The following is an 86,499-nucleotide window of genomic DNA, read 5'->3' as shown; positions in this document are numbered from 1 at the left end:
GTAGGTAATTGCGGTAACTGCGGAACACATATCACATACAGGACCTACCATGTTTGCAGGTAAGGTGAATGCGGATCCTCTTGCTTTGGTACCTAAATCTTTTAAAGTTTCGATAGCTGCTGCATCAGCAAATCCTTCTGCAATGTAAACTTGACCTTTCATTTCAGGTACTGCACCTGGGTGGTAGGAAGCTACATTTACGTTTTTACCTAAGTCTTCGAAGATTTTGTTTAAGCTAGGAGTTGGAATGGTACATGCGTGGGTTACAATAGCGCCGTCTTTAATTACATCAGCGAATTTTTCGATGATAGCAGGTTGCATACCTCCTTCTGGTAACCAGGTCATGATCCAGTCAGCATCAGCTACTGCTTCACGGTCATCAGTGGTACATTTCATACCTAAGTCTTCTGGGTGAGTGAAGTGAATAGCACCAGCAGCTGGTTTAGGTACAGTTTCAGCTAATTCTCCTACTTTTGCTCTGATTGCAGGCATTACATCTTCAGGGTTTCCAGCTTTGTGAGCTGCGATTACTTCTGCATAGTCAAAGTCTTCCACTACAGTGAATTCACCATCGAATACAGGGTCAGCTACAACAACTTCGTCTACTCCTGCTAATTCTAAAAGTTCTGCACCCATTTCAATGGTAGAGTGGGTCATTGAAATGTTTTCTTTTCCAGTTGCTTCTGCAACTTCACAAGCTCTAGAAAAATTTGTAATTCCACTAGCTGCGTGAGTTCTGTAACAGCCAGCACCTAAAATTGCTACTTTCATTTTTAAATATCTCCTTTATATTTTACCACTTTGCTTAAAAATTTTAATCTTAAATCGCATCACCAATTCTATTAATGGAATTAAACTTTGTTAAATTAGGGAAAATATATGAAATCATGTTTGAAAACATGATTTTTTGATTATTTAAAGTTTTAAAAGCCCATTAAAAACTATTAATCGCCTATGCAAATTTAGCTAAAAAACTAAAATTACAAGCAAGTAATACTTAAATGAATTTTTTAAGATTTTAGTAATACTAATTTACAAAGTAGTAATAATAAATATATTGTAATACATATTTAAAATTATTTATTACTCTTTGAGCCATATGAAACTAAAAGTAATACTGCCAAGAGAATAATCGAAAAAACACCAAAAAGAGTTAAAAAATAACAAAATTTTTATATTATAGAAAAATTAAATAAAAAAATAGCAATAGTAATAAAATTTTATATAAAAGTATTACTTTTTTATATGTTTTCTAGATTTTTGTAATAATGCCTAGAAAAATTTAATAAAATCAAAAATTTTTAAAAAAGATACATACTGAAAAGACTCAAAATTGAGGGAAAAAATGTACGAACTTATTAAGGAATCAATTAATAGTGACGAAAGCGCTTTGGAATTAGCAAAAGCTGAAAAAGATGTAGTGGCAGTTGTGGACGCAATATCCGATTTAAGTTTTGAAGACACAATGAAACTTGGAACCCGTTTTAAGAAGTTCCCTATTGGATGTGACTTAACTGAAGTTGTGGTTGGAACCTGTGCATCAGATTTGGAAAAGATGGAACTGTTCGGCAACTGCATGCTAGCTAACATGATAGGGGCACCAATACACATTTGCGCATACGCATTTTCAGACATTGCAGAGAAATATGGTCAAAGAGGAGTAGAGATAATGGAAGAAGTCTATAACATCACTGACGTCCCATTGGATCTTGACCATTTCGGAAAATACGGTGCAATGAGGTTCCCTAAGCACATTGTAGGATGTGGAGGAGACTGCTATAACAAAGGCCCAAGCTTTACAGAGTGTCCAAGAGGAAGGATACATGAAAGATTGATTGACAAGGAAAAGGCAGAACTTGAAGATAAGGAAAAATGGGTTCAATTATCATCATCTGTTGCAATCAACTTAAGCAGCGAACAATGTAATGACGGACATGCTGCACCTCTTGAAGAAGCTGAAGATTTGGCAAACCTTGCAAAAAAATATGGAAAAGGACTGGAAGCAATCATGTTTGTTGGTGATGGATATGATGAATTGATTACTGGATTTACAAAAGCAATTGAAATGGGAGTGGATGTCTTTGTAATCGAAGGAGGACCATTCAACAGATGTGAAAACACAAATGAAAGCTTTGCAAAGGCAATAGCTATGAGCAGAATTCTATGCCCTGGAAAAGTTGTCGCCACCAATGGAGCTTATGAAAGCGAATGCAGAGCAGGACTTAGATCTGGATTGAATGTAATCATTACCGGTTTTCCAAAAAATCACCATGGATACATGTGCGGTTTTGAACCAGGAACTGCAAGAAGAGGCAAATTTGGTCTTCCAAGAGTGATAAAAATTATGAATGAGGAGATTCAAGGTGGACCAACAAGAGTGCCAGTTCAAAGAGAAGAATTGCTAGCACTTACCCATGCAGTTAAACTAGCGGGACCAGAGAACATTTATCCAAAGACAATTGGTTCATTTTCAATAGGTGATGCACATTGGGCAACAATACAAAACTCTAAGATGTATAAAGAAATGAATTTGCCAAAAACATTAGCTGAAATTGCAAATAGTATAAATGGAAACATCGTTTCACTCCACGGAGGAAGATTCGTTTCTTGGCTTGTTGCAAAGGAATTGGATAAGCAAGGAATAGATGAAATCATCATAACTGACAGCAACCCATGGATTGAAAGAGTCACTGCAAATAACTTGCAGGAAGAATTGAATGCTTCAGTTCATATAGGACATTGCAATGATAGGGATTCTGGATATATTGCAAAAGAATCCATTATCACTACAACAATCCCAAAAATACATAATGTGATTAAAGAAAAAATACCACATGCTATAAACATAATTTAGGATTGCAAACCAATAAAACAAAAATATAAAAAAGTGTGAAAAAATCAATTGTAATACAAATTTGAAAAAAAATATTAAAAAAGTAATACTTTTTTAGAAAAAAGTAATAAAGTTTTTATATGAAAAATAATATAATAAGATATGTGTTTAAAGAGAACTATTTTTTAAACTATATCGCTCAAATTAAAAATAAAAAAATATCTCTTTAAACTATAAGAACAATGTGTCACCTAAAACAAAACATTGTTCTTATTTATACTCATCAAAATTTTTAATTTATAAAACAAACAAAATAAGCCAAAACCAATTTTCTTCCTCCTTATCACTTTATTTTAAAAATTTAATCCACCTAACCAAACATCATTAAATCAGCGCATATCATTAATTTCCACATAAAATAAATCAGCAAAAAAATCATATTTTAGGCTCTAATTTTTTTATCGCAAACCCTAAAAAGACAATTATCATAGGGAAAAATACAGAATAAAGAACCAATATCAAATCACCAGGAACCAAATCGCCAATCACTACAGATGCTGCAAGAAGCATTGTCAAAAGAATGACTGGAGCTAAAATAGCTAAAAAGGTATAGATCATAACAAATGCATTCAGTTTTTCACTATACTCCTTCAATTTCATTCTAATGTCAAAGTTAACGTCATCTGCAATAATGCTTAATGAATTGGATAAGTTCGCTCCGATTCTCAAACTTGTTAGAATCTCATATATCGTTCTTGACAATGCCTTTGAATCAACTCTTTTTTCAAGATTCAAAAATGCATTTTCTGTACTTTCCCCGTATTTGATCTCTTCAAGAACTCTTGAAAACTCTAAAGACAAAATGCCATAATCAGAACTTGCAACAGAATCCAAGGAATCAAACAAGCTTCTGCCAGACCTAAGTTCAGTAGCCAATTGCCTTAATGCATATGGAAGTTCCTTTGAAAATGAAGCATAATCGTTTTGCTTTTTAATCTTAGGATAATAAAATATTGAAAGTGCAATCAATAAAATGGAAATGAAAATAGCTAAACCTAATTCTAAAGATATGAAATAACTGATTAAAGCCACGATTAGTGTTAGAATAGAGAATGTCATTGCAATGATTCTTAAAATGGAATTAAAAAAATTAGATTCTTCAATTTGAATAAAATTGATATTTAGTAAAACTCCAATCAATTTTTCCTTAATAACTTCTAGAAAATTATCTTCATTTTGATCACTTCTATTTTCCATCGATTCATCACTTTCATAACTTGTACTTTTCAAACTACTGAAAATATTTTGAGAATCCTTAGATGAATTCAATCCATTTGAAGCGGATTCTTGCAAATATCTGTTTTCCAACTCTTCAAATAAGCTATCATTTTTTAAGAAATCATTTAACTTAAAAATCCCCTCATTAGTTAAATTGAACTCATCTTTAGAATTATTTTCTTCATTTAATCCATTATCATTATTATTATCATTATCCAAATTGCTTTTATTATGAAATTTATCTAAAATGAAAACAATGAAATCAATGACTTTTATGAAAAAACTGATTAATGCATCACTTAACTGAATAAAAAATTCATCAAAAATAACAATCACCATCATCTAAAAGTTAAGTAAAAAAATAAAGTAAAAAATTAAGTAAAAAATGAAAATAAAATTAACTATAAAAATATGAAAAATACGACCAATTAAAATAAAAATTTTATAAAAACCACCAATTTAATCAAAGACATATCTTATTTAACACATAGTCTGGATTGAGATAATAAGTTTCAAGAATTTTAGATATATCTTTTTGGGAAGATATCTTATTTTTGACTAAATAGTTCAAAACCAATTGTCTTTTTTTCCATTCCTCATTCAATTTAGAGATATGAACTCCCTTGAGATTAGCCATTTCCTCTAATGTTTTGCTGACTATGGTTAGGTTTTTGAATTCATCCCTTTCACTATCCCACTGGAACAATTTGCTCAATTGAATTGTTCCCTCTTCCATACCTGTAACTTCTGCAATCTCTGTAATTCTTCTGTATGAAATTCCATCGGATCTGTAGATTCTCTTTTCCATAATAATGAAATCAATCGATGAAACCATGATTTTAGGAACATTCATTGGTGCATTGGTAAGTCTTGTAATTGTCTCACGTGAATTGTTTGCATGCAATGTTCCAAAGCCTGAATGTCCTGTATTCAATGCAGTGAATAGTGTGATTGCCTCATTTCCCCTAACTTCTCCAACTATAATCCTGTCTGGCCTTTGCCTTAAGGCATTCTTGACCAAATCCTCAATTGTTATTTCCCCTTGATTTTCAATGTTTACAGTTCTTGCTTCCATTCTAATGATATGATTGTGTGGAATCTGAAGCTCCAAAGTGTCTTCAATTGTGATGATTCTCTCCATTGGATTGATGAAGATTGATAGTGCATTAAGAAGTGTTGTCTTTCCTGAACTTGTTCCACCTGATACAATGATGTTTGCAGGCTTTACTCCAAGTCCATCAACACATAGCCATAAGAATGAAGCCATTTCACTATTCAATGTGTTGTATCTAATCAAGTCAACAATAGTCAATGGGTCTTTCTTGAATTTACGAATGGTTATTGTAGGGCCATTTGCAGATAATGGAGGGATTGTTGCATTAACTCTTGAACCATTTGAAAGCCTTGCATCCAGAATGGGTGACTGCTGGTCTATTCTTCTGTTTGTTTCACGTGCTATTGAATCTATGATATTCGTTATCTTTTCCTCATCGTCAAAGAAGAGATCAGTTTCCATCATCCCATATGTTCTATGATAGACAAAAACCGGCTTATTTACACCAATGACCATTACCTCCTCTAGATTATCATCTTCAATCAATGCACTTAATTCACCATATCCAATAAGTTCCTTAAGCATATTCCTTGCCAAATTTTCCTTGTAATCATAATCAAATCTATTCTGCAACCTATTTTCCAAAAAACGGATGATGTCCTTTAATATCAGTTCCTCATTAAAGGAAGACATTTTTTCTGAAATTGCCAAATCTATAAGATTTTCCCTTAACTCTTCCAATATGAGCTTTTCCTCGTCTGAAAAGTTAAATTTCAAGACATTATATATAGGAATCAGATTATTATTAAAATCATCCCCAAAATTATCCTTATGGGTTGAATTCATTTCCATCAAATCACCAAATCATGTTAAAAACCATTTGAAATTAGTATAATTCAGATTATAAAACAATAATATGATTATTCTAAATGTACATCTGCATGTAAATTATAATCGCAGGCAATATTAGAACACCCATTAGATGTGATTTGCTTACCCCCAAATAATGTGGAAGCAAACCCATAGCAGTTGTAGTGATCAATGCAAGTGTAAGATATAAAATTGGCCCTTTGTAGATTATTGCAAAAGCGTACAAAATTGCAATCATCAATAAAATTACTGCTATTGAAAGCTTTTTATAATCTATTCCCTGCATGAGACTTGAAAAGCTGTCTCCTAATTTCAAACAGATCATCAAAGATATTGAAACTGCAATTAAAGAAGCAAAAGTGAATATCAATAGATGTGATAAAGTGAACTGTGAAATCAAATAGGACATATATACAGCAATTCCGCTCCGTGGATTACCAATCAAGTAAATAGCTATTAACGAGAAGAGAGTGTCTGAAGTATTTAATCCACTATTAGCTAATAGAAAGTTCTTTGTATCATCACTGTCATCACTTGTTCCACATGCCCCTTGTGCTATAATGCTTCCTTGAGCCGGACCAAATCCTGGTAAAAATCCTAAGATAGCTCCAGCAGTTCCACCTGCAAAGATGCTTTTGATTGCATCCATATCAATTTCCAAATCATAAAATCTGTTTTGATGGGGAATTGAAGAGCTATCATTTAAACTAAATAAAATTGTACTGATTCCAAACAAACCACTGAAGGTGCACATTAAAGAAATTCCTGAAGATATTGGGGTTTGAAGCATTATCCACCCTAATATACCGGATAAAACAAAAAGGAGGAGGGACCATAGAAAAGCAATATTTCCTGAACTTAATTTATGAATCATATATACCGATACTACAGTCAAGATAATCCATGTATATGGTTTGGATATTCCTTGTAGAAAGGGGAGTGCTACTGCAAAGAAAGGCATCATGATAATCACTACAAGAATAGCTCCAAACCCACCAACAGAAACTATGCGAATAGCTTCTTTAGATCTTCCTTCTAAAACCATCCTATGCCCTGGAAGGATAGATGTGGCAGTTCCTTCCTCTGGAACTCCAAGAAGCATTGATGGAACAAATTCGATTAGGGCATGGGCTATTGACATTGCAACAAAGATTACACATAAAAATTCTGCAGATATGTAATTCAATAGAAATGCGGAGGATGCAAACATTATGGCACCTGCAGTATTGACATGTATCCCTGGAACCATCCCTGTACAGGTTCCTATTCCAATGCCAATTAAACATGCCAAAACCAAATCGAACATATCTTTACACCATATTTATTTTGCTTATTTAAGCAGTTTCAATACAATACTTAATTTATAGGAACTTATATTTAAATTAATCAGTTAAAAATGGTTTAAATATTAAAATAAGATTGTAAAACAAGTATTACTATGAAAAATTGATTTTAAATTGAAAAATTAAAATAATAATGGAAATTATAATGAATTAGTAAAAAAGCATAGAAAAAATAGGTTTAAAATTAATACATTAACGAAAATAAATTAAAATAAAAAGTAAAAAAAGTAAAAGAACTAGATAAGAGAATTTACTCCCAACTAGTGATAAAAATTTTGGTCCAGGTTTTGCGTTGCCGAAGGCAACGGAAAAGCTGGGTTAATCATCTAAAATAACAGCTGGTTTAATTAAGTCACGTGGTTTGTCTCTCATTAAAATCATAGCTTCTTCGATGTCATCAAATTTGTCGAATTTGTGGGTGATTAATTTGGATGAGTCGAAACGGCCATATTCAACAAGATTTGCTAATTTTTCCATTCTTGCACGTCCACCAGGACATACTCCACCACGGATGGTTTTGTCAGCAAGTCCTTGACCCCATGAAAGACCATCAATAGGGATGGTTTCAATACCGTCATAGTGTAATACGTTACCGATAATACCACCGACTTTAAGTACGGATAAAGCTTCAGAGAGGGTGTCTTTTCCTCCTCCACCGATTACTACTTTGTCTACTCCTTTTCCATCTGTTAAGTCCATGATTTGGTCTACAGTGTTACCGTTGTGATAATCTACAATATCATGTGCACCATATTCTTTAGCTACTTTAATAGCTGCTGGACGACTTCCTACAGCAATAAGGTGGGAAGCACCCATAATTTGTGCTCCAGCGAGTGACATAAGTCCTACAGGACCGATACCGAAACAAGCTACTGTGTCACCAGGTTTAATTTCTGCAAGTTCTGCAGCATAGAAACCAGTAGTCATCATGTCTGAAATCATTACAGCTTGTTCTAAGCTTACATGTTCAGGCAAGTGTGCTAAGTTTGCGTCAGCTTGGTTTACATGGAATTGTTCTGCAAATACACCATGCTTGAAGGTTACAAAACTCATACCTGTACCCATACCGTAACAGTGTTGGGAGAATCCTTGTTCTGCTGGTACAGTTAACCAGTCAGGAGTGATAGCAGGTACAATTACACGGTCTCCAGGTTTGAAGTCTTTTACTTTGTCCCCTACTTTAACAACTTCAGCAGTAGCTTCGTGTCCTACTACACGGTTAGGTGCATCGCTCATGTATGCATGACCCCATACGATGTGTACGTCTGAAGTACATGGTGCCATAGCTAATGGTTTACAAATTGCGTCGTAAGGCCCACATTCATCGAGTTCAATGTCAACCCAGCCAAGTACGTCTTGTTCGATTCTTGCCAATCCTCTCATTTTTATATCTCCTAAAAAATTATATAAGATTGATCAATTCTGGTATAAGCTGGAAAATAATCATCTCTAATAATTAGTTTAGTTAACTAATTATTTAAATCTTTATAAAAAATTTTGAATACTATTCATAAAAATTATAATAAACCTGGTTAAACAATTAATAAAAATATGTATAATTGAATATTTTTTAAAAATTTTAAAAAATTATATATAAATTTCAATTATAATAATCAAAATATTACAAAGACATGAAATAAAAAATTAGATTAAACAAAGTAACAAATAAGGAAATTTTGAAAAAAAGTAATTTAAATAAAATAGTGAGTTAAAAAAAATTTAAAAAAAAGAAAAATAAGTGAATGAATTCACTTACATTAATCTTCTAGAATCAGTAATTTCTGCACTAGCTACATCAGCTAAAGCAATGATAGCGTCTTCAGTAGGTCCAGTTCCACCTTCACCGTCTTCAACGATGAATACAACATTTAAAGCCACTAAACCGAATGCAATAGGTTCTTCAGTAATTTCGTGTAATTCTGCATCTGCAGGCATTGCATCAGTGATTGCTGCTTTTAATGCTTCTAAATCTACTTCTGGGCTTTCAGGCATTACTTTTAAAGTGTTAACAACTTCTCCCATAATCATTCCTCCAATTAATTCTAGATAATTAATTAATCTAAATTTAATCTAAATTAAATTAATCTAAATACAATACTTAATTTATACCAAATCAAACTTATGGCCCTTCAAATCCACATTCGCATTTGTAAGAGTGACCGAAAGTACGGCAACTTTCACATCTTGCGATAGGTTTACCACATACAGGACAGTTGAATTGAACATAAGGTTCAATTAATGGTATTTCTTGTTTACAAGATTGACAGTTAATTTTTTCCATATATATCACCGAATATATTATAAATATTTTAATTTATTAATTTATAAACTTAATGATTAATCAGAATTTAAGCAGCTAATCTAAGAAACTGATTTAAGCCATTAAAACTTAAATTCATCTTAAGTTCACCTATGAATTAATAAAAAAGATGCTTATTCATTATGTATAAATGTATATTCAAAAGAATCCTCATTATTCTCATTATTCATAATAGACAGGACTCTCTCAGGATACTCTCCATTTACAACATAACAATCCAATCCATACTCAATTAATAAAGTAGGCAACATCAAGTCAATTGATGATTCATCAAAAGTCAGTAGTTTATTTACATCAATTTCATTGATCAATTCCGCCCCACTTAAGGATGGATCTTTTGTATATATACCATTTACATTTGTTGCTATTAAAAGCTTTGCATCCAAAAGGCTTGCAATGTAAGCTGCAATTGAATCACTTGTCACATCCCATGAATGTGCAAATGGATCGTTTTCCTTTAGGATATCGGAACAAATCATAATTGGTATCTTATTCAAGTCAGAAATACTTATCGCTTCTTCTATAGTATAGCTAATTTCTGTAAATGCTAATTTATCATTCAGCAATTTAACTAAGATGTCCATTGCATCAATAGCTGTTTCATGAGTTACATCCTCTGAGAATTCAATCTCATTATCGTATTTTCTAATTAGATTGGCAAACTCTCCTCCACCAATAACAAACAAGCAGTTTTCGCCTTCCAATGCATTAGCAAGTTCAATAGCTTTCTTTGGGAATAAACTTCCACCAATCTTAATAACCCATTCAATAATACTATCACAACTGAATGATTAATATTTTTAAAAATAAAATACTTATAAAAACAGCATTTATTAATTATTTATTTTTTACATTATATATAATTATGTTTTTTATTATATTCATTAATTATATTTTTCAATTTCAAATTTCAAATTTTAAAAAATAAATTATATATAGTCATCAATATAAAGATAAACATATAAATTTTGGAGAATGATTGATGAGTCAAAATAGAATAGAATGGATTGATCTTGTAAGGGCAATAGCTATTTTAACTGTTTTGTACATCCATGCAACTGATGGAATCTATATCATATCTTCTGATGCAATCATGAACTACACATTGTTTTCAAGGATATTTCAATTTGCATCTCTCTTTATTGGACGTATAGGAGTTCCATTCTTCCTGATGATTACAGGATACTTATTGCTTGACAGAGCGTATGACGATGAGAAAGTCCGTAGATTCTGGACTAAAAATTGTAAAGGTTTAATTATAGTAACCGTTATTTGGTCCTTAATTTATGCTATTAGCATTACATACGTTTCTCTTTTCAGTGCAAATGTCAATACAATAGAGGCAGGAAACCTATTCTTTAGCCATATGTGGTATATGCCAATGATTATTGGAATGTATCTTTCATTGCCATTTGTAGCAAGTGCTTTAAGCCATTATGAACCAAAAACAATCGAACAAGCTACAATAGTGTTCTCATTTTTAGCATTCCTATTGCCATTCATCTCATTATTATTTGATATGCAAGGAATAAAAAACATAAACATACAATTCTGTCTTGGTTTTAGTGGTGGAATCTATGGTATTTACATTATTTTAGGATGGCTAGTTAAAAAAGGACAATTTAAAAAGTATTCAAGCAATAAATTCAGATTGCTTGCAATAGTTTCATTTTTAATCTGTGTCCTCTTCCAATACTATGCATATATCAGAGGATATCCTTTCCTCTTATGGTATGAATTCCCATTTATCCTAACTGGATCACTTGCATTGTTTGAATTATGTTCCAGAAGGAAAAAAGTCAGAGGATTTAAAGGAGTTCAATTCTTATCTAAATACTCCTTTGCAGTGTTCTTAATACACAACCTATTTAGAATTCCACTGCTTCCGCTGGTTGTTTTCTTACCATTTACAGAACCAGTAAAAGCTATCATCCTTTGGATTTTATTAATAATATTCAGCTATGCGGCAGCTGCATTTATTTACAGAATCCCTAAATACGGTAAATTTATTTTATATATGAGATAATAGAGATAATATTTATTATCTCATTAAATTTTATTTTTAAAAAAACAGCTATTTTTAGAAAATATCCTTTTAAAGAAATTATTCAAACTCTTTTTTGATTTCTTTTAGAGCATCCCATGCCTCTGGAGATGGGAACAATGGATAAATGTGGAACATTCCGCTTCCTACAATCAAACGAGCATCCCCACCATTTTCTATCAATTTTTCATAATACCTTAAAATGTCTTTATAGAATATTTCATTGTCTCCTGAAAAAATAAGTGTTCTTGGCAAATGGGAATTGTCTCCAAATATAGGGCTAACTCTATAATCATGAGTATCCAAGTCTCCAGCCCATGCTTTTCCTATTTCCCTAAGTCCAATTTCACCTAGAATTGGATCTGAATCATTATCATAAGGAGGATTACTAAGTGTAATGTCAACCCAAGGGGAAAATACAACTATATTATTTGGCTGTGGAAGACCCATTCTTTTTAAATGCTCGCAAAATGATAAGACAAATCCTCCACCTGCAGAATCCCCCATTAAAGAAATGGTTTTGCCATTTTCCATCTTGGAAATTAGGGCCCCATATAAATCAGAGATTAATTCAAAGGTTTCATCACATGAATGCTTAGGAGCCAAAGGATAGACTGGAGCAATCACATAAGCCCCTAATTTTTTAGAAATGGCTAAACAGAATAAGTGGTGCTGATAGTTAATCTCATTTATAAAAGCCCCTCCATGAACAAAAAGAATCACTTTTTTAGCATTCCTATCTCCAAAAGTGAATACTTGAGTTCCTTTATACTCAATGCTTTTAAAGATACTTTTAGGAGATTTTTCATCAGCATTTAACCTCTCTTTTAATAAATCATTTATTTTATCTTGTGAGTCCATAAAATCTGATTTTAACAGCATTAAAATTTTCTCTTCAAATTTTGCAATAAATGATTTTGGCATGATTTTCTCCCCTATAAAAAAGAAATTAAAAAATAAAAAGTAATGAAAAAAGTATTGAGGATTAAAAAAAATAAAAATAGGGATGATTCCCTATTCATTTTTAATAGTAATTACAGTACTGTTCAATCCTAAAACTCTTGAATAATCTATTTTATGTGCTATCTTATTTAAAACACTTATGTTATCGAATTCAAGATTGTCATTTTCAATTACCGGATTGAAATCAATTCCTGTATCCTTTACTGAAATTAAAATGTTTTCCTCATTATCCCGGACAATAACATCAATGGCATCTACATCATCATTGATGTTAATGATATTTACAAGCATTTCCTCAATAGCTAAACCCACTAAAGCTGCGGATTTGTTTCCTGACAAATAATTTTGAACATCTTGAGCTAAGTTAACTGCTTCTTTAATTTCCCCTTTAATAGTATGCTCAAATACATGCTCCTCATCATTATGCTTATTAATGAAAAATCCGGAGAATACACCATCAGACTTTTTATTAATGTATCTTGAATAAGCAAATATGAACAATATTGTAATAAGTTCAGCTAAAGCAAATGAAATCCAAATTCCATTTCCTCTAAGGGGATATGACAAGATGAGCGCTAATGAGATAGGCAAGAGAAAACCTTCCAGCAATGAAATGATTGTAGACAATTTATTTTCCTGTATTGCTTGAGCATAGAAAGTGTACAAGAATGTAATTGCAGTCCCTACATAACTTATTGCAAATATTCTAAGTGCATTCAATACCACAGGAACATGTGCAGGATTCTTAACACTATATAAGTATAATAAAGTTTGTGGAGCGATTATAAATAACAAAGCCAATGCCAAGCTTGCAGCCAGAACTATTTTTAAAGATCTTTTTATTACATAATCCACTCCTGAATAATCCTCTTCCTTAAAGTAAACTGATACAATCGGAGACATAGTCTGTGCTGTTCCAATCAAAAAGATATATAATATGAATAAGCTGTTATAGCAAATGCTAAAAGCGACAAGCCCAGAATCTCCAATGACATAACCTAACAATATGTTTATGATGAATAACTTTAAAGTTAGGTATAATTGGGTGGATGAGGATGAAAATCCTGATTTTGCAATTTGCTTTATGTAAGATAAGAATGCATTAAGCTTCAATAATACAAATTCCAAAGTACGCTCCTTTTTAAAGAAGTAATATGAAATGAGTATTGAACCTACAATATAACCGGTTGTGGTTGCAAGTGCAGCACCGGAAAGTCCAATATTGAAAAAGTGAATGTAAATGAAGTCACAGCATATATTAACTATATTAGCTACCAATATTGCTCTAAAAGGCAATGTAGGAATACCATCAGCCCTTATAAAGTATGATAAACTCATCATATAACATAAAAATGGCATCCCTATAATCAATGCACTGAAATATTGGGTAACTTCCGGAATCAAAGATTGCTGTGATGCACATAGGAACTGTGCAATACTGCCTGAAAACAATAATCCGAAAATTGCAATCAGTATTCCAATTGACAGAAGTGAAATGATTGATACTGAAAAGTAACTGTTGCTTCCTTCCTCATCGAATTCCGCTTTTGCAACAGAACAAAGAACACTTCCTCCCAATCCAATCATCCAATAAATCAGATTTACAAATGTGATTACTGGGGCTACAATTTGGATTGGTGCAAGATTAGAAGCACCAATCAAGAAACTTACAATCAAACCATCAACAAACAGGCAAATGTTACCTGCCATTGATGTGAATATTGTTGGTAAGAAAAATTCAGAGAATTTCGCCCTTAATAAATTATAATTCCTCTCATACATCCTTTATACAACCTACACTACAAATAACTTAAACTTTAAATTAACTTTAACTTTAACTTTAAATTAACTTTAAATTTAAATTTAACTTAACTTTATCTTAAACTTAATTAGTTATCTTTACTTACTTATCTCTAAACACTATATAAATCCAAGTCACATTATTACCTGTTTCCTAAACACTGAAGAAGTCCAGATCATCCAAGTATTTCACAAAGTTATAGATATATTCTTCAGATACAAACGGCCATTTAATACCTAAACGATACAATGCTTGAATGGTGTATGCATTATCAACAGGCATCCAAATCTTCTTGACCTTTCCAGAACCTATTGAAGTGATTAAGCCAGAAACACCATCCTGTTTGCTTTTATCTGCAAGAGCTTCATCCAATGCATTCTCATAATCATTTTCTTCAGCAGGCTCAATATCCAATCCTAAAGGCTTGATGATGTCAATTATATCTCCAAAGCAAACGCTGTGATAGTCATATGGATGGAAAACAGTACATTCCTTAGGAGTTTTTGAAAGATTTACAATGGCTTTTGCAGTAATGTCAATCGGTGAAAATTCCACATTGTTCATAAGCATTGAATAAGGCATTTTACCAATTGTGACAAATGCTTTTAAACGATTAATGAATCCATTTGTCTCAAAGTTAATTTGGAATTCACTGTCAGAGCTTCTAGCCATTAAATTACCCACTCTCATAATCTTTACATCCAAATCATCATTCACTGCCGCTTCCAATACTGCACGTTCAGCTAGGAATTTGGAACTGAGATATTGGTTATCAACGGCTTGGCCAATGTATAAGTCATTTTCAGTGAATTTAACATCCACAGGAGGGTAATTGTTTATGCTTTCACCAGCAATACTGTAGGTGGATACCTGAACATATTTTGCATTTTTCATCTTTGCAAATTTAAGTCCATTGATTACACCACCAAGGTTAATGTCTTCAATGTCTGTTCCGGAGGAGAAGTGCTTTACATTAGCTGCACAGTTAATTACAGTATCAATCTTTTCAGGCATTAGCTTTTCAAAGTCTTCGAAACTTGTAATGTCTCCTTCAATTATATGTAGCCTTTCGCCAAATAGTTCCGCATATTCTTCTGAGAAATAATAGAACAGCAATGATTTTAATCTCTCTTCACCGCTTAATACCTTATTGGATCTTATGAAACAGTAAACGTCTCCACTTTCATTTTCAAGTATTTCACGTAACACATGTATTCCTAAAAATCCAGTGGCACCAGTGAGAAGAATATTGCCTAAGCTATCCTGAATATCTCCATTGATAATGGTTTCAAGCTTGTTTTTCTTAAGAAGTTCATTGATTTTTGAGTAATCATATGAAATCTCTGCCTTTTTCTCAACAGACTCATCGCTTAGGATAAATTCAGACAATGCTCTTGGGCTTGGGTTTGAGAAAACATCCCCATAACTTAAATTATAGTTCCTATTTAATGCTTCCATAGTAATTTTTGTAACCAAAAGGGATGTTCCGCCAATTTCAAAGAAATTGTCAGTAGCACTTACCTTATCAAGATTTAAGATTTCTGCAAATAAGTTTGCAAAGAATGCTTCAATGTCATTTTCAGGAGCTACATATTCTGTAATTAAAACAGGTTCAGGCAAGTTCCTTAAGTCTGTCTTACCATTTGCTGTTTGTGGCATTTCATCAAGTTCCATATAAACTGTTGGAACCATATAATAAACCAATTTCTCAGCAAGTGAAGCCTTTAAGTCATCAATGTCAATGGAATATCCGTTTTCTTCACGGTTTTCATCTTTGTAATCGTCATGAATAGTGAAGTAAGCGCATAAATGATCATTTCCTTTGATTTTGCGCACTACTACAGCAACAGACTTAATTCCAGGATATTTTGAAAGGCCAACTTCTATCTCACCTATTTCAATCCTCAAACCTCTAAGTTTAATTTGATTATCCATTCTTCCGAATACATAAAAATCACCATCTTCAGTGACTTTAACAAAGTCTCCTGAACGGTAGAACCGGATTCCATTGATAGTCTCATAAGCCTCTGCATTTTTCTCAGGACGGTTCAAGTATTCCCTTGAAACACCTTTACCTGCAATATAAAGCTCTCCAATAACATTTGGAGGCAATGGATTTGAATCAAAGTCCATAACCATTTCATGAACATTGAACAGTTCTTTTCCAATATGAATATCTGAACTTTCAAGCATTACACCATTACAGTAAACTGTTGTTTCAGTAGGCCCATACATGTTAAATAGCTTTCCATTGGAGTTTTCTGAAAGGAGTTCATATAATCTTGCAGAGAAAGGCTCTCCAGCATGAATATATACCTTAAATCCATACATTGTCTCTTGCATCGCTTCAATTTCCAAATACTGAAGCAAACGTGAAGGTGTTGCAATATAAACATTTGCCCCGCTTCTATGAATAAGGTCCATCATTTCTATAGGATCCTTGTATTCTGTGTCATTTGCAAATACCATTGGAACCCCATTCAATAGGGAACCCATCAATTCTTGCTGGAATACATCGAAAGCTACAGTTGTAGTGGACAATACCTTATAATCCTCTTTTTCAAGATTGTGAACCAATTCATAGGTACAGACATTTCTTGGGTCAGGATATACAAAGTTTGCAATGTTTCCATGCTCTAGAATTACTCCTTTTGGAAGACCTGTTGAACCGGAAGTGTAAATGAGATAGGCCATATTGTTAGCATGAACATCAGGTTCAGGGTTTGAAGTGTCTTCCTCATTAAGCAATTCATTAACATCCAATAGGTTTTCAGTATATTCAGATAAGTCAATACCTTTTTTCTCAATGACATCATCAACAATGATGAACTTTGACTGGCTGTCTGTTAAAACATGCTCAATTCTTTCAGAAGGATATTCTGAGTCTACAGGGATGAATGCGGCACCGGATTTCAATATACCGAATATTGATGCTATGACATTACTGTCCCTATTCAAGATGAACATCACCCTATCTTCAGGTCCGACACCTTTCTTGATAAGGCTATGAGCAATCCTGTTGGCTTTCTCATTTAATTCTGTGTATGTGAACTCTCCATCAGTTGCATATAAGATTACCCTATCAGAATGAAGTTCGACTTGATTTTCAAATATCTTGTTTAATCTTTCTTCAGGAATCTCATCATATGCCAAATCATCAACACCCCAATCATCATTTTCAATGATTGAAATGTCTTTCATCAATGTGCTTTCATCAAATGTTTGGAACTTATTTAGAACTATTGCTATGGAATCAAGGAATGTGTTGATAAGTGTAGGGGAATATAACTGATCATTGTATTCACAGAAAATCCTGTATTGATTGTCGACTTCAACAACATTAATGCTTATCTTAAATTTCAATCCTTCGTAGTCAATGGATTGCCTTTCGACATTCATTCCACCAATTTCAATGTCTTCAATGATTTTTCCATGATATGCATATAATATTTCCGGAGTGATGTCATATTGATTTGAAATTTCAGTTAATGGATAAGATGAATAAGTCAATACATTCAGCCATTCTCCATTAATGTACTCTAAGTATTCCTTAAGATTTGAATCAGAATTTAATTTCAATGCAAGAGGCAATGTTTTAACCATCATTGCTAAAGTTTTCTGTTGATTTGGATTGAATCTACCATTGGTTATTGTTGCAATCAATATGTTCCTATTATAAACAAACTTATTCAAGACAAATGAAACTGCTGCAAGGAATAAATTGTTTTGGCTGATGCTTGATTTTGAGCAGAAATCATCAATTGCATCCTTATCCATAAAAATGTCATCCATTGCAACCCTACCTTCAGATTCATCACCGTTAATGTCTTGGGCAATCACTGTTGCATCATCAAATTCTTTAATCTTATTGGAGAAGAATAATTCCGCTTCCTTATATAAGCTTGATTGCTCTGCTTTTGATTCATTCAATGAATATTCAAATCCATCCAGCTCTTCAAGCTCGTAATCCTTGCCATCATAGATTTTTGCTATTTCATCAAACAATATGTTTAATGAAGTTCCATCAACAATGATGTGGTGGAAATCAGCAAGAAGAATGGAATTTCCAATAATCTTGAATCTGAACAATGGACCTTCATCAAGCTTGAATGGCTTTACAAACTCCTCTTCAATTTTCTGGATTTCTTCAGGAGATCCATCCACAATCTCAATCAAATCATCAAGCTTTAAGCCGTCTCTCCTCTCTTGATAAACTTCACCATTATCCATCACTATTCTTGTTTTAAGGTATGGGTGATTTTCAATAGCTGTTATGATTGAGGATTTGAGCTTGTTTGCATCAATGCCCTTTTCAAACTCCATCTTCTTTGGAAGGTTATATGCAGTGTTTTCAGGGTCTTTAATACAGTCAAAGTAAACGCCAAGCTGATTGGAAGTCAATGGATACAATTCCTGAACATCAACGGATTCATTATCTTCAACTTTTATCTCAGATGCAATCTTCTCAATTGTCTTATATTTCAATATTTCAGTAACGTTTAGCTGGGCATTTAATTTGCTATAGATTGCAGAAGTCAACTTGATAACTGTCAATGAGGTCAAACCAATGCTAAACAAGTCTGTATTGACCCCAAACTCATTGATGTTTAGAATTTCTGAAACTATATCAAAGAGTTCCTTTTCAATGTCTGTTCTTGGTTTGATGAATTCATCAAAATCAATTTCAGGATCAGGCAAGTTCTTAAAGTCAGTTTTTCCATTAGGAGTCTTAGGGAATGCTTCAAGCTGAGTGTAATATGAAGGCACCATATACTCAGGCAATGAATCGATTAGGTGTTGTTTTAAATCATCCAAGTTAATATCAGAACTTGCAGTGAAATAAGCGCATAAATGTTCAACTGAATTGATTTTCTTAACCACTACCTTGGAAAGCGATACATTTTCATAATTTGCAATAGCCCCCTCAATTTCAGATAATTCAATTCTTAAACCTCTAAGCTTGATTTGAGTATCATTACGTCCTGCAACATACAATTCCCCATTTACATCCTTTTTACCTAAATCCCCAGTATTATAATAAGGGATGCCATTTAATGTCAAAAAGACCTTCTGGGTTTGCTCATCATTGTTTAGATAACCTCTTGCAATTCCGGCTCCACCTACATATATTTCACCAGTTATATAAGGTGGGAGTTGATTTCCATCAATATCCATTATTTTATCAACTACATTAAGCATTTTCCAACCTGCTGTAACCTCATTAGAGTCAATGAGCTTGTAATGTGAAGCGATAGTAACCTCTGTTGGACCATATGAGTTGTAGATATCCGCATTTGTGTATTTTGACAATCTGTCATATAATACTGGTGGGAAGCCCTCACCACCTACAATAATCACCTTGCATTTTCCAACAATTTCCTGAATCTCTTCAAGCTGCAAATATTCAAGCAATCTTGTAGGAGTTGAACCAAATCCTTCAGCACCAGTTTCCTTGAACAATCCCACCAATTCCAGAGGGTCAATCGCCTGTTCATCATTTGCAAAGACTACAGGCAATCCATTTAAGATTGTACCGAAGATTTCCCTTAAGAACACAATGAAAGAAACAGTGGAAATTGAGATGAACTTATTGCATTGATGGTTCAGTTCATAGATAGGGACGTTTTCCTTAACATTTGCAATATAGTTTGTAATTCCCTTATGAGTTATCATCACTCCTTTTGGCTTACCAGTTGAACCTGAAGTGTAGATTAGGAAACAGAGATTATCGGGACTTAATTCAATTTGAGGATTGGAATCATCTTCTTCCTTGAGCAATTCATCTACGTTTATCCTGTTTTCACCATCATAATCAATCTGGGAACTTGTTATTACAAATTTAGAATCACTATCATCTAGAATCTGATTTATCCTATTTTTCGGATAATTAGGATCAATTGGGATAAATGCCGCTCCTGCCTTGACAATTCCTAAAACAGCAGCTATCAAATCACTGTTTCTCCTCATCATAAACATGATCCTATCTTCTATGTTTACTCCTCTCTTAATTAAGCCATTAGCAATCCTATTTGCTTTTTTGTTTAACTCATCATAGGTGAGATTTGCATCTTCTGCATAGAGTATTGTTTTATCTGGATTTTCACTTGCAATATTTTCAAATACCTTGTTTACAATTCCCTCATTTGCAAGTTCAATTTCAAATCCTTCATCCAATTCGATTTCAGAACGTATGGAAATGTTTTTAAGCAATTCACCACTTAAAGCGAATCTATCCAATAGAACATCCATGGCATCCAAAAATGCACCCATCAGCTCTTCACTGTAAAATGATTCATCATAGCTGACGTTTATCTTTCCGCTTTCATAATTGAATACCAGTTTATAGTCTTTAGCATCATATTTGTCAATGAAAAATAGGATTTCACTTTCAAATCCTAATTTTCGATTATTTAAAAGAGGATAATCATTGTATTCCTCAAAACCTTTCTTGAAATCATCCAAATATTCCTCAACAGTTAAATCTGTATTGAAATGATACCCTGTTGCAACACGATTATAAGCGATTAGGATATCCTTTGAAAATGAAAATTTAGTGAGATTATACAAAAAGGCAGCTAAAAGGAATTTTTCCTTTGACATATGATATTGATTAGACAGGTTTTTCAATTTTTCAATATCTATTGACTTGGATATGATTTTAAATTGTTCCTTGTTGGAACTTACATCTGGTGAAATGCTTGTTGGATTATCAAAGGAATTGATTAGATTATTATAATAATTCTCCGCTTTGAAGAAATGTGACACCTTAACGTCATATTCCTTGCACTTTTTAGATGAGTCTTCCATAACCTGCCTTAATAAATCCTTCAATCCCACTGCTATAAATTCAATTTCACTTATCTTGAAGCATGCCTTGTCGTATTCAATGAATATAGACTGCAATCCTTTCTTATCTGAATAGTTCTTGTTTATTCTGAAGTGAAGTGGGAACTTGATGTCCTTTTGGAGTGTTAGGAATTTTGAATCATAATCTGTTGAATTTGAAACCATTGAAACCATTGAAATGCAATCAGGATCAATAGACATGTTCCTTAAGTCAGTTGTATATTCACTGAACTGTAATTTAGCATGAGACAAACCTTCCTTCAAAACAGCCTTTGAATATGCAATCAATTCATCAAAGCTTAAATCCTCATCATATTCCAATCTCAATGGAATGGTGTTTACAAACATTCCCAATGCGTCTTCCTGACCAAAATATCTTCCATGGACGGAAGTGTTCAATACCAAATCCTTAAATGACTCATTGTTACGTTTGGACTTTGCCAAGTATAAGAAATTGAGAGCCAATGCTGTGACAAATGGAGAATAATCAAATTTAGGAACATTATCAAAGAGAATTTCATAATGGCCAAATTCAGAATCATCAAATGAATACCAATCCATTGAATAATCCTTTAATTCATTTAACCAATAATCCTTATCATCCTTTGCTTCATCTGATTTTAAGTAATCAAGCTCTGCATTGACATAAGTTTCATAGGAATAATCGATTGGAACGAATTCCTCATTATTCTTTTTACAATCAATATACCTTTCGATTTCCTTTGGAACAATGGAAAAAAGGGAACTTCCATCAAGCAGGATATGCTGCACAACACCAATAAGCACAGTTGAAGATTCGGTTTTTATAACTGCCCATTTATATAATGGAGATTCAAAAACATCTTCAAAAGGATTGTCGAGATAATCTTTAATGAATTTATCCAAATCATCCTTTAAAACTTCAAAGGTTTCAACATTCACATCATCAATACTTGCAAAATATTGCTTGAAATCACCATCGTCCCCTTGTTTAATCTCTAAAGTCAAATAATTTCTAATGATCTCTTCAATAGCTGATTTTACATGCTCAAAATCATCTAAATCATAATCCTTTCTAAATTTAAGATAAAAAGAATCATTATTAGGATTGTTAATTTCTGAAAACAATAACATTTTCTGAGCTGAAGACAAGTCAAAATAACCCATAATTTCACCAAATGTCTAAATTCCTTTAAATTTTCATTATCAAAACTAATTGCATATGAAAGTAGATAAAACTTAATATTTTAATAAATATATATGTTAGATAAAATATATAAATTATAAATTAAGATTAAATTATATAATTACAAATTATATAAATAATATACATTAAAAAGATTATTGTATAAACTATTGAATGAAAGGGATTTTTATGGAAATAATTAAAAATTACAATGAAAAGGAATTGACATTAGCTATTGAAGGACGTATTGACACAATTACCTCTCAAGAGCTCGATAAGGAAATAAATGCAGAATCAGGCAATTTTGACTCTTTGATTATGGATCTCACTGACTTGGAATACATTTCAAGTGCAGGACTTAGAGTATTGATTGCAACCCAAAAGAAATTAAAATCAGACAATATCCCATTTGTAATCAAAAATGTCAACGATACAGTTGGGGAAATATTTAGAATGTCTGGTTTTGATAAAATCCTAAAGATTGAATAATTTCAAGTACTGGATATAACTCAAAAACATGGGTAAGATAAAATGAATTCTATTACTCTTAAACCTGAATTAAATGAATTATATACATTAAATGAGTTTATTTTAAATGAACTCCCTCACGAAAATCTAAAAGTTGATTTGATAGTTGAAGAGATTTTCACAAATATCGTTAACTATTCAAAAACAGAATTCATTACAGTTAATGCAAACTATGAAAATTCCACATTGGAAATTGAGTTTATTGACAATGGAATTCAATTCAACCCTATCTTACAGAAAGAGCACAAAATCCCAAATAGCATTGATGAAGCTGAAATCGGAGGATTGGGAATATTCCTAACAAAAAAAATAGCGGATGAATTGGATTATCATCATATCAATGGTGAAAATCATTTAAAGGTCATTAAAAAAATAGAATGATCCAATTTAAAAAAAATGCTGAAAAAGGCTAAAAAATTAAACTTAAATATTAAAAAATATTTAAAAATACCGAAAAATGCTAAAAATTTAAATTTAAATTTAAATATTAAAAAATATTTAAAACTACTGCTAAAAAAATAAAAGAGTGGAATAATGAAAAATAAACTAAAAAAAATATTAATATCATTTATAGGGATGATTGTGTTTAATATGATATTTTCATCACCATTCTTTTGGGACATGGGGATAGAGGCCCCTCATATTGGATTATTATACGTTTTTGGTTTATTGTTTGGCCCTTATGGAGCTTTAGGTGCAGTGATAGGAAATGCAATACATGACTTGGCAAATGGGTTTACTCCTATTGAAATACTCCCTTCGGCTATTGTTAGTTTTGGAGTTTCATATTTGGCTTATAAGCTTTGGTACTCCGGTTTTAAAACAGATAAAGTCACTAAACCAAACTTAAACAGTTTTTACAATCTTAACCTATTCTTTTTTAGCATATTAACATGCGGTTTTATTTATTCAGCTTTTCATGGTAATCTAATAGGAATAATTTTCGGTTATGAGTTAGGTGAATTGGAAACTGTCTCCTATTTCATGAACTTTATCAACATTGCATTTATATTTGGAATAATCAGCATTTGGATTTCTAAAAAATTCGATTTTGTGGAAACTCCTAAACTCTCAAAGAGACATGCAAACAAAAAAGTATATATGATACTGTTCTGCTTGTTGATTCTTGTTTCAATAGTTTCATTTATAGAGACACTATTTTACACAAGTGATAACTTTCTTTGGCTAGAGTGTGCATTGATTGGAGTTTTATTATTTGCCTATTTGACAAAACCTTTTGAATATGAAATTGAATCAATTGAGAAAAATACCATAATTGAAAAGATTATAAGGAATTTTCTCATAATTACATTGGCTATTGCCATTATTGGTGTTATTATTTCCATTTTTAGCGTTAATTTTATAGAAAACATTGAAAATATGAATTTATACGTTTATCTAATGCCTATGCTTATAATCAGTGACATACTCATTATCTTATTCTTTGCACCAGGAATGGTTATTTTAAGATATCTGGAAGAAAATGTAATCAAGCCAATTTCATCATTTTCAGAGATTGAAGGATTCATTAAAGAGAATGAAAAGATTGAAGCGGAAGGATTAGTTGACATATATTCCCAATACATCAACGAACAGAATGAAATTGGAACACTTGCCAGATCATACACATATCTAATCAATCACAACAACAGTTATATTGAAAATATCCGTGAAATTGAAGGTGAAAAAGAGAGGATTGCTGCTGAGCTTGACATTGCAAGAAAGATTCAAGCTGCAAACCTACCAACTGAAGCTCTAATTGAAGATGATTTCATTGTCAATGGATATTCACACCCTGCAAAAGAGGTTGGGGGAGACTTCTTTGATTACTACAAGCTAGATGAGGATAAATTAGTCATTGTAATTGGTGATGCTGCAGGAAAAGGAGTCCCTGCAGCGATTTTGGCTATGGTCACCCAAGTAATGATAAAGCAAATATTGCAGCATGAAAGTGATCCTTCAAAAGCATTATATATTCTCAACAACTTATTATGCGAAAACAATTCAGAGACAATGTTTATGACATTATGGCTCGGAATCTATAATAAAGCGAGCAAAACATTAAGTTTCTCAAATGCAGGACATAATCCCCCATTAATTAAAGAAAATACGGATGAAAGAGAAGAATTCAAATACTTAGATATTGATAGTGGAATTGTTCTTGGAGTGATGGAAGACTTCGAATATATTAAGGAGGAAACCGCTCCATTAAATGGATTCGTAATATATACTGATGGAATTACCGATGCCAACAATTCAAGTGAGGAAATGTATGGAGAAGATAGATTATTAAGTTTCTTCAATGACTTTAAGGAAGATTCCGATCCAATAAGACCCTTATTGAATGATATTAACAATTTCACAGAAGGGCAAGAGCAATTTGATGATATGACTTTAGTTTACTTGAAGGATAAAAAATGATTAAGGTAACTTATTGCAATGTGGAGAATTTAGATTTAAATAAAGCTTACCACTTAGTTCCAAAAGATCGAAAAGAGAAAATCGATTTCTACAGATTTGAAAAGGATAAAAAGCTAAGTGCAGGTGCTTTTCTTCTTTTAAGGAAATTATTATCAGAACGGAATATTGTGGATTTTGAAATAAAAAAAGGAAAATATGGCAAGCCATGTGTATACAACCACAAAAACATATATTTTAATCTAAGCCATTCAGGGAAAATGGTTTTGTGTGCAATATCTGATAAGGAAATTGGTGCAGACATCGAATATAATGACCCTGAAATTGATTTAAACATAGCTAAAAATTTCTTCTTCAACAGGGAATATGAATCCATAATGAATTCAGAAAAGCCACATGATGCATTTTTCAAATATTGGGTTTTAAAGGAAAGCTATATGAAATATACAGGGCTTGGAATGAATTTGAAATTAGATGCATTTGAAATAGTCATTGATAATGAAATCCGGCTGAAAGAGGATAATGAGAATTTAAAATTCAATTTGTTTGAGATTGATGATTATAAAATAGGAATAGCTAGCCATTATGATGTGCCTCACCTAATTGAATATGATATTGAAGAGATATAAAAAAACATAAATATGATTGAATGTAAATTCAATATTGGAAAAAATTATAGTAAAATGTTTAATGTATCTCGGAGATAAAATGCCCCTAAAAAGATTGAAATATACATTTGATTATTGCAGAGCAAATCCCATAGGCTTTTTAATTATTCTGATATTGATCAGCTCTATAAATTTTATGAATGGCTATGCCGATACACATACAATCAAATATAAGCTCATTTTCTATCCAATGGCACTTTTTGTAACTCTTTTTATGTATGGATATGGGCTGGCAATTACAAAAGACACCATAAGAAATGGAAAAAAATTGCCTTTAATAAAAATTAAGCAATGCACTGTTTTTGGTATAAAAGCATCTATTATGATATTCATATATACACTTCTCGAAGGATTTCTTTTATATGACCTTTCAAACAGATTCTATTTGCCTGAATTTCACTTAAGATTTGCACTGTCACATTTGATTGAAACATTGAAATTATATTATTGGCATAACCCTATAAGCACAATTGAATTTATTATTGCAAGCATTATGATAACTTATATACTTGCTTTCTTTATGGAGATTTCACTTGCAAGACTTGCAGATGGTGGAAGATTGCTTGGTGCATTCAACATACTTAAAATTAAACGTTGCATAGATACAATAGGATGGAAGCATTATACTGCAGATTATACAAAAATTATGCTTTCAATTGTAATTTTAGCTTACCTTCAATTTGGAATTGACCTATTCGGATTTTTCAGCGAAATACTTGATTTAATCATTGGGCTTTTGATATTCATCATCGAATTCATTGGAATCGGTGCAATTTATCGAGAGTATAAGATTAAAAAAGAAAAAAGAGTCATAGAAATTGATTAAATAATTAAAACCATTTAAAAAAAAAAAAAATTAAAAAAATAGTCAATATTAATAATTTAAAAAAAGTTTTAATGAATAAAATAAAGTAAAAATCTAAAAGATAAAGATCATAATAAATTCATTATAATAACTTCAAATCACCAGTGATCTTATCTAAAACATCATCTTCATCAGGACCTAATCCCAATACAGTCACAGTAGATTTAGGCAATTGGGTTCTTCCTGCATCTGTCACCAAATAATATGCAACCCCATTTGCTCTAGCAAGCTCCCTTAAATTATAAAGATCCTGCAATGAAGGTGCTTTTAAAACCACTTTTGCATAGGCCTCATTTTCCCATTTTCTTATTTTTGCCTTGTCAGTCTGTTTATATGCACCGATAGCAGCATGGCAACATTGTGCAGCTATTTTTCCTTTTCCCATCTTGATGTCAGTTCTTACAACCATTACCTGTTTCATTTAAATCCCAGTAAAATTAATTAAAAATAGAATTATATTAAGAAAATTAAATTTTTTCTATAATTACTCTTATATTAAACTCAAAATTATTTAAATTTAACCAAAGAACAACTAATAATTATTTAAAAAATGTGATTTTACAGCATTACACAAAATTATTATAAACTATTAAAAACAAATTATATTTATTATAAACTATTTATAATTAATTCAAAGAATTTAATAAAAAAATTAAAATAAATTAAACTTATTATATTATTATTTTAGAGGAAACGGAGATAAAATGAGTAGAATTTCTATTTTAGACAAGGACAAGTGCCAACCTAAAAAATGTAACTATGTATGTATGCACTATTGTCCTGGTGTACGTATGGAAGAAGATACAATTGTAATTGATGAAAAGAGTAAAAAGCCACTCATTTCAGAAGAATTATGTTCCGGATGCGGTATCTGTACCAACAGATGTCCGTTTGGTGCAGTCAGTGTTATCAATTTACCTGAAGCTCTTGATGAACCTATTCACCGTTATGGTCAAAATGCCTTTGAACTCTTTGGTTTGCCTACCCTTAAGGATGGAACTGTTCTTGGTTTACTCGGTCAAAACGGTATTGGTAAGTCAACAATCATGAGAATATTATCTGGAGAGCTTATCCCTAACCTTGGAAACTATGAAGAGGAAGCAAGTTGGGATAAAGTTATTGAATACTACAAAGGATCAGCATTGCAAAACTACTTCAAATTGCTTCAAGCTGGTGAAATCAAGACCATTCACAAGCCACAAATGGTTGACCAGCTTTCCAAAGTCGTGAAAGGAAATGTAAAAACATTACTTACAAATGTGGATGAAAGAAACAAGTTAGATGAAATAGTAGATGATTTAGACCTTAAGAATGTTCTTGAAAGAGATATGCAAAACTTAAGTGGTGGGGAACTTCAAAGAGTGGCAATAGCTGCTACAGTTCTCCGTGAAGGTGATTTCTACTACTTCGACGAACCTACCTCCTGGTTGGATGTACGTCAAAGATTGAATGCCGTTAAGGTAATCCGTTCCCTTGCTGAAGCAGGCAAATCCGTACTTGTAATTGAGCACGACTTAGCTACATTGGATGCTATGAGTGACAATGTGCATCTTCTTTACGGTGAACCTGGAGGATATGGTGTAGTAAGTGGAAATAAAGGTGTAAGAGTTGGAATCAATGCATACATCAATGGATTCTTGCAAGAAGAGAATGTGAGAATCAGAAAACAGCCTATTGAATTCAGTATCCGTCCGCCAACACCTGAAGATGACGGTGAAGTATTAAGTGAATACAGCGACCTTAAGAAGGAATACGATGGATTCACACTTGAGGCAGAAGCAGGTAAGATCTACCACGACGAGATTGTCACTGCTTTCGGTTCAAACGGTATCGGTAAGACCACATTCGCTAAAATATTGGCTGGAGTTGAAAAGGCAACTGAAGGAGACATCTTGGAAAAAGTGGATATTGCTTACAAGCCACAATACATTGAATCTGACTTCGATGGAACCGCTCAGGAATTCCTTTATGCAAATGCTCCAACATACGGATCAAACATCTTCAACAGTGAAATCGGAAGACCGCTTGCTCTCGATAACTTGCTTGATAAAAAGGTAAAGAAACTAAGTGGTGGGGAACTTCAAAGACTTGCACTTGCTGTAACCTTGTCACAAGATGCAGACATTTATCTTTTCGACGAACCTACTGCATTCCTGGATGTAGAGCAAAGATTGATAGCAGCTAGAGTAATCAGAAAGATCATTGAAAGCAGAAATGCAGCATCATTGATCGTAGACCACGATATCGTATTTATTGACTACATTTCAGATAGGGCTATGGTATTCAGTGGAGAGCCTGGACTCAATGGTATCGCTTCCAAGCCAGCAGACCTTAGAACAAGCATGAACCAGTTCTTGGGAGACTTGGATATTACATTTAGAAGAGATAAGGAAACCAAACGTCCTAGAGTAAATAAATATGACTCTTACCTTGACAGAGAACAGAAAGAGCAAGGTGAGTATTACTACTTGAAAGACTAGTTAAATTTAAACTAGTGAAATAAAAATATTTAAGGTTTTTAGATTTTTCTAAAAACTATTTTACTTTTTTTAAAAAATTTATTCAAAAAATTAATTCATAAAAAAAATAACTATTTTTAGAAATATTTAAAGTTTTATAATATACGAATTAATTTACATGAAATTACATGAAAATTATAAAAAAATAGTTTAAAATTGATTAAATTAAAAAATAAGAGAAAATAAGCATTTGAAAAAAAAATATAAAAATTAATAAAAAAAGAAAAAATAAACTAAATAATTAAATTATTTAGTTCTTAAAGCTTCAACAGCAAGTACAAATTCACGAGCAAATACCTTGACCTTTTCTGGGTCAATTGAGTAGCTTACTCTCAAGTAGTTATGACCAAAGGTATTACTGGTATATGAACCTTGTCTAGTGAATACCTTTTTCTCAATCAAATAGGAAGACATGTCTTCAGGATCGATTCCTGCACCTGATAAGTCGATTCCCATCATGTTTGCACTTGATGGATAGACTGGCAAGAAGACTCCTTCACATTGGTCAACCGCTTCCTTGATTATCTTTTGATTTTCAAAAGTGGTATCTCTAACCCTATCAATCCATTCTGGTTTGGATTTCAAGGCAGCAAGTGCACCAGCTTGTGCAATCATATTTGTACCTACATCGTTAATGATAATGCTTTTTACAACATCAATCACTTCTTCGCTTGAAATGATAGCTCCTAGTCTTAAACCTGCCATTCCAAATATCTTGGAGAAACTGTAACAGGTTATAGTGTTGTTTGGAGCATATTTAGCACAAAGGGTGTGGTTGTAAGCGAAGTCCCTATAAGTTACATCATGCAAGAGGAATATGTCATTTTCAATAGCTATTTCTGCAAATTCCTTGATTTCCTCTTCAGTGTAAGAGCTTCCAAGTGGGTTTAACGGATCGATTAAAAGAATGACTCTGGTGTTTTCATCCATATTTTCCCTTACAAGCTTAGGGGTTAACTTATAGTTGTTCTCTTCACTGTAAATCTTGACTTGTCTTACTTCAGCAGCAAATCTGCTTGCAAAGTTATCAATAATGAGATATCCTGGATCTGGTGTGATAACATTGTCCTCAGGAGATAAAACTGCATTCATGGCTAAGTATAATGATTCAGTCGCACCGGCGTTAACATATATACTTAAGTCTTCCAATTCCAAATCTTTTAAAATCAAAGATTGCAGTTCTGTAAAACCTTCTGGAGGTGGGTACTTGCAGTATTCGTCACTTCCAATGCAGTCAATCATTGCCTTGTGTACATCCTCATTGTGACCAATATGCAATTCATTTGTATTTTGACCCATCCAAATCATTTCTTTATCCTTAAAAACAGCTTCAAAAAAGTGGTTTGCAGATTCATAACCATCTGGAATAATCTTAGCTGCTTTTGCATATTTCTTCTTTTGGATCATCTTATCACAAATCCTATATCTTAATTAAAAATCTAAAATAATTTTATAATATAAAAATTTAATAGTATCAGTTTTTAAAAAAATTAAACTGAATATGTTTTCAAATAAACATACAACATTATATTATCTATTAAAAGTAACATATAAAATTATTTATAAAAACAAGAAAAAATAGCTTAAATTTTTAGAAAATGATTAATGATTAATAAATAAAATTAAAAAAGTAATAAAGAATGGAAAAAATGAAAACATCAAAAAATGATGAAAAAAGTAAAAAAAGAATGGGAAAATGAAAACATCGAAAAATGATGAAAAAAGTAAAAAAGGAAGGGGAATTGAATTATTCAATTCCATTATTAGTAATCAAGAAGTGAACAGCCAATCCTTCTCTTTTTGATTTATGCCTTTTTAAAAGAGCTATTCTTTGATTGGTTCCTTCTTCACGCTTGAGTTCAATGATGATTTTGCTTCTGTATTGAATGATTGTTCCACCAACAGGAGAGAAATCCTCTTCGCTTTCCTCATCAAATGAAGCATAGATTTGATTTGTAACAAGAACAGCAAGATCATGATTGATAGCAAGGGCAGAAAGCATTTGCATCTGTTTTCCTAAAAGATGGGATTTTGTGCTATCATCTTCCACTCTGAATAGCGCTACAGCAGAGTCCAATATAATGAGTTCAACATCTGCGCTATTTGAAGATATCCAGGATTCAATAAGCCCAAGATCCTCTTCTTGTTCCTTGAATGAAGTAGGTTCAAATACAATGATATTCTTTGCAACTGTATCAAAATATTCTCCTGAGATTTGTCTAATCCTATCAACGGATATCCCACCTTCAGTATCAATGTAAACTACTTTTTTTCCTCTTTTAGCTACACCAATAGCTATATTTAGACAAATATTGGTTTTACCTACACCTGGAGGACCATATATCTGTGTAATTGTCCTTTTTTCAATTCCCCCATCCAATAATTCATCTAAAGGAGAGTTAGTGGAAATCTTTTCCTGATTTGTCATATTTGATAATATTTTCATATCTTTCCCTTCATAATAATAAAATAATTTTATAATTTTTATAGTTTAATAATCTTAATAATGATCATGGTCCAAATTAAAATTTTACTCCGTAAACATAATATTTATTTGGATATATTTAAAGTTAATTTTTTTCTTAATTTCAATTTACACATTCATGCAAATATTATAATAATATTGTAAAAAGAATAAATAAGGATTATTTCTCCCTAAACCAATTTCTCCAAATCTTCTTTTAGGGAATCCATATCATTGGAATCAAATCCGTTTCTAACCAAAGTTGGTTTGGATGAACTTAAGTCAATTACAGTAGATGGCTTTGCCTTTCCCAAATCACCAACATCAATAACCAAATCAATATCATTTCCAATCTGCTTTAGAATATCCTGAGGATTGGATAATGTGCATTCATTTGTAATGTTTGCACTTGTGGTTGTTATTGGAAAGAGACTTGCAAGCAATCTGGCAATCTTATAATCCGGAATTCTTACTCCAACTTTAGAACTTGCACTGACATATGGAGACACAATCTTTTTCTTGTTTAGAATAAAAGTAAATGGTCCAGGAAGCCACTTATTGACAATAGCTCTTGAATCTTTATTTAAGTCCGCAATCAATTCCAAGCTATTTGTATCTTGAACCAATACGGACAATGGCTTTGATTGGTCTCTTCTTTTAATTTCATAGATTTTCTTAACTGCATCATTATTGAAAATATTTGCTCCCAATCCATAAACGGTATCTGTAGGATAGAGAATGATTCCTCCATCAGCCATAATGTCAATAGCTTCGCTGATTAGATCCATATCTGGATTTTCGCTACTCATTTTAAATATTTTCATAATAATACACCACAATAAAAATACACAAAATTAGATTTATACAATTTTAAACCTATTATTCTTTAACTTCAATTTAAAACTTTACTGAGATAATCTAATTAAATATATATTAGTTAATCAATATAATAAAATTATGCTTAATAGTTTACGACCATATCTTACAAAATTTTTAGAACCTTTAGCTAGTCGATTGAATATTAATCCAAATATTGTAACTGTAATCTCTCCATTTTTGGCGATTATCTCAGCATATTTCTTTGCTACAGGTAATCTAATAGGCGGAGCATTATTTATCCTTCTCAGCGGATTCTTGGATGTTGTTGATGGGGCTGTTGCAAGATATCATGACAGGGCAAGCCCATTTGGAGCATTCCTGGATTCCACAATGGATCGTTTTGCAGATGCAATCATTTTCATAGGTATCATATTTGGAGGATATTGTCACTGGTTTGTAGGTGTTTTAGCTATTCACTCAGCAATTACAGTCAGTTATGTAAGAGCAAGAGCGGAATCCCAAGGGGTTGAGTGCAATATAGGAATAGCTGAACGTGCAGTCAGAATGATAATCTTAATGTTAGGTGCAGTGATTGCAGCAATATTCCATTCAAACGTAATATTTACATATTTCATTTACATACTTGTAATCCTTTCATACTTCACAGTTGGCCAAAGAATATTCCATGTATGGAAAGAATTGAATGGACCTAAACAACATAGACAAAGAAGATTAAGATAAAATTTTTCAATATTAATTATTCAAAAAAATTAAAAAAAATTAAAAAAATAGAATTGTTCGGAGCATATGAAATGAAAGATCTTGAAAGTGAAGAGAAAATTGCAATTGATATTGCAAAACTTGAGAGAAACTTGAAACAAGTTGAAGACATCAAGTTCGAAGGAAAAGAAAAGGAAGTTTATGATAGGGCCATCGATAATTGGAATGATTCAAAATATTACCTAGAGAAAAAAGACACAAGGACTGCTTTTGGTTGTATTGAATATAGCCACGGTTTACTCGATGCACTAAGAATGATTCATGGATTAATTTAATTAAATATTCGATTGATTAAATGATAGTTTTATATCGTAAACTATAAAATAATAAAACTTCATGTCAAAAATATTTATCAAATTGAAATTTCGGAAATTTGAATGATTTTTTAATTGAAATTCTAGAAAATTTCTAGAAAATGATAAAAAATTATTCATAAATATACAAACTATTTGATATAATAAAAACTAAAAATTTAAATACTTTCAACAATAAATATTTATTCAACATAATAAGAACAATTTTTAATTTTAAAAATTTAAACTAATGATAAAATTTTCAAAATTAAATTTGAAAAAAAATATTTTGATTAAAAATGGGAGAGGTCATTATGACAGATATTGATGTTACTGAAATTAGAATTATCTTAGAAGATCTTAGTGAAGAACAATTAATTAATATCTTGGAAAAAAACGGTTACACTAATAAAGGTAAAAAAAATGTATTGATTAGAGAAATCATGACTAAAATTTCTCATGATATTGTTATCCAAGAATTAGATGAACTTGGTGTAATATAATCAAACTTTTTATTTTTTTTTACTTCTTTATTTTATTACTTATTTACTATTTTTTAAATCTTACTTACTTTTAAATCATAATTACTTTTTTTACTGATTTTTAGCATAAAAATAAATAATTTATTGAATAAAATTTTTAATATGATTCTAAAAACAGAAAGACTAATCCTAAGACCATGGAAGGAAAGTGATGCAGAATGCCTATACCATTTTGCAAAGAATCCTAAAATTGGACCTATTGCAGGATGGCCACCACACAAAAGTGTTGATGAAAGCTTGGAAATTATAAAAACTGTCTTTTCTAAAAGGGAAACTTATGCAATAACAATTGATGACAAGGCAATAGGCTGTGTGGGACTTCTATTTTATCCAAACACCAATCACTACTGGGGAGATGATGGAGTTGAATTAGGCTATTGGATTGGAGAGGAATATTGGGGTCAAGGATTAGTTGCTGAAGCGGCTAAAGAACTTATTAGACATGCTTTTGAAGATTTGAAAATCAAGAAAATCCATGCAAGCTGCAGATATGAAAACCACCAATCAAAAAGAGTCTTGGAAAAATTGGGATTCAAGTATTATTGTGATATGAAAAATTCAGATCTTTTAGGAAATGAAACACGAGAAATGGCTATGTTTTTAGAAAATGAGTAAACTAATTTTCAAATTAAAAAAAAGATTTTTTAAAAAATATCAAACTTAATAGTTCGATTATAATAAAACTAATAAAAATTAAATAAAAAAAAGAAAAAGAAATAGATGATTTAGTCATCATCCATGTCTTCGAATCTAGGTTCTAATTTTTCCATTACGCCAGGTAAAGAAGTGTATTCCATTTCTTCAGCTGGTAATCTGTGTGGTTCGAATGGACCATGTCTTCTGATGTAGGAAGCAATGTTTGCGGATTGTCTTCTGGTTTCATCAAATGCAGGGTCATCGAATAAGTCTACAGGTCCAATTAATTTAGCATCAGTAACTTGGAAACCTAAACCGACTACTCTTGGAGGTCCGTCGAATCTGATTGGGTTAGCTTCTTCTTGGCTGGTAGGCATCATAGGACCATTGTGGGATCCTCTCATCCATCCACTTACCATGTGTGGGAATGCAAATGGTTCTACACATTCACCATTTGCAGGGAAACCGGATTGAGCTCTTACAATAGCTACAGGGTCATCTTTACCTACATATTCACCAGCTAACATGTTCAATTTGTCAGTACTTACTGCAGCTGCGATTTCACCGTTTTTCTTGAATACTCTTTTAATTACGTATCTGCCGGTAGAACCGATTAAAGCAAGTAAGTCGTACATTTCTTCAGGACAGTCTAAGATAACTTTTTTGTGTTCCATTACATCGAACACTTCAAAACTGAATCCATCGTGTAAGCTTGGGTCAATTACAAGACCAGCAGTGTTGAATGGATCTGCAAAGATTCTAAAGATAGGCAAGTTGAATGCACCTGGTTCGGTTTTGTCCATACAGTAAACAATTACAGGGTCACTTCCTCTTTCTTTGAATTCCATTTCTGCACAACCTGGACCCATACCTTTTACGTTTCCAGAGAAAGTGTCAGTTAATAAGTCTTGACCTGCACCATATAATTTTAAGTCTCTTGCAATTTCAGTTGCTTGAAGGAAAGCATCATATGCAGTTTTGTGAACTTCTTCGTTTAATTCACCGTTTCTGTGAGTCATGATTAAATCAATGTCGTCCCCACAACGGGTTATATAATAATCTTCAAGAATACCAGTTTCTAAAGCACCAGATAATACTTCATCACATTTTTCCATTAATGCAGGATGTGATACACAGTGTCCAGAAACACTTCCAATATCCGCTTTGATTACACTAACAGTAGTTTTCATCTTAAAACACCTCAGTAATAAAAATTTACTATTTTAACCATTTAGTTAAATAGCAGTACATATTTAGCTTTAATTCATAATATAAGAACAATAATTAACTATTATAGCAATTAACTATTAAAAAATAATTATTCATTAATAACTAATCGTTATAATAATTAATTACTTGAATTAATAGCTAATATAAAATAATTAAATTATTAATCAAACTAAATACTTTCAAATAACTGGAAATAAAAATAATTTCTTAAGTTATTTAATATACATTATTATTTTTGATTAATATTATATATAATAATTATGATTTAAAAAAGAGAAAAAGTGAAAAATTAATACCTATTACCATAATAGGAAATTGCCCATAGTGTAATTATTGAAACCAAACAGGCAATCACAATAGCCAATGGATAAATGAAATATCCAATCACCATACCAATAACAACAAGTACAATTGTTGATATGAATGGCTTATTGTCTTCCAATGCCAATTGCAATGCAATATTAGCCTTATCTGAATTTTTCAAAGCATTTGCAGTTACAATGGATAAAATTGCTACAATAATAAAATTCAAACCATACAGGAAGCAAGGAACGAATGAATTGGAATTTTCAGCAACAAAAGTGGTTAAATAAGGAATCAATGATAAAAAGAACAATGCAATACCAATTGACCAAATAACCTTATGGTCCACTTTATTTACTATGTTAAACAGGTTATTGTTATAATTCCAGAAGTTAAAGCAAACTATGAAACTTACTGCATAGACTATAAACTCCAATTTTATATCGAAAAATGAATTCCAAGATCCGTTTGCAACCATTGGAATCTCAAGCACAATTATTGTGATTATAATCGCAATGATTGCATCAATGAAAGCTTCAAACCTATCAGTGCTGCCATTATCAGGTCTTCTAAGTCTTGAAAATATTAGCCAACATATAACAGAAAGCAACACAGAAATATAGATTCCAGGAGTGTAGACTGTATAAGTGATTATGAAACCCAAAAGCATGATTGCAATTGGAATATACTTATAAACACTTCTAAAATTAGCTTGACATAATCCGCAACTATACGGATTTGCCCTATAGACTGCATAGATTGAAATGATATACAAAATGTCTATTGCAATGAAAAGAACCCCAAACATAGTTTGAGCTGCAACGGAATTTAGATTCAAAGCAACCCATGTTGCAAAATAAGGGAGAAGACTTATTGCAAATATCTGAAGAGCATAAATGAATAAGACTCTATTATCTATCTCCTCCACGACCTGAAACAGATTATGATTATCATACCAGATGATGAAAATCACTAAAAAGCAGATAGCATAAGTGATGAACCTTGCATTCAATGCTAAAAAAGCTCCAAATGTAGGGGATGCCGGTTGTGTTAGTTTCAACACAAGAACTGTTATGATAATTGCTAGAATCGCATCAAAAAATGTTTCAAACCTATTTGTATTCATGAATATACCTTTGTATTTCTTAATAAATAAACTCCACTGATAAAACTCCAAATAATCAAAGTGTAAACGGATAATCTTTCAAATACGGGCATGTAAAGGCTTCCCATATTAAAGAACATTATCCAAAATGCGATTAAACCAATGATTCCTAAGACTAAAGTAATTTTTTGATAAGATTCAAACTTATCCATAGATCTTGATATGATAATGAGCAATAGGTTTCCACCAAGAATAGCCATTATTGCACCTAAGCTATGATAACCGTCAGTTACTGGATTTCCTGCATGAATCATAGCAACAATTATCACTCCAATAGCTGCAATAAGTGTTAAAATATAAAAAACCGCTTTGTTTTTTATTATAAAATCTTTGAATTTATAAAAATTGCAGAATATGAAAGTCAATCCAATTATAATGAATGCGGAATTCATTAAAAAGGATAAAGGAGAGTTTATATTAGGGATACCTAGTTCCGAAATTGTATGGAAAAGGTATGTACTTACCAAAGTGTCATTAAATGAAAATGCACTTATTGCTTCTGCTACCAAATAGTATAAGCTTCCTAAAATAAAAACGATTCCTGCAATTTTAGATTTCATTTTTTTATCTCCAAAACATATTGTAAAAATTAAACATTGAACAATTAAAATTCTATAGTTTCAAATGCTTTTTCAAGTGCAGCATCTTGATTTATATCCTCTTTTACCTTCTTTACCAATTCCAAATCAGCTTTTGTTTCAGGATATTTTGGAACTGCCTTACATCCCCCATCATCCCTTTTAGAGATTTCAAAGGTTCCAATCTTTTCAGCAATTCTTGTAATCTCCACCTTATCAAGACCAATAAGTGGACTTAAAACAGGAACATCAAGATCCTCTCTTGTAGCAAGGATGTTTGGGAGGGTTTGAGAAGCCACTTGACCTAAACTGCTTCCATCAATTACCGCTTCAGCATGCATTTTCTTGGCAAGTTTTCCTGCAAGCTTATACATTCCTGATTTGCATAATACACAAGTCATCTTATCTGGGGCATCTGATTTGCAGGTAGAGAGATAATCTCCATATTTGACTACCCTTCTCTTAATAGGTGCACCACTTGCATAAAGATTTAACTGATCTATCAAATCATTGAAGTTCTTAAGTGCCTCCGGGGTTGTATAAGGGTCATTATCACAGAATAATGCAATTACTTGACAGCCTCTTTTCATCATTAAATAGGTAGCTACAGGAGAATCTATACCGCTTGAAACAAGTGCAACAACCTTTCCTTGAGTTCCAAGAGGCAATCCTCCAGGACCTGGAATTTTCTCATGAAAAATATAAGTGTCATTATCCCTTACTTCAAGATAGATAGTTAGTTCAGGATTTGTCAAATCAACAGGAGATGAATATTTTTTCACTACTACTGCACCTGCAAATGCTGCCATTTCCTGTGATGAGAATTCATGATTTCCCACTCTTCTGCAACTGATTGCAAATTTAGTATTTTCATCTAAAAGTCCTTCATCATGGAGCTTTTCTGCATATGAAGAAACGGATTCTTCTATATCCTCAAAAGTGGATTTTGTTGTAACAACTGGAGAGTAAGATACAATACCAAATATTCTCTCAAGCTTTTCAATTGCATCATTAAAATCCTTTGGAGAAATATATATTCTTGCTTGTCTTACTTTAACTTCTGCATCAATTGATGCTCTTATATTATTTGCTAAACGATTTTCAAATCTTTTTCTAACCCCGTCACTTTTTAAAGCCAATTCACCATAACGGGCAATGATTAAATCATGTTTCATAAAATACCTCAATAATTAAAAATTTCATAAAATACACTGAAATAAAGAATAATTCGTAAAATATGATAGGTTAGTCAATAAAATATTTTCTCTTATTATATCTTTATCTTTCTATATATTTAATTTATAGTTAATAAATATAACGATTGTTATAAAAATAATCAAAAAAATAAAATAAAAAATAATTAAGGAATTAATTAATTTTTATTTAAAAGTTCAATAGCCAAATCTAAAGCTTCTGGCATTTTATCAGCATTTGGACCTGCTCCTTGAGCTAGATTAGGACGGCCACCACCGCCACCTCCAAGCAATGAAGCTGTTTCCTTGATTATGCCATTTACTTGAATTCCGCAGTCCTTAGTAGCTGCTCCAACAATCTTACCATCGTTGTTACCGATAAAGACAACGTCTGCCTTATCATTGTCAGTAAAATCAGTAGCAATCTTTTGAAGCTCTTTGATATCTCCATCAATGATTTCCTTTAGAACTTTCAATCCATTGATTTCAATTGCATTGTCTGCTAAGGTGCTGACTTTCAAATTAGCGATTTCCTTTTGCAATTTAGCGATTTCATTCTTTTGAGCTTTCCATTCACTAAAGAATCTGTCACAAGTCTTAGGCAATTGTTCGTTGGTTACACTGAATATGCCTGCACTTTCCCTTAGGATTTCCTTATCTACTTGAATAGAATCAATAGCTGCGAGTCCTGCTGAGAAATCAATTCTTTCCACTCCGTCTTGAACCCTTTCAGTCTTATTGATCTTGATTGGGCCCACTTCACCGGTTCTGTCAAGGTGAGTACCTGCACAAGCCTGTACATCAATTCCAGGAATCCTTACAACTCTGATTTGGGAACCAGGAACAACCCCCCCTTGGTATAAGGTGAATCCATATTCCTTCTCTGCATCATCACGGCTTAACCAATTGATATCCAAGTCAATATTCATCATCACATACTCATTTGCCAATTTTTCAATTTCATTAAGCTCTTCTTGAGTAATACGCTTATAATGGGATAAGTCTATACGTGAGCGAGCAAGACCTTTCTGTGCACCTGCTTGCCAAATATGCTGTCCTAAAACCTTTCTTGCTGCAGCAATGACCAAGTGAGTACCAGTGTGATGTCTTGCTAAAGTTATTCTTCTGTTCCAGTTGATAGCCATATGGACTTCAGTTCCAATATAATCTTTTAAAGTAGCAAATAATGCATCTTTATCACTATCCTTAGGAACAGCAATGTGATGCAAGACAATATTATTCAATTTTTCAGCATAAGTGACTTCATAGATTTTGCCATCAATGGACATTATACCAATATCTGATGGCTGACCTCCTCCTTCAGGGTAGAAGATTGTCCTATCAAGGATAATGTTGACTGTATCTCCTTTTTCAATGACTTCAATGATCTTACCATCAGATTCCTTTTGATAAATGTCTTTATAGAAATCAAGTTCAGTTTCTGGAACATCAATGTCCAAAGTCTCTTTTTTAGCAACCTTATCCTCTTCGTGCATATCTGCAACAATGGTGAAGAAGTTATCTGGCACAAATACTTCAAAGTCCTTATCGCCGCTTGCCATTTCTTCAACGGTTTCAGGAGGCATACCTTGAGCATCGTATAAGTCTATCAATGTTTCTAAAGGCATAGAAGTTTTTCCTTCTTTCTTAAGACGTTTAATTGTTCTTTTAACAGTCTTTTTACCTTTTTCAATGGTTTTTGCATATCTTTCTTCCTCAAGATTTATGATATTCATAATGTGTTCTTGAGACTCGTCGATTTCAGGATAGAATTTTCTCAAGAAATCCAATTGTATTTCCATAATGTCAGATAAAGACTCTTCCATCTTCAACTCTTTCATGAAACGGATTGTCCTTCTTAAGACAAGTCTTGCAAGGTAACCTTCCTTAACATTTGATGGGATGATTCCATCAGCTAACATAAATGCTAAACATCTTGTATGGTCTGCAATGATATAAATAGCTTCCATTGGCTCTGCATTTTTCAAGTATTCCTCAAGTGAAATGTCTAAACTGTCTGCCACTTGCTGACGAAGCTCTCTGATATCACCGATATCCTCAATATCCATCATACCTGCAATTTCTGCATTTCTAGCTAAAATATCCTCATTGACTTCAACATTGGTTATTTCCTTAAGCTTGTCCACTACAGGAGCAAAACATGCGTCATAAGCAGTTGGAGTTCCTTGTGAAATCCATGCAATTCTTTCTAAACCGTAACCGGTATCAACCACTTTAATAGGAATCTCTTCCCTTTCACCGTTTTCAAGGGTTTTGTATTGCATGAAAACAAGGGTAGCGAGCTCTACACCGCGACAGCACACTTCATAACATGGACCTTCGTTACCTCCACCTTTCCACCAGGACTTTATGAAAGTGATCTCTTCAGTATTGATTCCAATTGATTTGAAGAACTCATGACAAAGTCTGATTGTTTCATCTTCCCAGTAGATGAAGTTATCCGGCTTATTGATTACAGTATGTGACCCCATTGTAAAGCAAGTCATGTGCCTTCCGGTTCTTCCTACATTATCCACATCGTTAAGACGGATGGATGGCTGTTCAACTTCAAGAGGATTAGCTGGAGGTTCAACCAAACCGGAGGTAATCCATGGTTGGAAACAAAATATTGAAGCTCCCACTAAAAATACGTCATCTCTCCATCTTTTAGCTAAAGTTGGATAACGAGGTATAGGTTCATGACCTTCATCTTTTAAGAAATTTCTAAAAGTTTCTTGAATTTCATATAAATCATATGGCTTGTCAGTAGCAGGATTTCCGATAAATCCGTATTCATCACATGGAGCATCCCCACAAGTGTCTCTATCCACTTGAGAGTAAAACTCATTGCCACATGTTTTACATATTTGTTTTTTATATCCTAAATCTTCGAATATTTTAAGCATAATAATCAGTTTTAATCGTTGTTTTAAAAAATATTTTTTTGTTTTAATAAGTTAATTGTATTATTAATTGTATTAGTTTAATAAATAGTTGAATATTTATTTTATAATAAAATTATATATGTTTTTAATCTATTAAATATTTGTATAAAAATAGAATTTAATAAGAAAATTTTAATAGAATTGAAAAAATAAAAAATGAAAAATAAAATAAAATAAAAAATTAAATAAAATAAAAAGAATTAAAGCTAATAAATGAAATCCAGAATTGCCTTTTCAGTTTGGTCTCTTTGATTTTCTGGAGAGATGCTTGCTATCCCATCACCAGATTGAATTCCATAGGATCCGAATTGAGCATGATTCCCCCCATTGATTACATATTCTGTTAAATTATTGTCCATCAAGCTCTTGGATTCATCATAGGTTTCCTTATTTAATGTTTTATCATTGGAACCATAAATTGACAGGACAGGCATATTTCCCAAATCATCCACAGGATAAGATGCAAGAAGTATCAAACCGTTGATTTCATCTTGATGGGTAACTGCATATGAAGAAGCCATCACTCCACCTAAGGAATGGCCTGAAATGTACCATTCATCATAAGAATAATTACCATTGCCTATGATTGAATCAGCACTGTTACCACCTAAAAATGCTAAATTTCCTGGCATTTCCACTATAAAGCAATCCACTCCATCATTCGCCAAATCCATAAATAAAGGAAGATAAGAAGTGTATTCAATTTTTGCACCAGGATAAAAAATCAATGCACTATCATTTCCAGGACCATCCAAAAATAAACCATTATCCACTTTTTCAACGGATACATTCTCTGTTCCATTCAAAAGAGCATTTACACTTGGGTCTGCATGAGAATAATTATTTACATACCATATGCTAATGCATCCGATGAATATAATCAATGCTAAGATAATATACAATGCCATTTTAATTTTCTTATTCATATAAATCAGCTTTTAAAACCATCTAAATAAAAACAGGATAGTGAAAATTATTCCAATTAGCATTATTGCCAATTGGATGTAAGCATGCTTTCTAATATTTGGATCCTTGCTGTTTAGCATAAATCCTGGGAAAAATAATCCAATGAATCCTATAAATCCATATGATCCCAAGAAAAAGCTAAGAATAAAGCTACCCCAACCAAATAGGATAGCAATCATATAGCCTATAATAATTAGCTTTTTGCTGTCTAAAGATGGAAAATCATCTAAGTTATTCAATTCATCAGTCAAGTCATCAATGGATTCTGTAAAGTTCAAAGGACTTCCGCAATCATGACAGAACTTATAACCATCCGGATTCTCGCATCCACAAATTGGACATTTCATATTTTTCCCCTAAAGTCAATTAGAATGTTTGTTTTCCACTATTTGTATTCAAATAAATTTCTTTTGTATCTAAAACATTTCCATCATTGTCATACAATGTAATATATGCATCATCAGGATAGTAATCCAATGCACTTGCACTTGCAACCTTTACGTAACCATCACTGCTTACGGTTTTAGGAACAACTTTTCCTTGATTCAATGCATATCCATTATAACTGTACAATACGCTTATTTTCACTTTCTCTCCAGCATGCTCAGATCCTACATAAACATTACAATATGTCTTATCTGAGGCAGAACTTCCTGTTGAGAAACTACCGCTTTGAATGGTTGGATAAGATTCTTGAGTAGCTTGAGTGCTTGTTTCCATATCAGAAGCATTATCAACGGAATCTGAATTCAATGATGCGGAATCTGAAAGAGCATCAGAATCATCATTTGAATTGCCATTTGAAAACATTACCATAGCACCGGCAATCAAAAGTGCACAGATGACAATGGTTAAACAGATTATTACTAAGTTTTTATTATCTGATTTGGAATTTGAATTATTGTTGGAATTTAAATTTGAATTGTCATTTACCCTATCAGACGGATCAATTCCAGTATTTACATAATTGTCTTTTATTGGACGATTTGCACCTAAAACGTGCCCGCAATTCTTGCAAAACTTTGCGGAATCTGCATTTTCCGCCCCACAATTAGGACAAAATACCACAATTACACCTCCCTATTTACTAAGTAATACTTTATTAATATAAGCATATATAGATTTTGAAAAAAAGTTTATAGAGATTTGGAAATTAAAAATAATGAAAAATGTTTAAAAAAAAGTATAGTAAAGAATTATAGTAAAAAAGTGTAGTAAAAAAATAATAGTTAAATAATATACGAACGATAAAAATTGTTTAAAAAAAAGAAAAAATAAAGGATAGAAAAGAATCTATCCGAATAAAGCACCTAAACCAGCGGTTGCTGCTGCAGCTGCTTGTTCTTCGTCTTCTTCTTCTTCCTCTTCTTCTTCCTCTTCTTCTGCTGCTGCTTCAGCTGCAGGAGCTGCTGCTGCAGGAGCTGCTGCCATAGCGGTAGTTTCCATAGCTTCTTCAATATCAACATCTTCTAATGCTGCGATTAAAGCTTTTACTCTGGATTCATCTACATCAGCGCCAGCTGCTTCTAAGATTTTAGTTACATTTTCTTCATTAATATCTTGTTCTGTGGTGTGCAAAATCATTGCCGCATAAATATATTCCATGTTATCACCGTTTTTTGTTATAATAATTTATTTTTTAAAAATCCAATACATATTAGTTTTTTATATTGAATCTTGTGTGTTTTTAAAACAATCGTTTTAACAATTAAAAAGTATAAATTTTAAATTTTATCTAACCGAACAAAGCACCTAATCCAAGTGCTGCAGTTTCTTCACTTTTATCTTCTTCTTCCTCTTCTTCAACTTCCTCTTCTTCTGCTGCTTCTTCAACGACAGGAGCTGCTGCTACTGCAACATTTGCTAATTTATTAGCAATTTCGTCATCGATAGCGTCAGAAGATAATTCACCAGCTAATGCTAACATCTTAGCGTTTGCAAGTGCAATTAACATATCAGAAGTTTTGTCTGTAGGAATAGCTGCCTCAATAGCAACATTGTATGCTTTGGTATGAGCAGTACTGATAATAGTTGAAATAGTTTGGCTAGTTGGGAAAGCACTAAATACAGATAAGTTAAATGCTTTGGTAAATGCAGTTTGAATATCTGCAATAGTTTCTTCTTCGTCAATAGCTAATACGTCTGCTTTAAAGATAGAACCGTCTTCATATACAGCTTTAAGATCCATACCTACTTCCATAGGTTTGATATCCATTCTGGTTAAAGCAGCTGCTACTTGTTTAGAAACTTCTTCTCCAGCTTCTACTACAACAGTATCTTTAGAAACTACAATTTTTCCTTTGTCGATTTTAGCAGGTACACCTATTTGTTGTAAGTCACCAAGGAACGGACCTGGTGGGAATCCAGTGTCTCCAGCAGGTACAACAATATCATCAGGAGCAGTTGCGCCAGCTTTTGCAGGAGCAGATGTTTTACTGTCTTCTAATATTTTGTACAATCTGAAAGGATTCATGTCAGTACATACAAGTGCAGGTTGACCTTCCATAAAATCAGAAAGCCCAGTAATGTTAGCTTTCTCATTATCACAATCTTCTAAAGCTAATTTCATAAGGTTAATTTTAGATAATCTGATAGTTGCTTTTCCTGCGAGAGTTTTTCTCATTTCTTGTAATTGTCTAGCAGGAATGTTTAATAAGTTAACAATACCTACAACTTCTGCAGATTCGATTAAACCTTTAAGTTCATTAACTTCTTCTTTTTTCCATTCAGCAACGTGAGCCATCTTAGATCACCCTCACTACTGAACCCATTGTCGCTTTAATATACATGGATTTTATTTGGTTTCTTCCTTTTTCTAAATTGCGGTCTAATACTGCAAGAACAGCTTCAATATTTTCAGCTAACTTCTCGTCATCCATATCTTGAGTTCCAACTAAGATTTGAATAGAAGGTTGTTGTTTAACACCTACTTTAATGGTAGCTTGAGTTCTTTCAAGCAATGGTTCAATTCTTGCACTAGCTGGTACCGGTTTAGGCATCTTATTACGAGGTCCTAAAATACGACCTAAGAATCTACCTACAAGTGGCATCATATCAGCTTGTGCGATAAATGAATCGACAGAATTAACTACTTTTTTAGCAGCTTTAATGTCTTTACCAAATTCTTGTAAATCTTCTTTGGAAATCACGACATCTACACCAGCATTTTTAGCAGCAAGAGCTAATTCCCCATCAGCGATGACTCCGATTTTAATTTCTTTGCCACGGCCATTAGGAAGAGCTACTTCTTCGCTAAATCTGTTTTCTGGTTTTCTGACATCTAAATCCTTGAGGTTAATGATAACATCAATGGATTGAGTGAAGTTTCTCGGCTTAGCTTGTTCTTTTGCCTCCTTCACCGCATCAATAATCTCTTGTGTCATATATATCCTCCATGAACTTTGTTCATTTGGAATTTTTACGAGAAATCTTCAAATTAAATAAAATCTTTAAAAAGCATTTATAAAATCTTTAGATTCCTTTTAATATATCAATTAAAACCATATTATCCTAGAACAAGTAAGACAATACAATTTCAATATCATTTACATTTAAGTGAATAAATATTATCTATTTATCATAATTAGCTGTTGATATTAAATTAAGAAGATAGATTAAGAAAGTTATAAACATAAATTTTAATAATCTAATTTATAATTAAATTCAATCATGCAAATTAATCACTTAAATAAATAATATGTTAAGTATAATATTTTGAATTAAATTTTAATTGAATTTTAAGCATCGTAAGTATCTTACCAGAATAGCTAATCTATTCTACTAAAATATCATCGTACTCTCCAGCATCAACTGCTTTTTGAGCATCTCTAGGATCTTTACCGTCAACGGTAATACCCATACTTACACAAGTACCCATAATTTCTTTGGTTGCTGCTTTGTAATCATTTGCGAGTAATGAATCAAATTTCATTCTTGCAATTTTGAATGCTTGCTCTACAGATAAATCTGCTGCAACTTCAGCACCAGGTTCATGAGCACCTTTTTCAATGCTAAGTTCATCCATAATAAGTGCAGTTGTTGGAGGAGTACCAATCTCAATTTCAAATTCTTTAGTGCTGCTGTCAATAGTGATTATTACAGGTACTTTCATACCAGCGAAATCAGCACTTTTTTTATTGATCTCTTCAACTACTTGCATCATATTAACACCGAAAGGTCCAATTGCAGGGCCTAATGGTGGTCCAGGAGTAGCTGTTCCACCTTCGAGAAGAACTTCAACTGTATCTTTAGCCATTAGTCAGCCTCCTTTTTAATAATTCTAATTTGATCAGCTTTAACAGTAACAGGAATAGGAACTGCTGCTTCAATTAACTCGAGAACTACTTCTTCACGAGATTCATCTAAACGAACAACTTTAGATTTTTCACCTTTGAAAGGACCTGAAACAAGTTCGACAATACTTCCTTTTTGTATTGAAGAAATGATAGGTTGTGGTTTCAAGAATTTTTTAACTTCTTCCAAGGTTATTTGGCTATTTGCATCTATAGTACCATCTTTTTTAGCACCTACAATACCTCTTAAATGACGAACCTTCATATCTGGGTTCTTCATATCAAGGTTGGTTGCAGATTCGACTATAATATAACCTTTTAATGATTCCGGCACCACGATTGATTTAATATCTACTCCAGGCTTGTCCGCTTTCATCGCTAAAAGTCTTGCAACATTTCTTTCTTGACCTGCTGATGTTTTAAGAGCAAATATGGAATTTTTATTATCTTCCATTTAAATTCACCTATAATTAATATTTATAATTTAATAATTTATAATAAATTTATAGATTAAATTGAGTTATACAAATAAAATTTAATTATTTCCCTTAATTTAAATATCCATATAGAAGCACTTTCTTTCAATTCCAATCTATTTTTGTAAAATTACAAAACAGCAGCAATTATTTGAATTTTGATAAAACTAACAAAATTAAATAATTTATAGATTAAAATCTACAATTTAAATTTAAGAAAATATGAATTTTAAAGTAAAATAAATAAAATTAGATTCATATAATAAAAATATATATATTATTTATAATATATAAATGTTTCAATTTTTGCACTTTCCAAAAGAAAAAAATTACAAAAATAAGAATTTTAATAACTGAAGCCAGTTATTAAAAAAATGATTAAAAAATAGCTAATTAATTTATTATTTAATTTATAAAAATTTATAAAATTATAGAAATTCTAGAAATTCTAGAAATTCCTAAAAAATAAAGATCTAGAATTATAAGCCTAATAATTGGCCAAATAAAACAATTACAAAACCGATTACTCCAATTATTGCAATACCTATTGCAGTAACTTTGGAAAAATTAAAGTATTCTTCACGATCCGGTTTTCTAGCTACTTTTAATACTCTTTTACTTTGTTTTATAAAATCACTAGTAGTTTCCTTAATATTCATAGAAAATCCCTACACAAATAAAAGTTAAGTTAATAATAATAATTTTAAGAAATGAGATTAATTTAGCTTTATCTATAATCTTCATTAATCTTTAACTAATCTCTAATTTAATCTTAATTTATAATAATATTATATGTTTTATTTAATTACATTAATAAAGTTTTGCATGAAAATATTAAAAAATCATGACAAAAAATTGTAAAAAATAGACTATAAAATTTGTAAATAAAATTAAAAAAGAAAAAAGAATTATCACCCAAAGGGAGTGATAAGAATTTTAATTGTGTTTTGAATTACTCAAAACACTTAAAATCTAAAATTGAAATCTAAAACTTAAATTTAGAATATGCCATCTAAGAACTCATCTAAAGGATCTGCAGGAGCATCATCAGTTTTTCCTAAAGCAGTTCCTTCAAACTCATCATCGATGTCTATTTCCTCGAAATCATCGTTTTTAGGTTCGATGGTATATTGGGATTTTACACCAGAAACAACAATAGTAGTTCTAATCATGTTTTGTAAGTCTTCATCGATTTGAGCTCCCCAAATGATGTTTGCTTCTGGATCTAATCTGTCACCAACAATTTGAACGATTTTTTCAGCTTCATTCAAGGTTAAGTCAGAACTACCTGAAATGTTAATTAAAGCACCTTTAGCATTGGAAATGTCAATGTCTAATAATGGGCTGCTTAATGCTTCATGTACAGATTCAATAGCTCTGTCACCAGATTCAGATTCTCCCATACCAATCATAGCCATACCGGAACCTTTCATGATTGAGCTGATGTCAGCAAAGTCTAAACTGATAAGTCCAGGTTTGGTAATGAGTTCGGTAATTCCTTTTACAGCTCTTCCTAAGATTTCATCTGAAGCCATGAAAGCTTTGTTTAAAGGAAGGTTAGGAGCAACTTCTAATAATTTGTCATTAGGAATAACAATTACAGTATCTGCATTTTCTTGAAGTTTTTCTAAACCGATTTCTGCATTTTCTCTTCTTTTTACACCTTCAGCAGAGAAAGGCATGGTTGCTACAGCAACAGTTAAAGCGCCAGCTTTTTTAGCTACTTTGGAAATTACAGGTGCAGAACCAGTACCGGTTCCTCCACCAAGACCGCAAGTAACAAATACCATGTCAGCGCCTTCTAATTCTTCTCTAATGTCTTCTTCACTTTCTTCAGCAGATTCTTCACCAACGGTAGGTTCTCCACCAGCACCGAGACCGCCACAGGTTTGTCTGCCTAAAAGTAATTTTTTATCAGCAGTACTGTAGAATAAATCTTGAGCATCAGTATTTACAGTAATAGTTTTTGCACCTTCAATACCAATTTCATTTAATCTGGAAATTGTATTGTTTCCTGCACCACCAGTACCAACTACAATAATGTTAGCACGGCTGCTTTCAATGATTTTGATTAATTCTTCATCTAAATCATCATTTGATTTTTTAGGAGCAGAATTTTCAATGGTTTCTTCTGATCCTTTAATTGCATCATCTATAAATTTCACGAGTAAACCCCACAAATTTTATTAATTTAAAAATTATTTATAATAAGTATAAATTATTTTCTATTATTTATTAAATATGTTTAAAGTAATATTTAAATGTAAATGAAATATTACCAAAAAATCTATAAAATTTATTGAATTGTATTAATAAATTTTTAAATTTGATTTTTAAATAGTATTTTTATTATTAATTTTATAGTATATAACCATTACCCATTAATCTTATAATGAATAAAGAAAGAAAAAAGTTTTAATAAATTAAAACTGGTTTAACTAAATTTGCCATTATCTTGGCATAGCTATGATTTCATGGAATTTGATATCAAATACATTAGTCATGTTAGCTGCAGTCATGACAACAGCAGTGTCCACTCCATGACCTGTTCCACCAATAGCTATTATCTCTTCACCTACTGGAATCAATCCTGCATCAGCAAGCATGATGGAAATTTCTGCACACACTTTCATTCCTTGGCAGAATGTCCTGTAGGTTGCAGCAATGATTTCAACAGGAGTTGCTCCTCCGAATTTTTTGGAAATGCTTTTTCCAACACCGCTTAAAGCATGTGATCCCATAAATGTTACAATTCCTTCAGCTTCAAGCTTAGCCCTAGTTTCATCATCCATTTGTGCCTTATTCGCTTCTTTGAACCCTACATGATGAGAACAGTTTACAATGGTTACATCCATGTCCTTCAATGCTTCATTAAGCTTTAATGCACTTGCACCAGTAGATGATGCAATAGCTACATATTTAATATCAGAGCCTTCCAATCTTTCTTTAACAAGTCCAATAAGAGCATCAGTATTTTCAATGCCTGGTTTTTCAAAATAAGTTATTGCTTTTTCCATAAAAAATTCTCCTATAAATAAATCTTAAAATTTGAATTGCAAAAAATTCATAAATCAAATAAATTCTATAAGTTTATACAATAATAATTATATATTTACTAATATAAAATTATACTATTAATTGAATTAATTAAGAGATACCATGACAACTAATCCAACTTATAAAGAAGCAGAAACAGAGAAAGGTCAAAAATATAAATATGTTGAAATCAAAGGATACCAGGTCATTCCTATTGAAACACATTATATCAAACCTAATGAAAGCATAGATTTCATGATAGATGACATCTCCAAATTGGCAAATGAAGGAGATTACTTGGTCATTGCAGAAACTCCAATCTCTGTATCTCAAGGAAGATTGGTTGATGAAGCGGATTACACACCATCATTAAAGGCAACATTCTTAGCGACATACTGGAGCAAGTACTTTTGGGGATACATTCTTGGACCTATTCTAGGAATCAAGGAAAGAACAATTAAGAATTTAAGAAAACTTCCAGAAGAATCCAAAAGGCATAAAGAAGTAGTTTTACAACTTTACGGTTGGAAACATGCATTAAAACCTGCTTCAGAAGCAGGAATCGATTTAAGCAATGCTCCTGGAACATGCGTGTCCCTGCTTCCAGAAAACCCTGAAAAGGTAGCGAAGGAAATAAGCGAAGAGATAAAAAACAAAACCAACAACACAATAACAACATTGATTATAGACACTGACGCGACTTATAGAAGAGGAAACAAGTATTTTACTGGTCTTCCAATAGCTATTCCTGGAATTGAAGCGGACAAAGGAGTTTTTGGATACACATTAGGACAACTTTCAGAAAACTTGGGATCAACTCCTTTAGGCTGTTCAAGAGATATAGATGTTGATGAAGCAATTGAAATAGCAAATGTTGCTGAAGATTATCAAAAGTCATTATCCACTGCAATGGAAACTATCTATAGCGTAAAAGATGTATTGGATTCCGATACCCATGAAGTTACTGTAGACTCATTAGATTCTATCATTCATACACCTGCAGTCATAATTAGAAAATAGAATAATGATTAATAAGATAATGATTAATCTTTTTTTAAAAATAAAATTTAATAAATTCTAAAAATAGGAAAAACAGTTAAAAATAATAAAAAAATAAAAAATAAGATAAAAATAGAAAAACAGATAAAGAAAAAAAGTAAAAAATGAAAAAAACAGAAATTATCCTGAAATTATATCTTCAAGAACTTTAATTTCCTCTTTTTTCCTATCAATTTTTTCTTGATTGTCTTCATATTCCAAATCAAGATCACATTCCGGACAAAGGAATTCAACAGTTGAAGCATCCTCAAAGTCAAGACGGTAATGTCCGTTTGGACAAACGAAGAACATGTTGTTCTCTTCATATTCCAATTCAGAATTTAATCTTTTAAGCTCAGAACTTGCTAAATTAAATTCCAACTTTTTGTACTCATTTTCATTGAATCTCCAATCGTAAGTGTACCATTGGGTTTCCTTATCCTTATCCCTTTTATAGCTTGCTAAACGCATGTCATATAATTTGTAAAGGATTTTCCTAACAATGTTTAACTTACAGTTGGTCTTTTCAGAAATTTCCTCATCAGTTGTGTATCCATTCTTAAGGCAATCAATGATTTCATCAAATGTAAGATACCAGAATTTCTGATTAACTGCTCTTTTTTTAGCTTCCTTTTTAGGCTTTTTAGCTTTTGACTTTTTAGCCTTGGATTTTTTAGCAGCTTTTTCATCTTCATCGGAAGTCTCTTCAATAGCTTCCTTAACCACTACTTCTTCAGACTCCTTATCTTCATTCATGACCTTTTTATCATCATCAGAGGATTCATCTTTAACTTCTTCAGCACTTGCATCTTCTTCTTTCTTATCCTCTGCCTCTTCATCTTTTTCTTCCTTTTTCTCTCCCTTAATTAAAGCATTTAAATTATCATTCAATGTTTTTAATGTTTGTTGAGAATATGTTTTTTTAGTTTCCAAGAGAAGAGATTCATTTTCTTCAATGAACTGGTCTACAATTTCCAAATCTAATTTGACTTTTTTAGCTATCTCTTCATGGCTAAGCTTTCCAGATCTAAAGTGTTTAATGATTTTTATACAAATTTCGTTGACTTTAATATTGTAAACGAAGTTATTTGTTTCAAGCAATTTAAGAATATCTTTAACTGTTTTAATATCTATTTTAGTTTTTCTAGCAATAGCCTTATCATCACATAATCTGCTCTTAGGCCATTCTTTAAGACATCCGATAACATCTACAGCTTCTTCGAATTCAAAAATTTCCGGATATAAATTTTGAATAATTGGATCTCTTAACATAATAATAGTCTTCCTTATAAATATTTAAATTTTAAATCAAAACTAAATTAAAAAATTACTTAATGGTTAATATTATAGTAAATGATTTAATAAATTACATTATGTTTATATTTATATACACACTATATTATAAATTTAATGTTTTTATATAAAAAATTAAAAAAATAAATAAAAAATTAAAAAAATAAAAAAAGTTAGAAGAATTATAACATTGAAACCTTTAAGACCCCTTCCACCCTAATGAATTCATTTAAAAGTTCACCAGGAATTGGATCTTCTGTAATGATTGTCAAAACAGGATTTGTATTCAATTGGGTGTCTCCTGCATAAGCCTGACGAATGCTTATGTTATGCTTGCTCATGATCCAAGCCACTTCAGCTAAAACACCATCGCTTTTTTCACCAGCTTCTATTTCGATAACCCCTAAATTCAAGCTTTTTGCAATGTTTTTTATCAAGGTTCCTGCTGGAATGATATTTGAGAATATTTCATATAATCCTTCATCAGCAATAATGACATCCACTGTGGACTTAATTACTCTACGATCAACATTTGCAGCAGCTGCCAATGCAGAGTCACTTATTTTCAAATCTCCACAATATATCTTACCATCTTCACCTATTCTTAAACCTAACTCAAACATTTTTTGAGCTACAGCCATTCTTGCAGGATATTTACTAAATTTTAAATTTAAACTTTCCCACATGGTATCACCAAGATTTTTCTCTAATAATATATTGTACTTTTAAGTATATAAATGTATAACAATACATAAAAATGTACATTGAAAAACCATATTTCTAAAATTTTGCATTGATGTAAAATAAAAAAAATAAGATAAAAAAACATTTAAAAAATTCTAAAAAATATCCAAGAAATATCTAAAAAATATATAAAAAAATATCTAAAAAATATCCGAGAAATATCTAAAAAATATCTAAAAAATATCCAAAAAAGACGATAGAATTGACACTGAGTGTAAAAAATTGAAAAAATAAGTAAAATTAGAAGTAGGCTAGCTGGGATTCGAACCCAGGACCTCACGGTTATCAGCCGTGCGCGCTGACCAGGCTGTGCCACTAGCCTATAAACAAATACAAGTATTATTAACTATATGTAATCTAATATATAAATCTTTTGTTAAAAAAGATTTTGAATAAAACTGAAATCTTTAAAATTCAAAGAAAATTAAGAAAATTTCAATAAAAAAATAGAGTAATTAAGTTTAAAAAACTTAATTATCTTTGTTAAGCATCTCATTAAGAGAGTCAGCCATTACGTGACCTTCAATGATAAGTTTAACTTTATCGATTCCTTCAACTTTTAAAGCTTCAGCTTTAGCTTGAGCAGCAATACGGGTAACACTCATACAACCTGGGTTGGTAGGTTTAATTACAATCTCAGCAGTTGAACCTTCAATTGCAATAGATTGTACAATACCCATTTCTACAATACTTACGCCCATGTGAGGGTCGTTTACTACAGAAACTGCATCTTTTACAGCAAGTGCTAATTCTTCAGACATTTTATCTCCTCAATATTTTTTAAATAATTGTTTTTTATAATTGTTTAATTAAATTAGTGATAAGAATAAAATTTGAAATTTTATTTCCTAACAAAAAGTTAATAATATAACTATTGTTTTAATTATATTTAAACTTATCAATAATAATAAAAATATCCATATAAATATTAAATAAATATAACTTTTTTATCATTTTAATTTATTTCATTAATTTATTTCAAAAAAATGAAAGAAAAAAATAATTAGTTTTTCTTTCTGTGCCTAATCTTTACACCAATACCATTTCTTAACTCAACCATTTCACGACCAGTCAAAACAGCTTTTCCAACACCCACGACCTCATCATTTCTAACGACAACGACCTCATCCTTTGGAAGAATGCTTGGATCTGCATTTACGATTCCTGGAGCGAACAATGAGTTTGTCTTTAAGTCAAAGTCTATCTCAACTACATGGATTCCAAGTTCAGCAAGTCTTCTTCCACCTTCAAGGTTAAGAGTGTATAAGCCAACATCCCTATTTAGAAGAGCCACTGTTTTTCCATTGGAATAAAGGGTTCTATGATATCTTCCTTTAGCAACAACATCATCAGTGATCATTGCTTCAGCATCTTGTCCAAACTGATATTTTGCTACTGATCTAAGCTCATTCAACACTCTATCCCTATGTTTTGTTTTAGGGTATTTCTTAAGCTCTTCCCTTAAGTTGAAAATGGATTGCGGAGAGGTAGGTCTGCCACTGTCACATACATAGGTGCAGTTATCCAAATACTCACGACAAACCTCTTCGTAACCTCCTTCAACATTTGCAATTACAGGCTTGTCTCCAACATAATCCCTAAGTAGTTCTCCAGCTAATCTTATCTCATCATCATTCCAATCACCGGAAACAGCCACATCATAGGATTGAATTGGGAAGGTGTTTTCCAATTCCCTTGGACAGATTCCGAATGGAGAAGTTACAATCACTTCCTGATAACCTTTTGTAGCCCTTCTGAACTTTTGGTGAGACTGAGAATTGGAGTATGGCTTTTTCATACTGCATGGAAGTGCAACTACAACATCCCCTAAAGGTTCCATCATAGCCATCCTCTGCCTCCATCTGACTACTTCAGGCCTGTATAATGACTCATCACTTGAACAAATAACTTTCATTCTTTTCCTCGTGTAAAATTATAAAATTAAAATAAGATAAAAAATCAACATTATAAGATTAATATCAATTTAATATATAAATTTCTTTTATAAAATAGTTTTTATAAAATTTATTGATTTCCTAATAAAAACAGAATTCCCGTTTTAAAAAAAATTATTCAAATCTTAAAACAAGCTCTTCATGTATCTTCTTGATTTTTTCTATTGATGGATGATTTTCACCTAATTTCCTTTTCCACTTTTCAATAGTGAACTCAACATCCACCTCATCAGCACCATTGAAGAGATTATCTGCATGAGAAACTATCTTTTCCTCCAATGTTTGAGGAGTGTAATCCTTTATAGGCAATCCTAACTGCCTTGCATCATCTTCAGTGAGGCCAGTTCCGATATGCCTTTCAACGATATTGATTATCTCTTGAGGATATCCCCTTTCCTTAAGTATTTGAGCACCGATTACAGCATGTTCTATTGAATTGGTTTTAGATCTGCCTATATCATGAAGCAATCCTCCAACCCTGACAAATTCCATATCAACATCATCAAAATTGGATGCGATTTCACATGCCTTTCTTGAAACTCCTTTGGAATGCTCAATTACCCATTCGGGACAATTCAATTCCTTCAACAATTTTATTTCCTCATCCATATAATCACAATTAAAATAAAATTTAATATAAATTTAATTTAATTAAACTAAAATTAAAATGAAAAATAGTAAAAAATCAGTTTAATGATATTCTAAACGATTAATATCAAACAATTAAATCCATAAATGTCAATAATAAAATAAAAATTAAAAAATAGAAATAAAATGAAAAAGACTATAACATGTCTTTCATCATTTTTTCACGTTCTTTGTCTTCTTCTTCTAACATTTCCAATAATTCATCCCAGGATTCTAAAGATTCTTTAGCAGCTTGTTCGGATAATTTTTCAATAGCATATCCTGCATGAATCAATACATAATCACCAATTTCTGCATCTGGAAGAAGATCCAATTTTGCATTTTGTCTTACTCCTCCAAAGTCTGCAGCGCAAATGTTAGATTCAGTGTCAATCTCTACAATTTTAGCTGGTGCAGCAATACACATTAGCAACATCTCCTTTTATTTATTAAATGAATTAATTAATTTAAAATCTTAAATTAAAATCACTTTTACTTGATATTTTAATTATTAGTTTTTAGATTATATAAATATTTTTATTTTATCAAACTAATTTTTTAAAAAAATAAGTGAAAGTATTAAAAAATTCATAAAAATCCAATATAAGACAAATAAAATTCAAACCATGAAAAAAATTGAAACAAAAAACAAAAATCAAGGAACATGAAATTAAAATGCAATCCTTTTATTTTTTAAAAAATATTTTGTTTTCGATAAAATAGTTTGAAGTATTACTAAAAAGTTTATATATAATAAAGAATATAAATTACTTTATCAATATAACTTTAAAAAAATTAAAATAAATTGAATTTTGATTTTTAAGTTTATCAATTATATTGATATTAATTTGGAGGAAATTATTTATGCATATTATGGAAGGATATTTACCATTAACATGGTGTATCGTATGGTTCATCATATCATTCATCATCGTTGCATATGGTATCTATCAAATCAAAAAAATCGTAGATGAAACCCCTGAATCCAAAGCTTTAATCGCTGTAAGTGGAGCATTCATGTTCATCTTATCATCTTTAAAATTACCATCTGTTACTGGAAGTTGTTCTCACCCTTGTGGTAACGGATTAGGTGCAGCATTATTCGGCCCTGCTGTAACTGCTGTACTCGCAACTGTTGTACTTTTATTCCAAGCTTTATTACTCGCACACGGTGGATTAACCACTTTAGGTGCTAACATTTTCTCAATGGGTATTGTAGGCCCATTCATAGCTTGGATCGTATACAAAGGTTTAACTAAAGCTAATATCTCATCCACTATTGCAATCTTCTTTGCAGCATTCTTCGGTGACTTATTAACTTACGTAGCTACTTCATTCCAATTAGCTTTCGCATTCCCTGCTCCTTCTTTCGGCAGTGCATTAACCAAGTTCTTAGTTATTTTCGCAGTAACTCAAGTACCATTAGCTATTGGTGAAGGTATCTTAACCGTAATCATATGGGACAGATTAAAAGCTTACAAACCAAAATTATTAGACAAATTAGGCGCATTAGCTCCTAATGAAGCATAAGGTGATTAATATGGAAAGATCTACTTTAATTATTTTAGCTGTTGTATGTATTATATTGTTCATCGCACCATTAGTTATGTTCAGTGGTCACGGTGAAGACGACGGATACTTTGGTGGAGCAGACGATGCAGCTGGTGAAGCTATCGAAGAAACCGGTTTTGAACCTTGGTTCTCTTCAATATGGGAACCACCAAGTGGTGAAATAGAAAGTTTATTATTCGCTCTTCAAGCAGCTATTGGAGCAATCATTATTGGTTACTTCTTCGGTTACTGGAGAGGACAAGGTAAAGAAGAATAATTCTTCTTTATCAATTTTTTTTCTTTTTTTTAGAGTTTTTTATAAAACAAATATTAAAAAAATTTTTGAAAATGAATTTTTAGTGATTTTATGAAATTTGATATGGATTATATTGCTCACAATAATGAATTAACTGAAACAAACCCTTATTTTAAGTTGTTTTTAACAATAATATTATTGTTAGTTACTTTAGCATTGGATAATCTATATTTTGATGTCTTTATTTTCATCTTATTCTCAATTATAATATTGGGAGTAGCAAAAATCAGCTTAAGATCTTATTTGAAATTCTTGACAATACCTATGGCATTTCTTGTAATAACATGTCTGTTCTTGATATTCTTCTTTGGAAATGGAGAAGTAATTTACGAAACAGGAATATTCGGCATTGTAGTTACTGATGACTCATGGCATTATGGTCTTTATACATTCTTTAGAGTTTTAGGATGTTTCCCTTTATTAGGTTTTCTTGCATTGACAACACCAATTGCAAAGATCTTCCATTGTTTGGATACCTTGAAAGTTCCTAAGATTCTTACTGAAATAGGATTATTAATGTACAATACAATATTCATATTCCTAAATGAAATCGACACAATGCAGAAAGCACAGAAAACAAGAATGGGATATCATTCATACATGAATTCAATGAGATGCTTAGCAGATCTTATAAGCAATATATTTTTAAGGTCATTAGATAAAAGTGAAACATTACAACATAGTTTAGATTCAAGAGGTTATAACGGAGAATTGCCGGTTTATGTACCGCCAAAGGAGGAATAAAATGTTAGAAGTACAAAATATTAAATATTCTTATAATAAGGATTATCAAGCACTTAAAGGAGTTAGCTTAAAAGTAGAAAAAGGAGAAATGGTTGCTCTTTTAGGTAAAAATGGTGCTGGAAAGTCTACTTTGTTCCTTCATTTGAATGGTATCTATGAACCTGATGAAGGAAAAGTGTTCATCGATGGCGAAGAATTGAAATATGATAAAAAGTCTTTGCTTAAATTTAGACAAAAAGTTGGAATCGTATTCCAGAACCCAGATGATCAAATTTTTGCACCTACTGTAGAGGAAGATGTAGCATTTGGACCTTTAAACTTAAAGTTACCTATGGAAGAGGTTCAAAAAAGGGTCACTGAAAGCTTAGCTCGTGTAGGAATGAGCGGTTTCGAGAAGAAGGCGCCTCACCATTTAAGTGGAGGTCAAAAGAAAAGGGTGGCTATTGCAGGAATTCTTGCTATGCAACCGGAAATCATGGTTTTAGACGAACCTACCGCAGGATTAGACCCTCAAGGTGTAAGGGATTTAAGTGCATTATTGAAAGAACTTAATGATGAAGGAATTACAATCATAATTTCAACCCACGAAGTTGACTTGGTTCCAAATTATGCAAAAAGAGTTTTCGTTTTGGTTGACGGTTTATTGATTGCAGAAGGAACTCCTAAAGAGATTTTTGCACAACCTGAAATTCTCGATCAGGCAAACTTAGAAGTGCCTATTGTTACAGAGCTTTTCCAAGACCTCGAAAAAGAAGGATTCGACATGAACAACGATTATCCTTTAACAATTGACGAAGCTAAAGAGAAGTTCCTAGAATTATTGAATAAAAATTAATTCTTAAAACTAATTTTTTTTAAATCATAAAAAATTCATAATTTAACCTAATAAAGTATTACTCCCAAAGGAAATTAATAATACTTTTCACTATTTTTTATAAAACTATTTTTAATAAATTTACTATTACAATTAATCTTAGCTAAATCAACCACTATTTTTAAAAATAATTAATAAATTTTTATAATAAAATAAACATACTAAAATTAATTAACAAATTAATATTAAATCATAAAACCAACTAATTTAAAAAAAAATATTCAAGGGATAGTATGGAAGAAATAAAAAAAGTTAAAAACATTGTTATTGGAGCAGGCCCTGCTGGAAGACTTGGATCATTTGAACTCGGTAAATTAGGAGAGGAAACACTGCTTATTGAAAAGAAATACATTGCAGGAACCTGTCTTAATGAGGGATGCATGGTTGTATGTGCACTTACCGACATAAGTCGTTTCATAAGAAACTTCAAGAGATTCACTGAAATCGGATTCATCGATGGAAACATAAGCTTGGATTATAAATCTGCATGTGACAACATTAAAAAGACCCAACTCATGCTCCGCAGACTTAACCAAGAGGAAAATGAAAGCGTGAACAATAATGTTATCTATGGTGAAGCGAGTGTGGAAATAAACGATGATGATAAAATCATAGTTAAGGTGAAATTAGACAATGACAATGAGCTTCAAAGAGAAAATGTAAAAAATAAGGATTATGATATATACGAGGCAGAAAATCTTTTGATAGCTACTGGTGCAAGGCCATTTATTCCAAATATCGATGGAGTAAAATATGCTTTGACAAGCAGTGATGTACTTTCCTTAGAGGAAGTTCCAAGCAAATTAAATATAGTTGGTGGAGGAATTATTGCTACCGAATTGTCAAACCTATTCTCAAGCTTTGGAAGTGAAGTGAAGATAATTGCAAGAAGCGAAATCCTAAAGGAATTGGAGCCAGAAATCAAATCTTATGTAGTTAACAAGCTCATTGATGAAGTGGATATACATGAGAACACCAATGTTTTGGAAATCACTGAAAAATCCATCATAACTGACAAGGGAGAGTTTGAAGGAAAAACATTGATAGCTACTGGAAGAGTTCCTAATTCAGAGATAGTGGCAGACATTGTAGACTTGAATGAAGATGGCTCAATTAAGGTGAATGAATTCTTCCAAACCTCAAATCCAAATATCTATGCTGCAGGAGACGTTACAGGAGGAATCACCCTTACTCCTTATGCAAGAAAAGAGGGAATTTCAGCAGCAAGAAACATGGCAGGATACTTGAATAAGTTTGATGATATAAACGTTCCACAATCATTGACATTGGATTTAGATGTGAGTTTCACTCAAAAAGCATCAGAACCCGATATGGATAACAACAATGTTGAAGATATAATAATTCCAGGTCTTGGAGGTCCTCATGCATTCTGGAGAATCCTTAGGGGAGAAACTGGACTTACTAAAATTTCATTGAATACAGAAACAGAAGAGATAGTGAGAGCAAGCCAAATATCTCCATCCTCAATTGATGATACAGCATATCTTGCATTCCTAATGAATATGGGAATAACCAAAGAGGATTTCGATGATTTCTTGGAAGTTCATCCATCAACAGATGCTTATTATAAAATCTTAAAAATCATGTAAATGATTGAAAAAATAAGTAATAAAAAAATATAAAAAATATAAAAATGGATAAAATATTCATTATTTTATCCTAAACTCTTTTTTTAAAAATAGTTTAATGAAATAAATTAAAAATAAAAAATAAATAAAAATTTAATAAAAAATTATTAAATCTTATTTTACCCAATTAACTAAAACATCCTTACGTGGGTTTGGTTCATTTGGTTCAACTTTATAACCTAAAGCAACACCATACAATGGAGTGTATCCTTCAGGAATGTGAAGCTTTTTCAAGTTTTCTTCAACACTGAAGTAAATAGCTACAAGACCTAACCAACAGGATCCAATATCCAATCCTTCTGCTGCAAGAAGCATGTTTTCAATAGCTGCAGAACAGTCTGCTTGCATATTTGTTGCATCTGATTTAGCGGATACAAATACGACTGTTGGAGCATTGTGCATTACATTAACACCAGATTCAGCAATTGCTTCAAGGAATTCATCCCCTGAATTGGATAATATCTTGAGTACAGAATCATTGATATCTGCAAGGGTTTCCTTGTTTTGAACTACAGTGAAATGCCATGGAGCTTCTCCTCTTGCTGTAGGAGCCATAATAGCTGCTTCCAAAATTTGTTCAATCTGTTCATCTTCAATTTGTTCATCTTTGTAAGCTCTTACGCTTCTACGATTTTTAATGACTTCAAAAATATCACTCATAAGATCACAATAATAAAAATAATGAATTAAAAAAATTTAATTGGATTGATAGAACCATGATGATTAGCTTAACTTTCTCAAATCAGTCGGTTTTGTTCTAACATCCTTTTCAATTACTCTTTCAAGATTAGGGGAATATGGATTGTAAAGCAATCTTCTAAATCCAAGTGAAATTAATAAATTGTCAGTGACAACTTGCTGACGTTCACCAAGAAGGATTTTTCTGAATAAATCACCTAAACCTCCACCAGTTAAGACATCCATAAACAAATCACCGAAAGTTGGATTGTTTATATGCAATTTATTAATAAGGAATCTAGATAAGTTTCTTCTTCTAATGTATGCAATCAATGCAGTAGTTACAATGAACAATATTAAGGTTCCTACGAATCCTCCAAGAATGTAAAAGCTTATTCCCAAAGCTATTGCAAAGGTATGGTTTCCCACTTCACCCAACATGATTTTTCCTGAATAGTCTAAAGGAGCATATGCGATACATGTAACTAAAGTGAGCAATGGAACATAATATGCAGGAATCTGTGCTACAGGCGCTACACCTAAAATCAAGGTAGCAAGGATTGTAAAGAAGCTCATTACAATAACTACGCTTACTGCAGATCCTGGTTGCATATCTGCAATGTTCATAGGCTGAATCATTAAAGCAACTAAAATAGAAGAAATGCCCATAAGAGGATAACCTAATCCGATAACGCATAACATACCTATCCCTCTAGCAAGCTGACCTATTTCAATAGGCAAGTTAGCGATTCTTCTTCTACCTATCACATCATCAACTAGAGCACATAATCCCATCACTAAAACAAGATTGTTAAATCCAGCAGGCAAGAATAGGCTAATTACAATAAATGGAATTATACCAATCCCACGAGGAGTGCCTCCACGTACAGGTTCATATAGATTTCCCATATAACCTCTTTTACCTAAGAAACGGAATATTATATTCAATGCCCCAGTTCCTAAAAATGTTGCAATAAATACAAATAATAATTCTAAAAACATGTTTAAAATCCTTTAATTTTTTAATGTAATATTAATATTTTTATAATTTTTATTATATATAATATTAAGTTTTAGAATAATTAATAAATAAGTCTAAATATAATATTAAGTTTTAGAATAATTAATAATTAAATCTAAAAATAGTTGTTAAAAATAATAAATTAATTAATGGAATACCTTAAGGTAGCAGCCATTCCACCTAATCCTTCAAGCTGTTTTCCACCTTCGTGCTGGCTACTTATGACTAAGACTTCACCAGACATGTTTTCAACCATATCCATGGATTCTTCCAGGTCTTCACTTCTAATTAGATTATCCAAAACCAATAATTTTTCAATAGCTCCCAAATTGATAGCCTCTTTCACTTGCTTTTTACCATAAACAACCAAATTGGAAGATTTTGCTATTTCTTGAAGGATTTCATTTATCGCTGCAATTTCAAAGGCAACCCTATTTTCTGCAGCCAATTTTTCAACTGTTCCCTTTTTAAGGACTTCATTAATGCCCACTCTTCCACCTGAACCGGTTGCTTCAACTATTGATTTTTTAGCCAAATCCTTATGCTTCAATTCAAGATACTTCAAGAAATCATTTTTAAAGAATCCTGGACCTGCTAAAACTATGGTTTGGATATTATCAAACTTGAGAATATAATCCACAATCTTTTGATAGAATTTTTCTATATTCTTTGCCCTATTCTTATCAACTATCCTTTTTCCGGAAACATTCCCCATAACTGGCCCATAATATTCAATTCCAAATTGTCTCATCAAACCAAAGTCTGCAACATCATCTTCCAATACAACAATGATTGCAGATAATTTCTTGGAAGCTTCAATAGCTTGCTTGATTCTCTTTAATGCATATCCGGACCAATGTTCCTTAAATATTTTGATTGGAGTGTTCAGTTTTGCTTCAATTGTATGGTGGGATCCAAGAGGAATCAGGTCTTCAGGACCTTTGATGATTGAACCTATAATCCTAAGCTTTCCAGTGAATATATGAAAGCTTACATCCTCAACGGAAACACCTAAAGTAAAGGTCTTTTTTACTCCCCTATCACTTCTTAACTTATCTCCAGTGTTGTCTTGAATCCTTCTTGTTGTCTTAGAATATACAGTATCCCCCTCAGCAATTATGTGAGATAGATGCCATAAGTCATCTAAAGTTTCAGGAAGAAGTTCAATAATTCCTTTCTTTCTATCTTGATAAGTTATTTTCATGAATAAACCTCAATTAAAGCAAAAAAATTATAAATCTAGTGATAATTCCAAATAGAATGAATCAAAAACATATCAAAAATTATAAAAAACTCAATATTTATATAATTATTATAAAACAATATAAAATATGATTATTGATAATATATAAAATTAAGTAATTTTTAAATAAGATTTTCAAAAATAATAATTATCAAAATCAATTTAAATAATTTTTATCAATTTCTTAAACAAAACTAATAGAGCTAATAAAATGAAAATTGGAATTATTGGAGGAACACGAGGTTTAGGAAGAACCATTGCTTGGTATATGAAAGACTTTGACTTCGATGTTACAATTACAGGAAGAGATTCCATTGTCGGAAAACAAGTCAGTGAGGAACTTGGAATAAAATATAGTGACAATAATAAGAAGATTGTTCAAGATAGCGATATTGTGATTATTTCCGTTCCTATTTCAAGCACTGAAGCAGTTATAGAGGAATTGGGACCATTCATGAAAGAAGGTTCATTGATGATTGATGTTACTTCAGTGAAAGAGGGCCCTAGCCGCAAAATGAAGGAATGCATTGGCGAAGGGGTTGAATTCATCCCTACTCACCCAGTATTTGGTCCAAGAACAACAGATTTGAAAGGGCAAATCATAGTGCTTACACCAATTGAAAAGGGAAATTGGTACCCTAAAGTCTACAAGTTCCTTGAAGACAAGGGAATGAGAATAGTGGAAACAAGTCCAGAGCATCACGATGACATGATGGGAATTGTGCAGGTCTTGACTCACTTTTCATACATCTCTACAGCTTCAGCTATTGAAAAACTTCAAGTTGACATTAAGGACACTGAAAACTATGAAAGTCCTATTTACAATCTAATGATTGATACAATAGCTAGGATAGTATCCCAAAATCCATATCTTACATACTCCATCCAGCATGAAAACAAGCGTGGAGAAAAGATCAGGCAAGCTCTTTTTGATTCCATAAGCGAATTGAAAGAAGCATTGACAAATGAGGATGAGGATGAGTTTGTTGAAATCGCCCTCAGGGCAACAAGGCATATGGGAGACATTCAAGCTGCTTTAGGTAGAAGTGACAAGGCAATAAATGCCCTTACCCAAGAATATAATGTATTGATGCAATCCATTGGACAGGAAGTGGGGCTTAAGCATATCTATTCAGATAAAATCCATGTTGGAAAAATCAAGGAAATCGGTTTGGATTTCGTGTATTTGGAAGATGAAAACGGAAAGGTCAAAAAGCTAAAGATATCCAATACCGAAATGCTTGATGAAGAGGAACTGTTCAATTGGAAGGTCAAGAATCAAAAAATTCACACAAGAGACCTAAGTGCACTCTTCAGGAGAAAATCAAATCCTCACATCATCAAAGACGCTTTAAAAAGAATTGATGACGTTGTTGATGTAGAAATAATTGACATTTACAAAGGTGAACCTATAAAAGAAGATGAAATCAGTTACACCTTTTCAATTCAATCATTAAGCAAAGAATCCATTGAAGAATGTGAAAAACTTATAAAAGGATTTGGTGGAATTACTAGATAAAATCAATTAAACTGAGGTTAAACCATGAAAATGATTAAGCAAACATTGGGTTTGAATGTAGAGGATTCAAAATATTACATCAAACTGATTATAGAAGCTGTATTAATCGGTTTATTCTCAGGACTAGTTGTATCCTTATACAGATTCGGATTGGACAATAGCGAAAACATACTATTTTCCACCTTAAAGTACATACAAGGAGACTTCCTATTAACAATTGCATGGTTTGCAATACTTGCACTTATGGGATTCATCACCGCCCTTCTAATGAAATGGGATCCGGACAGTTTAGGAAGTGGAATTCCTATAGTAATGGGTGAAGTTAAGGGATACTTTGATGTGTGCTGGTGGAAAACATTGATTGCAAAGTTTCTTGGAGGAACCCTTACAGCGCTTGGAGGTCTTTCCTTGGGAAGAGAAGGGCCATCTGTACAGTTAGGAGCAATGGCTGCAAAAGGTGTTTCAAAATACTTGCCAAACAGCAAAACAGATGAAAAGCGTCTTTTGGTATGTGGAAGCGGAGCGGGGCTTGCAGCAACATTCAGCGCCCCACTTGCAGGATTCATTTTCACCTTAGAGGAAATCAATAAGGGATTTGACAGATCCATCGTTATTGTAGGGTTGGTTTCAGCAGTTGTAGCCGATTTGGTATCAAAAATATTCTTTGGACAAAGCCCAATATTCCCATTCACATCATTGAATCTTCCTTTAAAATACTTCTATCTTTTGATTATTTTAGGAATTATCGTTGGAATCTTAGGATACATCTATAATGTGGGAATGATTAAGGCTTCTGAAATGTGGGAAAGATTGAGTTTTCTTCCATTGGAAGTTAAATATGTCATTGTATTTCTCATAACCGGAGTGGTTGGCCTAATTTTGCCGAATGTGTTGGGTGGAGGATACTCCATGATGCATTTAATAGAATATACATTGCCTCCATTATCTGTTTTAATCATCCTTCTAATTGGAAAATACCTTCTTTTGATATTCTGTTTCGGTTCAAGTGCACCAGGAGGAATATTCTACCCAGTTCTTGTTATTGGAGCATATATCGGTGCAATATTCAGTGCAATTGTCATCCCAATTTTTGGATTGAACCCGATGATTGCATATAAGTTCATCATGATTTCAATGGCGGCAATGTTTGCAAGTTCTGTCAGAACCCCAATAACTGCAGTGGTATTGATTGCTGAGATGACTGGAGTTACAAACTCTCTTGTTGCAATGATTGTAGTAACAATACTTGCATATATAATTCCAACAATCCTTGGAAATGACCCAATTTATGAAACCTTGCTTATGAGACTCTTGAAGAGGAATAAGGGAATTGACTTCGATAAGACAAAAAGCGTTTTGGAAGAGTATGTTGTTCCAATGGACTGTGCACTGATCGGAACAAAAATCTGGGAGCTTCCTATCCCAAAATCCGCTATGGTTGTGTCTGTTGTAAGAAGCGGAAACACATTGATTCCTGATGAGGATTTGGAATTGAAATATGCTGATGAATTGTTCATCATTATGAATCAGAACACATACCCTGAGGATAACCAGAAAATAGAATCCTTGATTTACAACAACTGGAAAGAGGAATAACCCTTATTTTTTATTCAAATTAAAAAAAAAAAGTAAAATGGTGACTAATATGAGAATAGCTGTTGCTTCAACTAATGGAGAAAATGTAGATTTGCACTTTGGAAAAGCAAGATCATTATATGTTTATGAATATGATGAGGAAAAGGATGAATTCAAGTTCATAGACCAAAGGAATGTTGAAATTGAAGCAGACATGAAACATCAAAATCCAAAGATCATTAAAGCCATTGAAGATTGTGAAGTGGCAATATGTGAACAATTCGGACCTAAAGCAGCAATCTATGCAGAAGATGCAGGTTTGAAATTGGTAAAGGATGAAGGAAGCGTTGAAGAGGTCTTAAGAAAATACATAGACCATGTTAATTTCATGAAAAACATTAAAATCTAAAAAATTGAAATTGGGATTAAAGATGTCTAAAAAAGCTAATTTAAAACCAAGAGCAATGATGTATCCCTCTCCTACAGTTATTGCCTCTGCTTATGATGAAGAGGGAAAAGCAGATTCATGTACTCTTGCATTTGCTGCAATGTGTAGCCATCACCCTCCAGCAGTGATGATTGCAATCAATTCAACTGCTAAACGAAAAACCCTTAAAAGCATATTGGAAAGGCAGGAGTTTGTTCTAGGTTTCCCAACAGTAAATCAAGTTGCAGAGACAGATTACATTGGAATGGCATCAGGATACGATGTGGATAAACTTGAAAAGGTAGGTTTCACCACCACTAAAGCTAAAGAGGTAAACGCACCTATCATAAATGAAATGAAAGTATCTGTTGAATGCAAAGTCATGAACATTGTTGAAGTAGGTAGCCATACTCAGATTACTGGAGAGATTGTAAACATTCAAGCAGATGAAGATGTTTTAGGCGAAAAAGGAAAAGTTGATTTGAAATTGCTTAATCCAATAGTCTACGATGATGTTTTATATGACTACCTTGAAGTTGGAGACAAAATAGCTGATGCATTCAATGTTGGAGTTAAGTTTAGAAAATAAATTAAAAAGAAATTAAGAGGAAAATTAAAAAAATAAAAAATTCAGTTAAAATAAAAATTAAAGGTAAAAATTAAAAATAGAAATTTAAATTCTTATTAAAAAAAATAAAAATTAAAGATGAAAGAACTATTTTTTAGCCCCTTGAAGGGCAATAGGAACATATTCCCTAAATCTTTCATCATCCAACAAGTCTGTATTTTCCAAAAGATACTTGCTTGTTATCTTATTTATTTTAGACAATTTTAATTGGCTATTGATATAACCTTCCTCTTTAATCAATCTACTGAGACCTTTTCCATATGTCAATGATGGATCTGCAATTCTTTGTCTCATTGAATCTATCAAGGACCTGCTGCCAATACCTAAGGTTCTGCACATGTCATCAATTTCATCAAGAATTCTTAATCCCCATTCTTCCAAACTGATTTCCTCACCATCCTTAAGCAATTTCATATTAAAGTCGTATGCTGCCTCAGCAGCCATTTCCTCATTGTAAAGAGCTTCCTCTTGCCAATTTTCATAGTCTGACTCTTCAGCAATCAATGTATAAATGAGGAATAAATGGAGAAAATCCATGTCTTTTTTTATTAAACCGCATTTATAAAATGGATTTATGTCTAAAGTTCTCACTTCAAGATATTGAATTCCATCATTTCTTAAAGATGAAAGAACATCACTTGGGTCTTTAGGCTTTAATCTGATTTGAGTGTACAATTCCTTAGCTTGTGATAAGTGACCTTCATCAATGAAAGATTGAACATCCCTTGTAAATTCCTCCACTGAATGATAACTAGGATATAAATGCACTAGATTTTTATATCCGCAAGATGCATTCCTGAATGAAGGACCTCTTTCACTATAAACCCCTCCACGATTATCGCTATGCTCCATCAATTTGGTACATTCTGGAGTGAATGTATCGTGAGCTGCAACGGAACAGCCTGTAAGATAGATTATAAGCCAAACATATCGAATGTAATTTCTTGATATTTTCAAATAAAGCCTATTCTTGAATTCCTTATAGGAGATCATTGAATCCTCATCATTCTCAATCTCACTGATGTCCAAATTTTCATATAATTTTTCTAAGAGTTCCTCCTTAAATGAGAAGTTAAAATGAATACCTGAAATCAATTGCTTCCTAAGACCATATTTTTTAGCTAATCCTTTTCTATATTCCATTGACTCCTCAGCCAATTCCCTACCTTTATATTTTGCAATTGGAATTTCACTTGAATCTGGAAGTATGCAAGGCAGTGATTGGAACCATAAGAACTCATCGTCATCTAAAGAGCTGTTAACCAAATCAGACATGAATGAGAAGAATGAAAATGCCTCATCAATAGTATCAAATGTAGGGGTGATGATCTCTATTTGGCTTTCAGAGAAATCTGTTGTTATGTAAGGATTTGATAATTTGTTTCCAAATATTTCAGGGTGTGGACTAAGTGAGAGCTCTCCATTTTCACGGACTCTTAAACCTTCCCACTCTATACCAAAAGAGCCTTGTTTCAAATCCTCTGAACTTGCACTCTTATGCAATTTAGATAAATTGAATATCCTATCCATTTTATCACACCTTCATATCATAAATCACCGTAATCTTTAATGATTTTTTCCAAACTTATTCCTTCTTTCAATGAATCCAACATCCTTTTTCCAGGATTTGTTCTTTCATCCACATTTCTGTATAATGGTTCTAAAAATATTTCCTCACCAAGATTTCTTTCTTTCAAACCCTCATTTGCCAAATCTAAAACATCCCTTGCAAGACTATACAATGAATCTTGATCAATTGAACTTGGAATTTCGGTTTTTATTAATAATTTTCTAAGCTCTGTACTGTTATAACAATCGTGAAATACAGGGGCGTAAAAAAATAGCCTTTCAAGTTCCTTTGTTTTATGTTTTAAACCTACATGAAAAGCTGCAACAGCCATTGAATCCTTGATAGGTTGAGTGCAAACACTTCTATATTCAATAGTTCCTCTGAATGTTAAATTAATAAATTTAAATGCCCTCAAATATTCAATATCATCTAAAGAAGGTTTAAACTCAATGTCCCTATAAGATCCTTTGCAATAGCATTCCCCCACAATGGAATCGCTATTGAAATAGTCCTTTAAAGGCATTGAAGGGAAATTAATGTAAATTCCATCACGCATTACACAGTAAATGTTTAAGGATTCAAGATAGGAAACCAATTCTTTAATATTGTCAAATTCAATATCATACATTCCAATATTATGAGGATTGATTCCATGAGTGCTATACTCCCAGAGGTTATCCCTAAAGCAAACGTAATCCTCATTATCCTCCAAAAGGACTGAATTGGAAAAGATTAACGCTTTGATTGGCTCCAATTTGGAAAACACGTTTATGTTTTCAATCAAATCATCATATGGAACATCCAATTGAACCTGAGAAGCACTTGAAAACATTCCGTATCCAGGATAATCATGGAAATACATCAATGAATCTGAATAATTGTCTGCTGACTTCAAATGATTATAAAGCATCAAGTATCGTTCACTTGGAATTGGAATTTCATTATTGTATTTTCTATAAGGGTTTATTCCCATACCGCTTAATGTATGGTTATGACTTTCGAACTCCTCTTTAATGAAACTGTAATACTCCTCAAATCGTTCATTGATGGTGAATAGGTCCTCTTCCTTTCCCATAGCAAATTCAATATTGTTATAGGAACAGTCATAACATACCATATCGTCATTTTCACAGTTTCTTAAGGCATAGACATTTCCATCGTAATCCCTGCCTTCAACTTCAAAAGAATTGAAATGATTCTTAAATGATTCAGTTACACGATGAACTATATCAAAATCCACCGCTTCCTTATTAAGGTTGATTATTGGAACCTCAATTTCTATCCCAATATACTCTTTTTTAGATTTTTTAGTAGATTCCAAAAACATTTGACAGATCTTTTCCCTTATCATCTCATCTGTAATTGCATCATCTGCCATTTAATCAACTCCAATTCCAATTTAATTATCCCTAAAAAGGGCCATATTTCTTATTTCTAAAACTTCTAAATTTTCTAACAAGTCACTAAAAACATCTTCAAACATCTTCAAGCAACATACCTTAAACCTCAAAGAGCATAAGATCCATTACCACACATTTTCCTCTTCAACATCACTTTTTAAAGTGCTAACAAATTTTTCAATAAACTTATTCTGCTCTTCAGTTTCAACATATTCAAATGAATGTGGTTCTGCCTTAAATAGTAATTCCCCATTTGAAAAGGAGATTAAAGTATTCAACGGCACTTCTTTCCAATCATTTGAATCTAAAGCTTGAGTTGAAAAGAAAATGCTGTTTTCAGTTTTCAAATAATGTAGGGAACCTTTATAATTTGTGTGAACATACATCTGTTCTCCATCATAAACAATTAGATTTAATTTATTAGATAATGCCATAAAGCTTATCAAGTCAGAAACTATGTCAAATCTTTCCTTTAAGCTTAAAGGTTCACCTTTAAAAGATTCAAACTTGTTTATTAAATCAACAATGCCTAGGAGAATTCTTTCGGAATCGGTTTCTCCCTCTTCCTCAGTGCTGTACTTACATAAATCTGGGCAGTCAAAAACTGTTCCATTATGTATAAGAGTCCATCTTCTACCTGCATTGTCTTTTTTAACGAAAGGATGGCAATTGTAAAAGTCCTTCACACCAATAGTGCCTAAGCGAATGTGTGCTAAAGCATTTTTAGAAATGATTGGATTCAATAGGATATTTCCAAGCATGACACTGCTTCGAGCTTTTACAGGCTCTTTAATTACGCTGAATTTTTCTGGATCCAAAATAGCCAATCCCCAACCATGAGGATGCTCTTCACAATGACTATAAAACTCTTTAAGATAATCATTAAGCTCTTCTTCCTTTGATGAGCTAAATCCAAAGATCTCACACATTTTTTTACCTCCTTTCATTTTTTTAATAAAACAAATTACAGAAACATAAAAGTTTTATAACAATTGTTATATTTTTTATATTATTTAAATGTTTTAGTAGCAAACCAGGAAAATGAGAAAATTTTTTAAACATTTTCTAGAAATATACTGGAAATTTATTGGAATATTAAAATATTTTCAAAAATATATAAAGACATTTAAAAATATCTTAAAGATATATCTAAAAATATTTTAGAGTATAATAGGAATATGTTAAATATAGCTTAAAAAATTAACTAATATATTATTATGTATACTGCCAAATATACTACTAAATTACTAATATGATTATCAGATAAAAATTATAATATCAAAAATATTTATATACTATAAAAATCATAACTAACAATAACCTTTATGGGCGGGTTTTAAACTTATTTAAAACTTTTATGATATTATTTTAATTTAAATGGATTGATTCCAGAGCAGGTAAATTATAGATTATAAAAATTATTTAGCTTATAATCAAATTTTATAACTATTTTTGTATCTATTTTTGATATAAGGCCACTTCAGATATCTAAAGTGACATTAGCCCATTAACCTGTGATTTTAATATTATATTTTTTATTTCATCTAATGATTATTCATCATGAGATCAATAAGCATTGGATTTAACTAAAACTTATATCATAGCTAGATTTCTATCCTATTTTATATTATATTATAGTTTAGCCATAGCTATGCTTTATTTCAAAAAACAAAAACAATTATTCTAAAAAATAATTACGTCAAAAATATAGAGAGGAATGATATAAATGGCAAAGAAACAAAGACGTAGAGTACGTGACACTTGGAAAGAAAAATCTTGGTACACCATTAAAACTCCTGTAGCATTCGGAGACAAAGAAATCGGTACCACCCCTGCAAGAGACCCTGAACTCGTGTACGGAAGAACTGTAGAAGTAACCATGAGAGAATTAACCGGTGACTTCTCTAAACAATACATCAAATTACAATTTGAAGTAAATGATGTAAACGGAAACATCGCAAACACTAAATTCACTGGACACAAAACCACTACTGATTACGTAAGAAGTATGATCAGAAGAGGAACCAGTAGAATCGATGCTCCTGTTATTGTAACTACCCAAGATGATCGTAAATTAAAACTCCATGTATTAGCTGTAACTACCAGAAGAGCAAAATCTTCCCAACAAAAATACATGAGAGAAACCATTAACGAATTAGTTACTAAAGTAGCTTCAGAAAAAACCTTTGATGAACTCGTAGAAAACTCTGTAAACGGTAGATTAGCTTCTGAAATTTACCACAAAGCTAAAAAAATCTATCCTCTTAAAAGAGTGGAAATCATCAAAAGTAAAGTATTAGAATAAATTTTCTAATATTTTATTTTCTTTTTTACTATTTTTATTCTTTAAATTTTTTATCAAACTTTTTTAATCATATACTCTTTTTAATTCAATTAATTTCAATCTTATTACTTTTAATTCTAATAGTTTAATAAAATAAACTTCTTTTTTGTATACAATTAAATTTAAACAATTAGTAAACTATTTAAATAAGTTTGTAAAAGTAATAAATAAAAATAACATTTAATAAGAATTAAAGACTAAATAATAATTAGAGAATATAATTATTAAGACTAATAATAATTAGGATTAATAATATTGTTAAATACTAATTTAGACAATTAAAAATTTACTAATACTTAATAAAAGTGATTCTATGCATGAAGCTTTTGTAATAAATTGGGGATATGTCATACTTCTGTTTATTTTAGGTGGAATAAGCTATAAACGAAAAAGCTTAGACTTATTAGGTTCCCTTATAATGATCTTTATGGGAATTACAATCATCTTTTCAGCAGGAGTGCGTTGGTTCATTTTAATCGTATTGTTCTTTGGTTTGAGCATATTCGCTACACGCTTTTCAAAACCATATAAAGAGGAAATCGGACAATATGAAAAGACAAGAACTGCAAAAAATGTAATCTCAAATGGTTTGGTTGCTTTTTTAATGGCAGCATTTGGAAGCTATTACCTTCCTTTGGCAGGAGGATTCATTGGAGCAGTTGCTACTGCTACAGCAGATACATTAGCTAGTGAAATTGGTGTTCTCCAAGAACCTCGCTTAATAACCACTCTCAAGAAAGTGCCTGCTGGAACCGATGGTGCAATATCAATTTTAGGAACTTCTGCAGCAATTGTAGGTGCAGGAATAATTGGAATTGCTTCATTCTTATTAGGGGTCATTTCAGATCCTTTAATAGCTATAAAAATTTCAGTTATCTCAGGAACTTTAGGTTGCTTTATTGACAGTGTACTTGGAGCTGTTCTCGAAAGAAGACATTACATAAACAATGAACATGTCAACTTGCTTGCCACCATCTGTGGAGCAATCATTGGTATAGTTTCTGTAATGTAAAAACTTTAATTTTATTAATTTTTTAACTTTATTAATTTTTTAACTTTATTTGTTTTTTAACTTTAAACTCTTTTTTCAAATCTTTTTTTTAATTTTAAACTTTTTTGATTTTCATTTAAAAAAATATTTTCTAAAGCAATGTTTAATATTTTAGGATTTTTCTCAATTTTACTTAATACAAATAAAATTTCAACTATTTTTTCAAGTTTTTTAAAAAAATATCCACTAAAATAAAAACAAATTTTATAAGCATATAAATTCATATATTTTATTAATAGTAAATATTAATTAATTTAATATTACTTTTTAAATATTCAGATATTTATTCAAATCAAAAATAAAAATTTTAATAAAAAATTAGAATTTTAATAAAAAATTAAAAATTAATAAATAACTTTATTTCTATTTCAATTTATTGTGATGGTGAAAATATGAAAGGATTAATATTGGTTATGGATGGGATGGCAGGCCGTCCTTTAAAAGAACTTAACAATCAAACTACACTTCAAGCAGCTAAAACTCCAAATATGGACAAAATGGCAGAAAGAGGAATTACCGGATTAATGGATTCAATTGCTCCTGGAATCATTCCAGGAAGTGACACAGCACACTTATCCATTTTAGGTTACAACCCTTATGAAGTATACACTGGAAGAGGACCATTTGAAGCCGTTGGTGTTGGTGTAGATGTTATTCCTGGAGACATAGCATTCAGATGCAATTTTTCAACATCAGATGAAGATGGAATCATTACAGATAGACGTGCAGGAAGAATTAGAGATGGAACAGATGAAATCATAGCAACCCTAAACACTATGAAAATTGAAGGATATGAAGACATTGAAATCATCTTTAAGGAATCAACTGGACACAGAGCAGTTTTAGTGCTTAGGGGTGAAGGATTGTCTGGCAAAGTAAGCGATGCAGATCCTAAAGTGGAAGGAAACAAACCTAAAGTAGTTAAAGCTCTTGATGGAAGTCCAGAAGCGGAAAAGACTGCAGACATATTAAACAAATTAGTAGCTAAATCTTATGAAATGACTAAAGACCATCCAGTAAATCTTAAAAGAATAGAAGAAGGTGAAGCACCTGCAAACATAATCATTCCTCGTGGTGCTGGAGAAGTGCCTGAAGTGGAATCAATCAACGACAAGTATGAAGTAAATTCAGCATGCATTGCAGAAACTGGACTTATTATGGGTATTGGTCGCTTTGCAGGAATGGATATCATTGAAATGGAAGATGTTACTGGAGGTACTGACACTAACCTCGAAAACATTAGAGACACCATCATCGACCAGGTAAACAATAGTGAGCATGACTTCTTCCTAATCAATATTGATGGTGCAGATGAAGCAGGTCACGACGGTAATGCAGAGGAAAAATTGAAATTCATTGAAAAAGTGGATGAAGTTGTAATGAGCGAACTCCTTAAATTGGAAGATTGCTATATCTTCTTAACTGCTGATCATTCTACACCTATTTCCGTTAAAAACCACTCTGGAGACCCAGTCCCTATCTTAATAAATGGTCCGGAAGTAAGAGTGGATGATGTAAAGGAATACAATGAATTTGCAGTGGCTAAAGGTGGAATGTGCAGAATCAGAGGTGCAGATGTGATGAACATCATTACTGATTTAATGGGTTATGCACATAAATTCGGAGCTTAAATAAATAAAAACTAATTAATATTTCTTTCACAACTAATTCATTAAAAGGGGTTAAATCATGGCAAATAAAAAACTATTTGGAACTTCTGGAATAAGAGGGAAAATCGGTTCAGAAATTAATTCAGAACTAGCATTGAAAATAGGTAAATCACTTGCAAAATACTTAAACAATACTGGAAAAGTTGTTATCGGATATGACACCAGAACCACCAATAGAATGTTGGAACAAGCAATTACTGCAGGTCTCATCGAACATGGAGTGGATGTTGTTAAAATAGGTATGGTGCCAACCCCTCTTGTAGGATATGCAACTTTAAAGCTTGACGGTGATGCAGGGATAATGCTTACCGCATCCCACAACCCATCACAGTACAATGGTATAAAGCTTTGGAATAAGAATGGAATGGCTTATACCCCAGAACAGGAAGAGAAAATAGAGGAAATCTATTATAACCAAGACTTCGGCAAAGTGGAATGGGACAAGATTGGTATCATAAGCCATAACGATGAAATCAAAAAGCAGTACATTGATGACTTATTAGATATTGTGGACATTAAACCTGGCCTTAAAGTGGTTATTGACTGTGCATGCGGTGCAGGATCAGAGCTTTCCCCACTTATATTCAGAAAGGCAGGATGCGAAGTCATCACCTTAAACTCACAAGTTGATGGATTTTTCCCAGGTAGAAACCCTGAACCAAATGAAGCAAACCTTTCAAGCTTAATGAAAGCGGTTGTAGCAACCGGATCCGACTTGGGAATTGCTCATGATGGTGATGCAGACAGAATGATTACTGTTGATGAGAAAGGAAGAGTTTCCGAGTTTGATAAACTTTTAGCACTTGTTTCAAAGAAATTCGGTGGAACTGTTGTAACCACTGTCGATGCAGGATTATGCATGGATGAAGCAATGGAAGAAGTTGGAGGAAAAGTTCTAAGAACCAAAGTAGGTGACGTAAACGTTGCTGAAGTGATGATTGAAGAAAATGCAAGCTTTGGTGGAGAACCATCAGGTACTTGGTTACATCCAGACTTCTGCATGTGCCCAGATGGAATCTTATCAGGTCTTAGAATGGCTGAAATCGTTTCTAAAGAAGGAAAATTATCTGAACTTCTTGAAAAATTCCACCAATACCCTCATATGAGAGAAAAGGTAATCTGTTCCAAAGAAGAGAAATTCAAAGTTATGGAAAACATGGAAGACCTTTTGAAAGGTGCATTTGATGACATAAAAGACATCAATACAATTGATGGAATCAGATTAAGTTTCAATGATGGAAGTTGGGTTCTAGTCAGACCTTCTGGAACTGAAGATTATGTTAGAATAACTTTAGAGGCAAAAACAGAAGAGAAAGCCGAACAAATCAAAGACACTTGCATTAAGATTATTAAAGAGAATATTTAATTATTCTCTAAATTTTTTTATGAAAAAATTATTAGTTTTAATTGTTACGAATAAAACCATTATAAATTAAATTCCCTAAAGAATAGTTTTAATGATTAAATAATAAAATAATAAGAAAAAATAGTATAATAAGAAAAAATAGTTAAAAAAATAAAAAGAAAAAGTTTTGATCAAACTTTAAAAGCTTGAAGAATTATACGAAAATTTATTCATCTTCAGTAATAATTCCTTCAATACCTGCAGCACATTGAGGGCATACCCAGTCATCAGGGAAGTCTTCGATAGGTCCTGCTGGTACTTTGTAAGTTTCATCTCCAGTTTCAGAGTCCCAAGTGTATTCACAATGCATACATACATATTTTACCATATAATCACCTTTTTATAATTTAATTAATCAAATAATTAGTTAATTAACTATAATTTTAATATGTACAAACTTATATAAAAAACTTTTTTAATTAATATGGTTCTGAAGTTAGCGAACATAAATTTTATAAAAACTTATAATAAATTATATAAAAATTAAAAGAATTTAAATAATTATTTAAATGAATAAAAAGTAATATAAAAATAAGGTATCTAATTTTGATTAAAAAATATTAAAAAGGTAAGCAAAAAATATTTTTTAACAAAAATGGAAAATTTTAAACAGAACTATTAAAAATTAAAAAAATAATGAAATAGCAGAATAGGAGGAATTAGGTGAAAGCTATAATTTTAAGTGCAGGCGAAGGAACAAGAATGAGACCTTTGACTCTCACAAAGCCTAAAACAATGTTGCCTGTTGCTGGAAAACCTATTATTCAATATAATATAGAGGCACTGCGAGACTGCGGTGTGAAAGATATTCTCCTTATTGTAGGATATAAAGAGGAGATCGTTAGAAATTACTTTAAGGATGGTTCCCATCTTGGAGTGAATATCAGTTATGCTACACAAAGCAAATTGGAAGGAACTGCAGATGCAATAGGATATGGAAAAGACTTCATTGAAGATAGTTTAATCACTCTTAATGGAGACATCATATTAGATGTGGATATCCTTAGCGAAATCATTGAAGATTATGAAAAATCCAAGCCAGACACATTAATGGTACTTACAGAAGTTGAAGATCCGAGCGCATTCGGTGTTGTTGAATTGGATGGGGATAACATCATAAATATTGTTGAAAAGCCTAAAAAAGAGGAAGCTCCAAGTAATTTGATAAACACTGGAATCTATATTTTCAATAAGGACATTTTTGATAAAATTGCTAAAACTGAAGTTTCCCCAAGAGGAGAATATGAAATCACAGATTCCTTGTCACTCCAAATAGCTGATGGAAAAGTGGTTAAAGGACATAAAACCACAAAAGAATGGATGGACATTGGAAAACCATGGGAATTGATTGAAATCAACGAAGAATTGCTCAACAATATTGAAGGTGAAATCAAAGGAACTGTCGAAGAGGGAGTAACTATCCATGGAGAAGTGTTTTTAGATGAAGGCAGCCTTCTTCGTTCAGGCGTTTACATTAAAGGTCCTGTTTACATTGGTAAAAACTGTGACATTGGGCCAAATTCATACATTAGAGGAAATTCATACTTTGGAGATAATGTCCACATCGGTAATGCAGTGGAGATTAAAAACTCAATCATTATGGAAAACACCAATGTTAGCCATTTAAGTTATGTAGGTGACTCCATTTTAGGTTCCAATTGTAATATTGCAGCTGGAACAAATATTGCTAACTTACGTTTTGACAATAAGACTGTGAAAACCACAATTAAAAATAAAAAAACAGATACTGGAAGACGTAAATTAGGTGCAATTGTAGGGGACTCTGTAAAAACAGGTATCAACTCTAGTTTAAGCCCTGGAGTCAAAATAGGAGTAAGAGCCACAATTGGTTCAGGTGTTTTATTATATGAAGACCTGGAGTCTGACATGAGAGTCTTGGTAAAACAAGAACACATTTACCAGAACAAAAAAGAAACTGGACAGATCTCTCTAGAAGAAGCAGAAGATAATAAAGAAGAATAAAGAATTTAACAAAATTATATTAATTAATTAGATTTATATTGATTAAAAATTTATATTAATTAAATAGAATTAATATTAATTAAATAGAATTTACATTAAATAATTTGAATTTATATTTATTAATTTATCTAATTAATAAAAAAATTAAAAGAGGAGTATATTATGAAACTCAATGAACCCGTAAAAATATTCCCTGGTGCACAAGTAATAGGCGATGTTGAAATTGGCGAAAACTGTTCCATCTGGCATGGTGCAGTTATTCGAGGAGATGTAGGACCTATAAGAATCGGCAAAAACTCCAATGTGCAGGACAACTGCGTTCTTCACACTTCAGCAAACTTGACTCTGAAGATTGGAGACAATGTGTCTATAGGGCATGGTGCTGTAGTTCATGGCTGTGAGATTGGTGACAATGTTCTTATAGGAATGAATGCTACTGTTTTAAATGGTGCTAAAATTGGCAAGAATTCAATTGTAGGTGCTGGAGCAGTAGTGAGTGAAAACAAGGAATTTCCAGAAAACAGTTTAATATTAGGTGTTCCTGGAAAGCTCATCAAGGAAACTACACAAGAACAAAGAGACCATATTATTTGGAATGCATCACACTATGTTGAACTTGCAAATGAATACGATGAATAAATTCATCTATTCATCAACTTTTTTTATAAATAACATCTAAAATTTATAATCATATTATCATACTGAATAAATTCTGGCTATCAAAGATTAAAAACACATATCAAGAAGGTAAAATAATGAAAGTACGTAAAGAAGTAGAGGAATTAGACCCTTATGTTCCTGGAAGATCAAAAGAGGAAATTGCACAGGAATTTGGAGTTAAAAAAGAAGATATCATCAAATTGGGATCTAATGAAAATCCATGGGGACCATCTCCAAAAGTAAAGGAAGCTATTGAAAAAGAACTTGCAAACATTAACAGATACCCTGAATCTAATTTGGAAGAACTTAAAAAGGAATTTGCAAGATACTCCAATGTAAAGCCAGAACAGATAATCGTTGGGGGAGATGGTGCAGATGAACTTATTGATACTTTAGCAAAAACCTTCATTGAACCTGGTGACGAATTTATAGTCCCTTTACCTTCTTACATGTATTATGAATTCTTATTCAAGCCATATGGCGCCATTCCAAATTATGCAAAATGGAATTTGGAAACAAATACCCTTGACTTGGATTCTGTACTCAATGCAATAAATGAAAAAACAAAGATGCTATTCCTATGCACTCCAAATAACCCTACTGGAGCATTGATTTCACAAGACGAATTAAGAGCAATCCTAGATAAAACCAATAAATCCAAAGGCGGACTGTGTGATGCAGTGGTTGTAATAGATGAAGCATACTTTGAATACTCACTAACCAACAATGTAAACCTTTTAGATGAATATGATAATATTTTCATTCTAAGAACAATGTCTAAAGTGATGGGACTTGCAGGAATGAGAATCGGTTATGGTATTTCAAGCAAAGAGATAATTGAATTCATGCACAGAATCAAACCTGTCTTTTCACTTACAAAACTTTCCTATATAGCTGCTCTCACAACAATAAAAGATACGGAATACATTGATAAATCCATTAAGGATGGAATAGAAAGCAGAGACTTCTTATATGATGAGATATCTAAAATGAAATCAGTTAAAGTCTATAAATCATATTCAAATTTCATGTTAATTGACATTCACAATACAGGTTACACAGCTGCAGAGATTACAAGAGAATTCATGAAAAGAGGAATGATTGTAAGAGACTGCACTTCATTTAAAGGATTGGATGAATATTACTTTAGAATAAGCATTTGTACATTGGAAGAAGATAAAAAATTCTTAAATGTCATGCGAGAAATTTTAAACGAAGATTAAAAAGATAAATGAATAAATAATACTTACTGAAATTAAAAAAACTAAAATAAGATTAAAGGTTTGATAAAATGGAATACAGCGTTACAGTAACATCATCAATTGAATATCCTAAAAATATGTCTTTTGTAATATTTTTAGCAAAATGCCCTCTTAGGTGTCCTTATTGCAGTAATAGTGAAATTTTGGAAGAGGGAACTGAAATCAGCTTGGAAGAGATATATGAAAAAATTGATGATTCTGCAATGTTTATGGATGCTGTTGTTGTCTCAGGTGGAGAACCTTTAGTCCAATATGAAGATGTTATTGAAATCTTCAAATATGTTAGGGAAATCGGCCTTAAAACCAAATTGGATACAAGCGGAGTTTACCCAGATAGACTTCAAAAAATACTTGATTTAGGATTAGTGGATTATGTGGCTATGGATGTTAAGGCACCCTTCGATAAATACAATGAAGTCATCAATGCAGATATTGGGCAAAAGGTAAAGGAATCCATGGAAATTGTAAATAGCTATGAGGATATCACTTTAGAATGCAGAACCACTTATTGCCCTAAATTGCTCACAGAAGAAGACCTTTTTACAATAGTGGATGAAGTGGAATGTGATTTATACACCATTCAGCAATTTAGAAACAGATGCGTTTTAGATGAATCATTGGCAGAGGCAGAAGAGCCAAATCCTCATGACATGGAGGATATCGCTAAAAGGATTAAAGATGCATACCCTAATCAGGACATAAATGTAAAAACTGCAGAATTTGGTCAAAAAAGCATTTAAATAGCTATTAAAAAATTGTTCATATTCATAACTTCAATTGAAATCAATTTAAATTAATCAAATTGAAAAACTTAAAAAATAAATAGATAAGTTTATTAATTTTTCAATAAAGATAATAATATAATTAAGATTACTTAATTATTATTTTAGACTATTTTTTATTAAAAGTCTCCAAAAAAGGTGATAAAATGCCAATCATGTCCTTTGGAAGTCAGAACATAAACATAATCACAAATAAAAAAGCTATGACTGTAAGGAAGTTATGGAAAACACCTTTAAAAGTTGGAGATAGGCTTCATTGTTATTGGAATTTAGCTTCTAAAGAAAAAAAGAAAATTTTTGAAGCTCAAGTTACTGATGTGAAAACACTTCCATTTAAAGAAATCAAGAACAATGATAAGCTAGCTCAAGAGGAAGGATACGAAGATTCAAATGAGATGGTTAAGGAATTTAAAAAAATGTATCCTGATGGAATCTCTGATGATGATTTATTCCAAGTAATCTATTTTGAAAAACTAGACATCAATAAATGGAAAGGGGAAAAGATCGACCAAAAAGAGATGATCACTCAAAGGGCAGACATTTTATTTGATACAGGCAAATATGACAAGTCTGTCTTATGCTATAATGCTGCCTTAAAGATTGACCCTAATGACGTTTATCTCTTAAACAAAAAAGGGGACAATTTAAGCAGGCTCGACCGTTTTGATGAATCCATTGAATGTTATGACAAGGCTTTGGAAATAGAAGGGGATAATGAATACATTTGGAACAACAAGGCAATAGCTATGCTTAACTCTGGGAATATAGAAGAAGCTCTTGAAGCAAGCAATGGAGCATTGAATGCAAACCCTAACAATCCAGTAGTTCTCTATTGGAGAGGATTCATTTTGGAAATCTTGGCAGAATTCGACAAGGCCTTAGAGGTTTATGACAAATTGATCACCATTGACGACACCAACCCAGAAGTTTGGAATGCACGTGGAAATGTATTGACTGATATGGAAAGGCCTGAAGAGGCATTGGAAGCATATGACAAGGCTTTGGAATTATGTTTGGAAGATTCTGAAATAGACGCAACAGCACAAAACAGAAAAGGAAACGCTCTTCTTGATCTTGGTAGATTTGAAGAGGCAATTGAATGCTATGACAAAGCGATAGAACTCGAGCCAAGAAACACATCATTCCTATTGAACAAGGGAGTTGTATTGATGGAACTTGACAGATTCGATGAAGCGGAAATCCTTTTCACTAAAGTTCTTGCTCTCGACCCATCAAACGATGATGCAAGAGTCCTAAAAATGGAATGCTTGGAAAATATGTAACTATTTTTTTAAAATTTTTAACTTTTTTACCTATTTTTTACTACTTTTATAATAATTAATTAGTTTATGTAGATTATAGAATTAATAATAAATAAAAAATGAATTTGAATTAATTAAATTGAAATAATAATTAATTAAAAATAGGTTTGTCATATATGACTATATTTTAATAATAGCTAAAATTAAAATAATGAAAAGAAAAATTTATTGAAAAAATAAGAAAAATAAAAATAGAGATCGGTTAAAAAATCAAAACTTTAGATTATCAATTGCATTGACTAATTTTTCACTTAAATCATATGTTCTTTCCATTGGCTCATAGGAATAAGTTTCATACACAATTGTTGGAATCCCACTTTCTACAACAGGAATTGTAATGTATGGAGGACTTGTCCTATACTCTGGAGCATAATAAACAAGTTCAGTGATCTTATCCAAAAGAATATTCAAAATATGTGTTGATTCCTCATCAAATCCTGGAGCGAAAATGAAATTGGTTTTTGCATAAGTTCCAGGACCCTTCAATCCTTTATTGCTGTGAATGTCTGCAAAGAAATCATAATCATTATCTATTATATGTGGAGCTACAAACTCTTGAGCAAGCAATTGTCCATCCATACGACCTTCTGTTTCTGCATCTAATTCTCCAACCACATTTATATTGTAAATATAATAGGAATAGTTTAAAATTCCTTCCTTATCCCAATCAACTATGGTATCAAACAATCCTCTATGAGCCTTGCTTTCCATTGGATGCATACCAATTAAGTAAGCTACTTTAATATCTGAATCAGTGTTTCCAAAAGGTCCATGGAGATGAACAGTTCCCAAGTCATTTTCTCCAATCAATTCTGCATCATATAGTGAAGAATCCACTTTTGCCTCATCTGTAGGCTCTTGAGGATAATTATTCTTAAACATTTACACACATCTCACTTTAAAACTGCATTAAAATTCTAAATTATCTACAACATTTACAAACTTATTCATCAAATCATAAGTTGTATTGATTGGCTCATAACAATATGTCTCATAGTTTACAGTTGGAATCCCCGCTTGCTCTGTAGGCAATGTGATATAAGGGGGACTTGACTGCGCATTTGGGAAATAATAAACCAGCTCTGGCATTTTATTTAAGATCTTATTTACAAAGGCCTCTGACTTTTCATCCTGACCTACTGCAAAGACAAAATTAGTCTCTTCATAAGTTCCTGAAATCATCCCCTTATTACTATGAACATCCACAAAAAGGTCATAATCATTGTTGATTATATGAGGGGCTACAAACTCCTGAGCAAGCAACTGACCATCCATTCTGCCCTCATCATCAGCATCATAATTTGTTACATTGATTTTGTAGATATAATAACAATAATTCAAAGAAGCGCTTTTAGAATTTACAGTATCAAATAAAGCCTTATGAGCCTTGCTTTCCAATGGATGCATACCGATTGAATAAGCTATTTTAATGTTTGAATTAGGGTTTCCAAAAGGTCCTAACAATTCTACTGTCCCCAACTCATTTTCACCAAGCAACTCAGAGTTCACATTGGAAGTGTCTATTTTCGCTTCAGCGGTTGGCCCATCCGGATATGACTGGTTAATTATGAATGCATCATCAACATTTGCATCAATGCCCTCATTAGAATTGCTTGAATTATTCATAGATATTGCATATCCAAAGAAAACAATAGCTATCGCTAAGATAATCACTAAAATAAGTATTAATTTTGATTTATTGTTATCTGGTATCATATTCTCAAAAATAGTAAATATTAGAGAATAATTAAAATTAGTCCCTAATAGTTTAAAATAAATTTTTATTAATTTTTATATTTCTCTACCAAACTGATTCCCCAACTAGCCATTTCATTAGCTTTTTCCTGGGAGTCAGATTCAGCAAAGCATCTAAAGATTGGTTCAGTACCTGAAGGTCTGATAATTACCCAACCATCCTCTTTTAGGATTTTAACC

Annotated in this window: 78 protein-coding genes, 1 tRNA gene and 1 pseudogene; 31 read left to right on the top strand and 49 right to left on the bottom strand. The window is 32.0% G+C overall.

Annotation, left to right across the window (positions count from 1 at the left end):
* Positions 1-771 (bottom strand): 5,10-methenyltetrahydromethanopterin hydrogenase (gene hmd, locus ACJMLB_RS08890; RefSeq protein WP_405325532.1); only part of this gene is annotated, 771 nt, incomplete at its 3' end.
* Positions 772-1,345: 574 nt separating this feature from the next.
* Between hmd and hmdC the strand changes: the two genes are divergently transcribed.
* A complete protein-coding gene (gene hmdC / locus ACJMLB_RS08885) occupies positions 1,346-2,854 on the top strand; it encodes a 5,10-methenyltetrahydromethanopterin hydrogenase cofactor biosynthesis protein HmdC (RefSeq protein WP_405325529.1) in 1,509 nt (502 codons plus the stop codon).
* Between the two features lie 414 nt (positions 2,855-3,268).
* Here the strand turns inward: hmdC and ACJMLB_RS08880 are convergent, their stop codons facing one another.
* The 7 genes from ACJMLB_RS08880 to ACJMLB_RS08850 form a co-directional block, all read right to left on the bottom strand.
* The gene (locus tag ACJMLB_RS08880) at positions 3,269-4,453 is read right to left on the bottom strand and encodes a type II secretion system F family protein (RefSeq protein WP_405325526.1); all 1,185 of its coding nucleotides are present in this window, start codon (positions 4,451-4,453) and stop codon (positions 3,269-3,271) included.
* A gap of 121 nt (positions 4,454-4,574) precedes the next feature.
* Entirely contained in the window at positions 4,575-6,017 is a 1,443-nt protein-coding gene (locus ACJMLB_RS08875; protein WP_405325523.1) for a CpaF family protein, read from the bottom strand.
* Between the two features lie 73 nt (positions 6,018-6,090).
* Entirely contained in the window at positions 6,091-7,341 is a 1,251-nt protein-coding gene (locus tag ACJMLB_RS08870) for a tripartite tricarboxylate transporter permease (protein ID WP_405325520.1), read from the bottom strand.
* A 355-nt stretch (positions 7,342-7,696) separates the two neighbouring features.
* Positions 7,697-8,761, bottom strand: a complete 1,065-nt coding sequence (locus ACJMLB_RS08865) for an NAD(P)-dependent alcohol dehydrogenase (protein WP_295608164.1) — start codon at positions 8,759-8,761, stop codon at positions 7,697-7,699.
* Positions 8,762-9,130: 369 nt separating this feature from the next.
* On the bottom strand, positions 9,131-9,400 hold the full coding sequence (locus ACJMLB_RS08860) for an elongation factor 1-beta (protein ID WP_405325517.1): 270 nt from the start codon (positions 9,398-9,400) through the stop codon (positions 9,131-9,133).
* Between the two features lie 97 nt (positions 9,401-9,497).
* The gene (locus ACJMLB_RS08855; protein ID WP_295608168.1) at positions 9,498-9,659 is read right to left on the bottom strand and encodes a zinc finger domain-containing protein; all 162 of its coding nucleotides are present in this window, start codon (positions 9,657-9,659) and stop codon (positions 9,498-9,500) included.
* Between the two features lie 152 nt (positions 9,660-9,811).
* Positions 9,812-10,468, bottom strand: coding sequence for a delta 1-pyrroline-5-carboxylate synthetase (locus ACJMLB_RS08850; protein ID WP_405325536.1), 657 nt, complete (start codon positions 10,466-10,468; stop codon positions 9,812-9,814).
* Between the two features lie 212 nt (positions 10,469-10,680).
* On the opposite strand from ACJMLB_RS08850, the gene ACJMLB_RS08845 reads away from it, so the two are divergent.
* Positions 10,681-11,724 (top strand): acyltransferase, encoded by a 1,044-nt coding sequence (locus tag ACJMLB_RS08845; protein WP_405325514.1) that lies wholly within the window; start codon positions 10,681-10,683, stop codon positions 11,722-11,724.
* Positions 11,725-11,802: 78 nt separating this feature from the next.
* Here the strand turns inward: ACJMLB_RS08845 and ACJMLB_RS08840 are convergent, their stop codons facing one another.
* From ACJMLB_RS08840 to ACJMLB_RS08830, 3 genes are all read right to left on the bottom strand, one after another.
* Entirely contained in the window at positions 11,803-12,666 is an 864-nt protein-coding gene (locus ACJMLB_RS08840) for an alpha/beta hydrolase fold domain-containing protein (RefSeq protein ID WP_405325511.1), read from the bottom strand.
* Positions 12,667-12,756: 90 nt separating this feature from the next.
* Positions 12,757-14,487: an MATE family efflux transporter gene (locus ACJMLB_RS08835; RefSeq protein WP_405325508.1), complete on the bottom strand. Its 1,731-nt coding sequence runs from the start codon at positions 14,485-14,487 to the stop codon at positions 12,757-12,759.
* A 172-nt stretch (positions 14,488-14,659) separates the two neighbouring features.
* Positions 14,660-22,498, bottom strand: a complete 7,839-nt coding sequence (locus tag ACJMLB_RS08830; protein ID WP_405325505.1) for an amino acid adenylation domain-containing protein — start codon at positions 22,496-22,498, stop codon at positions 14,660-14,662.
* Between the two features lie 208 nt (positions 22,499-22,706).
* Between ACJMLB_RS08830 and ACJMLB_RS08825 the strand changes: the two genes are divergently transcribed.
* The 5 genes from ACJMLB_RS08825 to ACJMLB_RS08805 all read left to right on the top strand — a co-directional run bounded on the left by ACJMLB_RS08825 (position 22,707) and on the right by ACJMLB_RS08805 (position 26,957).
* The gene (locus ACJMLB_RS08825; RefSeq protein ID WP_405325502.1) at positions 22,707-23,006 is read left to right on the top strand and encodes an STAS domain-containing protein; all 300 of its coding nucleotides are present in this window, start codon (positions 22,707-22,709) and stop codon (positions 23,004-23,006) included.
* A 42-nt stretch (positions 23,007-23,048) separates the two neighbouring features.
* Positions 23,049-23,426 (top strand): ATP-binding protein, encoded by a 378-nt coding sequence (locus ACJMLB_RS08820; protein WP_405325499.1) that lies wholly within the window; start codon positions 23,049-23,051, stop codon positions 23,424-23,426.
* A gap of 195 nt (positions 23,427-23,621) precedes the next feature.
* A complete protein-coding gene (locus ACJMLB_RS08815; protein ID WP_405325496.1) occupies positions 23,622-25,466 on the top strand; it encodes a PP2C family protein-serine/threonine phosphatase in 1,845 nt (614 codons plus the stop codon).
* A complete protein-coding gene (locus tag ACJMLB_RS08810) occupies positions 25,463-26,092 on the top strand; it encodes a 4'-phosphopantetheinyl transferase family protein (protein WP_405325493.1) in 630 nt (209 codons plus the stop codon). The genes ACJMLB_RS08815 and ACJMLB_RS08810 overlap by 4 nt, the downstream gene beginning before the upstream one ends.
* A gap of 175 nt (positions 26,093-26,267) precedes the next feature.
* A complete protein-coding gene (locus tag ACJMLB_RS08805; RefSeq protein ID WP_405325490.1) occupies positions 26,268-26,957 on the top strand; it encodes a DUF4013 domain-containing protein in 690 nt (229 codons plus the stop codon).
* Positions 26,958-27,078: 121 nt separating this feature from the next.
* Here ACJMLB_RS08805 and pth2 read toward each other — a convergent pair whose 3' ends face one another.
* The gene (gene pth2 / locus ACJMLB_RS08800) at positions 27,079-27,417 is read right to left on the bottom strand and encodes an aminoacyl-tRNA hydrolase (protein WP_405325487.1); all 339 of its coding nucleotides are present in this window, start codon (positions 27,415-27,417) and stop codon (positions 27,079-27,081) included.
* A 283-nt stretch (positions 27,418-27,700) separates the two neighbouring features.
* On the opposite strand from pth2, the gene ACJMLB_RS08795 reads away from it, so the two are divergent.
* On the top strand, positions 27,701-29,476 hold the full coding sequence (locus ACJMLB_RS08795; RefSeq protein ID WP_405325485.1) for a ribosome biogenesis/translation initiation ATPase RLI: 1,776 nt from the start codon (positions 27,701-27,703) through the stop codon (positions 29,474-29,476).
* Between the two features lie 285 nt (positions 29,477-29,761).
* Here ACJMLB_RS08795 and ACJMLB_RS08790 read toward each other — a convergent pair whose 3' ends face one another.
* From ACJMLB_RS08790 to ACJMLB_RS08780, 3 genes are all read right to left on the bottom strand, one after another.
* Positions 29,762-30,922, bottom strand: coding sequence for a pyridoxal phosphate-dependent aminotransferase (locus ACJMLB_RS08790; RefSeq protein ID WP_298534033.1), 1,161 nt, complete (start codon positions 30,920-30,922; stop codon positions 29,762-29,764).
* A gap of 340 nt (positions 30,923-31,262) precedes the next feature.
* Positions 31,263-31,961, bottom strand: a complete 699-nt coding sequence (gene radB, locus ACJMLB_RS08785) for a DNA repair and recombination protein RadB (protein WP_295608180.1) — start codon at positions 31,959-31,961, stop codon at positions 31,263-31,265.
* 209 nt (positions 31,962-32,170) lie between these two features.
* On the bottom strand, positions 32,171-32,803 hold the full coding sequence (locus ACJMLB_RS08780; RefSeq protein ID WP_405325480.1) for an L-threonylcarbamoyladenylate synthase: 633 nt from the start codon (positions 32,801-32,803) through the stop codon (positions 32,171-32,173).
* Positions 32,804-32,936: 133 nt separating this feature from the next.
* Here ACJMLB_RS08780 and pgsA point away from each other — a divergent pair, with 133 nt between their 5' ends.
* The 4 genes from pgsA (at position 32,937) to ACJMLB_RS08760 (ending at position 35,028) form a co-directional block, all read left to right on the top strand.
* On the top strand, positions 32,937-33,539 hold the full coding sequence (pgsA, locus tag ACJMLB_RS08775) for an archaetidylinositol phosphate synthase (protein WP_405325478.1): 603 nt from the start codon (positions 32,937-32,939) through the stop codon (positions 33,537-33,539).
* Positions 33,540-33,610: 71 nt separating this feature from the next.
* Positions 33,611-33,853 carry a DUF357 domain-containing protein gene (locus ACJMLB_RS08770; protein WP_405325475.1) on the top strand — a complete coding sequence of 81 codons (243 nt, stop codon included), beginning with the start codon at positions 33,611-33,613 and terminating at the stop codon, positions 33,851-33,853.
* Positions 33,854-34,170: 317 nt separating this feature from the next.
* A complete protein-coding gene (locus tag ACJMLB_RS08765; RefSeq protein ID WP_405325471.1) occupies positions 34,171-34,374 on the top strand; it encodes a hypothetical protein in 204 nt (67 codons plus the stop codon).
* Between the two features lie 141 nt (positions 34,375-34,515).
* Positions 34,516-35,028, top strand: coding sequence for a GNAT family N-acetyltransferase (locus tag ACJMLB_RS08760; protein ID WP_405325468.1), 513 nt, complete (start codon positions 34,516-34,518; stop codon positions 35,026-35,028).
* A gap of 110 nt (positions 35,029-35,138) precedes the next feature.
* Here ACJMLB_RS08760 and fbp read toward each other — a convergent pair whose 3' ends face one another.
* From fbp to ACJMLB_RS08680, 16 genes are all read right to left on the bottom strand, one after another.
* Positions 35,139-36,239, bottom strand: coding sequence for a fructose-1,6-bisphosphate aldolase/phosphatase (gene fbp / locus ACJMLB_RS08755; protein WP_295608188.1), 1,101 nt, complete (start codon positions 36,237-36,239; stop codon positions 35,139-35,141).
* 329 nt (positions 36,240-36,568) lie between these two features.
* Positions 36,569-37,708: a TMEM175 family protein gene (locus ACJMLB_RS08750; RefSeq protein WP_405325465.1), complete on the bottom strand. Its 1,140-nt coding sequence runs from the start codon at positions 37,706-37,708 to the stop codon at positions 36,569-36,571.
* A complete protein-coding gene (locus ACJMLB_RS08745) occupies positions 37,705-38,307 on the bottom strand; it encodes a DUF998 domain-containing protein (protein ID WP_405325462.1) in 603 nt (200 codons plus the stop codon). Before ACJMLB_RS08745 ends, ACJMLB_RS08750 begins: the two co-directional genes overlap by 4 nt.
* Positions 38,308-38,351: 44 nt before the next feature.
* Entirely contained in the window at positions 38,352-39,500 is a 1,149-nt protein-coding gene (gene thiI, locus ACJMLB_RS08740) for a tRNA uracil 4-sulfurtransferase ThiI (protein WP_405325459.1), read from the bottom strand.
* A gap of 197 nt (positions 39,501-39,697) precedes the next feature.
* Positions 39,698-42,424 carry an alanine--tRNA ligase gene (alaS, locus tag ACJMLB_RS08735; RefSeq protein WP_405325456.1) on the bottom strand — a complete coding sequence of 909 codons (2,727 nt, stop codon included), beginning with the start codon at positions 42,422-42,424 and terminating at the stop codon, positions 39,698-39,700.
* A 245-nt stretch (positions 42,425-42,669) separates the two neighbouring features.
* The gene (locus ACJMLB_RS08730) at positions 42,670-43,389 is read right to left on the bottom strand and encodes an alpha/beta hydrolase (RefSeq protein ID WP_295608198.1); all 720 of its coding nucleotides are present in this window, start codon (positions 43,387-43,389) and stop codon (positions 42,670-42,672) included.
* Between the two features lie 12 nt (positions 43,390-43,401).
* On the bottom strand, positions 43,402-43,776 hold the full coding sequence (locus ACJMLB_RS08725) for a zinc-ribbon domain-containing protein (RefSeq protein ID WP_405325453.1): 375 nt from the start codon (positions 43,774-43,776) through the stop codon (positions 43,402-43,404).
* A 19-nt stretch (positions 43,777-43,795) separates the two neighbouring features.
* On the bottom strand, positions 43,796-44,497 hold the full coding sequence (locus ACJMLB_RS08720) for a zinc-ribbon domain-containing protein (protein ID WP_405325450.1): 702 nt from the start codon (positions 44,495-44,497) through the stop codon (positions 43,796-43,798).
* A gap of 225 nt (positions 44,498-44,722) precedes the next feature.
* On the bottom strand, positions 44,723-45,034 hold the full coding sequence (gene rpl12p, locus ACJMLB_RS08715) for a 50S ribosomal protein P1 (protein WP_295605727.1): 312 nt from the start codon (positions 45,032-45,034) through the stop codon (positions 44,723-44,725).
* Positions 45,035-45,164: 130 nt separating this feature from the next.
* Entirely contained in the window at positions 45,165-46,172 is a 1,008-nt protein-coding gene (locus ACJMLB_RS08710) for a 50S ribosomal protein L10 (protein WP_405325446.1), read from the bottom strand.
* A gap of 1 nt (position 46,173) precedes the next feature.
* Positions 46,174-46,812 carry a 50S ribosomal protein L1 gene (locus tag ACJMLB_RS08705; RefSeq protein ID WP_292788258.1) on the bottom strand — a complete coding sequence of 213 codons (639 nt, stop codon included), beginning with the start codon at positions 46,810-46,812 and terminating at the stop codon, positions 46,174-46,176.
* Positions 46,813-47,201: 389 nt separating this feature from the next.
* Positions 47,202-47,684, bottom strand: a complete 483-nt coding sequence (locus ACJMLB_RS08700; RefSeq protein ID WP_292788259.1) for a 50S ribosomal protein L11 — start codon at positions 47,682-47,684, stop codon at positions 47,202-47,204.
* Complete coding sequence (locus tag ACJMLB_RS08695; RefSeq protein WP_295605722.1) at positions 47,684-48,175, bottom strand: transcription elongation factor Spt5; 492 nt, start codon at positions 48,173-48,175, stop codon at positions 47,684-47,686. Before ACJMLB_RS08695 ends, ACJMLB_RS08700 begins: the two co-directional genes overlap by 1 nt.
* Positions 48,176-48,676: 501 nt before the next feature.
* On the bottom strand, positions 48,677-48,856 hold the full coding sequence (locus ACJMLB_RS08690) for a protein translocase SEC61 complex subunit gamma (protein ID WP_405325441.1): 180 nt from the start codon (positions 48,854-48,856) through the stop codon (positions 48,677-48,679).
* A gap of 339 nt (positions 48,857-49,195) precedes the next feature.
* Positions 49,196-50,362 (bottom strand): cell division protein FtsZ, encoded by a 1,167-nt coding sequence (ftsZ, locus tag ACJMLB_RS08685; RefSeq protein ID WP_405325438.1) that lies wholly within the window; start codon positions 50,360-50,362, stop codon positions 49,196-49,198.
* Positions 50,363-50,647: 285 nt separating this feature from the next.
* Positions 50,648-51,214: a pyruvate kinase alpha/beta domain-containing protein gene (locus tag ACJMLB_RS08680; protein WP_405325435.1), complete on the bottom strand. Its 567-nt coding sequence runs from the start codon at positions 51,212-51,214 to the stop codon at positions 50,648-50,650.
* A 142-nt stretch (positions 51,215-51,356) separates the two neighbouring features.
* On the opposite strand from ACJMLB_RS08680, the gene ACJMLB_RS08675 reads away from it, so the two are divergent.
* Complete coding sequence (locus ACJMLB_RS08675; protein WP_405325433.1) at positions 51,357-52,253, top strand: coenzyme F420-0:L-glutamate ligase; 897 nt, start codon at positions 51,357-51,359, stop codon at positions 52,251-52,253.
* Positions 52,254-52,412: 159 nt separating this feature from the next.
* Here ACJMLB_RS08675 and tfe read toward each other — a convergent pair whose 3' ends face one another.
* The 7 genes from tfe to ACJMLB_RS08640 all read right to left on the bottom strand — a co-directional run bounded on the left by tfe (position 52,413) and on the right by ACJMLB_RS08640 (position 57,317).
* Positions 52,413-53,543 carry a transcription factor E gene (gene tfe, locus ACJMLB_RS08670; protein WP_405325431.1) on the bottom strand — a complete coding sequence of 377 codons (1,131 nt, stop codon included), beginning with the start codon at positions 53,541-53,543 and terminating at the stop codon, positions 52,413-52,415.
* A gap of 203 nt (positions 53,544-53,746) precedes the next feature.
* Positions 53,747-54,250, bottom strand: a complete 504-nt coding sequence (locus ACJMLB_RS08665; protein ID WP_405325428.1) for an amino acid-binding protein — start codon at positions 54,248-54,250, stop codon at positions 53,747-53,749.
* A gap of 305 nt (positions 54,251-54,555) precedes the next feature.
* Positions 54,556-54,630, bottom strand: a tRNA-Ile gene (locus tag ACJMLB_RS08660).
* Positions 54,631-54,778: 148 nt separating this feature from the next.
* The gene (locus ACJMLB_RS08655) at positions 54,779-55,069 is read right to left on the bottom strand and encodes an iron-sulfur cluster assembly protein (protein ID WP_292788503.1); all 291 of its coding nucleotides are present in this window, start codon (positions 55,067-55,069) and stop codon (positions 54,779-54,781) included.
* 242 nt (positions 55,070-55,311) lie between these two features.
* Positions 55,312-56,223, bottom strand: a complete 912-nt coding sequence (locus ACJMLB_RS08650; RefSeq protein ID WP_405325425.1) for a DUF5591 domain-containing protein — start codon at positions 56,221-56,223, stop codon at positions 55,312-55,314.
* A 154-nt stretch (positions 56,224-56,377) separates the two neighbouring features.
* Positions 56,378-56,872, bottom strand: a complete 495-nt coding sequence (locus tag ACJMLB_RS08645; RefSeq protein WP_405325423.1) for a TIGR00295 family protein — start codon at positions 56,870-56,872, stop codon at positions 56,378-56,380.
* 175 nt (positions 56,873-57,047) lie between these two features.
* Positions 57,048-57,317 carry a HypC/HybG/HupF family hydrogenase formation chaperone gene (locus tag ACJMLB_RS08640; protein ID WP_296869764.1) on the bottom strand — a complete coding sequence of 90 codons (270 nt, stop codon included), beginning with the start codon at positions 57,315-57,317 and terminating at the stop codon, positions 57,048-57,050.
* Between the two features lie 437 nt (positions 57,318-57,754).
* Between ACJMLB_RS08640 and cbiM the strand changes: the two genes are divergently transcribed.
* From cbiM to ACJMLB_RS08615, 5 genes are all read left to right on the top strand, one after another.
* Entirely contained in the window at positions 57,755-58,420 is a 666-nt protein-coding gene (gene cbiM / locus ACJMLB_RS08635; RefSeq protein ID WP_405325420.1) for a cobalt ECF transporter S component CbiM, read from the top strand.
* Positions 58,421-58,430: 10 nt separating this feature from the next.
* Positions 58,431-58,718, top strand: coding sequence for an energy-coupling factor ABC transporter substrate-binding protein (locus ACJMLB_RS08630; protein ID WP_304088284.1), 288 nt, complete (start codon positions 58,431-58,433; stop codon positions 58,716-58,718).
* A gap of 90 nt (positions 58,719-58,808) precedes the next feature.
* Entirely contained in the window at positions 58,809-59,501 is a 693-nt protein-coding gene (gene cbiQ, locus ACJMLB_RS08625) for a cobalt ECF transporter T component CbiQ (RefSeq protein ID WP_296869769.1), read from the top strand.
* 1 nt (position 59,502) lies between these two features.
* Positions 59,503-60,336, top strand: coding sequence for an ATP-binding cassette domain-containing protein (locus ACJMLB_RS08620; protein ID WP_405325416.1), 834 nt, complete (start codon positions 59,503-59,505; stop codon positions 60,334-60,336).
* A 272-nt stretch (positions 60,337-60,608) separates the two neighbouring features.
* Complete coding sequence (locus ACJMLB_RS08615) at positions 60,609-61,985, top strand: FAD-dependent oxidoreductase (protein WP_405325413.1); 1,377 nt, start codon at positions 60,609-60,611, stop codon at positions 61,983-61,985.
* Between the two features lie 153 nt (positions 61,986-62,138).
* On the opposite strand, the gene ACJMLB_RS08610 is transcribed toward ACJMLB_RS08615, so the two are convergent.
* From ACJMLB_RS08610 to ACJMLB_RS08600, 3 genes are all read right to left on the bottom strand, one after another.
* On the bottom strand, positions 62,139-62,684 hold the full coding sequence (locus tag ACJMLB_RS08610) for a nitroreductase family protein (RefSeq protein ID WP_405325410.1): 546 nt from the start codon (positions 62,682-62,684) through the stop codon (positions 62,139-62,141).
* A gap of 63 nt (positions 62,685-62,747) precedes the next feature.
* Complete coding sequence (locus ACJMLB_RS08605; protein ID WP_405325407.1) at positions 62,748-63,704, bottom strand: cell wall biosynthesis protein; 957 nt, start codon at positions 63,702-63,704, stop codon at positions 62,748-62,750.
* A gap of 161 nt (positions 63,705-63,865) precedes the next feature.
* Positions 63,866-64,927 (bottom strand): mRNA surveillance protein pelota, encoded by a 1,062-nt coding sequence (locus ACJMLB_RS08600; RefSeq protein WP_405325405.1) that lies wholly within the window; start codon positions 64,925-64,927, stop codon positions 63,866-63,868.
* Positions 64,928-65,177: 250 nt separating this feature from the next.
* Here ACJMLB_RS08600 and ACJMLB_RS08595 point away from each other — a divergent pair, with 250 nt between their 5' ends.
* From ACJMLB_RS08595 to ACJMLB_RS08580, 4 genes are read left to right on the top strand one after another with little or no spacing between them, the layout of a single operon-like run.
* Complete coding sequence (locus ACJMLB_RS08595; protein ID WP_405325402.1) at positions 65,178-66,485, top strand: prephenate dehydrogenase; 1,308 nt, start codon at positions 65,178-65,180, stop codon at positions 66,483-66,485.
* Between the two features lie 24 nt (positions 66,486-66,509).
* Entirely contained in the window at positions 66,510-68,081 is a 1,572-nt protein-coding gene (locus ACJMLB_RS08590) for a ClC family H(+)/Cl(-) exchange transporter (RefSeq protein WP_405325399.1), read from the top strand.
* 49 nt (positions 68,082-68,130) lie between these two features.
* A complete protein-coding gene (locus tag ACJMLB_RS08585; RefSeq protein ID WP_405325396.1) occupies positions 68,131-68,469 on the top strand; it encodes a NifB/NifX family molybdenum-iron cluster-binding protein in 339 nt (112 codons plus the stop codon).
* Between the two features lie 22 nt (positions 68,470-68,491).
* Entirely contained in the window at positions 68,492-69,076 is a 585-nt protein-coding gene (locus ACJMLB_RS08580; protein ID WP_405325393.1) for a flavin reductase family protein, read from the top strand.
* A gap of 126 nt (positions 69,077-69,202) precedes the next feature.
* On the opposite strand, the gene ACJMLB_RS08575 is transcribed toward ACJMLB_RS08580, so the two are convergent.
* The 3 genes from ACJMLB_RS08575 to ACJMLB_RS08565 all read right to left on the bottom strand — a co-directional run bounded on the left by ACJMLB_RS08575 (position 69,203) and on the right by ACJMLB_RS08565 (position 73,014).
* Positions 69,203-70,645 carry a glutamate--cysteine ligase gene (locus ACJMLB_RS08575; RefSeq protein WP_405325390.1) on the bottom strand — a complete coding sequence of 481 codons (1,443 nt, stop codon included), beginning with the start codon at positions 70,643-70,645 and terminating at the stop codon, positions 69,203-69,205.
* A 17-nt stretch (positions 70,646-70,662) separates the two neighbouring features.
* The gene (locus ACJMLB_RS08570) at positions 70,663-72,063 is read right to left on the bottom strand and encodes a hypothetical protein (protein ID WP_405325387.1); all 1,401 of its coding nucleotides are present in this window, start codon (positions 72,061-72,063) and stop codon (positions 70,663-70,665) included.
* 147 nt (positions 72,064-72,210) lie between these two features.
* Entirely contained in the window at positions 72,211-73,014 is an 804-nt protein-coding gene (locus tag ACJMLB_RS08565; protein ID WP_405325384.1) for a class II glutamine amidotransferase, read from the bottom strand.
* Between the two features lie 797 nt (positions 73,015-73,811).
* On the opposite strand from ACJMLB_RS08565, the gene ACJMLB_RS08560 reads away from it, so the two are divergent.
* Together ACJMLB_RS08560 and ACJMLB_RS08555 are read left to right on the top strand one after the other, a co-directional pair.
* Positions 73,812-74,390 (top strand): 30S ribosomal protein S3ae, encoded by a 579-nt coding sequence (locus ACJMLB_RS08560; RefSeq protein WP_298536487.1) that lies wholly within the window; start codon positions 73,812-73,814, stop codon positions 74,388-74,390.
* Positions 74,391-74,742: 352 nt separating this feature from the next.
* A complete protein-coding gene (locus ACJMLB_RS08555) occupies positions 74,743-75,441 on the top strand; it encodes a TIGR00297 family protein (protein WP_405325381.1) in 699 nt (232 codons plus the stop codon).
* Positions 75,442-75,503: 62 nt separating this feature from the next.
* Here ACJMLB_RS08555 and ACJMLB_RS08550 read toward each other — a convergent pair whose 3' ends face one another.
* A complete protein-coding gene (locus tag ACJMLB_RS08550) occupies positions 75,504-75,704 on the bottom strand; it encodes a hypothetical protein (RefSeq protein WP_405325378.1) in 201 nt (66 codons plus the stop codon).
* A gap of 168 nt (positions 75,705-75,872) precedes the next feature.
* On the opposite strand from ACJMLB_RS08550, the gene ACJMLB_RS08545 reads away from it, so the two are divergent.
* Both ACJMLB_RS08545 and glmM read left to right on the top strand, forming a co-directional pair.
* The gene (locus ACJMLB_RS08545; RefSeq protein ID WP_405325376.1) at positions 75,873-77,111 is read left to right on the top strand and encodes a 2,3-bisphosphoglycerate-independent phosphoglycerate mutase; all 1,239 of its coding nucleotides are present in this window, start codon (positions 75,873-75,875) and stop codon (positions 77,109-77,111) included.
* Positions 77,112-77,169: 58 nt separating this feature from the next.
* Positions 77,170-78,516, top strand: coding sequence for a phosphoglucosamine mutase (glmM, locus tag ACJMLB_RS08540; RefSeq protein ID WP_405325373.1), 1,347 nt, complete (start codon positions 77,170-77,172; stop codon positions 78,514-78,516).
* A gap of 205 nt (positions 78,517-78,721) precedes the next feature.
* Here the strand turns inward: glmM and ACJMLB_RS08535 are convergent, their stop codons facing one another.
* Complete coding sequence (locus ACJMLB_RS08535; RefSeq protein WP_074798578.1) at positions 78,722-78,883, bottom strand: rubredoxin; 162 nt, start codon at positions 78,881-78,883, stop codon at positions 78,722-78,724.
* 335 nt (positions 78,884-79,218) lie between these two features.
* Here ACJMLB_RS08535 and glmU point away from each other — a divergent pair, with 335 nt between their 5' ends.
* The 5 genes from glmU to ACJMLB_RS08510 all read left to right on the top strand — a co-directional run bounded on the left by glmU (position 79,219) and on the right by ACJMLB_RS08510 (position 84,525).
* Complete coding sequence (gene glmU / locus ACJMLB_RS08530) at positions 79,219-80,538, top strand: bifunctional sugar-1-phosphate nucleotidylyltransferase/acetyltransferase (protein ID WP_295605664.1); 1,320 nt, start codon at positions 79,219-79,221, stop codon at positions 80,536-80,538.
* A gap of 162 nt (positions 80,539-80,700) precedes the next feature.
* Entirely contained in the window at positions 80,701-81,177 is a 477-nt protein-coding gene (locus tag ACJMLB_RS08525; RefSeq protein ID WP_295605662.1) for a gamma carbonic anhydrase family protein, read from the top strand.
* A 116-nt stretch (positions 81,178-81,293) separates the two neighbouring features.
* Complete coding sequence (gene hisC / locus ACJMLB_RS08520; protein ID WP_296869789.1) at positions 81,294-82,421, top strand: histidinol-phosphate transaminase; 1,128 nt, start codon at positions 81,294-81,296, stop codon at positions 82,419-82,421.
* A gap of 68 nt (positions 82,422-82,489) precedes the next feature.
* Positions 82,490-83,200 carry an anaerobic ribonucleoside-triphosphate reductase activating protein gene (locus ACJMLB_RS08515; protein ID WP_296869791.1) on the top strand — a complete coding sequence of 237 codons (711 nt, stop codon included), beginning with the start codon at positions 82,490-82,492 and terminating at the stop codon, positions 83,198-83,200.
* Between the two features lie 188 nt (positions 83,201-83,388).
* The gene (locus ACJMLB_RS08510; protein WP_296869793.1) at positions 83,389-84,525 is read left to right on the top strand and encodes a tetratricopeptide repeat protein; all 1,137 of its coding nucleotides are present in this window, start codon (positions 83,389-83,391) and stop codon (positions 84,523-84,525) included.
* A gap of 249 nt (positions 84,526-84,774) precedes the next feature.
* On the opposite strand, the gene ACJMLB_RS08505 is transcribed toward ACJMLB_RS08510, so the two are convergent.
* From ACJMLB_RS08505 to ACJMLB_RS08495, 3 genes and pseudogenes are all read right to left on the bottom strand, one after another.
* The gene (locus ACJMLB_RS08505) at positions 84,775-85,446 is read right to left on the bottom strand and encodes an adhesin (RefSeq protein ID WP_295605653.1); all 672 of its coding nucleotides are present in this window, start codon (positions 85,444-85,446) and stop codon (positions 84,775-84,777) included.
* A gap of 27 nt (positions 85,447-85,473) precedes the next feature.
* A complete protein-coding gene (locus tag ACJMLB_RS08500) occupies positions 85,474-86,280 on the bottom strand; it encodes an adhesin (protein WP_405288726.1) in 807 nt (268 codons plus the stop codon).
* 68 nt (positions 86,281-86,348) lie between these two features.
* Positions 86,349-86,499 (bottom strand): annotated as a pseudogene (locus ACJMLB_RS08495) (phosphoglucosamine mutase); the annotation flags it as partial.

The organism is Methanobrevibacter sp. (genome assembly GCF_045114555.1).
GTDB lineage: Archaea > Methanobacteriota > Methanobacteria > Methanobacteriales > Methanobacteriaceae > Methanobrevibacter.
This window is presented reverse-complemented; position numbering and strand designations above follow the sequence as displayed.

Bases quoted from the DNA above. Each gene is read 5' to 3' on its own strand.
- hmdC (WP_405325529.1), top strand. From the start codon at position 1,346: ATGTACGAACTTATTAAGGAATCAATTAATAGTGACGAAAGCGCTTTG.
- ACJMLB_RS08880 (WP_405325526.1), bottom strand. From the start codon at position 4,453: ATGATGGTGATTGTTATTTTTGATGAATTTTTTATTCAGTTAAGTGAT.
- ACJMLB_RS08875 (WP_405325523.1), bottom strand. From the start codon at position 6,017: ATGGAAATGAATTCAACCCATAAGGATAATTTTGGGGATGATTTTAAT.
- ACJMLB_RS08870 (WP_405325520.1), bottom strand. From the start codon at position 7,341: ATGTTCGATTTGGTTTTGGCATGTTTAATTGGCATTGGAATAGGAACC.
- ACJMLB_RS08865 (WP_295608164.1), bottom strand. From the start codon at position 8,761: ATGAGAGGATTGGCAAGAATCGAACAAGACGTACTTGGCTGGGTTGAC.
- ACJMLB_RS08860 (WP_405325517.1), bottom strand. From the start codon at position 9,400: ATGGGAGAAGTTGTTAACACTTTAAAAGTAATGCCTGAAAGCCCAGAA.
- ACJMLB_RS08855 (WP_295608168.1), bottom strand. From the start codon at position 9,659: ATGGAAAAAATTAACTGTCAATCTTGTAAACAAGAAATACCATTAATT.
- ACJMLB_RS08845 (WP_405325514.1), top strand. From the start codon at position 10,681: ATGAGTCAAAATAGAATAGAATGGATTGATCTTGTAAGGGCAATAGCT.
- ACJMLB_RS08840 (WP_405325511.1), bottom strand. From the start codon at position 12,666: ATGCCAAAATCATTTATTGCAAAATTTGAAGAGAAAATTTTAATGCTG.
- ACJMLB_RS08835 (WP_405325508.1), bottom strand. From the start codon at position 14,487: ATGTATGAGAGGAATTATAATTTATTAAGGGCGAAATTCTCTGAATTT.
- ACJMLB_RS08830 (WP_405325505.1), bottom strand. From the start codon at position 22,498: ATGGGTTATTTTGACTTGTCTTCAGCTCAGAAAATGTTATTGTTTTCA.
- ACJMLB_RS08825 (WP_405325502.1), top strand. From the start codon at position 22,707: ATGGAAATAATTAAAAATTACAATGAAAAGGAATTGACATTAGCTATT.
- ACJMLB_RS08820 (WP_405325499.1), top strand. From the start codon at position 23,049: ATGAATTCTATTACTCTTAAACCTGAATTAAATGAATTATATACATTA.
- ACJMLB_RS08815 (WP_405325496.1), top strand. From the start codon at position 23,622: ATGATTGTGTTTAATATGATATTTTCATCACCATTCTTTTGGGACATG.
- ACJMLB_RS08810 (WP_405325493.1), top strand. From the start codon at position 25,463: ATGATTAAGGTAACTTATTGCAATGTGGAGAATTTAGATTTAAATAAA.
- ACJMLB_RS08805 (WP_405325490.1), top strand. From the start codon at position 26,268: ATGAATGGCTATGCCGATACACATACAATCAAATATAAGCTCATTTTC.
- pth2 (WP_405325487.1), bottom strand. From the start codon at position 27,417: ATGAAACAGGTAATGGTTGTAAGAACTGACATCAAGATGGGAAAAGGA.
- ACJMLB_RS08795 (WP_405325485.1), top strand. From the start codon at position 27,701: ATGAGTAGAATTTCTATTTTAGACAAGGACAAGTGCCAACCTAAAAAA.
- ACJMLB_RS08790 (WP_298534033.1), bottom strand. From the start codon at position 30,922: ATGATCCAAAAGAAGAAATATGCAAAAGCAGCTAAGATTATTCCAGAT.
- radB (WP_295608180.1), bottom strand. From the start codon at position 31,961: ATGAAAATATTATCAAATATGACAAATCAGGAAAAGATTTCCACTAAC.
- ACJMLB_RS08780 (WP_405325480.1), bottom strand. From the start codon at position 32,803: ATGAAAATATTTAAAATGAGTAGCGAAAATCCAGATATGGATCTAATC.
- pgsA (WP_405325478.1), top strand. From the start codon at position 32,937: ATGCTTAATAGTTTACGACCATATCTTACAAAATTTTTAGAACCTTTA.
- ACJMLB_RS08770 (WP_405325475.1), top strand. From the start codon at position 33,611: ATGAAAGATCTTGAAAGTGAAGAGAAAATTGCAATTGATATTGCAAAA.
- ACJMLB_RS08765 (WP_405325471.1), top strand. From the start codon at position 34,171: ATGGGAGAGGTCATTATGACAGATATTGATGTTACTGAAATTAGAATT.
- ACJMLB_RS08760 (WP_405325468.1), top strand. From the start codon at position 34,516: ATGATTCTAAAAACAGAAAGACTAATCCTAAGACCATGGAAGGAAAGT.
- fbp (WP_295608188.1), bottom strand. From the start codon at position 36,239: ATGAAAACTACTGTTAGTGTAATCAAAGCGGATATTGGAAGTGTTTCT.
- ACJMLB_RS08750 (WP_405325465.1), bottom strand. From the start codon at position 37,708: ATGAATACAAATAGGTTTGAAACATTTTTTGATGCGATTCTAGCAATT.
- ACJMLB_RS08745 (WP_405325462.1), bottom strand. From the start codon at position 38,307: ATGAAATCTAAAATTGCAGGAATCGTTTTTATTTTAGGAAGCTTATAC.
- thiI (WP_405325459.1), bottom strand. From the start codon at position 39,500: ATGAAACATGATTTAATCATTGCCCGTTATGGTGAATTGGCTTTAAAA.
- alaS (WP_405325456.1), bottom strand. From the start codon at position 42,424: ATGCTTAAAATATTCGAAGATTTAGGATATAAAAAACAAATATGTAAA.
- ACJMLB_RS08730 (WP_295608198.1), bottom strand. From the start codon at position 43,389: ATGAATAAGAAAATTAAAATGGCATTGTATATTATCTTAGCATTGATT.
- ACJMLB_RS08725 (WP_405325453.1), bottom strand. From the start codon at position 43,776: ATGAAATGTCCAATTTGTGGATGCGAGAATCCGGATGGTTATAAGTTC.
- rpl12p (WP_295605727.1), bottom strand. From the start codon at position 45,034: ATGGAATATATTTATGCGGCAATGATTTTGCACACCACAGAACAAGAT.
- ACJMLB_RS08710 (WP_405325446.1), bottom strand. From the start codon at position 46,172: ATGGCTCACGTTGCTGAATGGAAAAAAGAAGAAGTTAATGAACTTAAA.
- ACJMLB_RS08705 (WP_292788258.1), bottom strand. From the start codon at position 46,812: ATGACACAAGAGATTATTGATGCGGTGAAGGAGGCAAAAGAACAAGCT.
- ACJMLB_RS08700 (WP_292788259.1), bottom strand. From the start codon at position 47,684: ATGGCTAAAGATACAGTTGAAGTTCTTCTCGAAGGTGGAACAGCTACT.
- ACJMLB_RS08695 (WP_295605722.1), bottom strand. From the start codon at position 48,175: ATGGAAGATAATAAAAATTCCATATTTGCTCTTAAAACATCAGCAGGT.
- ACJMLB_RS08690 (WP_405325441.1), bottom strand. From the start codon at position 48,856: ATGAATATTAAGGAAACTACTAGTGATTTTATAAAACAAAGTAAAAGA.
- ACJMLB_RS08680 (WP_405325435.1), bottom strand. From the start codon at position 51,214: ATGGAAAAAGCAATAACTTATTTTGAAAAACCAGGCATTGAAAATACT.
- ACJMLB_RS08675 (WP_405325433.1), top strand. From the start codon at position 51,357: ATGACAACTAATCCAACTTATAAAGAAGCAGAAACAGAGAAAGGTCAA.
- tfe (WP_405325431.1), bottom strand. From the start codon at position 53,543: ATGTTAAGAGATCCAATTATTCAAAATTTATATCCGGAAATTTTTGAA.
- ACJMLB_RS08665 (WP_405325428.1), bottom strand. From the start codon at position 54,250: ATGTGGGAAAGTTTAAATTTAAAATTTAGTAAATATCCTGCAAGAATG.
- ACJMLB_RS08655 (WP_292788503.1), bottom strand. From the start codon at position 55,069: ATGTCTGAAGAATTAGCACTTGCTGTAAAAGATGCAGTTTCTGTAGTA.
- ACJMLB_RS08650 (WP_405325425.1), bottom strand. From the start codon at position 56,223: ATGAAAGTTATTTGTTCAAGTGATGAGTCATTATACAGGCCTGAAGTA.
- ACJMLB_RS08645 (WP_405325423.1), bottom strand. From the start codon at position 56,872: ATGGATGAGGAAATAAAATTGTTGAAGGAATTGAATTGTCCCGAATGG.
- ACJMLB_RS08640 (WP_296869764.1), bottom strand. From the start codon at position 57,317: ATGTGTATTGCTGCACCAGCTAAAATTGTAGAGATTGACACTGAATCT.
- cbiM (WP_405325420.1), top strand. From the start codon at position 57,755: ATGCATATTATGGAAGGATATTTACCATTAACATGGTGTATCGTATGG.
- ACJMLB_RS08630 (WP_304088284.1), top strand. From the start codon at position 58,431: ATGGAAAGATCTACTTTAATTATTTTAGCTGTTGTATGTATTATATTG.
- cbiQ (WP_296869769.1), top strand. From the start codon at position 58,809: ATGAAATTTGATATGGATTATATTGCTCACAATAATGAATTAACTGAA.
- ACJMLB_RS08620 (WP_405325416.1), top strand. From the start codon at position 59,503: ATGTTAGAAGTACAAAATATTAAATATTCTTATAATAAGGATTATCAA.
- ACJMLB_RS08615 (WP_405325413.1), top strand. From the start codon at position 60,609: ATGGAAGAAATAAAAAAAGTTAAAAACATTGTTATTGGAGCAGGCCCT.
- ACJMLB_RS08610 (WP_405325410.1), bottom strand. From the start codon at position 62,684: ATGAGTGATATTTTTGAAGTCATTAAAAATCGTAGAAGCGTAAGAGCT.
- ACJMLB_RS08605 (WP_405325407.1), bottom strand. From the start codon at position 63,704: ATGTTTTTAGAATTATTATTTGTATTTATTGCAACATTTTTAGGAACT.
- ACJMLB_RS08600 (WP_405325405.1), bottom strand. From the start codon at position 64,927: ATGAAAATAACTTATCAAGATAGAAAGAAAGGAATTATTGAACTTCTT.
- ACJMLB_RS08595 (WP_405325402.1), top strand. From the start codon at position 65,178: ATGAAAATTGGAATTATTGGAGGAACACGAGGTTTAGGAAGAACCATT.
- ACJMLB_RS08590 (WP_405325399.1), top strand. From the start codon at position 66,510: ATGAAAATGATTAAGCAAACATTGGGTTTGAATGTAGAGGATTCAAAA.
- ACJMLB_RS08585 (WP_405325396.1), top strand. From the start codon at position 68,131: ATGAGAATAGCTGTTGCTTCAACTAATGGAGAAAATGTAGATTTGCAC.
- ACJMLB_RS08580 (WP_405325393.1), top strand. From the start codon at position 68,492: ATGTCTAAAAAAGCTAATTTAAAACCAAGAGCAATGATGTATCCCTCT.
- ACJMLB_RS08575 (WP_405325390.1), bottom strand. From the start codon at position 70,645: ATGGATAGGATATTCAATTTATCTAAATTGCATAAGAGTGCAAGTTCA.
- ACJMLB_RS08570 (WP_405325387.1), bottom strand. From the start codon at position 72,063: ATGGCAGATGATGCAATTACAGATGAGATGATAAGGGAAAAGATCTGT.
- ACJMLB_RS08565 (WP_405325384.1), bottom strand. From the start codon at position 73,014: ATGTGTGAGATCTTTGGATTTAGCTCATCAAAGGAAGAAGAGCTTAAT.
- ACJMLB_RS08560 (WP_298536487.1), top strand. From the start codon at position 73,812: ATGGCAAAGAAACAAAGACGTAGAGTACGTGACACTTGGAAAGAAAAA.
- ACJMLB_RS08555 (WP_405325381.1), top strand. From the start codon at position 74,743: ATGCATGAAGCTTTTGTAATAAATTGGGGATATGTCATACTTCTGTTT.
- ACJMLB_RS08550 (WP_405325378.1), bottom strand. From the start codon at position 75,704: ATGAATTTATATGCTTATAAAATTTGTTTTTATTTTAGTGGATATTTT.
- ACJMLB_RS08545 (WP_405325376.1), top strand. From the start codon at position 75,873: ATGAAAGGATTAATATTGGTTATGGATGGGATGGCAGGCCGTCCTTTA.
- glmM (WP_405325373.1), top strand. From the start codon at position 77,170: ATGGCAAATAAAAAACTATTTGGAACTTCTGGAATAAGAGGGAAAATC.
- ACJMLB_RS08535 (WP_074798578.1), bottom strand. From the start codon at position 78,883: ATGGTAAAATATGTATGTATGCATTGTGAATACACTTGGGACTCTGAA.
- ACJMLB_RS08525 (WP_295605662.1), top strand. From the start codon at position 80,701: ATGAAACTCAATGAACCCGTAAAAATATTCCCTGGTGCACAAGTAATA.
- hisC (WP_296869789.1), top strand. From the start codon at position 81,294: ATGAAAGTACGTAAAGAAGTAGAGGAATTAGACCCTTATGTTCCTGGA.
- ACJMLB_RS08515 (WP_296869791.1), top strand. From the start codon at position 82,490: ATGGAATACAGCGTTACAGTAACATCATCAATTGAATATCCTAAAAAT.
- ACJMLB_RS08510 (WP_296869793.1), top strand. From the start codon at position 83,389: ATGCCAATCATGTCCTTTGGAAGTCAGAACATAAACATAATCACAAAT.
- ACJMLB_RS08505 (WP_295605653.1), bottom strand. From the start codon at position 85,446: ATGTTTAAGAATAATTATCCTCAAGAGCCTACAGATGAGGCAAAAGTG.
- ACJMLB_RS08500 (WP_405288726.1), bottom strand. From the start codon at position 86,280: ATGATACCAGATAACAATAAATCAAAATTAATACTTATTTTAGTGATT.